Origin of the sequence: Methylotuvimicrobium sp. KM2, from assembly GCF_038051925.1 — a bacterium.
In the GTDB taxonomy this organism is placed as follows: Bacteria; Pseudomonadota; Gammaproteobacteria; order Methylococcales; family Methylomonadaceae; genus Methylotuvimicrobium.
The window spans coordinates 3,632,641-3,747,983 of record NZ_CP150634.1; the positions used below are offsets into that span (position 1 = coordinate 3,632,641).

Below are 115,343 nucleotides of genomic sequence, written 5' to 3' on the forward strand. Positions count from 1 at the left end.
ATAGGTGTAATACTCAACGAAACTCAACAAAAACAATCAATTAAGCACTGAAAATGCTTTCAGTGTTATATGCCTACATAAACGAAAACCAATTCGAGTTGACACGATTGCATAATATGCTAATCTTAATGCGTCGATACAAATCGACACGGGATTGGTCTCCCGGAAACGAACGGCGCAGGCCGCCTCAGAGCGGTTTTTTTACGCGCAAAATCTCATTCCATTATGTCGGACTGAGTAGGCCGCCGAAAGGTGGGCCGGTTCCGTTTGTACCGGTAGACCAACCTATTCAGTCCGGCTCCCTGATTGGTCTCATGGTAGCCGGTTTGCAAAACAAACGGAGTACCGCATCATGAACAAAAGCCTCACCCCCCGCGAAACCAGCGACCTGAAAAGCCGCATTCACTGGCTCAAGCAAACCATAACCCGAGCCGAGCAAGCCTTATCACAAAACGAAATCGATCCGCGAACGCTAGTGTCAATCCGAGTTGACTGCGAAAGACTAACAACCGTCTGCAACTCAACATACCGCATGATCGGGGAGGTTCAGTTATGAACCGCAATCACCAACACGCACCAAAAGAAGAAGCCGTTAATAGCTTCCTTCAAAAAATCCAAGCCCAAGAACTCGAACGCGAAACCGTTTTAGCCGCTGGCCTACCGGCATTGCAACGTCTAGCCAACATTGCCAAAGGCGACACCGGGCAAGCGGGAACAGTGCGCCGTTTCTTATTGGGCCTTTACAATGGTCACCGATGGCCGTTCGACCTGACCACTTTTCGCGGCTTGGACCGTGATTTGTTCGACGATTGCATGGCGTTGTTGCGAATGGATGCCCGGGCGACCGTTAAAGAGATACACCAGTATTTCAAAAATGGCGGCGAATTGTTCGCAGCCTTCGCGCAGATGGAGGGCTAATCTCATGAAAGAACCAACATTTTCAAACGTACTGACCGAGCTATTCAGTCATACAAAAAATACGTTGAGCAACGAGCAGTTGCAATGGCTCACTGGCTTGGACGACGAAGCCGATTGTCAGCTTTCAAACATAAGTGAAACCTTGGGCCGCCTAGCCAATACGCTATCCAGCGACGATTGCCAATACTCAAGCCAGTCAGAACTTGCAGGCGCGTTGTGGATGCTTCAAAGCCATATCGAAAACGCCCGCACGGCGTATTATGTTTCGGCAGAGGCGCAGATTATCCTCAAGAACAGGGGGCGGTCGTGAGCAACACATATCTAAACTGGGCATTTACTCAACACATCACAGGATCGACCAAAGCCGTACTGATTGCATTGGCAGACCGAGCAGACGACACAGGTTATTGTTACCCATCGTTCGGTGATATCGCGGGGCGGTGCGGATTGTCAAAACGAACCGTAATTCGATCAGTCAACAAACTTTTAACGCTAGACAAAATTGAGGTTTATCGTCAAAAAGGCAATCGTAACGGATATTTTTTAAAGGCTAGTTTTCCACAGACCGACGACACAGAGTCACCACCTAAAACTTATTCACAAGTGACAGATTGTCCCGAAGTGGTGACAGATTGTCCTCGAAGTGGTGACACAGTGTCACCCAAACCATCAAAGAACCATCAAGAACCAAAGAAACGCAGGCGCGAGGACACCGGAGGCAGATCGTCACAGGTGACAACAGGACACGCCAGTTTCCAAACCTGGACACCGGCAACGGCAGCGACCAAAACCGACCCGCAAAAGGCGGTTGGCGAATTGCGTTCAATCAAATCAATTTTGGGAGCAATCCGCGTAAATGTCGATCAATGCCGAACCAGTGCTGATACCAGTGCAGCCGTAAGCCGCTAAAGTGCTGATGGTGTCGGTTGTTTGCGTTCGGATGCTTATCTCTTGGCTTGGATGGACCGGCAACCGATGCGGATACATAAAAACAAAATCATGTCTTACTTTTCATTCTTGACCCGGCCTTGACCCGTGTTTTTTCACCCAAAAAAAAAAGGCTTAGATTTTAGTCTAAGCCTTTGATTTATATGGCTCCCCCGGACGGGCTCGAACCGCCGACCTAGTGATTAACAGTCACCCGCTCTACCGACTGAGCTACAGGGGATTAATTCGGTATTGTCAATGGCGCGCCCGGAGAGATTCGAACTCCCGACCGCTCGGTTCGTAGCCGAGTACTCTATCCAGCTGAGCTACGGGCGCCTTATTGAGCCGTCTATTTTCTTTTTTTTTAACTTTCTTGTCAAGATTTTATTTTAAAAAATAATCGATTTTAAAATCGATGGCGGAGAGTGAGGGATTCGAACCCTCGATGGGAGATAAAGCCCATACTCCCTTAGCAGGGGAGCGCCTTCAGCCTCTCGGCCAACTCTCCAAAACTGCGTTAGGCTATTCGGAATCGCTTTTGTCTGAAGATTCCGATTGTTCCTTTTTAATTCTTTCGTAAATCTCTTCTCGATGAACCGAGACTTCTTTTGGCGCATTTACACCGATGCGAACCTGATTTCCTTTGACTCCAAGAACAGTGACGGTTACCTCGTCACCAATCATCAAAGTCTCCCCTACCCGACGAGTCAAGATAAGCATGGCTTCTCCCTATATTGTATGTAATTTCTACTGCTATGCATGCAGTAACCAACCAAGAGCGATATTCTACCAGGTTTTATTGATAAATAAAACTAACTTTCTATCGGCTCTCTATCCAGCTCGAAGGCCGAGTGCAAGGCTCTGACCGCCAATTCCAGATATTTTTCATCAACGACGACCGAAATCTTAATTTCCGAGGTCGAGATCATTCTAATATTAATCCCTTCGTCTGCCAAGGCTTTAAACATCGTGCTGGCGATTCCCGCATGCGAACGCATGCCGACGCCGACGATCGATATTTTGACGATTTTGACATCCCCGGTAACGGCCTTGGCTCCTAATTCGGCGCAAATCGAATCAAGCAGCTCTTTGGCTTTTTCGTAATCGTTGCGATGCACCGTAAAGGTAAAGTCGGTCGTCTCGTCACCGGCGATATTTTGAATGATCATGTCGACTTCGATATTGGCATCGGCGATCGGCCCCAAAATTTTATAGGCCACACCGGGCAAATCGGGCACACCGGTAATCGTTAGCTTCGCTTCGTCCCGGTTAAATGCAATTCCTGAAATTAAAGCTTGTTCCATTTGATCGTCCTCATAGGTAATTAACGTACCTTTGCCCTCTGTAAATGATGATAAAACTCTCAGCGGCACATTATATTTGCCGGCAAATTCGACCGATCGGATTTGCAAGACCTTCGAACCCAGGCTTGCCATTTCAAGCATTTCCTCGAAAGTAATTTTTTCCAATCGCCTAGCATTCGGCTCGACCCGCGGATCGGTCGTATAGACACCGTCGACGTCGGTAAATATACAACACTCATCGGCTTTCAAGGCCGCCGCCAATGCAACTGCCGTCGTATCCGAACCGCCGCGCCCTAAGGTTGTAATATTCCCCTTATCATCGACACCTTGGAAGCCGGCAACGACAACCACGCGCCCCGCTGTCAGATCCTCGCGCATTCTTTTATCGTCGATATTGATAATTCTGGCCTTGGTATGGCTGCTATCGGTTAGTATTTTGACTTGACCGCCGGTATAGGAACAGGCTGGACAACCCAGCTCATGCAAGGCCATGCTCAATAAAGACGTCGTCACCTGCTCGCCGGTCGACAATAAAACATCCATCTCTCGGGAGTTCGGGTATTTCTGGATTTTATTCGCCAAAGCAATCAATCGATTCGTTTCGCCGCTCATTGCGGAGACGACGATAACCAATTGTTCCCCTTGGTCATGAACTTTTTTTACTTTTTCCGCTACCGCTTTGATTCGCTCGACTGAACCAACCGATGTTCCACCGAATTTATATACGAATAATCCCATTATTCAATAACCTTTAAAATAAGCGCCGAGTTGTTCCCGAACCCATTGCGCAACTGAGTTGAGCGCCTCCGGCAATGCCGCCGGGTTATTACCTCCCGCTTGAGCCATATCGGGTCGGCCGCCGCCTTTACCACCGACTTGCGTAGCTACTACATTGACCAAATCACCGGCTTTGATTTTAGAAACCAGATCTTTCGATACTCCCGCAATCAGACTGACTTTATCGTCTTTGACGGTCGCAAGCACAACTGCGGAACTGCCAAGTTTATTGCGCAATTGATCAAGCATGTCGCGGAGCGCTTTCGGATCGCTATCATCGATTTTAGCCGCCAAGACCTTTATGCCCTCGATCTCGACCGCCTGACTGCTCAGTTCGCCGCCGGCAGAACTGGCTAACTTCGCTTTCAAACGTTCCAATTCTTTTTCCAATTGCTTGTTTTTTTCCAGCAATTGCTCGACCTTATCGGCCGCCTTTTCCGGCGCGCTTTTCAAGCATCCGGCAATGATCGCCAAGGCCTTATCGCGGCTGTCGATCCAATCTAATGCGGCACTGCCGGTAACGGCTTCGATTCTTCTGACGCCCGCTGCGACACCGGTTTCGCCGATGATCTTGAACAAGCCGATATCGCCGGCCCGATCGACATGCGTGCCGCCGCACAGTTCGGTGGAAAAGCCGCCGATTCTAAGCACTCTGACTTCGTCGCCGTATTTTTCGCCGAACAAAGCCATTGCCCCGGCTTGCATCGCCTCTTCCTTGGCCATGATTTCTGCCAATACCGGCTCGTTCAAACGGATCTGTTCGTTGACCAATCGCTCGATCACGGCGATTTGCTCGGGCGTCACCGGCTCGAAATGAGAAAAGTCGAAACGCAGGCGTTCGGCATTCACTAAGGATCCTTTTTGCGCAACATGGTCGCCTAAGACTTCACGCAAGGCCGCATGCAATAAATGTGTCGCGGAATGGTTCAACTCGGTCGCTTTTCGTTTGATCTTATCGACGCTCGCGGTACAGCGTTCTCCGACCGACAAACGTCCCGACAACAACTTGCCGCGATGCAAGAACAAGTCGCCGCCTTGCTTTTGCGTGTTGACGACTTCGAATACGCCTTGTTCGGTCGAAATGCGTCCGCAGTCGCCGACTTGTCCGCCGGACTCGCCATAAAACGGCGTTTTTTCCAAGACGACAATGCCTTCATCGCCTTCGTTTAAGCTTTCTACCGCTTCGCCTTCCATAAACAAGCCTATGATCTTGGTGCTGTCTTCAAGATATTGATAGCCGGTGAATTCGGTTTGACCGTCCAGTTTTAGAGTTTGATTGTAATCGGCGCCGAAACTGCTTGCCGCCCGCGCCCGATTGCGTTGTTCGGCCATTTCGGTCTCGAAGCCGGCATGATCGATCGTCAACTGATGTTCGCGCGCGAAATCGGCGGTCAAATCGACTGGGAATCCGTAGGTGTCGTACAACTGAAACACGATATTTCCGGGTATCGTCGAACCATCCAGCTTGGCCACGCAAGCCTCTAGAATCTTCATCCCTTGCTCGAGTGTTTCGGCAAAGCGCTCTTCTTCTTTTTTTAGTACACGCTCGACTTGTTCTTGAGCATTTTTCAATTCGGGATAAGCCTCGCCCATTTGCTCGACAAGCGGCGCCACCAATTGATAAAAGAAAACTTCACGGATACCTAAGCGGTAACCGTGTCGAATAGCCCTTCGGATAATCCGGCGCAGTACGTAGCCCCGCCCTTCGTTAGACGGCAAGACACCATCCACGATCAAAAACGCGCAGGAGCGTATGTGGTCGGCGATCACGCGTAACGAACTCTTGTTCAGGCCCTCGATGCCGGCAAGTTTTGCGGCCGCTTTCAGCAAACCTTGAAATAAATCGATTTCGTAATTGCTATGCACGCCCTGCATGACTGCGGCGATTCGCTCCAGGCCCATGCCGGTATCGACCGACGGCTTCGGCAATGCATGTAGATTACCTTCGCTATCGCGATCGTATTGCATGAACACCAGATTCCAGATTTCGATGAAGCGATCACCATCCTCGTCAGGCGACCCCGGCGGCCCACCGGGAATCGATTCGCCGTGGTCATAGAAAATTTCGCTGCATGGACCGCAGGGACCGATATCGCCCATCGCCCAAAAGTTGTCTTTGGAGCCGATACGGGAAAAACGCTTCGGATCGACACCGACGTCTTCCAGCCAGATTTTTTCGGCTTCGGAATCTTCATCGAAAACCGTCACCCATAATTTTTCATCCGGAATGCCTAATTCTTTGGTCAAAAAATCCCAAGCCAAGTGTATTGCATCCTGTTTGAAATAATCGCCGAAACTGAAGTTGCCGAGCATTTCAAAAAATGTATGATGCCTCGCCGTATAACCGACATTTTCCAAGTCGTTATGTTTGCCGCCGGCACGAACGCAACGCTGACTGGTCGCGGCACGCGTGTAGTCGCGATGTTCTCGGCCGAGGAACACATCTTTGAATTGCACCATACCGGCATTGGTAAACAACAATGTCGGGTCGTTACCCGGAACCAGCGAACTGGAGGGTTGGATGGAATGTCCGCGTTGGCGAAAAAAATCCAGGAATGCGGAACGCAATTCCGAACTGCTCATGTTTTTCATCATCTTCGAATACTAAATGTTCTTGGAATTACTTAACCCAGCTTTAACAAATGTAGTGACTAGGACTATAGAGTTGAATATTATCATCTATTTTTCAATGCCTTACCATCTCCGAATGTTAAAGCTTGGTTAATTTTAATGTTCAAGTGTTCGGGCAAAACCGCGATCATGCCACCGGAAAACCCTCGTTGCAATAAAAACCGGCTTCGTTTACTCCATTCAGACAACGTTATCGCGTCTTCTTGCCGATATTTTTTTCGATACACCTCTAGCAAAACATTTAACCAACTACCCGCTGTTTCCGTAACGATTTCTTGCAAATCAAAGTTTTCTATTCCTAATTGTCGAAGCTCATAATCGATACGATTCGGGCCGAAACCCTTTTCGATTCGTTGACGCGCGTAACATTCAGCGAAACGGCTATCGCTCAGCCAATCTTGCTCGGCCAAATCGTCCAGTACGCGGTCTATCCTATCTTTATCGAATCCTCTCGATAATAATTTGTTTTTCAATTCCAGACGGCTGTGTTCACGACGCGCCAATAATCGTAAACATACATCTTTAATCAACTTAAGCTCGGCGTCCATGCTACTCCCTTTATACTCAAAAAATGGATGACTTTATGAAGATATGGGGGGGGCTGCCGAAGAGTCCCACAGTTGTAATATACCTTTCGCACTTCAAATTTCGGCAGTGCCGAAGGAGGCCTCGGGGGTGCTCGGTAAAGGCTTTGCCAGCATGAAGCTGGCATAGAGCCTACAGAGACGTATTTACCCAGCACCTAAATTCCATAGCCCTTTAGCTATGTTTAATATTATAGCTAATTTAGGTGCTGGGTTTACGGCGTCCTTTGACGGGCACCCCGAGGCCGAATTTTCATCTACGAGTATAAGTTCGCCAAATTTTATTTTTCCGGAAGAATCTCTTCATCTGCTTGCTCAGCCGGCACGCGCAACGCAGCAAAAGCTTCGGCTCTGATTTTCGCCTCGATATCCGCCGCTTTTTCGGGATGCTCTTTCAAAAACTGTTTAACATTGTCCTTGCCTTGCCCGATTTTTTCATCGTTGTAGCTATACCATGAGCCGGCTTTCTGTATAAAGCCGTAAGATACGCCTAAGTCTACTAATTCTCCATAAAAGGACACACCTTCACCATAAAGAATCTCGAATTCAGCCTGCTTGAAAGGCGGCGCTACTTTATTTTTAACGACCTTGACGCGGGTTTCGTTGCCGATCACTTCATCGCCTTTTTTAACCGAGCCGATGCGACGAATATCCAAACGCACCGAAGCATAGAATTTTAAGGCATTGCCGCCTGTCGTCGTTTCCGGACTGCCGAACATGACGCCGATTTTCATGCGAATCTGATTGATGAATATCACCAAGGTATTCGAACGCTTGATATTAGCGGTCAACTTTCTGAGCGCCTGAGACATCAAACGGGCTTGCAAGCCCATGTGCGAATCGCCCATATCGCCTTCGATTTCGGCTTTCGGGGTGAGCGCCGCAACCGAATCGACAACGACGATATCAACCGCTCCCGAACGAACCAGCATATCGGTGATTTCGAGCGCCTGCTCACCGGTGTCGGGTTGAGAAACCAATAAATCGTCTACGTTGACGCCGATCTTTTCGGCATAACCGGGATCGAGCGCATGCTCGGCATCGACGAACGCCGCGGTTCCGCCCAGTTTTTGCATTTGCGCGATAACCGATAAAGTCAATGTAGTTTTACCTGACGACTCCGGGCCGTAAATTTCAATCACCCTTCCACGCGGCAAACCTCCGCATCCTAAAGCAATATCCAAGGATAAAGAACCGGTCGAGACAACCTGGATATCTCGAGAAGCGGCCACATCGCCCATCCGCATAACCGAGCCTTTGCCGAATTGTTTTTCGATCTGCATCAAGGCAGCGCCAAGTGCTTTTTTCTTGTTCTCATCCATTTATATTGCCCTCATTTAAACTGGTTTCTATTTAGAAAACACTCTGCTGCAAAATGTCTTCTGTTAGGCGTTCGCTGTTTCTTTCCAAAAGCAAAATTCATACTATACCTTTCGCACTTCAAATTTCGGCAGTGCATAAGGAGGCATCGGGGTGCCGGCAAAGGCTTTGCCTACATGGATGTATCCACGGCGCCCTTTGACGGGCCACCGGTGCCGAATTTTGATCTACGATGGGTATAAATTTAAAAAAACCACCTATCCGATCTTTGCCACTGGAAGAAGCGGTATTGCTAGTCATCGCCTTTCAATTAAGCGATAACAGCCATCGCTAAAAAGGGCTTATTATGACATAGCGTATTTTATTTGGCACAGCTAATGTGTCTCATTCAATTTAAACGACTTAGGAACGAGCATGAAATAAGCCAGGCAACCGACGCCACGATTTTTGTTCGTATTCAAGGCGCGAACGATACTTTGCAACTAAGGGTTTCGTAACAAATAACTTCTCGATTATTCATCGTTCCTAAACGCTGCACTCGCCGTTACACATAAGTCGTAGATACCGTCATGCCATCTTGGCGAATAAGACCTCGATACCCTTTATTTGTTGCTTAACGTACCCGGCTTCGAAATCGCGACGAAGGCGTCGCTCCCACAAGGGGCCGGATGCTCTGTGGGAGCGATCCCCAGATCGCGATTTCGGAGCCACTGATGTTCAATATCCACAGATTTATCAAACAGCACCGTTTCCAGGTCTACGATGACCTCTGTTTAGCAAGTTTACCGATACTTATGTATAACGATGAGCGCAGAGCATGGGAACGATAAACTTCTGTGGGATGTGCACAAGCCGTGAGAAACATTTAGGGACGTTATTTTTTACCGCATCCTAACGCCTTTCTTAGACCGCCATCTCCTCATTCAATCTCAGTGCCGGTTTCATGGTTGCACCCCAACCTTTTACAGCCCCGGCCCAACAATGAATCAATCAGGCTTAATATCCGATTTATCTTTTGACTTTTCAATCAATTGATCCATTTCTTCTCTAGGCAAATAATCCAAATCCCAATGACTGGTATAGTTTTCTTTTAAGCGCCTTCTTCCCGGATGTAATGCCTTCGACTCAGCGCTACAAGTTACCGCGGCGGTTTGTGTCGACTCTTCGGATAACTCATTATCTATGTCACCGCTATAATGGTTTAATCGTGCAAAAACCGTTTGTTTGATGCTGTCGAACAGATGACTCATATCCTCTACTCCTAGCTTTTTACCGAATTTAACGCAGTAGTCATGAAAACTAAAATTTGTCTTATAGTTTATCGCGCACTGCGTTATAAGCAAATCCTAGTAATTCACTAGGAAATACAGACTCCAATCATTGTTCGATAGCTACTCCCTTTATACTCAAAAATTAGTTAACTTTCTGAAGGTATGGGGTGTGGCTAGCGAGGATGTCGGCAGCAGGGATCGCTGCCGTCAAGCCCCCATGGATGGGTTCACGGCGGTCCTCGATAGACACATCCCATACCTTTATATCCTTAGACGGTTTTCGACCAAAAGGGAGTAAAACCGAACCATCTTTCTTATTTTTCGGTCAACATTTCTAAAGCCAGGATCGCCATTTTTTTCGACCCTTCTCCGCTGCCTAACGTATTTTTAATTCCAATCAAATCGGACTTTACTCCATCGTAATAAGCTCGATCGCTCAATAGCTTGACGATTTCATCGGCAATATTTTTCGCGTTAGCTTCGTGCTGTATCAATTCTTTTACCACCGCCTTACCCGCAACGATATTGGGCAAACCGATAAAAGGAGTTTTCACTAACAACCTTCCGAGCCAGTAAGTCAATTCGGATAGTTTGTAAACGATGACCATCGGCACCTGTAGTAACGCAATTTCCAGCGTAGCGGTTCCCGAACTCGTCATAATCGCCGTACAACATTGAACCGCATCATAGGTTTCGTTTTTAATAACCTTAATTGCCAACTCGGAACGATCGAGATATGACCGAAGTAATTCGTCGCTGACACTTTGGGCTTGCGGCAAAATGAATTGCGCACCGGGCACACGGAAAAGCACAATCGACGCGGCGTCCAGCATTACCGGCAGTAATCGTTCAATTTCTTGTTTTCTGCTGCCGGGCACCAACCCAATGACGGGGCGTTCGACGTCAAGGCCGAAACGCTCCAAATCTTCATGTTTCGAGTACCGAGGATGCACTTTGTCGATCGAAGGATGCCCGACATAACTTACCGGCACGTTTTCCGCTTCATAATAAGCTGTTTCGAATGGAAAAATGACCGCCATCCTATCGATCACTCGACCGTATTGCTTAACTCGTCCAGGGCGCCAAGCCCAAACTTGAGGACTTACATAAAACAACACCTTGACGCCGATGCTTTTAGCAAATTTGGCCAATTTAAAATTGAATTCCTTATAATCGACGCAAACCAGCAAATCGGGCCGTTCATCAACCAATAAACGTTGCATTTGCTTTAAGGCTTGCCGGATTTCCCGATAATGCTTAAGCACTTCGACAACGCCGATCACCCCGATATTAGACGAATCGCAACGAATATCGATACCGGCTTCGTGCATCGCCGCACCGCCCATGCCAAGTCCTTCGATGCCCGGATGCAGGCTATTCAATTCGAGAAACATATGCGCGGCATGGCGGTCGCCGGAGGATTCGCCGGCGCTGAACATGACCTTAAAAGGCTGAGTAGATGTCAAAGGCAGTTCTCTCAGCGATTGATCAAGCCGTCAGCACGGAACGAATCACGCCGACGATGGTTTCGATGTTTTCATCCGACAAATTCGGACAAATCGGGAGCGCCATGCAGCTTGCTGCAACCGATTCGGTTACCGGCAGCGACACATCGGCATAGGCTTCTTTAAAGACATTTTGCCGGTGCAAGGGCACCGGATAATAGATCGCACAGCCGATTTGCTTATCTTGCAAGGCTTTCAACACGTCATCGCGCCGATCGCATAATAATGTGTATTGATGATAGACATGCTCGCCCAAGCCGTCTTCGTAAGGCACGGTCAACGGCAAATCGGCCATCAATTTCGAATACAAGTGCGCGGCGCGGCGGCGGCCTTGATTATATTGTTCGATGCGTTTCAATTTGACGCGCAGAATCACGGCCTGCATGTCGTCGAGCCGGCTGTTATAGCCGATCACATCGTGATAATAGCGTACATCGGAGCCGTGATTGCGCAGCATTTTGACTTTCGCGGCAGTCTCGTCCGAATTCGTCGTGACCAGGCCTCCGTCGCCGAATGCGCCGAGATTTTTACTCGGAAAAAAGCTAAACCCGGCCGCATTACCGATACTGCCGGTTTGTTTACCATCGATGCGAGCGCCGAACGATTGCGCGCAATCTTCAATCAATTTTAGATTGTGCTTGGCGCAAATTTCTTTAATTCTTGCCATATCGGCCGGCTGTCCGAACAAATGTACCGGCATCACGGCCTTGGTTTTCGGCGTGATCGCCTGCTCGATCACTTCCGGGTCGATATTGAAGGTGCGCGGATCAATATCGACGAAGACCGGTTTTGCACCGACATAGCAGATCGCCTCGGCCGTGGCAATGAATGTGAAAGCCGTCGTAATCACTTCATCGCCGGCGCCGATGCCTTCGGCGGCCAGCGCCAAATGCAGCGCATCGGTTCCTGAAGCCACACCGATGGCGTGCTTGGCCCCTAAATAATCGGCCGCTTCCTTCTCGAAGCCTTGTACATTCGGCCCCAATATAAAGGAACAATTTTCAATCGTTTGCGCAAGCCCTTGCTCGATTTCATCTTTGATTTCGGCATATTGGGCCTTCAAATTTACCATAGGGATCATGTCGATTAACGCCTCTTTGTAGAACTATAAATTTTTTATAACTTGAATCGCTCAGGCCGAATAGACCGGACAAAAATCTGCGCGCCCATCTTGCGTAACTATTCAGTCCCCCGGAAATTATCGTTCCCACGCTCTGCGCTCATCGTTATACATAAGTCAAAAATTACCGTTTTGCAATCTTAGCTAATGAGTCTTCGATACCAATTATTGTTACTTAACACTTTCGACCTCGAGATCGCGATCAGGGGATCGCTCCCACAGAGCATCCACCCCCTTGTGGGAGCGACGCCTTCGTCGTCCCTCACCTAACGCTAGATGAGGGAAAGCCACTGATGTTCAATATCCGCAGATTTATCAAACAGCACCGTTTCCAGGTATACGATGACCTCTGTTTAGCAAGTTTACCGATACTTGAGTATAACGGCGAGCGCTCTGCGTGGGAACGCCTCAGTACCGCTCCAGCGGTACGAGACGCTAGAGCGTCTCGGTCTTCATTCCCACGCCGGAGCGTGGGAACGATAGGGGGTGTGAATAATTACCATCTTGCTGTTATTTATTCAACGCCTTGGAAATTGCCAATGCTGTCGCCAATGCGCGTCTACCGGCCTCACCCGGTACCAGCGGGTTGCTTCCTGAACGAATACAATTGACAAAATGTTTGATTTCTTCAAGCAGCGCATCGCCGTTTTCGAACACCGACTCTTCGGTCAATATCTCAGGAATTCCGGGGAACATTTCTTTCGGCCCCGTTTTGTGTTTGGTCAGCACCCGATTTTGGAAATCGACCGAGATATAAGAACTCGGTCTGAACATACGCATTTTACGTTCCATTTTCATACTAATCCGGCTGGCCGTGACATTGGCGACGCAACCGCTTTTAAACACTAACCTGGCATTGGCGATATCGATATCGGAAGTCAAAACCGACGTACCGCTCGCATCGATTCGCTCGACTTCGGAATCCACCAAAGCCAAAATAATATCGATGTCGTGAATCATTAAATCCAGTACGACGCTAACATCGTTGGCGCGCGGGTTGAATGGAGACAAGCGGTGCGATTCGATAAATAGCGGTTTTTCCTCCGCCTGCCCAAGACCTAGTACAGCCGGGTTAAAGCGTTCCAGATGACCGACTTGCAGAATGACTTTGTTGCGCTCGGCAATGGCGATTAAGTCATCGGCTTCATCGACCGTCACGGTAATCGGCTTTTCGACCAACACATGCGCACCGGATTCGAGAAAATCTTTGGCAACCCGATGATGCAAGGTTGTCGGCACAACGATACTGACCGCATCGACCTGACCCAACAAAGACTGATATTTGGTCAATGCCCTTGCACCATGTTTTTCAGCGACATTACGCGCCGCCGTTTCGTTGATATCGACGACTGCCGTCAATTCGCAGTCGGGCAGCGCTGCATATTTCTCGGCATGAAACTTACCGAGATAACCGGTTCCAATAACCGCACATTTTAATTTTTTCATAGTGCCAACTAAATTCTCATCAGACAGCAACGCTACCGCATACTTCGCAGCAATTCCCAGTTTAAGAAGTTTCGCCGATTTTAGGGTGTGGGGTATGCCTGTCGAGGAACGCCGTAAACCCATCCATGGGGGCTTGACGGCAACTCCCTGCTGCCGACATCCTCGCCAAACATACCCCGCACCCTTTTTGATCTCCAAATTGGGAATTGCTGCATACTTCGCGTTCCTGTGAATTATATAAATGATGCATTGTAGACTATTCCATTTAATCCATGAAACGGACTTTTACAAAGCATCGAGCAGGATGCTTCAAACAGAAGACTCATAGCGAACATTCGACGCACGATACATCAAAACGGTCACATTGCGGTCACATCTGCGTTATATTGTAGCCGTGAACCTGAAAAATGAGTTGAATCTCTGTTTCCTGAAATTTTCGGACAACCCTAAACCTTAGGAGAAACTCTATGAGCACTGATGAATCATTATCTGTTTCCGGCCCTCTCGATGCCGAAGAATTAAGAAAAATCGATGCTTGGTGGCGCGCCTGCAATTATTTGTCGGTCGGTATGATTTATCTCCGAGCCAATCCTCTCCTGAAAGAACCCTTGTCGACCGAACACATCAAACATCGCTTATTAGGCCACTGGGGAGCCAGTCCCGCGTTGTCGTTTGCCTGGGCGCATCTCAATCGTTTGATCAAACGTGACGAGCTCGATGTGATTTTTATCGCCGGTCCCGGTCATGGAGCCCCCGGCGTTTTAGGGCCAAGTTACTTGGAAGGCACTTATTCCGAGGTCTATCCCGATAAAAGCGAAGACACGGAAGGCATGCGTAAATTCTTCAAGCAATTTTCCTTCCCGGGCCAAATCGGCTCGCACGTCACGCCGGAAACGCCCGGCTCGATCCATGAAGGCGGCGAATTGGGCTACAGTCTCGCGCATGCCTACGGCGCGGCGTTCGACAATCCGGATTTAATCGTCGCCTGTGTGGTCGGCGACGGCGAGGCGGAAACGGGGCCATTGGCGACTGCTTGGCATTCGAATAAATTCTTGAATCCGATCCGCGACGGCGCGGTCTTGCCCATCCTCAATCTGAATGGCTACAAAATCGCCAATCCGACAATCCTTGCCCGCATCAGTCACGAAGAACTGGAGGCCATGTTTATCGGTTATGGTTACCGGCCCTATTTCGTCGAAGGAAGTGATCCGTCCGAAATGCATCAAAAAATGGCTTCCGTCGTGGATGAAGCCATCGCCGAAATCAAAACCATTCAAAAATCCGCCCGAGAAAGCGGAATCGCAGAGCGTCCGCGTTGGCCGATGATCGTGTTACGGTCTCCGAAAGGCTGGACCGGACCGAAAACAATCAACGGCCATCAATCCGAAGGCTCATGGAGATCTCATCAAGTGCCCTTTGCCGACGCAGGCACCAGTTCGTCCGGCTTGCGCTTACTGGAGGAATGGCTACAAAGCTATCGACCGGAAGAGCTATTCGACGACAACGGCCGCCTAGTGGAAGAACTCAAAGAACTTTCTCCACAAGGCCAGCTCCGAATGAGCGCCAATCTTCACGCCAACGGCGGCTTATTGCGCAAGGCGCTCAAATTACCCGACTTTCGCGACTATGCTGTCGAAGTCAACCGACTCGGACAAGTCGAACACGAAAACACCAAGCCGCTGGGCGAATTTTTACGGGACGTTCTCAAGAATAACATGAACAATTTCCGGATTTTCGGCCCGGACGAAACCGCATCGAACCGCTTGCAAGCGGTCTATGGCGCGTCCAAAAAAACTTGGATGGCGGATTTTTTGCCCGAAGACGAAGACGGCGGCGAATTGAGCCGGGACGGGCGCGTCATGGAAATGCTCTCCGAACATACCCTGGTCGGATGGCTCGAAGGCTACTTGCTGACCGGACGACACGGCTTTTTCCATACTTACGAAGCCTTCGCCCATGTCGTCGATTCGATGTTCAACCAACATGCAAAATGGCTCGACACCAGCAAAAACCATGTGCCATGGCGAGCGAAGGTGTCTTCGCAAAATATCTTGTTGTCCTCGACCGTCTGGCGTCAGGATCATAACGGGTTCTCGCATCAAGACCCCGGCTTCATCGATCTAGTCACGAACAAAAGCCCGTCGGTAACCCGCGTCTATTTGCCGCCCGATGCGAACACCCTGCTGTCGGTCGCCGATCATTGCCTCCGCTCGACCGACTATATCAACGTCATTGTCGCGGACAAGCAAAAACATCTTCAGTTTTTGACGATCGAAGAAGCCGTTGTCCATTGCACCAAGGGCGTCGGTCTATGGGAACGCGCCAGCAACGACCAGGGTGAAGTCCCGGACGTAGTCATGGCTTGCTGCGGCGATGTCGCAACCCTAGAAGCGCTGGCGGCCACGGCCATTTTGCGCGAACACTTGCCCGATCTTAAAGTCCGTTTTGTCAATGTGGTCGATTTATTCAAATTGCAACCGAATACCGAGCACCCCCACGGATTGAGTCATCGCGAATTCGATAGCCTCTTCACGGTAGACAAGCCGGTCATTTTCAATTTCCACGGCTATCCCTGGTTGATCCATAAACTGGCCTATCGCTTCAAGAATCATGAAAATCTGCATGTGCGCGGCTATAAGGAGCGCGGCAATATCAATACGCCGATGGAGCTTGCGATTCTGAACGAAGTCGATCGCTTCAATTTAGTCATCGATGTCATCGATCGGGTTCCGAAATTGCAAATCAGGGCGGCCCATCTCAAGGAGCTCATGAAAAACGAAATCATCGAGAATCTTCGTTATGCGCATCAACACGGCACCGATAAACCCGAAATCACCGGTTGGCAATGGCCGTTTTAATAGAAACGGCAAATGTCTAATTTTGATTTTTATTTGTAAAACAGCGTTCACCAAAATCATTTTAACCCAGCCTTAACGCTTTTCGTAAACAAGTTATTGATAAATATGTAATAATTAAATTTTATAACACTACAAAGTTAAATTTGGCATGATTTTTAATTATTTTATTTCAATCGCATAGGCGATAGGCACTACACTTGTTAAAGCTGGGTTAAGGATATGAAAATACCAAACGTCAACATTCTCGTTATCAACAGCGGCAGTTCCTCAATCAAGTATCGATTGATTGCCCTGCCGCAAGAACAAGTACTGGCAGACGGCTTGCTGGAACGCATCGGAGAACAGGAAAGCCGGATCATTCATAAAACCGCCGGCGACTCGGGTCGTTTAAATGAAATCAAGCAGTCGGTCGCCGCTGCCGATCATCACCAAGCCTTTAAGGCAGTCTTCGAGATTTTGGGCGAAAATTGCCCGGTCGATGCAATAGGCCACCGCGTCGTGCATGGCGGCGATCGGTTCTCCGGTCCTGCCTTGATCGATGACGATACGATAGCGTCGATACGCGCGCTCTGCCGAATAGCGCCGCTGCATAATCCGGTTAACTTGCTTGGCATCGAGAGTTGCTTGTCTCATTTTCCGGGCGTACCTCAGGTGGCGGTATTCGATACGGCATTTCACCAAACGATGCCGCCTCACGCCTATCGTTATGCGATTCCGGAAACATGGTACAGCGATTACGGCATACGCCGATTCGGTTTTCACGGCACCTCTCATCATTATGTGGCGAGACGGGCCGCCGAATTTATCGGTAAACCTTTCGATCGCAGCCATCTGATTACTTTGCATTTGGGCAATGGCGCGAGCGCGACGGCGATTGCAAACGGCCGCTCCGTCGATACGTCGATGGGGTTTACACCGCTGGAAGGTTTGGTGATGGGCACGCGTAGCGGCGACTTGGACCCGGCAATACCGCTATTTGTCGAACAAACCGAAAATACCGACGCGAATGTAATCGACCGGGCCTTGAACCGCGAATCCGGATTAAAAGGCTTATGCGGCACCAACGACCTCAGAACTGTGCTCGAACAAAAAAATGCAGGCGATGAACGAGCCCGATTGGCTCTCGATCTATATTGCTATCGAATCAAGAAATACATCGGCGCTTACTGCGCGGTACTTGGCGAAGTCGACGCTCTGGTTTTTACCGGCGGCGTGGGTGAAAACGCGGCCGAAGTACGCCGTTTAGCTTGCGAAGGCCTGTCGCGTCTCGGCATCGCCATTGATGAAGCGGCCAATAGCGGCGTTGCCGGAGATATTGCCGAAATCGGGCATGCCGAAAGTCGAACGCGTACTCTAGTCATTAAAACCGACGAAGAATTGCAAATTGCCCTGGAAACCATGGCTGTGCTTGATAAAGATCAGGCATAAAAATAATGCCCTAAGGAAAATTGAACGAGCGAGTCGGGGTTGATTGAGGTTGTATCGGTCTCAGGAAGCTCTTGCCCTGAGCTTGTCGAAGAGGGAGCTTCCGGGGAGTGTTTCCCAAGCTAGAGCTCTCATCGTTATACATAAGTAAAAAATTACCGTTTTGCAATCTTAGCTAATGAGGCCTCGATACCATTTCTTGTCGCCCAACGTTCCCGACTTTCCCTCACCTAGCGTTAGGTGAGGGAAAGCCACTGATGTTCAATATCCGCAGATTTATCAAACAGCACCGTTTTCAAGTATACGATAACCTCTGTTTAGCAAGTTTACCGATACTTGTGTATAACGGCGAGAGCTAGAGCTTGGAAAACAGCAAAATTCAACAACATATACCTTTCATGCTTCAAATTTCGGCATTAGCGTATGGAGGCACCGGGGGCACTGCCATTAAGTTAAGCCATTCGTGGTGAGCCCTTCGGCTAAGCTCAGGAGAGCCGAAGGGCTCAGGGCGAACGGAAAAGTCCTTAACTTGATGGCAGTGAATCTTAGCCAATGAGTCTTCGATACCATTTATTGCTGCTTAACACGCTCGACTTCGAAATCGCGATCAGGGGATCGCTCCCACAAAGGACCCATCACTCTTTCCTCTTTCACCTTTCCTCTTTAACCTAAATTAAACATCTCCCCATAACCCTCCCGATAAGTCGGGTATTTAAACCTAAACCCCAAGGTCTTCAAGCGGCTATTCCGACATCGTTTATTTTGATCCGGAACATTATCGGCAGGTTTTGCGATCGGCGGCTGACTGTTCATTTGTTGAGCGAGCCATGAAATCACTTCCCACATCGGCGCGGGATTGTCGTCGCTGGCCAAATAAAAATTTTCCAGATGCTCTCCTTCAACGTGCTTCTTCATTAAAAAAGCCAACACCGCCGCGCAATCGTCTTGGTGAATTCGGTTCGTGTAATAAGGCGGGTCGGCTTGAATGGCGGCTTGCCGTGACGCCATTTGTAAAAGGCGTTCTCTACCCGGGCCGTAAATACCGGAAAACCGCACGATGACCGCGCTGGGATCATGCTCCAATAGCGTTTGCTCGGCCTTACGGATGACTTGCCCGGTTACGGTATTCGCTTGAGCGTCCGACGCTTCGTCCACCCATTCACCGTCGGTTTGCCCGTATACGCCGGTGGATGAAACAAAAAACCATTGCGGCATACGGCCGTCGGCTTTAAATCGTTGTATCAGATTGTTCAATGCCGTATCGAAAACGGCACGATAGGCTTCGGCATCGCGTCCGCCGGGCGTCGGTAAGTAGAGAACTTGGTCAAAATCGCAATCGATCCGTTCGAGATCCTCAGGCCGAGTCAGGTCGGCTTTGAGAAAACGGGCTCCACCGGCATCGCTTAAAGGAGGATTTCTTTTAAGGCCGAAAACTTGATAATGCTTTCTATCGAGAATAGAGGCGAGCCTAGCGCCGATATCGCCGTATCCGGCAATCAGTAATTTTGTCATCGTTTTTCACTTCGAAATGAATGCAGAAAAAGCCAAAGCCGGTAGAAAAGCATGATAGCTATCATTGCCAGCCCGCCGAATAAAAAATCCTGGTGTTTTTGGGCTAGCTGACGGATTTGCTCGACCAAGGCCATATCCGTTTCACGATACAAAATAAAACTGCCCAGTCCCAAAACGAACAAGCCAAAGACCGGCTTTAGGTATCGGCCGTCGATTTTGCTGGAAGCAAAGCTACCGATTAGACTACCGAGTATTGCAAAACCAGCGAACAATGCAGTTAATTCCACATCGATATGCATGTGATCGGCATGCCCCGTCAACGCTGCGCCGGCTTGCAGCACGATGATGAATAAGGAAGTGCCGATCGCGGCGTGCATCGGTAAACCGGCCAAAAAGTTCAATGCCGGAACCAGCAAAAAGCCGCCGCCGACGCCGACCAAACCGGTCACGAATCCAACCAAAAATCCGTCGAACAAAATCGCCATGACCGGCAAATGAATCGGACACAGGTTTTTCGTTGCATCACTTTCCGCTACGGCGGCTTCTGATGTACCCCGCTTTCGCCTTAACATCGAAAACGAAGCAGCAATCATCACGACAGCAAACAGCACCAACAAAACCGGATCGGGAATAAAAGCGGAACTGCGCCCGCCCAAAAACGCGCCGGCCATACCGGCCGCACCGAACGTGAATCCGGTTTTCCAGCACACGAACCCTAGCCGCGCATGATTGATTACCGCAATGATGCTGGTCAAACCGACCACGACCAAAGAAGTGACGATCGCTTCTTTTGCCTCCAAACCGGCAAAGTAAACCAGCACCGGCACGGTCAGAATCGAACCTCCGCCGCCCAACAAACCGAGCAGAATACCGATCAGTGTCGCCAGCGCGATCAGCAAATACATGATTAACCCTGCCGAATCAAAGCATCCTTGCCCGGTTGACCGCAGGCCTGATTGGCCGGCAGTGCTTCATCGATATACTTTGGGTACGGTAAATCCAAATTATGCATGATGGTAATGAATTCGGCCTTGCTTTTGCCTGCGCCGAGCCGGGCATTCGAATCGATCTCCTGGCGTATCGTCGAAACGGTTTTACCGTTGTAATCATGACCGGGAAATACCAGCGTGTCGGGCGGCAACGAAAACAATTTTTTAGTAATACTGTCGTAAAGGGTAGCGGCATCGCCTTCCTGAAAGTCCGTGCGACCGCAGCCGTTGATCAGCAATGCGTCTCCAGTAAATACCCGGTCGCCGATAACATAACTGACGCAACCGGAAGTATGGCCGGGCGTATGCAGAACTTTGATTTCGATGTCACCGACCTGCAGCTCCACACCGTCGGTAACGAGTAAATCTGCGCACATCGCTCCGGCATCGCGATGCACAATGCTTTTGCTGCCTAGCCTATCTCTCAACAAGCCGGCAGCGGTAATGTGGTCGGCATGAACGTGTGTTTCCAGAGTATTGATCAGTGTTAAATCCAAATCGTCCAATAATTCCATGTACATATCGGCTTCGCTTTCGACCGAATCGATAATAATGGCTTTTCGGGTGCGTTCGCAACCCAGCAGATAGCTGTAGGTAAAGGTATCGGGTTCAAAAAGTTGTCTAAATATCATGGCGTGTCTCCGAAGCAATGAGTCAGTCTATAATTAAATGCTAATATTGATTGTACGGAATGCGCTCTTGAAAGTGAAGCATTGTTAACCCTAGAAAAAACATTTCACCATGAAGATCATGAAGAATAAGATGTTAATTCAATAGCTTGCTACGCCCTTGCTAAACATTTTTGCAATACTTAAAGGTTACTCAAAGTCTATAACCTATTGAAATACATCGCCGCCGACACCTGCCAATCGAGCCGCCGAACTTCCTTCCAACAGTTGCCGAAGTTATTTAATGCTCGTTACTAAACAATAGATGCGTGGACACCATCAATGTTCAATAAAATGAGCCTGCGCTAAACTGATGAAACGCAAACTTTTCCGGTCGCAAAAAACCTATTGACATCGATGCGACCTGAATTTTATTTATCATATCCCTAAAATAGAGCACGACAACCATTAACGCACAATATTAGTGCGAATAAGTAACCATTTTATTTGTTTGATCGCTGGCATGAATACTGCTTCTAATAGGTAATATTAAGCAATAATGATTTTTTAAACTTGCTTAAAACCGGAACCGCATATTCGATTTGGAGGGAGGGGCTAAACAACCCGTCCCGCAGAGACGGAAAAGATAGTTAACTGAAACAGGTGAAAGCGTGGCGAAATCTCAATCCATTATTCAAGAGTTCCCTTTTTGGTTCACGCAACGCGCGGAATCACGGCTTATATTTCTTTACGGCGAAGAACGTACGAAAGACTTGATGAACCGCCTACTCGACCGTATGCAGCATTTTTCTGTCCCGAAGGCGCAACCTCTCTCCGAATATTGGAACGAGCAGGATGTCATTCTGATCACCTACGGCGATAACATCAGGCAAACCGATGCCAAACCCTTAGCAACGCTCTACGAATTTTCATTACTTCATCTAAAAGATTGCATTAATAGCATACATGTTTTGCCTTATTTTCCGTTTAGCTCCGACGACGGCTTTGCGGTGATCGACTACAAAACCGTCGATCCTCAATTAGGCGACTGGCGCGACATCGAGCGTATTGCACAAGACTTTAGCTTGATGACCGACTTAGTGATCAATCATGTTTCCCGCGAAAATCTTTGGTTTATCGATTACCTCAGTCATAAAAAACCGGCCTGCGATTATTTTATCGAATTGCCGGAAAATACCGATGTCAGCTCGGTCGTGCGCCCGCGCAGCACGCCGGTGCTAGTACCTGCTCATACCCATCAGGGCTTACGCTATGTTTGGGCGACATTCGGGGAAGACCAAATCGACGTCAACTTCGCCAATCCCGACGTGTTGTTCGAGTTTATCGACATTTTACTGCTGTACATTGAAAAAGGTTCTCGATTCATTCGGCTGGATGCGGTCGCATTTCTGTGGAAAAAATTGGACACCCGCTGTATCAACTTGCGCGAAACGCACGAAATCGTCAAGTTAATACGCGACATTGTCGATCTTATTGCCCCCGGCACGGTATTGATCACCGAAACCAATGTACCGAACGGCGAGAATCTAAGCTATTTCGGCAATAGCGACGAAGCGCACATGGTCTATCAATTCACGCTACCGCCGCTATTATTGCATGCTCTGTACCAGGGTAACTCGCATTACTTGACACGTTGGGCCAAGGATATGCCCCGTCCGCAAAAAAATTGCACCTATTTGAATTTTATCGCATCTCACGATGGCATCGGCCTGCGTCCGGCGGAAGGCATATTGCCTGAGCAGGAAGTCAAGGTTTTGGTCGATGCGATGCACGAATACGGCGGCTATGTCAGCACGCGCACCGGTTTGGACGGGCGGCCCTCGCCTTACGAAATTAATATCGCATTGTTCGACGCCCTTAAAGGTACGTCTTTAGGCCTCGATCAATGGCAGATTCAACGATTTATTTGCGCTCATACCATCATGATATCGTTGCAGGGGATTCCGGCCATTTACATTAATAGCCTAATTGCAACCGCTAATGATTATCATGGCGTCGAGCAATCGGGCAAAACGCGGTCGATCAACCGGCATAAATGGGAATATAGCGAATTGATGGACTTGTTGAACAATCCTCATAGTCCGAATGCGATTATATTTCATGAATTCAAACGGTTACTTGGTATCCGAAGAAGACAAGCCGCCTTTCATCCGGACGCGGCTCAGGAAACGCTAAGCAATAGCCCGGCATTGTTTTCATTTTGGCGTACTAGCCCGGATCATCGACAACGCATCCTGGTCGTAAGCAACATTACACCGCAACGACAAACCATGTCTTTGCCGAATCATCCCCGCCCCGAAGGGTCGGGATTGTGGCGGGATTTGATCGAACGAACCGCAATCAATAAAAATACCGCCGAACTGGTTTTGTATCCATACCAAACCGCCTGGCTCGAAGCCCTGGATTAGCATACTTCGCGAGAAGTTGTTTCGAACCCGAACCGAAAAAACTATAATGTCGCGACTAAACTGTTTTTAAATATACTCATCGCATATCAAAATTCGGCGCCGGGGTGTTCGACAAAGGACGCCGTGAATACGTCCCTGTAGGCTCTATGCCAGCTCCATGCTGGCAAAGCCTTGGTCGAACACCCCGACGCCTCCTCGGACATTAGCGAAATTTGAAGTGCGAAAAGTATAATTACTCATACTCCTTGAGCATTTTCCCTGGAAATGCGGACGGGACGCCCGTGCTCCCAAGCTTATTACCCTAAAATGGCTGCGAGGGCTGAATAATCACGTTTTTAACGCCGACCCGCTAACCGGCAAATCCTAAAAATTCATGCAAATTACAACTGAAGTCATCGGCTATATTGCCGCGACACTCACTACCCTGTCTTTTTTACCTCAGGCACTATTGACGCTCAAAACGCGCAATACCGAATCGCTATCATTAAGCATGTATAGCCTCTTTACGACCGGCGTTTTACTTTGGCTTATCTATGGGTTGTCGATTTCAGACAAGGCTATTATCTTCGCTAATTCAATAACATTTTTATTGGCTTTATCGATACTGTCTTTCAAAGTCTACAATACATTACGCGGCAGACATTAGCTTACGGGTTTTAACCCTACTCAAATGGAGACCAAAAGAACATGACCAAAAATGTTACCCTAACCCGATTTATCATCGAGCAACAACGCGAATTCCCTGGCGTATCAGGAACATTTACATTATTGCTGAACGATATCGTCAAAGCTTGTAAACAGATATCGCACATGGTTAACCGAGGAGACTTAATCGGCGTTCTGGGCAGCGCAGATTCGGAAAATGTACAGGGCGAGGTACAGAAAAAACTGGATATCATCACCAACGACATTATGGTGGATTCGCTTATTTGGACGGGACACTTGTCAGGTATGGCTTCAGAGGAAGTCGACGACATCATTCAAATTCCCGATCATTATCCGCGCGGCAAATACCTAGCGCTATTCGACCCGCTGGACGGCTCCTCCAACATCGACGTCAACTTGACTGTCGGAACCATTTTTTCCATTTTGCGCTATAACGGAACCGACGAGCCGCAACTCAACGACTTTTTACAAAAAGGCAGCGAACAAGTCTGCGCCGGATTCGTTTTGTACGGCCCGTCCACGATGATGATCTTGACGACCGGTCACGGCGTCAACGGCTTTACGCTGGACCAGGACATCGGCGAGTTTATCCTCACACACCCAAACATGACCATTCCAAGCGAAACCTCCGAATTCGCAATCAATATGTCGAACCAACACTTTTGGGAAGCGCCGGTCAAACGTTATATCGACGAATGCGTGGCGGGCGAAAATGGCCCGCGCGGCAAAAGCTTCAACATGCGCTGGGTAGCATCCTTGGTGGCCGAGGTTTTCCGGATTTTGACCCGCGGCGGCGTATTTTTATATCCTTATGATTTGCGCGATCCGGCTAAGCCAGGTAGATTGCGCTTGATGTATGAAGCCAATCCGGTCGCCTTTATCGTCGAACAAGCCGGCGGCGCCTGTTCAACAGGCCGGGAGCGCATGCTCGACGTTCAACCGAAGGGCCTACATCAACGCGTTCCGTTGATTCTGGGTTCGAAAAGCGAAGTCGACCGGATTATCGAGTACCATCAGTCTTAGGATGCCACGGCGCATCCTGCTTGGGCGCTTAATCCGCGCGAAACGTTTTGCACATAGTACGCGAAGTATATTCCACCAAATTTAAATTCAGGAGTAACTCATGTTAGAAGCACAGCAAAAAGCACCGGATTTCCAATCGGTTAATCAGTACGATCAGCCCGTCAGCCTGTCCGATTATCTCGGCAAAAAAAATGTGGTCCTTTATTTTTATCCAAAGGACGACACGCCCGGCTGCACGATAGAAGCCAATGAATTTACTCAAAAGGCATCGGAATTCGCCGAATACGATACGGTCGTCATCGGCGTCAGCAAGGACAACTGCGAAAGCCATCGAGCGTTTATCGATAAATTCGGCCTCAAGGTCGATTTACTGGCCGACACCAGCGGAGAACTCTGCGAAAGTTACGGCGTCTGGCGCGAGAGAGAAAAAAACGGCGTCAAGAGCATGGCGATTTTCAGATCGACTTTTATTATCGACAAGCAAGGCAATTTGGCCGATGTCGAATACGGAGTCAACCCTGAAGGGCATGCGCAAGCGGTGCTGGAGAAAGTTAAAAAGCTTTAACCTAGAAAAAGCATTTCACCATGAAGATAAGGAGTCCTAATCTTCTGCGGGACGGGTTATTTAACCCGTCCCTGACGTTTCGTTTCGCCCTAAACATTTCGGCTTAGGATTTCGTGACAAATAACTTCTTTTAGCTATGAGCTTTGTAGCGGGTTCGGCAACTCGCTTGACAGAACGCCGTGAACCCAGCACCTAAATTCCTTAGCCCATTGGCTATGTTTAATATAATGGCTAATTTAGGTGCTGGGTGAATACATCCGTGCAGGCTTGACGGCGGCGACTGATTGCCAAGGATGGCATGAATGCAGATTTTGCAGGAGCAAAAATCTGCCCTGCCGCCGACACCTGTCAATCGAGCAACCGAACCCTCCTTCAACAATCCGCTCAATATTGAATAAAGCAAGTTATTTTGAGCTATATCCTTTGGTTTCTGCTGACTTTGAGTTCAAAGAGGTATCAACTATTAACGCGAACATAGCCTAAACATTTCGGCTTACTTCGACCATAGTCGAAACGTTTAGGACGCGGTTGCAAACCCCGTCCTGCCAAGGCAGAATAGCCCGGAGTGAATCCATGGCGGAATGACGCGTTTTTTCCTTAAGTTGGCGCCCATGCCCACTGCGCCCCCCCTCTTTCCTCTTTAACCTTTAACCTTATTAATAAACCGCGCCAAACGCGCCATTGCTTCGCCTATTCTTTCAATCGACGTAGTATAAGCAAAGCGTATGAAACGCTCGGCTTGGTTAACACCAAAATCCTTGCCCGGCGTCACCGCAAGGCCTTCGGCTTCGAGTAAATCCAACGCGAAACGGTAACTGTCGTCGGTAAAACGCGAACAATCGGCATAAATATAAAATGCGCCGTCCGGCTTGGCCGGGAGAATAAATCCCAAATCGTGCAGCTGTCCGTAGAGAAAATCTCTTCTTTTTTGAAACTCTAATCGGCGCTTTTCCAATTCTTCCAAAGTCGCGGTTTCAAATGCCGCCAATGCGGCATATTGCGAATGACTAGCCGTCGCGATAAAAATATTTTGCGCAAGCTTTTCGACAACATCCGCATAAGCTTCGGGCACGATCAACCAGCCGACCCGCCAACCGGTCATGCCGAAATATTTCGAAAAGCTGTTAATCACAAATACATCCGGACTGAACTGTAATGCGCTAACGGCATCGTTTCCGTCGTAAACCAGGCCATGATAAATTTCATCGGAATAAAACACGCCGTTACGCTCATGAACCGCCTCGATCGCTCGCCGCAAAACATCCGGAGCAATCACCGTACCGGTCGGATTCGACGGCGAGGCAATTACCGCGCCTTTGCAGTCGCTCGACCAATGTTTTTCGATCAACGCCGAATTCAATTGAAAATCGCTGCACGCATCGACCGGAATCGTTTGCGCTCGTCCCCCCAAAAACTTAACGAAATTGCTATTGCACGGATAACAAGGATCGGCCATCAATATTTTTTCGCCGGCATTGAGACTCGCGCCCAAGGCCAGCAAAAAGGCGCCCGAAGCCCCCGGCGTAATAAAAATTCGCCCGTTATCGACAGTCACGCCGTAGCGATCGCGATAAAATTTTGCAATGCTTGCCCGAAGCTCTGAAAGTCCGGCGGCAGGCGTGTATTTGACATTCCCCGCCTCAAGATAAGCAATGGATGCATCAGTGATGGTTCGCGGCGTCAAAAAGTCAGGCTCGCCAATCTCCATATGAATCACATCCCTGCCCTGCCGTTCTAATTCCTTGGCGCGCTCTAAAATTGCCATGACATAAAAAGCGCTAATTGTTTCGGTTCGATCCGCCGGTTGTTTATTCATTTTTTCTTGGTTTATTACAAACCGATAAATAATATCAATAATTCTTGCTATGCGCTTCCCGTTCTGATAAAAATGCGCAGTTTTTTAATTGAATCTTCCCGGGAGTTAACGGATGAGCGATAGTAATAAAACTGATTCCTCACCTTTCAGTTTTAAACCTTATCAAGAAAAAGAGGGCGAAGAGTATATGAACGAAGCCCAGCTTCGTCATTTCGAAAGCATTCTGAGAAAATGGAAAGCCAATCTAATGGAGGAAGTCGACCGAACCGTGCATCATATGCAAGACGATGCCGCCAATTTTCCCGACCCTAACGATAGAGCGACGCAAGAGTCCGAGTTTAGCCTGGAATTAAGGACCCGCGACCGCGAACGCAAGCTGATTAGAAAAATCGATCAGGCGTTAAAGGATATTGAATCGGGCGATTACGGTTTTTGCGAGTCTTGCGGTATTGAAATCGGTATCCGCCGACTAGAGGCCCGTCCTACCGCAACGATGTGTATCGACTGTAAAACACTCGACGAAATTCGGGAAAAGCAAATGGGATAACCCCGGCTTTCAGCCTTCACACCCGCTATATCGGCCGGTTCGCACCCTCGCCTTCCGGCCCGCTTCATCTTGGCTCTCTTTATGCAGCCTTGGCAAGTTTTCTCGACGCTCGAAATCAAAGAGGGCAATGGCTGGTTAGAATCGACGACATCGATAAGCCACGCAATGTCGCAGGCGCCGCCGAATCGATACTCAAGACATTGGAAAGGTTCGGTTTAACCTGGGACGGCGATGTTTATTACCAAAGCCGCCACCTTGAACACTACCGCTACTACCTCGACCTATTAAAAGACCAAGAATTACTTTATCCGTGCCTCTGCAGCCGTAAATCGCTCACAGAGATAAAACATTCCGCAATTTATCCCGGATTGTGCCGACACCGAACTTTTCCGGAAAAATCGTCTCATGCCGTTCGCATTAGGGTCGAGGCTATCCATTCGACATTCAATGATCGCTTGCAGGGCATGCAGTCCCAAAATCTCGCCACCCAACACGACGACTTTATCTTAAGAAGAAAAGATGCGATCTTCTCCTATCAATTCACGGTCGTCATCGACGATCATCTACAAGGCGTTACCGATATCGTTCGCGGTGTCGACCTGCTGGATTCGACGATCAAACAGGTCTATCTGCAACAAAAACTGGACTTTAAGCAACCGAGCTATATGCATGTTCCGTTGATTACCGACTCGAACGGCATCAAACTCAGCAAGCAATCGTTCGCACGACCTGTTGCTACCGACCATCCGTCGCGTGTTATATTTAGTTTACTGGAATTACTAAAGCAAGCGCCGCCGCAAGAACTGGCCGATGCCTCTTTATACGAAATGTTGGACTGGGCCATCAGCCATTGGCAACCCGGGCATTTATCAACGATGACCGCTATTTGCCCCGCCGCCGACCTTAATGCCTCTTGTACGTCTAAAGAACCTAAGGACTCATCATGACTGAAGTGAAAACCTATCCTGTCGATCCCAAACTGTCAGCCCGGGCTCACATTACACCGGAACGCTATGAAACACTTTATCGACAATCGATCGATGAACCGGAATCCTTTTGGGCAGAACAAGCAGAACAATTTCTCGACTGGTTCAAGCCTTGGGATAAAGTCATGGATTACGACTATTCGAAAGGCTACATCCGCTGGTTCGAAGGCGGCGAACTCAATGTCAGCTACAATTGCTTGGACCGGCATTTAGCCACACGAGGCGACCAAACTGCAATTATCTGGGAGGGCGATGATCCGGCTCAAGACAAAAAAATCAGTTACCGTGAATTGCACCGAGAAGTTTGTAAATTCGCCAATGTTCTAAAAAGCCAAGGCGTCAAGAAAGGCGACCGGGTCTGTATTTACCTGCCGATGATCGTTGAAGCCGCTGTCGTCACCCTGGCCTGCGCCCGAATCGGCGCAGTCCACTCCATCGTATTCGGCGGTTTTTCGGCCGAATCTTTACGCGACCGCATACAAGACGCCGACTGCCACACTGTTATCTGCGCCGATGAAGGCCTTCGCGGCGGCAAGAAGATACCGCTCAAAACCAGTGTCGACCAAGCGGTTTCTCACTGCCCGAATGTCAAAACTGTCATCGTCATCAAAAACACCGGGAATGACATTCCGTGGACACCTAAACGCGATATTTGGTATCACGATGCGATGAAAACCGCATCGGACGATTGTCCGCCCGAAACCCTATCTGCCGAAGACCCATTATTCATTCTTTACACATCGGGCTCTACCGGTAAACCGAAGGGCCTACTGCACACCACGGGCGGTTATTTATTATTCGCCGCTATGACGCATAAATACGTATTCGATTATCACGACGGCGATATTTATTGGTGCACCGCCGATATCGGCTGGGTCACCGGCCATTCTTATATCATTTACGGACCGCTCTGCAACGGCGCGACGACTTTGATGTTCGAAGGTATTCCGACCTACCCCGAGCCCGACCGTTTTTGGCGCATCGTCGATAAACACCAAGTCAATATTTTCTATACCGCACCGACTGCAATTCGCGCCTTGATGGCGCAAGGCAACGACTTTGTCACTCGCACCGACCGCAGCAGTTTAAGAATCCTCGGCACGGTCGGCGAACCGATCAACCCCGAAGCCTGGGAATGGTATTATCACATCGTCGGCAACGAACGCTGCCCTATCATGGATACTTGGTGGCAAACCGAAACCGGGGGCATTTTGATCACGCCGCTGCCCGGCGCCATTGCATTGAAACCGGGCTCGGCGACACTACCGTTCTTCGGCGTTAAACCGGAAATTCTTGACAATGCCGGTAATGTACTTGAAGGCGAAGCAGAGGGAGTTCTAGTATTGAGCCACCCGTGGCCGGGTCAGGCCAGAAGTATTTACGGCGATCACAACCGTTTTATCGACACCTATTTTAAAAATTTTCCGGGCTATTATTTTGCCGGCGACGGCGCTCGCCGCGACAGGGACGGTTATTACTGGATTACCGGTCGTGTCGATGACGTAATTAATGTTTCGGGCCATCGCATGGGGACCGCGGAAGTCGAAAGTGCGCTGGTCTTGCATGAAGACGTCGCCGAAGCCGCCGTGGTGGGCTACCCGCATCCTATCAAGGGCCAGGGCATTTATGCTTATGTCACGCTCAATTCCGGCGTTCACGCGAGCGAAGCTCTCAAACAGGAATTGGTCGATCTGGTCAGAAAAGAAATCGGAGCGATCGCCCACCCCGATATCATTCAGTGGGCGCCGGGCCTTCCGAAAACGCGCTCAGGAAAAATCATGCGGCGTATTTTAAGAAAAGTCGCCTCGAACGAAATCGACAGCCTGGGCGATACCTCGACGCTGGCAGACCCATCGGTTGTAGATGAAATCATCGATCACAGAGCCAATAAATAACGACGACTTTTCGATCGAAAAACCGTCAAAAAATAAATGGTGAGTCAATTTTTGATTCTTAAGGAATAGAAACAACCCATCGGCATTTTTCTAAATTCACAGCCGCTATGGCAAATTGCCCGCTTTCAACTTAAAATGTAAATTATTTTCACATTGACTCTTCACGGATAAACCGTGGAATATAAATAACGGATCATTGATGACTGACTATAAACTCACCCACCTCAAGCAGCTCGAAGCCGAAAGTATTCATATCATCCGTGAAGTCGCGGCAGAATTCGAACGACCTGTCATGCTGTATTCGATCGGCAAGGATTCGGCCGTCATGCTGCAATTGGCGATGAAAGCCTTTTATCCCGGCAAACCGCCTTTTCCATTGATGCATATCGATACTACCTGGAAATTCCGGGAAATGATCGAGTTTCGCGACAAATTAGCGAAAGATTTAGGCCTGGAGTTACTGGTTCACATCAATCAGGATGGCGTCGAACAAGGCATCGGACCTTTCACACACGGCAGCAAAAAGCACACTGAAGTGATGAAAACCGATTCGCTCAAACAAGCACTCAATAAATACAAGTTTGACGCGGCATTCGGCGGCGCTCGCCGCGACGAAGAAAAATCCCGCGCCAAGGAACGCGTCTATTCGTTCCGCGACAAAAACCATAGTTGGGATCCGAAAAATCAAAGACCCGAACTTTGGAACATCTATAACGGCAGGATCGACAAAGGCGAAAGCATCCGGGTATTCCCACTGTCCAACTGGACCGAACTCGATGTTTGGCAATACATTCATCTCGAGAACATCCCGATCGTACCGCTCTATTTCGCCAAGGAACGCCCTGTCGTCAACAAAGACGGCATGCTGATCATGGTAGACGACAACCGCATGCCGATAGGGCCTGAAGACAAAGTCGAAATGAAAATGGTCCGTTTTAGAACCTTAGGCTGCTATCCCTTGACCGGCGCAGTCGAATCAACCGCGACAACGCTACCCGAAATCATTCAGGAAATGTTGTTGACGACCAGTTCCGAACGTCAAGGACGGCTGATAGACTTCGACCAAGCCGGCTCGATGGAACAAAAAAAGCGAGAAGGATATTTTTAAACATAGTTGAAAGACGAAAGACACAAGACGAAAGATAGCGCGCTTCGAGGATATGGAAGTTTGGCAAAGGTCATCGCGTCTTTGTGTCTCAATTTATAAAGAGTTGACAAGCTGTAGGGATTTTGCGTTCAAGGACCAGATCACTCGATCTAGCTTATCTATTCCAAGCAATATTGCCGAAGGATTTGAAAGAGGAAGTGCAAAGGGTTCAACCAAATTCTATTTTTACGCTAAAGGTTCTTGCGGCGAGTTGCGAACTCAAATTTACATTGGCATCAAGATTGGCTACATCGAAAAAGATAAAGGATTGATTTGGAAGGACGAAGCCGAACAAATTTCAAGAATGTTGGCCGCCCTAATTAAATCGCGAAACCCATAATTTCATCTTTCCTCTTTTATCTTTCGCCTATCTTAACTACCGATTTAACTCTAATCCGGAACTTCCCATGTCCCACCAATCAGAACTCATCAGCACCGATATCAACGCCTATTTGGCCCAACATGAACGCAAGGAGTTATTGCGTTTTTTAACCTGCGGCAATGTCGATGACGGCAAAAGCACGCTGATCGGCCGCTTGTTGCACGACTCGAAAATGATCTACGAAGATCAACTGGCCGCGGTCAAAGCGGACAGCGTCAAATCAGGCACCACTGGCGCCGGACAGATCGATTTAGCCTTGCTGGTCGACGGCTTGCAGGCCGAACGCGAACAAGGCATCACGATCGATGTCGCATACCGTTATTTCTCCACCTCGACGCGGAAATTCATCATCGCCGACACGCCGGGGCACGAGCAATACACGCGCAACATGGCGACCGGCGCATCGACCTGCGATTTGGCGATTATTTTGATCGATGCCCGCTATGGCGTGCAAACGCAAACCAAACGTCACAGTTTCATCGTTTCGCTGCTCGGCATCAAACGGATTATCGTCGCTGTCAACAAAATGGACCTGATCGAATTCAGCGAAGAGAAATTCAATCAAATCAAAGAAGATTATCTGAATTTCGTCAAAGCCTTGGATCTGCACGATATACGCTTCATTCCAATTTCGGCGCTGAACGGCGACAATGTCGTCAACCCCAGCGAAAGCATGCCGTGGTATACCGGCAAACCGATGATGGAAACCTTGAACACGATCGAAATCGCCTCCGATCGCAACTATAGCGACCCGCGTTTCCCGGTGCAATACGTCAATCGACCCAATTTAGACTTCCGCGGTTTCTGCGGCACTGTTGCATCCGGAGTTTTCCACAAAGGCGATCGTATTACCGCGCTTCCTTCCGGAAAATCCAGCAAAATCAAATCCATCGTGACTTACGACGGCGAACTGGAACAAGTCTTCCCGCCGATGGCCGTTACCTTGACGCTCGAGGATGAAATCGACATCAGTCGTGGCGACATGATCATCGGCAAACAGACGGACTCACCAACCGTCGCCGACAAATTTAAAGCGATGATCGTCTGGATGACCGAAAAAGCTCTGACACCGGGCCGGCAATACATTATCAAGCTCGCGACTCGAACCGCTTCGGGATCGATATCGATGATTCATCACCGAGTCGATGTCAACACGCTGGAACATCACGATGCAAGCGAGCTCAATCTCAATGAAATCGGTCTATGCACGGTCAACCTGAACGCGCCGGTCGTCTTCGACCCATACAAACGCAGCAAAGGCACCGGCTCGTTCATCGTCATCGACCGGCTAAGCAATGTCACGGTCGGCGCCGGCATGATCACCGATAATGCCGATGAATTCAATCTGCAACCGGTTTCGCCGGAAGACCGCGCTGCACGATTCGGACAAAAAGCCACGGTCATTTTATTAAAAGGCCATAAGGCACATGAAACGGCCTATTTGTTGGAAAGAAAGCTATTCGACAATGGTCATGCCGCAACGGTCGTCGAAACGCTGTTCAGCGAACCGGAAGAATTCGCTCAACTCATTAATAATGCCGGATTGATCGCTCTATGCGTCGGTTTGAATTACGAAGCTGCCGACATTGAATTCGATAGCGAGGCCGACTCGATCGATGACATCTATGCCGCATTAAAATCCGAAAAAGTTATATTTTAATGCCATAATAAGCGCTTGATGACTATCAACCTATCCGTAGAACAAGTATTTGCCTGGGCTGCTTCGCTAACCGAGCAGCCCGATTATCAGGCGCTGACACACCAGTTCCTGGATATTCTGCTTGAAATACCTGGGGTGAAGAAAGCCGCGGCTTATGAGATTTACAACCGGAGCCGAAAAAAGACCGGCGAAGCCGTAGCACCTTGCGAACAATTGGTGAGACGCTTCCCATTGGATTTTACTCGTGACGAAAGCAACGATCATAACGACTTAATCAACATCCTCGACAACGACTCACGCGTCATCCCAAAAATGTCCGATGCCAACGGGCGCTTTCGCCAAGTCTATCTCTCGCTCAAAGAAACGAAAGGCCCCGATCGCGCGATTGCCTTAGACGGCCTTTTCGACCGGCAAACGATAGAATTATTCCGTCAACTCCTTTCGATATTTAGAAACCAAGTAATATTGCACGACAGCAAGGAACGCGACGTATTGACCAAGTTGCCTAACCGCCAATCGTTCGATACCCGTCTATTGCAAGTTTGCGAACATTATTTGAAATACCCGGTCACCGATACAAACCATCAAAAAAGCTCCTGGATTGCCTTGCTCGACATCGATCACTTCAAGCGAGTCAACGATGACTTCGGCCATTTATACGGCGACGAAGTCCTCTTGATTTTCAGCCAGCTGATGGAAAAATGTTTTCGCTATAACGACTTTTTATTTCGCTTCGGCGGCGAAGAATTCGTCGTCATTCTCAACCTCACCGATATGGCAGGTGCCGAGCACACGTTTAACCGATTTCGCGAAACGGTCGCCAACCATAACTTTCCGACGGTAGGACGCATTACAGTCAGCATCGGCATTACCCATATCGATAGCATGTGTATGCCGACAACGCTACTCGATCGCGCCGACAAAGCACTGTATTACGCCAAGGAAAACGGAAGAAATAGGGCCGTGATCTACGAAAACACCGATACGCTCATCAAAAACGCCGGCGAAAACGAAGACATTGAGCTATTTTAATAACTCAACGCCTTATCAATCTCATTGCAAAAAAGAGACAGGAATCGCATTTTTTGATAATAACCCCAAAAAACGATGACATGGCAATCGCTTCCCAAACAAAAAGCGCTAAAATGCCGAAAAACTTTATCCAATAGGAATGGGTAATAGGTATAAAACCCGAGCGCTGCCTTACCCACCTCACGCCCAACAAGGCCCTGTAGACATCATAATGAAATAAACGACCTCGTTTTAGTTATTATTAGTCAATTTCTTAAGTTATATTATTACTTCATTAAAGACTAGGGATCACTATTTTTCCTTAGCCCAATCAAATCCGACTACTACACTTTAGGAGAACATCATGGCGAGTATTCTTGCAGTCGACGATTCCGCATCGATGAGACAAATGGTCTCGTTTACATTAAAAGGGGCCGGCTTCGACGTTGTCGAAGCCGTCGATGGCGTGGATGCGTTAAATAAGGCAAAAAGCAAAAAATTCGACTGTGTCGTAACCGATGTCAACATGCCGAATAAAGACGGCATCACCTTGATCAAAGACTTGAGAGCCTTGCCCGATTACAAATTCGTGCCTATGCTTATGTTAACGACCGAATCGGGCGCCGACAAAAAACAACAAGGCAAGGAAGCGGGAGCAACCGGCTGGATCGTCAAACCATTCAATCCGGATCAATTACTGAAAACGATTCAAAAAGTACTTGGTTAAGCTGCCTCGATTCGACTATTAATCGTCTACACGCCTTTGGCCATAGCTAACGAGACGAAATTCGTAACAAATATATATCAGCTATTGACGTTTTCTTTTGCTACTGTCGCATCCGTTTCAATCAACATCATTTTTAACAAAAACCTTCAGATACGGACCACTCAATGTCTATTGATATGGCGCAATTCCACCAGATTTTCTTCGAAGAAAGCTTCGAAGGACTCGATATCATGGAATCCGGCCTATTGAATCTAGACATGGGCGATGTCGACGCCGAAACCATCAATACGATTTTCAGAGCCGCGCATTCCATCAAGGGCGGAAGTGGAACATTCGGGTTTTCGGCGATAGCCGACTTCACGCATGCAATGGAAACACTGCTTGATGAAATGCGCGACGGCCGCCGAAAAGTTACTCAACCGGCTATCAATGTGTTGCTAGGGTCGGTCGATTGCCTCCGTGAAATGCTAACCGCGATTCAAGACGAAAAAACCTTAGATCAAGAAAAAGTCACGGAGCATAAAAAAGCTCTCGACACCGAATTAAACGGTGCCGACAAAACTGCATCGCCCCTCGAACAACCCCAACCTATCGTAATCAACAACGATAATGCAGGATGGCGTATTGCCTTTAGCCCTCATGCCGATTTGCTTAAAACCGGCAACGACCCGGTCAGAATGTTTCGTGAATTGGCCGAACTGGGGGAAATCGATATTACCGTAGACCTACAAGGCGTACCCGGGCTTTACGAACTCGACCCCGAGGAATGCCATCTTTCCTGGCAAATAACCGTGCATGGCAACATCCCTCGCTCGGAAATCGACGATATTTTCGATTGGGTCGAGGAGCATTGCGACCTTGCCGTGCAAAACATCGAACAAACGACACAGGCTTCCTCGCCGGCATTCGACGCCCCCCCTCAATCCGCTGCAATTGAAACAACGCCCCCTTCTTCGGCGACTAACCCTCCCATTGTCAGCGAATCAGGTCAAAACGAAAAAATAAACGCCGACAAACCCTCAAACGCCGGCAAAAGCTCCGCCTCGATCCGTGTCGATACCGCCAAAATCGATACACTGATTAACATGGTCGGCGAATTGGTCATTACCCAATCGATGCTGAGCTTAATCGGCGAACATTTCGACCTAAATAAACTGGATCAACTCAAAAACGGCCTCGCACAACTCGAACGGCATACGCGCGAGCTGCAAGAAAGCGTCATGAATATCAGAATGCTGCCGATTAGTTTCGTGTTCAGCCGCTTTCCTCGGCTGGTTCATGATTTGAGCTCGAAACTGGGCAAAAAAATTGAACTACAACTGATCGGCGAACATACCGAAGTCGATAAAACCGTCGTCGAACTCATTAGCGACCCTCTGGTACACTTAGTTCGAAACAGCCTCGATCACGGCATCGAAACACCTGATGAACGCATTGCGGCAGGAAAACAAGAAACAGGAACCGTCACACTCGAAGCTTATCACCGGGGGGGTAATATCGTCATCGAAGTCAGTGACGACGGCCGCGGACTGGATAAAGACAAATTGCGGGCCAAAGCACTGGAAAAGGGACTGATTCAGGACGATGCCGTGTTGAGCGACAAACAGACCTATGAACTCATCTTCATGCCTGGGTTTTCGACCGCCGAACAATTAACCGATGTATCCGGGCGCGGCGTAGGCATGGACGTGGTTAGGCGAAATATTCAATCGCTCGGCGGCAATATCGATATTGTTTCGCAGTTGGGCAAAGGCTCGACCATGGCGATCTATTTACCGTTGACGCTGGCGATCCTGGACGGTCAATCGGTCGCGGTCGGCGATGAAACCTATATCATACCGCTCGGCTCCATCATCGAATCGATCAATGTCACCGAGCGCATGATCAATCGCGTGGCCGGCAAAGGCGAAACCTTTCGGCTACGCCAGGAATATTTGCCTATTGTCCGCATGCATGAAATTTTTTCGGTCCCGAATGCGAAAGCAACCAAACTAACCGAAGGCTTGCTGGTGGTCGTCGAAGGCCAAGGTATCCGCTGCGGACTTTTCGTCGACGACCTTTTAACGCAACAACAAGTCGTCGTTAAGTCGCTCGAAGCCAATTACCGACAAGTCGAAGGCATATCGGGTGCAACCATTCTCGGCGACGGCTCGGTTGCCTTGATCCTGGATATTCCAGGACTCGTCCGTTTATCGAACCATTGACCGAACGAATACCAAAATGGCAAACACAGACGATCAATCCCAACAACAGCTGGACAGCAAAAAGCCGTCCGATATGGCGCAATATTTGAGTTTTACACTCGGCGACGAGGAATACGGCGTCGATATTTTGCGGGTACAAGAAATCCGCAGTTGGGAACCGGTATCCAGAATTCCGAATGTCCCCGCTTATGAAAAAGGCGTCGTCAATCTGCGCGGCGCGATCGTGCCGATCATCGATTTGCGCGAACGTTTCAACCTAGGCCATTCCCACTATACGCCGTTGACCGTCGTCGTCGTCCTGCAAGCCTTCATCGGCGGTAAACCCCGGGTAATGGGCGTGGTCGTCGATTCGGTTTCAAACGTAATCGACATTGAAAAGACCAGAATTCAAAGCGCGCCCGATTTCGGCGCCAAAGTCAGCACCGAATTCATCAACGGCCTCGCATCGTTCAACGAACGCATGGTGATGCTGCTGGATGTCAACAAATTACTTAAATTAGAAGGCGTGGATAACGATGAAAATTAACCGCCTTCGATTGAATGCCACAGTTTACGGGGAAACCTTACAATGAAAATGAACATGCCAGTCACCGATCGTGAAATCATGATGAAGCAGGGCACGATCCTGGTCACCAAAACCGACTTGAAAGGCCGCATCATCTATGCGAACGACGCCTTCGTCGAAATCAGCGGCTTCAGCCGCGACGAACTCGTCGGCTCGAACCATAACATCGTTCGTCATCCCGACATGCCCCCCGCTGCATTCAAGGATTTATGGGACACGATCAAAGCCGGGCGTCCGTGGATAGGCATCATTAAGAACCGCACAAAAACGGGCGATTACTATTGGGTTGAAGCCAACGTCACGCCGTATTACGAAAATAAACGGGTTGCCGGCTATTTGTCGGTTCGCCAAGCACCTTCTCGCGATCAAATCGACCGTGCCGAAGAGCTTTATCAAAAGATCGCCGCGGATCGAGCCACCATCAGACCGACAGGAATTGCTGCCAAGCTGGCCACAGTCAAACAAGGCGCGTTGTCTAAAAAAGCCGGCCTCGCCTTTTTGTTGCTGATATTGCCGTTACTTCATGCCGGTTATCAAGCCATGATCGACGGCAACATTATCGCCCTTGCCGGCTATTCGCTATCGGCATTGTTGGGCTTGATACTAGGCATTCATACCTTCCGCTTGATGCTCGGTTCAATCGAGCAGTCGATCGTATTTTGCCATAATGCCGCGAGCGGTTACTTCCGTAACAAGGTCGACATCGACCGCTTGGATCAAATCGGAGACCTCAATCGGGCACTGCAATCGATGCAAGTCAAACTGAATGCCGACTTGTCCGCGACACTCGAAGCCGGAGCCGTCACCGAGAGACTCAAGCAGGCGTTGGACCAAGTGACCGGCAATGTCATGATGGCCGATGCGGACTGCAACATCATCTATATGAATCATGCCGCGAAATCCCTATTCAAACGCAATGAAAACGACTTCCGAAGGGATTTGCCGGACTTCAATGCCGACACATTGATCGGCACGAATATCGATAGCTTTCATAAAAACCCGGCCCATCAACGCGGCTTGCTGGCAAAATTGACGCAAACCTACAAAGCCGAATTGATGATTGGCGGTCGCACGATGGTGGTCATCGCGACACCGGTATTCGCCGGCGAAACACGGCTCGGCACGGTCGTCGAATGGATCGACCGCAGCGACGAAGTCAGCATTCAGCATGAAATCGCCGAAATCGTACAACAGGTTAAGTCAGGAGAACTTAGCGGTCGCGTCAACATGGAGGGCAAGGAAGGCTTCTTCGAAACCTTGAGCGAGGGTATCAATGAATTAACCGACGTCATCGAACGCGCGTTTAGCGATGTCGCACGCGTCATGCAAAGCATGTCGTCCGGCGATTTGACGCAACGCATCACGAACGATTATGAAGGCGTCTATGCGCAATGCAAAAACGATATCAACGAAACGCTTGATAAACTCAGCGAAATATTCGAACAAATCAGAAGCTCGGCCGACTTCATCAGCAACACGTCTCAACAAATCGCAAGCGGCAACAACAACCTATCCCAACGGGTAGAAACCCAGGCCGCCAGTCTCGAAGAAACCGCATCGAGCATGGAACAACTAACCGGCACCGTCAAAAACAATGCCGACAATGCGCAACAAGCCAATCTGGTTTCCGGAAATGCCCGGCAACTCGCGGAAAAAGGAGGAACCGTAGTCGCTTCAGCAGTCTCGGCAATGGCTGAAATCAACGACAGCAGCAATAAAATCGCCGAAATCATCGGCGTCATCGATGAAATCGCTTTTCAAACCAACCTACTTGCCTTGAACGCTTCGGTCGAAGCGGCAAGAGCCGGCGAACAAGGACGCGGCTTTTCGGTCGTTGCCACCGAAGTGAGGAACTTGGCGCAAAGAAGCGCCGTCGCTGCAAAAGAAAGCAAAGAGCTGATTCAAAATAGTGTGCAAAAAGTAAGAACCGGCACCGAGTTTGTCAATGAAACCGGCTCCGCATTACAAGAGATCGTGCAAGGCGTCAAAAAAGTCGGCGATATCGTTTCGGAAATCGCCGCCGCCAGCATGGAACAATCGCAAGGTATTCTGCAAGTCAATCAAGCGGTTTCCGAAATGGACGAGATCACACAACAAAATGCCGCACTAGCCGAACAGGCATCTGCCGCCAGCATGTCGATGACCGACCAAGCCACTCAGATGGCGAATTTATTGAGTTTTTTCAAGCTGGGGCACAACATGAACAAATCTGAACAGACTTTCGAAACGATTACGGATAAGCCGAAACCCGCAACCGGAAAAACAAAAGCATCTGCGCCCTCGAAACAAGAGTCAACACGAGCAAAACCGGCGCCCACGTTCAATACACCGATACAAGACGACGATGAATGGGAGGAGTTTTAAACCTTAAACCTAGAAAAAGCATTTCACCATGAAGATCATGAAGAATAGGAAGTTAATTCAATAGCTTATTACGCGTTTGTATAGAACTTTCGCTCACCAAAAAGGTTAGCGAGAAGGATTTGGTAAGTTCTTGGAATCCTTCATGAACTTCATGTGCTTCATGGTTAAACTGCCGAATTCAGGTTAAACAGATGACGGATCAAAAGGATCAACTAGTTATGACGAACAACCAAACCATCGCGAACAACATCCCCGCCTCCGAACAGTTTTTGACTTTTGAACTGGCCGGCGAAATGTATGGCGTTGAAATACTCAAAGTCCAAGAAATCCGGGGCTGGGAACCGATACGCAAAATCCCCAAAACGCCTGGCTATATCAAAGGCGCACTAAACCTTCGCGGCGCCATCGTGCCGATTCTCGACTTGCGCGAACGCTTCGATATCGCCGCCGTGGACTATTCGCCGACGACCGTCGTCATCGTCATTAATGTCGCAACGGCCTCCGGACAAATGGTCATGGGTGTCGTCGCCGATGCTGTGTCCGACGTATTGGATATTCGTCATGACGACATCAAAAAAGCGCCCGACCTAGGCACTAACATCGACACCCGTTACATGCGAGGGATGTATGTCGCCAAGCAAGGCATGATCATGCTGCTCGACGCCGATAAACTCCTGAATCCGGATGAACTCGATCAAATCGGTCATTTGTTATGAGCGATATGTTTAAAAACGCCTCCACATGGAATAGCTAGCCATGAACCATGACACAACCATGACCGATGCAGCGAATTCAACGAAAACCGAAGGTCCGATAATGCTGGACGCCGTATTAAACATCCGTCACATCAACGAACTGCATGAGTCTTTAGTCAAGGCCTTCGAATCCCGTGAAACACTGGAAATCGATGCGTCAGCGGTTACGACTGTCGATACTGCAACATTACAATTACTCACCGTGTTAAAACAGGAAGCCGTCAAATCGGGGAAACACGTCGTTTTCGACTTTCCATCGGAAAAATTCATCGATAGCGCTCGCTTACTCGGCTTGGCCGAGCTGCTCGAAATCGACCACCCCGCATCCGGTTTATTCTAAAAATGAGCGTGACGCCCCGACAAGAGCCGTCCTCACTACAACAATTTCGAGAGTTCGAATACACTCGTGCGGACTTCGATCGCTTAAGAGCTTTGTCGAACAAGCATTCCGGCATTTTAGTTCCGGACGACAAGTTCGACATGTTTTATTCACGCCTTACCAAGCGCATCAGAGCGCTGAGACTAAACAGTTTCAAGGAATATTGCCGACTACTGGAGGACGATTCGACGCAGGAATTCACGAACTTCATCAACTCAATCACGACTAATCTGACCGCATTTTTCAGAGAAAACCATCATTTCGACTATTTGAAAAAAACCGTAATCCCGGAATTGATCGAAAAAAATCAAACATCTCGGCAAGTTAGGGCCTGGTCGGCAGGTTGTTCGACCGGCGAGGAAGCGTATTCGATAGCCATGACACTGCTGGAAAATTTGCCTGTCGGCTGGACAGTCAAGATTCTAGCAACAGATATCGACACCCAAGTTTTGGATTTCGCGGCCAACGGCGTATATGAATTGAACCGCGTCAACGGTATCCCCGAAGAACGTTTGAAACGTTGGTTCAAAAAAGGCACCGGCTCGCAAATCAACAAAGTCAAAGTCAAACCGGAGCTGCGGCAAATGATTACCTTCAAACAACTGAATCTGATGCAGGATTGGCCGATTAAAACTCCTTTCGACTTTATTTTTTGCCGCAACGTTTTTATTTATTTCGACCGTGAAACCAAAAAAACATTGGCCGCGAAATACTCGAACTTATTAACTATCGGCTCCTGTTTGTTTATCGGTCATTCGGAATCATTGCAACAAGTTACCGATCGATTCGAATTAATCGGTAACACGATTTATCGTAAAATCGGATGACGATGTCTAACGAGATTAAACCGCCCGCCCTGCCCGGTTTCGCTGCTATCAATCGTTATTGGGACCGTGAAAACGAAATCATCGCGGCCAAACTGCTTCCCGGCGAATATTACGTAACCAACGAGAATGAAATGATTACCACAGTTCTCGGCTCCTGTATCGCTGCTTGTATTCGGGATAGCGTCCTCGGTATCGGCGGAATGAATCATTTCATGCTTCCGGAAACCTCGACCGAACAAGCAAAAAACGCCGGTTATTCGCTGCTAGGTAGCGCAACACGTTATGGCAACTACGCGATGGAGCATCTGATCAATACGATACTAGCCTCCGGCGGTAAACGTAAAAACCTCGAAGTCAAAGTTTTCGGCGGCGGAAAAATCATCCCGAGCTTGAGTGATGTCGGATTGCGCAACATCGGTTTCGTGCTCGATTATATCGATACCGAAGCATTGAACTTATTGGCCCAGGATCTCGGCGATATTTATCCGCGCAAAGTTAACTTTTATCCGAAAACAGGGAAAGTCCGCATGAAAAAAATCAAAAATCTACACAACGATACCATCGCATTACGCGAAAACAACTACCGAAGCCAAATTAAAAATGCCGCTGTCGAAGGCGAAATCGAGTTGTTTTAGGAAACAGGGCATGAAAAAAATACGATTATTGATAATCGACGACTCGGCTTTGATCAGAGCGCTGTTGACCGAAATATTCAACAGCTCGCCGAATATCGAAGTGGTTGGAACCGCCGCGGATCCTTACATAGCCCGTGAAAAAATCAAGCAACTCGCCCCCGATGTCTTGACGCTGGATATTGAAATGCCGCGCATGGATGGCTTGACGTTTTTGCGCAACTTGATGCGTCTTCGGCCCATGCCGGTCGTAATGATTTCCACATTGACCGAACAGGGCGCCGAAGTCACACTTGAAGCATTGAAACTCGGCGCGGTCGATTTTGTCGCAAAACCCAAACTGGATCTGACGCGCACCCTGAAAGAATACACCGAAGAAATGATCGGCAAAGTCATCATGGCTGCCGGCGCGCGAATCCACGATAATGCGCCCAATTGCATGCCGGTAAAACCCGAACTTATCGATCGGAACCGTAAAAGCACTCGACAAAAAACGCTCATTGCACTCGGCGCATCCACCGGCGGAACCGAAGCCATCAAACGGATAGCGGGTCTTCTTCCTGCAAATACCCCGCCCATTGTCGTTTCGCAGCATTTGCCTGCAGCGTTTAGCGCCTCGTTTGCCAGACATGTCGACGAGATATCGGCGATGACGGTCACTCTGGCCCAAACCGGGTTAAAAATTGAGCCGGGACATATCTATATTGCACCGGGCGATAGACATTTAAAGATAACTCGGGATCACAAGGCTTATTTCTGCCAACTCGATGACTCCGAGCCCGTCAACCGACACAAACCCTCGGTCGACGTAATGTTTTACTCAGTTGCGCAACAAGCCGGCGATCAAGCCATCGGCGTCATGCTAACCGGTATGGGGGTCGATGGCGCGGTCGGCATGAAGGCCATGCACGAGGCCGGTGCTTTCAACATCGTACAAGACGAAGCCAGCAGCGTCGTTTGGGGTATGCCCGGCGAAGCTTATAAAATCGGGGCCGCCGATGTCGTTCTTCCCCTCGACCAAGTCGCGGATCAAATTATGGCTTTAATCCAATAGGAGATAATCAATGGATAATTTGCTGAAAAAACCCGCCTTACCCATCGCATTGGCCATCGTCGCGGGAATTTCGCCGGCTCTATTTGCCGTAACGACTCTGTATTGGATATTCCTACCCATCCTATCACTAGGCTGGTTGTGGACGATCTATGCCGCCAAATCTTCGGCAAAAACCGATGAATCGAATTCGCGTCAAACGGATAGCAACGAGGCTAATCGATTGCTCGAACGTTATATCAACGATCTGCAAGCCTGCGCCGCGCAAGAACTCAATACCTTTAACGAAGAATTGCAACAAGTCAAATCGGTCGTATCGGACGCGGTCGTGACTATGTCCGACAGCTTCAACGGCATGCACACACTTGCCTCTCGGCAAAATGAAACCATGCTATCGCTGATAAATAACCTGGGCGAATCGAGCGATAAACAAGAGTCGGACACCCTGAGCTTTAAGCAATTCGCCAAGGAAACCGATATCGTACTGACCGATTTTATCAACCATATTCTCGCGGTCAGCAAACAAAGCATCGAAATGGTCAATGTCGTCAACGATGTCGAATCGCACATGGAAGTCATCGGCAAATTATTGGCCGATGTTCAGGGTATCGCCGATCAAACCAATCTATTGGCGCTTAACGCCGCGATCGAGGCGGCAAGAGCCGGAGAAGCCGGACGCGGTTTCGCGGTAGTCGCCGACGAAGTGCGTAAACTATCTAAAAACTCGGATAAATTCAGCGAGGAAATCAAAACTGTCGTCAGCGATTCGAAAACCAATATCGGTCAAGCCAAGCGCATGATCGAGTCGATGGCATCGAAAGACATGACAACAACGACCCATTCAAAAGCCCATATCGATGAAATGATGACAGAGATTGCCAAACTCAATACTTTAATAGATCGGAAAGTCAAAGATGTTTCAGAGCTAACCCAACAGATAGAAAATAACGTCAATCATGCGGTCAGAGCCCTTCAATTTGAAGACATGACAAGGCAACTGATCGAATACATGCAAGCCAATACGCAGCATTTCCAGGCCTTGATCGATGAAATGCGCATCGGTTTTGAAATAATGACGTCGAGCGATCAAGAAAACATCACCAATGAGCTGACTCACGGCATCAAGCGCCTCAACGATATGAAGCAACAATGGCACACAAAAAATCATAAGGCAGTTATGCAAGGCTCGATGAATGAAGGCGAGATCGAGTTATTTTAACCGAAAGCATTCAGTCAATTTTAACGATGGTTATATAGGAAGCAAGCAATGGCATTAGAAATCATTCATCATCCGGAAAAAAAAGAATTGACCGTCCGCATTTCAGGGCGCTTCGATTTCAGCGTCCATCAAGACTTTAGAAAAGCAACCGAATGGGATCGAGATCGCGTCAAAACCATCACTGTAGATTTAAGGAACACCGAATACATGGATAGCTCCGCATTAGGCATGCTGTTGATATTGAGAGATAAGATGAATAACGACCCATCAGCTATCCGTTTGCTGAATGCCAACCCGGAAGTCAAAAAAATCCTGGAAATCGCTAATTTCCAGAAATTGTTTACGTTAGCATCAAACCGATAACGCCTCATTAAATTGGACGCTTCTTCGATGACACACAATCCACTTGCTCCGGTTTCCGTATCCGCAAGGATTCTCATAGCATCCCTGAACCGAGCTTTTACCGAAATCCTGCAAAAAGTTTTGGTCAAACACGGATACCAAGTCTATATCGCACTCAATCATCAAGAAGCCATTACAATCATTGACGGACAAAACCTCGATCTGATCGTCACCGCCCCATTGTTACCTCATCGCTCCGATAGCAGCGCCGACGAACCAATTATTTCTACATTAACACCGGCTATCGCGCAAGCAATCTTCATTGTTGAACCGGCCGGCTCGCAAGCGATACTGGATCGCTGCCTAAACAACGATAACCAAAAGACTGACGCCCTGTCGTTCGATCCCGAATTCATCGAGAATCAAATAGCCAGACTGCTCCGCCATCGGCTCAGGCAAACAACAAATTCGCAAACGGAGCTTCACAATTGCCAATGGGCCATCGCGATGCAATTTGATATCGAAGGATTACGCCTAATGAATCCGATTCCGGCTATTGTCGACGGATTGACCGACCTGCAGGGATTGCAGGGGCAACGAGAAATGATCTTCACTATTGTCAGTGAGTTATTTACCAATGCACTGGACCATGGACTACTTCGAATGGATTCCCTGCAAAAACAAACGGCCGAAGACTTTTTACATTTCTACGAGCTTCGCCAAGAACGGTTGAACAACGCAACGTCCGGCACGATAGAAATAGCGATCGACTCTATTCCTAAATCGAACGGCGGCCAATTCATCGTTGACGTCCAAGATAGCGGTGAAGGATTCAATATTGACAATATCTTTTCCGATCTCGAGAACAACCAAAGTTTTTTCGGCCGGGGCATTCAATTAGTCACGCAATTGTGCAGCACCATCGAATTTAACGCTTGCGGCAATCGAGTCAAAGCAGTCTATGATTGGTATCATAAGAAAAAAAACCAAGGCAACTTGTGTGTTTGATGATTTAACTTAGGATTTGGTCGTAAATAACTTCCCTATTTTACGGAGGGTTCGGTTGCTCGATTGGCAGGTGTCGGCGGCAGGGCAGATTTTTGCTCCTCGGCAATTGCTCCTGCATTGCCCTAATACACGCCATCCATGGCAATCAGTCGCCGCCGTCAAGCCTACACGGACGTATTCACCCAGCACCTAAATTCCATAGTCCATAGGCTATGATTAACTATCTTTGATAATTTATGTGCTGGGTTCACGGCGTCCTGTCAAGCGAGTTACCGAACCCTCAACAAAGCTCATAGCTCCAGGACGTTATTTATCACGAAATCCTTATTGTCGCTAAAACACCAAGTGCGCAACCTTCGAATAACAAAACCCGTTTACACCATTCCCTATATCATCAATCAGTTCAAGCGCCATGACCGATACAGTTCAACAAACCAAATCCCAATTCGTTGCCGTTGCATCTATTGCCGCGGAGTTGAGCGCAGTGATGGAAGTTGCGAAAGAAATCTCGCTGGCCGCCGCAAACGCCAAGGCTATCGCCTTCCGAGCAGGAGAAAAAGCCAGAGGATTTCAGCCAATTACCGATTTCATCAATGAATTGGCCAAGGAAACGATTACATTGGTCAATGCCATCAACGAACACGCCTTATTGCTTTACCGTTTGACCGTCAATGAATATCGGACTTCGACCGAATTCGACAAATTCCAAACCGCGACAAAAATGGCGGAAGGCGCACAGTATCAATCCTCACTGCAAACTTCGACCGAAACTGTCGAACAACGAATGCTGGAGTGCCGAAAACAATTTAAGCGGCATGTCGGGCAATTGCTCGATCAATTACAAGAAGTCATGCATCCGGCCCGAGCCGCGCGCGTCATTGCCGCCAATTCCCGAATAGAAGCGTCGCAAGCGGGGGAATACCTACTTAGCTTGCAGGCGGTTGCCGAAAGCGTCGATCGCGCCGCGCAAATCATTCACAATAACGTACAGCGCTGCCGCAGCGCGTTGAATGTCATTAACATTACCGAATAGCCGCATAAAATTACCTGATTACTTAGAACATTCAGCCTATTTGATTTGGCTAAGGGTGCCCGCCTGGGTCCCGTTAGGCCGCGCCGAGCACTGACGATTTTGCCGAGAACAGCCCGCTAGGGGAGCGGCAGGGATGCCGCTCGTTTTCGGAGGGCTAAGGATAGCCCTTCCGAAAACCCTCGACAAAATCGTCAGCGCGCAGGATACAGCGGCCTCCGGGTGTCTGCTGACTCGCGCCATCCGGGCGCTCGCACTTCGTGCGCCTTTGGCGTCCCAATCCGCTCCCGGCGGATTGGTCTTTTGGATACTTTTCTTTGGACAAGCAAAGAAAAGTATCGCGGTTGTCGGTCCGCGAACCGACTACACATAAGCGTCGCGATAGCGACACAAAACCTTCTTCGGACTTCAATTAGACTGAAGCTTATACGTAATCAAGTAAAATTAAGGCGAGCAAACCATGAAGATGACCCAAATATACGAGGGAGCGCACCGCTGGATCATGTTTGGCCGGGATACCAATAAACCCGTCAACATTATCGATACCAATCAATATATTGTGCGAACGACAAACCGTTGTTTATTAATGGACCCCGGCGGTATCGAACTGTTCGCACCGATGCTGGCAGCCGTCTTGCATCATGCGCCGGTCGAGGAAATCACCGACTTATTCGCATCGCATCAAGACCCCGACATTATTTCCTCTCTGGGTTTATGGGACCAAGCCCTGCCGAAAGCAAAACTCCATGCCTCATCACTTTGGGAAGGTTTCATCCGCCACTTCGGTTGCGAATCGATCGACTATGTCGGCATTCCCGATAACGGCGGCAAGATCAAGCTGGATTCTACCGAGCTGAAAATAATCCCGGCACATTACCTACATTCATCGGCCAATTTTCATATTTACGACGCGGAAGCGAAAATCCTGATGTCCGGCGATGTCGGCGCGGCACTCGAAGCGTCCAGCGCGCCGATTTATGTCGACAATTTCGATAGCCACATCGATCACATGCGCTTCTTTCATCAACGCTGGATGCCATCGAATCAAGCAAAAAGAGACTGGATCGAGCGCGTTCGCAAACTCGAGATCGAAATCATGGCGCCGCAACACGGGCGTATTTTTAAAGGCGATAACGTTAAACGCTTTTTGGATTGGTTCGAAGGCCTGGAAGTCGGCATAGCCGTTTAAGCCAAAAACCCAGTAGGGTGCGCATCGCGCACCTTTCCATGGCGCCTAACCCGACAACAGATTCCGACCCAAGTGCGCGATGCGCACCCTGATGCTTTATATACCTTTCGCATTTCAAATTTCGGCAGTGCCTGAGGAGGCGCCTGGGTGTCCGATAAAGGCTTTGCCAGCATGGAGCTGGCATAGAGCCTACATGGACGTATTCACGGCGTCCTTTAGCGGACACCCAGGCGCCGAATTTTGATTTACGATGATGATATGGACTCCTCTCACTCTGTTGGTGTCAAATAGCACCTTAGTAAAAAACAAAACAAGAGGAGTCCGAGATGAATACTAGCGTAATTGGTTTAGATATCGCAAAGAACATTTTTCATCTGTATACGTTGAATGCGGATAATAAAGTCATCAAGAAAAAACTCAAACGGGCGCAAGTCTTGACCTTCTTCGCCAATTATCCGGTCAGCACGATTGGTATCGAGGCGTGCGGCAGTAGCCATTATTGGGCTAGAGAATTAACTAAACTGGGCCATGAAGTGATGTTATTGAACGCGAAGTTTGTCAAGAGCTTCTTGGTCGGCAACAAGAATGATTTTAACGATGCCCAAGCGATTTTTGATGCGGTCAGCCGGCCCAATAAGCGGGTGGTGGCGATCAAAACCGAGGTACAGCAAGATATGCAACTGCTTCATAATCTACGCCAGGATCTGGTCAAACGACGAACTGCTGTAGTGAATCAGATTCGTGGAGCCTTGCTGGAGCGCGGCATTGCCATTCACAAAGGGGTCGATCAAGTCAGAAAACAATTGCCTGATATTTTAGAAGATGCCGAGAACGGACTGACGGCGCTGTGTCGAGAGCTGATTGCGGAGCAAGCTGAGCGGTTGAGAGAATTGGATAAGGTGATTAAGGAGCAAGACAAACGGCTGGGCAGGCTCAGTCAAGCCGATGCATTAAGCCGGCGCATGCTGGATGTTCCCGGGGTGGGTCCGATCACCGCCACGATTGTGGCATCTGATATCGGGGACGGCAAAGGCTATACCAGTAGCCGAGATTATGCGGCGAGTCTGGGCCTGGTTCCCGGGCAGCATAGCAGCGGCGATAAACCCCGCTATCTGGGGATCAGTAAGCGGGGTAATCGTTATATCCGAACCAACTTAATTCATGGTGCCCGCGCGGTGGTCAAAAACTGTGCTGGCAAAACGGATCAACTCAGCCGGTGGCTGCAGTCGCTGGTCGAGCGACGCGGCTTTAACAAGGCCGCGGTTGCCCTGGCCAACAAAAACGCCCGCATCTTGTGGGCAATGACCACGAAAAATGAAGCTTATCAAGGGGCGCCTGCCTAACGCGGGCATTGGGCCGGGTTATCCACCCTTTGCCCACCGGCTCCCAGCTAGAGAAGAGAGCTCGGAGCCCGTGGACAAAGCGTGGATAACCCTGATGAGTGAGATTGATTTAACCGAGTACACAAGATTGCGGAGGCAAGTAGACAATCAGTGATGACAACAACAGGTCAGACCGGTGCTTTTACAACCCGTTATACCCATAGGTTCTTAAGAAACCGTTACGATGGTTGAGGAATAAGCGCGCGGATAGATTCATCAGGAGTCCTGAGGCAATAAAGCCTCTGTTGAGAGACCGAATATATGGCAGCAATCTTGATCTCTGTTTTGACATCATTTTTTGAAAACTTGGCTTGCAATAAACGAGGAGTCCATATATGGGTATAACATTTTCAAAAGTATCTCTAAAATCAAGCCATGCAATCCGAATTTTCCGACGCCCTGCAAAAATTACGAACTGAATTCATCGACCGACTACCAGAGCGAATTGACGCTATCCGTTCGCAGTTTCAGCACATAGACCCGTCCGCATGGCGCCCCGAAGAAGCGGAAATCTTGCATCGGCTGATTCATGGCTTAAGCGGCTCGACCGGGACATTCGGCATGCAGTCGCTCTCGGATGCCGCGCGCGACATGGAAATACGCTTGTCGGATTTACTGAGATCCGGCCTCCCCCCGGTCGAAACAGAATGGCAAGCCGTCGGCATAGCGCTCGACAGGTTAAGCCGTCTCGCCGGCATAGGGTTGCAAACCAACGCCCCTACTCTTTCTCCGCCGCCAACACCGAAACGCGCCAACCGCTCGCCTTTGATCGACTTGATTGAAGACGATGCAGGCCAAGCGCTACATTTGCAAACCGTTTTACAGCAAAACGGTTTTCGTACACGCGTATTCTCCGAACCCTCGCAATTTCAAACCCTGTTCCTGGAACCAAACGCTGAGCCGCCGGCCGCAGTGATCATGGATCTGATATTCCCCGACGGGGACCTTGCAGGCGCGGAAGCCATCAGCAATCTCAATCTTGGCAAAAAATCCGAAATACCGGTCATTATCGTCTCGGTACGCGACGATATCGCTGGGCGTCTCGCCGCATTTCGCGCCGGCGCATCCCGCTATCTTGTAAAACCGGTCAATTCGGAACGCATCGTCGATATATTGGATACGCTGACCGGACGCCTACCGTCCAAGCCTTACCGGGCATTATTAATAGACGACGACCCGCTAATGCTTAATGCCCACGCAGCCGTATTGCAAGCGGCCGGAATGGAAGTCAAAACCTCGACTCAACCGCTCGACATATTGAACCTTCTAGACACTTTTTCGCCCGATGTCGCGGTTCTCGATGTTTACATGCCCGAAGCCAGCGGTCCGGAACTAGCCGCTATCATACGCGAGCGCGACGAGTATCTGCATTTACCGATTCTATTTCTATCCGGCGAAACCGATATGACCCAACAATTGTTGGCGCTCAGCCTGGGCGGCGACGATTTTCTAGTAAAACCCGTGCAGCCCCAGCATCTGGTCGCCGCCGTTTCGGCTAGAGTACGCCGGGCACGGCAAAACAGCGCATTGCGTCTACGCCTCGAAACCACACTCTACGAACGCGAGCGTGAGCATCTGGCTATCAATCATCACGCTATTGTCAGTATCGCCGACCGCTCCGGCAATATCACCTACATCAACGATAAATTTTGCGAAATCAGCGGCTACCGGCGCGAAGAGTTGATCGGACAAAACCATCGCATTGTCAAATCCGGCGAACATCCGCCAGAGTTTTACCAAGACTTATGGGAAACCATTGCCGGCGGCCAGGTCTGGCAGGGCGAAATTTGCAACCGGTGCAAGGACGGCAGTCTATATTGGGTCGAATCCACGATTACGCCTTTTCTCGGCAGCGATGGAAAACCTTATCAATATGTCTCGATCCGCACAGACATTAGCCATATTAAAAAATCCACGCAACAATTAAAGTTGTTGGAACGTGCGGTCGAATCAAGCACTAGTGGTATTGTAATCGCCGATGCCAACCAACCCGACACCCCTCTCATTTTTACCAATAAAGCGTTCGAGCGTATTACAGGCTACCCACGCGAAGAAGTATTAGGCAAAAACTGTCGATTTCTCAACAGCAATGACCGCAATCAACCCGGACTGGATCTTGTGCGCTCGGCTTTATCAAAGGGCGAAAAAGTCGAAGGCGTATTACGCAATTACCGCAAAGACGGATCGATGTTTTGGAACGAGTTGCGTATTGCGCCGGTCCATGACGAACAAGACAATCTGACGCATTTCATCGGTATTATCAAGGATGTTAGCGAACGCGTACATAGCAGCGAAGCGCTTAAAAAAGCCAGGAAAAACTTCGCGCGACGCTCGAATCCACTCTGGACGGTATTTTGGCCGTCGACGATACCGGCTTGATCCTTTTCGCCAACCGACAATTTATCGATTTGTGGCGCATACCGGAAGAACTCGCCTTACCCGGCCAACCGTACCAAAACCTACTGAATACTGTTGAGCATCAATTGGCCGACCCGCTCGAGTTCCGCAAGACTGTACAAGACATTTATCGATCCGGCCAAGATTCGCAAGATCTATTGGAGTTTGCGGACGGCAGAATAGTCGAGCGTCACTCGAAACCGCTCGTCTCGGAAGGGAAAAACGGCGGTCGGGTATGGAGCTTTCACGACATCACCGAAATGAAACGCGCCGAACGCGCCGTGGAATATCACAAAGAAAGACTGCGCCGCGGACAAATTTTCGCGAACATCGGCACCTGGGAATGGAATATACAATCCGGCGACCTATTTTGGTCCGAACGCATCGCGCCGCTGTTCGGCTATCAGGACGGGGATCTCGAAACCTCCTATGAAAACTTCCTTAACGCAATTCACCCCGACGACCGGCAAGCGGTCGTCGATGCCGTCGACGCCTGCCTGAAACGCGATGCGCCCTATATCATCGAACACCGCGTCATCTGGCCGGACGGCACCGAGCGCTGGCTGCTCGAACGCGGTGCCGTAGTACGCGACGACGAGGGCAAACCCACGCAAATGCTGGGCGTGGTACAAGACATCGACGACCGCAAACGCGCGGAACTCGCACTGGCCGAGCGCGAAAAGTATTTGCGCATCTTTCAGCATATTGTCGACTCGGTCGTCGACGGGGTCATCACGATCGGCGCCGACGGCATTATCCACTCATTCAATCCTGCGGCATGCGCGACGTTCGGTTATCGGGAACAAGATATCGTCGGCCGTAAGGTTAAAGTTCTTATACCGGAACCCTATCGATCTAAGTATGACGGTTATATAGAGCGTTACCTTGCGACAGGCCGAAGCCAAATCTTCAATCAACAACTTGAATTGGCTGGGCTCAGGGCGGATGGGAGTATTTTTCCACTCGAAATTGCCGTCAGCGAAATCAAACTATCCGATGACCTCCTCTTTGTCGGTCTCACGCGAGACATTACCGAACGCAAACGAGCCGAACAGGAATTAATTGCCGCCCGAGTCGCCGCAGACCGAGCTAGCCAGGCCAAATCCGACTTCCTTTCCAGCATGAGTCATGAACTGCGCACGCCGATGAACGCAATCCTCGGTTTCGGCCAACTGATGCAATACGACGAAACTTTGAGCGATACACAAAAAGAGGATGTGGAAGAAATTCTCAAGGCCGGTCGGCATCTGCTCGATTTAATCAACGAAATATTGGATCTGGCCAAGATCGAATCCGGTCGGATTTCGCTATCCATAGAACCGGTAAGGATCGCACCGATTATCAAGGAATGTCTGAGCCTGGTATCCACACAAGCGGATAAACGCCGAATAAATCTCCACAACGATACGCACGAAGACCTTTCGGTACAGGCCGACCAGACTCGGCTCAAACAAGCGCTACTCAATTTGATTTCCAATGCGATCAAATATAACCGCGAAGGCGGCATAGTCACCGTAGAGACCCGGCTTAAAGGCAGCGAATACTTATCAATACAAATAACCGATACCGGACGCGGTATCCCAAAGGAACGCTTGCATGAACTCTTTCAGCCGTTCAACCGTCTCGACGCCGAATACAGCACGATCGAAGGTACCGGCATCGGATTGACCATCTCTCGCCGCATCGTCGAAATGATGGGCGGCGCGATCGAGGTCGAAAGCGAAGTCGGCGTGGGCAGCAGTTTCATGATCACGCTTCCGGCGGCCTCGAACCCGACTTTATTGGAATCGCCTAAAACATCCGCAGCCATCGAAACGCCGACATTACAAAGTCGCTCGAGGCAACAGCTCGTGCTCTATATCGAAGACAATCCATCCAATATACGGCTCATCTCTCAAATACTCGAAAGACAACGGCACATTCGTCTCATCACCGCCCATACGCCGGAGCTGGGCATCGAATTAGCCCGGGCACATCGCCCCGACCTCATTCTGCTCGACATCAACATGCCGAATTTGAACGGTTTTCAGGTATTATCCATATTTCAAAACGACCCTATCGTTAAGTCCGCACCGGTCGTCGCGATCACCGCCAATGCGATGCCGCGCGATATCGAACGGGGCAAAGCGGCCGGATTCGCCGACTATTTAACCAAGCCGTTGGACATCGCGCAATTCAACGGCATATTGGACGGTTTGCTTAACCGTATTAAAAAGGACCGGGATTCATCATGAACGCGTGGAGCGAAACCTATCTTGGCCTGATCTTTCAAATTTACGCTTTGGCTTTTTTTTGCTTGGGCGCGGTGGTTTCCGTATTACCGAAACCAAACAACGCCTTGTTTGTTTTCCGGCATTTAAATTGGTTGGCGGGGTTCGGTTTTTTGCACGGTTTTCTGGAACTCATCGAAGGAGAACGCTTACACAACGATGCAAACTGGCTAACTATCGCAAGCGTTTTACTCTTAACCGGCTCATTTTGCGCGCTCTTGGAATTCGGACGTCGCGGATTGAATTCGATATCCACTGCAATACGCCTACCGGCATTACCGCTCTATGGCACGTTAACGACCGTTAGCGCGGCTTTCGCCGTCAATTCAAACGACCCTTTCGCGGAAATAGAGTTTAGTCTGCGCTATTTTGCCGGTGCTCCGGGAGCATTTTTGGCATGTTACATACTATTGGCAAGCCGGCAAGATCCTGCTTACGGCGGTAAAGCCGAAATAAACATTCGTTGGTTATTTGCCGGAGCCGCGGCATTCGCCGTTTACGGTTTCTTGACCTTATTCGTAACAACCGGTTTGTCTTTACTGCCCTGGCTACCGACCGCGAAACACTTTGCCGAAACCACAGGACTGCCGGTGCAATTGCCGAAAGCGCTATGCGCGACCTTGATCGCACTTTCGTTTGCGTGGTTGATACGCACGACCGGTCGATTGGCTAACGATACGCTATCGCGCGTGCTCGATACGCTCAACGGTTTCGTCTACCGCTGCCGCAACGACCGGGCTTGGACTCTGGATTTCATGACCGGCGGCGTCGAACAGCTTACCGGATATTCTCCAGAGGCCTTTCTACCGCCGAGATGCCTGAATTATAACGAACTGATTCATCCGGACGACACCGAGCGCATTTGGACCGAAGTTCAGGCCGCTATTAGCGAGCGCCGCGAATTTGAAATCGATTATCGAATTTTGACTCGAAACGGAGAGATTCGTTGGGTCTGCGAATACGGAAGGGGTGTCTTCGGCAGAAACGGTAAGCTGCTATTTATCGAAGGCCGAATCACCGACAATACCGCTCGACGGCAAGCCGAGGCCGGCTTACATATCAAGAATGCAGCGGTCGATGCTTCGATCACCCCGATCGCGATCGCCGGACCGGACGCCAAGCTTTCCTATGCCAACCCGGCTTTCGCCGAACTATGGCATTTACCGGATACTGGATCGGCCATCGGCCGCTCGGCACTCGAGTTTTGGAATTATCCCGACGAGGCGAAAGCGGTCATCGATACTCTCTCCGTTAAGGGCCAATGGCAAGGCGACTTAATCGCCAAGCGCTTCGACGGTTCGACGGTTGAAGTACAATTATCGGCCTGCATGGTAAACGACCCGGACGGCGCGCCTTTGTGCATGATGGCCTCGTTTCTCGACATCAGCGGTCGCAAACAGGCGGAAAAAGAACTATTGCAGGAACGCGATTTCACTAACAGCTTGATCAACACCGCACCGGTCATCGTACTACTCCTCGACCCGCAAGGATTCATCCTGCATGTCAACCGTTATTTCGAACAATTGACCGGCTATCGGTTACATGAAGTTATCGGTAAAGAATGGTTCGCATCATTCTTACCGAAGCGCGACAGAGATCGAATTCGTCAAATATTCCGCAGCGCCGTTCACGAAGAACCGGCACAAGGCAACATCAACCCCATCGTGATTCGAAACGGCGAAGAACGGGACATCGAATGGCATTCCGAGATCATGCGCGATGCCAATGGAACGATTTCGGGACTACTCTGCACCGGACAAGACGTAACCGAACGCAGGGCGATACAACAACGCGCCGAGATGTTGCAGATGTTGGCGGACGCCTCGGTCCAAGGCATCGGTTGGGCGAATCTTACCGGCAAAGTCAATTATTTCAACCAGGCCCTGAGACGACTTTTGGCGGTCCCGGAAAACGCCGATGTCGGCGATTATACATTTTTCGATTTCTATCAAGAACATCAATTAATGGAATTGAAGTCCCGGATTTTACCGGAAGTATTGCAAAACGAGTTCTGGACCGGCGAATTCGACATTACCGCTGTCGACGGAAGCGTGATATCGACTATCCACAGCGTTTTCCTGATCAAGGATAGCGACGACAACCCCATCGCTTTCGCCAATGTAATCACCGATCTCACCGAACGTAAACGCGCCGAAACGGAACTGAAGCGGCTCAACCTGGAGCTCGAACAACGCGTGCTCGAGCGCACCGCGGAACTGGAAAGACAAAGCCGCCGTAATGCAATGATCGTCGACGCCGCGATCGACGGTTTTTTCACCGCCGATCTACAAGGCGGAATCCGCGATTGCAACGATGCTTATTGCGCCATGCTCGGATACACCCGAGACGAACTGCTCGGTTTGCACATAGCCGACATCGAAGCTTTGGAAACGCCTGAACAAACTGAGGCTCATATCGCTAAAGTAATCGAGAAAGGCAAGGACCGCTTCGACACCCGCCACCGCTGCTTAGACGGAGCCTTGTTGGACGTGGAAGTAAATGTCACATTGAACGAGCTAGGCGGCGAGCGCCTGTTTTTCGCCTTTGTCAGCGACATTTCCGAGCGTAAACGCTCCGAGGCCATGCTAATCGCCGCCCGCGAAGAAGCCGAGCGCGCCAATGCCGCCAAATCCGAATTTCTCTCGCGCATGAGTCATGAATTGCGCACGCCGCTCAACGCCATTCTCGGTTTCGGACAATTATTGGAAGCCGACGCCGAACAACCGTTGACCGACATCCAGGCCGACAACATCCAAGAAATACTCCAGGCCGGCAGCCATCTTTTGACACTAATCAACGAAGTCTTGGACCTGAGCCGCATCGAAAGCGGTCGTATCGAGCTCGACCTCGATGTCATTGCTGTCGGCCCGCTCCTCCAATCCTGCGTCAAACAGATCAAACCGCTTGCCGAACAACGCGGCATCGCAATCCGCTTTGAATCGATCGACAATTGTTCAGTTATCGCCGACTCAACCCGACTCAAACAAGTGTTGCTGAATCTACTGTCCAATGCGGTTAAATACAACCGCGACGGCGGATGGATAGCCGTCGATTGTATCTCCGCCGGCCCCGATAGACTTCGGATCGGCGTTAAAGACACCGGCTACGGCATATCGGCGGAATCGCTGCCCCGTCTGTTCAAGCCTTTCGAGCGACTGGAATCGGCTTATCAGGATATCGAAGGCACCGGAATCGGTCTGGCGCTGGCGAAAAAACTAGTTGAATCCATGCATGGCAAGATCGGGGTAGACAGCACGCCCGGCGAAGGCAGCCGGTTCTGGTTCGAATTGCCGTCGGCCATTCTGCTCGATACCAAAGATCCGGTCGTTCCCGCTAAACCGCCGGGAATAGCCATCTCGAATAATATCCCAAACCGTTGCAAACTGCTCTATATCGAAGATAATCCCGCCAATTTAAGGCTGGTACAAAAAATTCTCGCAACTCGCCAAAACATGGAATTGTTTACTGCCGTCAATGCCATGGACGGACTGGCAATCGCCGCACACGAACATCCGAATTTGATCCTGCTCGATATCAATTTACCGGATATAGACGGATTCGAAGTCTTGCGCCGTTTAAAGAGCAGCCCCACCACCCGAGACATTCCGGTGATCGCGGTCACCGCCAATGCCATGCGCAGCGATATCGAACGCGGCATAACGACCGGCTTTGCCGATTACCTGACGAAACCCTTGGATGTGCTACAATTTCTCAAATGCATAGACCGTTTTAACCTAGAAAAAGCATTTCACCATGAAGATCATGAAGAATAGGAAGTTAATTCAATAAATTATTACGCATTTGAATGGGTGCTGATGCCGCACAATGTTTATAGTTTGTTTTTATTACCATGAAGGGCATGAAGATAATGAAGGAAAGCGTATTGAGCGCTTTATGAACCGTCCAAATATCACGGATGAACTCAATAGATAAACTCAATGTAGTCATACAGCGTTTTCAAAACCAGTTATACCTTTCATACTTCAAATTTCGGCAGTGCATGAGGAGGCGCAGGGGTGCTCGGCAAAGGCTTTGCCAGCATGGAGCTGGCATAGAGCCTACAGGGACGTATTCACGGCGTCCTTTGACGGGCACCCCGGTGCCGAATTTTGATCTACGAGGGGTATAATGACTAAAAAATATCAAAACGATGGCGGGACTGGAGTGGTGATGTTGATGACACAGGCTGTTAATGGCTGGCCACTCAATTAAATTGAAAACATTGTATCTTCAAGCCCTTCATGCTCTTCATGGTAAAAAATAAGTGACATTTTTTAGAATCAGCACCCGTTTGAATAGCGCTTTAGCTCACCAAAAAGGTTAGCGAGAAGATTTAGGTAATTTCTTGAAATTCTTCATGAACTTCATGTGCTTCATGGTAAAACTGCCGAATTTAGGTTTTAAACCCAACGCCGACGGAAAACCTCATGCCCTTTGATTCTCTAAGCAATGAACGCATTCTGATCGTCGACGACGAACCGACTAATCTTAAGCTATTAGACAGATTGCTCGGACAACAAGGTTACCGAAACCGGATTTTGATCGATGACCCGCGCCAAGTCGTCGATCGTTATCGCCAAGCTCGAACCGATTTGATTCTACTCGACATCAATATGCCTTATCTGGACGGCTTCCAGGTGATGGAACGACTCATGGCATTAAACGATCCTTTGTTACCGCCGATCGTGATTTTGACCGCACAACACGGCAAGGATTTTTTGCTTCGCGCATTGACGGCCGGGGCGCGCGACTTCATTACCAAACCCTTCGACCGCAACGAATTATTGATGCGCGTGCATAACTTGTTACAGGCGCAATTGGCGCATCGGCTTTTGCACGATCAAAAAACAGTGTTGGAAAACATGGTGAGGGCGCGCACCGAAGAACTATACCGAACACGCCTGCAGATCGTACAACGCTTGGGTATGGCCTCCGAATACCGCGACGAGGAAACCGGCAACCATATCTTACGCATGAGCCACATCTGCGCCCTGCTCGCCCGAGCACTCGGTTGGAGCGACGAGCAATGCGATCTAATTTTGAACGCCAGCCCGATGCACGACATCGGCAAAATCGGTATTCCCGATTCGATACTGCTAAAACCGGGCAAATTCGAACCGCAGGAATGGGAAGTCATGAAAACGCATGCCGTCATCGGCGCGAAATTATTGGAAGGCGACGACTCGGATTTGCTGCGCATGGCGCGCGAAATCGCATTGACGCATCACGAAAAATGGGACGGCAGCGGTTACCCCAACGGACTGTCCGGCATTAACATTCCGGTAGCCGGACGCATCGCGGCATTGGCCGACGTATTCGACGCCTTGACTTCGGAACGTCCTTACAAAAAAGCCTGGACCGTCGAGGCAGCCTGGGATTTAATCAAGGAAAATCGCGGTAAACATTTCGACCCTGATCTGGTCGATATTTTCGAACAGCAATTTCCGGCCATCCTCGAAATCCGCGAACGTTTCGCGGAATCCTCAGCGCATTGATAAAGAAAAAGCCTCGCACCGAAACCGAGCGATTAGCGGCATTGCACGCACTCGGCATTCTCGATACCGGACCGGAAGAGCGATTCGACCGGCTGACCCGCCTGGCTCGGCAATGCCTCGACGCGCCTATTGCGCTGATCGTTTTAGTCGACGAACATCGGCTATGGTTCAAGTCCTGCCTGGGGCTCGATATCACCGAAACGCCGCGCGAACTCTCGTTTTGCGCGCATACCCTCCTCAAAAACGAAATCTTCGAAGTCCCGGACGCCCGGATCGACCATCGTTTTAAACAACATCCTCTCGTCGCCGGCTCCAGCAATATCCGCTTCTATGCAGGAGTGCCGTTATTGACCGAAGACGGCTTGGCTATCGGAACCTTTTGTATTATGAGTCGCGAGCCGAAACGGCTGACGCCGGAACAACGCAAAGTGCTGAGCGACCTTAGCGCTTGCACTCAAGAAATTATGAGACTCGTTGCTCGATCTTTGCTGATTTGCCGTAACATTAGCGAAATAAAATCGGCGGAAACGGCTCTCGAACGCCAAAAACATATAGCCGAGATCATATCGCGCGCCCAGTCTCAATTCATTCTCGAATCGAATCGTAGCCGGGCTTTCGACGAATTATTATCGGACATACTCAATCTCACCGGCAGCGAATACGGATTCATCGCCGAGATATTACATCGCGAAGACGGAAGCCCCTACTTAAAGACTCGGGCGATTACCAACATCGCTTGGAACGACGAAACGCGCGCATTTTACGAAGCGAATGCGGCGCAAGGCATGGAGTTTTCCAACCTTAAAAATTTATTCGGCGCCGTCATCGTTTCGGAAAAACCGCTGATCGCCAACAATCCCGAGCATGACCCGAGACGCGGCGGACTGCCTCCCGGCCATCCGCCATTAAAATCCTTTTTGGGTATTCCGGTTCATTATGACCGGAAGCTCGTAGCAATGATCGGAGTCGCCAACCGCCCCGGCGGTTACGAGTCCGGCTGGGTGAAGTTCCTACATCCGTTGCTGATGACGCTGGGTCAATTAATCGAGGCCGCGCGCGTCAAACGTCTGCATGATCAAAATCAAGCCGAATTGACGCGCCTGTCGCGTGTCGCCAGCCAAACCACCAACGGCGTCATCATCACCGATACCGAAGGCCGCGTGGAATGGATCAACGAAGGCTTTACCCGGCTCTCAGGCTATAGTTTGAAGGAAATGCTCGGGCGCAAACCCGGCGATTTACTCCAGGGAGAGGCGACCGATCCCGAGGTCGCGGCCTCGATGCATCGAGCGCTGATTAAGCGGCAGTCCTTCACTGTCGATGTCGTCAATTACCATAAATCCGGCCAAGCCTATTGGGTGCGTATTCAATGCAACCCTCTTTACGATACGCAAGGCGCGTTACAAGGTTTCATGGCGATCGAGTCGGATATCAGCCGCGAAAAAAACGATGCCGAACGCATCTTGATCAGCCAACGCCGGCTAACGGCGACTATTGAAGGGACCCATATCGGCACCTGGGAATGGAACGTTCAAACCGGCCAAACTGTCTTCAACGAACGCTGGGCCGAAATCGTAGGCTATACCTTGAGCGAGCTCGAACCGATTAGTATCGAAACCTGGCTTAAATTAACTCACCCAGACGATTTACAGCTGTCCGAGCGCTTACTGCAACGACATTTTGCCGGCGAACTTGAATTCTATGACGCGCAATGCCGAATGCGGCATAAAAAAGGGCATTGGGTATGGGTCCATGACCGAGGCCGTGTCGTTAACCGGACGAACGACGGCAAGCCTTTGATGATGTACGGCACGCATGCCGATATTTCCGAGCAAAAGATGGCCATGCAGGCTTTGAACGACAGCGAAACCAGGCTACGCGGTCTATTCGAACTCTCGCCGGTCGGTATCGCGCTCAACGATTACGCCACCGGTCGTTTCGTCGAGGTCAACAACGCCTTGTTGGCACCGACCGGATACAGCCGCGAAGAATTTTTGTCGCTCAGTTATTTTGAAATAACTCCTCAAGAATACGAAGCGCAAGAAAAACAGCAATCGGAAAGCATGAAGAACACCGGTCGCTACGGCCCCTACGAAAAAGAATACATCAAGAAAAACGGCGACCGATATCCGGTTTTGCTGAACGGCATGGTCGTCGAAGACTTGTCGGGCAAGAAAATGATTTGGTCGATCATCGAAGACATCTCCGAACGCAAACGCAACGATCGCATGAAGAACGAATTCATCTCCACCGTGAGCCACGAATTGCGTACGCCATTGACCGCGATAGCCGGTTCGCTCGGCTTGCTGGCCGGAGGCGCATTGGGCGAACTCCCAGGCACCGTTGATGAAATCGTAGCGATCGCCTACAAAAACAGTCGTCGCTTGTCCCTGCTAATTAACGATTTGCTCGACATGGAAAAATTGATCGCCGGCAAATTGAATTTCGATCTTCGCCCGCAAGCGCTGATGCCTCTGGTCGAACAAGCTCTCGATGATAATCAAACCTATGCGGACCAATTCGGCGTTATCCTAAGAATAACGCAACGCGATGATGCCTTGCATGTCGATGTCGATGCCCAGCGCATTCAACAAATATTCGCCAATTTGTTATCGAACGCAGCCAAGTTTTCACCGAAAGGCGGAACCGTGGATATCGCCGTTCTAAGTACCGGCAATCTGGCTAGAATCGAAGTCAGCGACCGAGGACCCGGCATACCGGCGACATTCCGTAAACACATCTTCCAAAAATTCGCTCAAGCCGACGCCTCCGATTCCCGAAAAAAAGGCGGCACGGGGCTCGGGCTCGCGATCACCAAGGAATTGGTCGAACGCATGAACGGCAATATCGGCTACGAATCCGAACCGGATAAAGCCACGACTTTTTTTATTACCTTACCGATTGTCGCCGGCGATTCATCAAAAATAGCCTCATGATTTCGATCGACCGTAAAACCCTTGCGCTTTCCGCGATTTTCGCTCTTCTGGCCTGGACCGGCAACTGGCTGAACATGCCGCTTTTTTACGGCGTCGATTTCATTTTCGGGTCCATCGCGGTAATGCTTGCCGCGGCTGTGCTCGGTCCGGTCGCTACCACGGGCATTGCCGCGACCGGCGGTCTTTATACCTTGGCGCTCTGGAATCAACCCTACGCTCTGATAACTTTTACTGCCGAAGCCTTGACCGTGGCATTGCTTTATCGCCGCGGACTGCGTAATTTAATCCTGGCCGATCTGGTCTTTTGGATTTTTCTAGGCCTGCCATTGATTTTGCTGTTCTACCACGGCATCATCGGCATGGAATGGCAATCGACGCTATTGGTTGCGCTTAAACAACCGTTGAACGGACTGTTCAATGCCTTGATTGCCGGCATTATTCTTCTCTCCGTTCAGACAGCATTCCGGCCTACAATGCTAACCGGTCGGTTTAGGCCATCGTTATTCGAATTGTTATTTCATGTCTTGTTATGCTCGATACTCTTGGCCGGGGCGATACCGATTATTGTCGAAAGCAACGCCCAGCGAAATCGCCATGAAGCCTTCATGCTCAACCGGTTGGAACAAATCGCTCAACGAGCCGCCGCCGATATCTCCTTCGCGCCTGACGCCGAGATTAAGACCTGACAAAACGAACTGGCCCGAACTCAACTCTCATCGCGGGCAGGTTTGGCCTTGCTCGATCGCGACGGACAAATCGTCATCGAACAAGGTCAACTCATCGCTATCGACAATCCAGCCGGAGAAATCAAACAACTCAACGAAGGTCTAGCCATCTGGCTGCCCTACGGCAAATTGGCCGCCATGGACCGTTGGAAACGAGGTCGTTACCTGACCAGCCTACCTCTCACCGACATTACGGGTGTTGCTCGCGTGCATATCGAACAAGATGCCGAATCCTTGGTGCTTGATTTCGAAAAAGGCCGCCTGCCGCTGTTCTTGTCATTGGCGCTGCTATTACTGTCGGGCATTATCGTTTCCTACCTACTAAGCCGCTGGCTGACGCATTCGCTGCGCAATCTCCAGGCCGCCAGCTTCGGTTTGGCCGATGCCATCGGCAACGGCCTCAAACCGAGTCTGCCGGCCAGTCCCATCATGGAATACGACAACCTGAGCAAGGCCTTGAATCAGATGGCGCAACGCTTGACGAACAGTTTTAACGAACAATCCGAAATCCTCGCGAACCTTGAACAACAAATTCAAGCCAGAACGGTCGATTTAAAAAAGAATCGCGACCAATATCAGTCGTTGGTTAGCAACATTCCCGGCATTGTTTACCGCTGCAAATTGGACGAGAATTGGACGATGCTCTATATGAGCGCCATCGTCGACAGCATCAGCGGCTACCCGGCCAGCGACTTTATCGACAACTCGGTGCGCAGTTACGCCAGCATCATCCACCCCGACGATACCGAACCGGTGGAGCGGTCGGTTTATGAGGCCGTTGCATCCGGAACCGGATGGGAATTGGAATACCGAATCCTTCATAAAGACGGAACGATCCGCTGGGCTTACGAGAAAGGAACGGCTATTGCCAATTCGTCCGGCAAGATCGATTATCTCGACGGTTTCGTTCTCGACATCACCGACCGTAAACAAGCCGAAGCCGCGCTTCGTGAAAGCGAAGAAAAACAACGCCATATAACCGAAAACATCAGAGAAGTATTTTGGCTCCGCAATGCGGATAACAATCGTTTGATTTACATCAACCCGGTCTACGAAAAGATCTGGGGCAGAAGCTGCCAAAGCTTATACGACAACCCGAACTCATTCGCCGAATCCATCATTGAAGACGACAAACCGGTTTTTTTCCAAAAAATGAACCAATACCGACACAGCGGTCAGTTCGATTTGGAATACCGTATCACGACTCCGGACGGCCATATCCGCTGGGTGCATGCGCAATCCTTTCCGGTCAGGGACAATAACGGCCAAGTTATCCGGCACGCCGGGCGTGCCGTGGATATCACGGAAAACAAGCTTGCCGAAAACGAGCGCAAACGCGTGACTCATCTGCTGACTAGCGTATTGAACGCGGCCTCGGAAATGTCGATTATCGCTACCGATGTAGAAGGCATCATCACTACATTCAATCTCGGAGCCGAACGCATGCTGGGCTTTTCCTCGGCGGAAGTGATCGGCAAAAAAACGCCCGCGCTGTTTCATAAGGCTGAAGAAGTCGTGACACGCGGCCTGGAATTGAGCCAGGAATTCGGTCGCCCGGTGGAAGGCTTTCGAGTCTTTACCGAAAAACCCGAGCATGAGGGCTCGGAAAATCGCGAGTGGACTTATATTCGCAAAGATGGCCGGCACATTCCGGTATCGCTTGTGGTCACTACCATGCGTAACGATAAGGGCGACATTACCGGATTTCTCGGCATTGCTCAAAACATCGCCGAACGCAAACATGCCGAAGCCGCACTCAAGGAACAAAGCCGGCACACCAAAGCCATTCTCGATACGATTGTGGACGGTATTATCACGATTGATCGAACCGGTAAAATCGGGTCTTTTAATCCTGCCGCAGAGAAAATCTTCGGCTATGAAGCCGCCGAGATCGCCGGTCGTAATATCAAAATATTGATGCCGAATCCGTACAGCGACGCCCACGATAGTTATTTACGCCATTACCAATCGACAGGCATCGCCCGAATCATCGGTATCGGAAGAGAAGTCGAAGGCCTTCGAAAAAACGGCGAGCTATTCCCAATGGAACTGGCCATTTCCGAAATCACTCTTCAGGATCAGGCCATGTATGTCGGCATGGTCAGAGACATTACCGAGCGCAAGCGAATCGACCGCATGAAAAACGAATTCGTTGCCACCGTCAGTCATGAACTGCGCACGCCGCTTACGTCGATATCCGGCGCCTTAGGCTTGCTGAATGGCGGCGTGCTGGGCGAATTACCCAAACCTGTGCATGAGATAATAAGCATTGCCTATAATAATAGCCGGCGCTTGGCCATCCTGATCGACGATTTGCTCGACATGGAGAAAATCGCAGGCGGCAAGCTTCAATTCGATATGCAAAAGCAAGCCTTGATGCCGTTGATCGAACAAACAATCGATGCCAATCGAACCTATGGCATCGGACGCCGGGTATCATTGATACTGACCGGAGAAAGACCAAAGGTCGATATCTATACGGATGCACAACGTTTACAACAAGTATTATCGAACTTATTGTCCAATGCCATTAAATTTTCTCCCGATGGCAGCGACGTAAAAATTCATGTTAAACAAATCAACGAATCCATACGGATAACGGTCGCCGACCGAGGCCCCGGTATTCCGAACGGCTTCCGCGATCGTGTTTTTCAGAAATTCGCCCAAGCCGACGCTTCGGACACGCGAAAAAAAGGCGGCACCGGATTGGGCCTGGCCATTTCCAAAGAATTGATCGAACGCATGGGAGGTCGAATCGGTTTCGAGTCTATCGAAGGCGAAGGTGCGAGTTTCTATTTCGAATTGCCGATACGAAAAGTGTAAAATTCCTGTTTTCGAATGAACAAACGTATAAACCTGAATTCGGCAGTTTAACCATGAAGAACATGAAGCTCATAAAGGATTCCAAGATCTTACCAAACCCTTCTCGCTAACCTTTTTGGTGAGCGAAAGTTCTATACAAACGCGTAATAAGCTATTGAATTAACTTCCTATTATTCATGATCTTCATGGTGAAATGCTTTTTCTAGGATAAAATCAAAACGCCTTCGCTATAGAGTCTGTGAAAGTATTGGTGAATACATCATAAAAAATTTATTCACCATGAAGAACATGAAGGCAATGAAGGCAAAAGCATATAAAATCTATAATATAACTCTTCATGCTACTTCATGGTCTTCATGGTTATTTCGTAATCTTAAATACTTTTACAGCCTCTATACCTATACACCCCATTCCATCCAAGAAATTCTTTTATGAGCACATTTCAACGCATACTCTATGTAGAAGACGAACCCGACATTCAGACCGTGGCGAAACTGGCATTGGAAATGGTAGGCGGATTTACGGTAAAAATCTGCTCTTCCGGCGAGGAAGCCTTGGCCGAAGCGGTCGATTTCATGCCGGATTTAATCCTACTCGATGTTATGATGCCGGGCATGGACGGCCCGACGACTTTCAATCGTTTACGCGAACAGCCTATCATCGCCGAAATTCCGATTGTCTTCATGACCGCCAAGATTCAGCCGTCCGAAATTGCGTATTACAGATCGTTAGGCGCTATCGATGTCATCGCCAAACCGTTCGACCCGATGACTCTAGCCGACCAAATCCGCTTAATTTGGGAAAAACGAGAACAAAATGCCGCTATCCAACCCGTGTGATGCCCAGGAACAACTATCGCGATTACGCGCTCAGTTTTTAAAGCGTTTACCGATAGAATTAAACAACTTAAAGGCCATCGCCGAAAACTTGATCGAGCGCGAATTCGATGTCGCCGCTCTTAACGAATTACATCATCGCCTACATAAACTTTCAGGTTCATGCGGCACATTCGGAGTGCCCGCGCTTGGCGAAGCGGCGCGAATTTTGGAAATCCGCCTCCAAGCATGGCTTGAAGAGTACTCAGGCGAGATCGACGATGAAATCCGACAATCGATTATTAAAGAGATTGGCGCGCTTAAAGGCGTCGTTGGGCCGCCTGAAAATCATTCGGCCGCTGCGTTTGCAATGACACCGGACATTCCTAGCGATAAAACCGTGCGGGTCTGGCTGATCGAAGACGATGCGGCATTCGAACAAGAGTTGGCTCGCCAGATAGAGTCTTTTAACTTCGAAGTTCATTTGTTTAACTCTATCCGAGACGCGGAAACCGCCGCGCAATTCGAGCGCCCGGATTTGCTGATCATGAACGTAAGGTTACACCGCCCTTCCGAACAAGACTCCATCCTTCTCCAGGATAGAATCACCTTAAAGTCGCTAGACTGTCCGCTTTTGTTCCTCTCGTCGACCGACGATTTCAACTCGCGGGTCCGCGCGGCGAGGCTCGGCGCCGAGGGATATTTTGTCAAACCGGTCGACATCACGGTTTTGATCAACCGCATGATGCAAATTCTGGAAAAAAGAAGAGCGCCTCCCCAGCGCGTTTTGATCATCGACGACGACAAGGATCTGGCCGCCCACTATCAATTGGTTTTGACTGTCGCGGGCATGCAAGCCAAAATCTTGAAGCACCCCGAAGCCGTTATAACCAAAATCGCGAGTTTCCGACCCGAAATAATCTTGTTGGATTTACATATGCCCAACTTTACCGGTCTCGATCTTGCCGGAGTCATTCGCCAATACGATGAATGGTCGGGCCTGCCGATAGTCTTTCTTTCCTCCGAAAGCGATCTCGACATACAAATTCTAGCCATGGGACAAGGTGCCGACGATTTCTTGATGAAACCGATATCGGATGCGCAATTAATTGCCGCGACACGCGCACGTATCGAAAGAGCGCGCCGCTTGACTTCGCTCATTGCCAAAGACAGTCTAACCGGTTTATTGAAGCATGCCAGTATCAAGGAAGCAGCCGATTTGGAAACAGCCCAAGCTCAACGCAATGGCAAGCCGGTCTCGATCGCGATGCTGGATATCGATAATTTTAAATTAGTCAACGACACTTACGGGCACACGGTCGGCGATAATGTCATCACTTCGCTTGCCATGCTGCTACGTCAACGCCTTCGCCATTCGGACATCATCGGCCGTTACGGCGGCGAGGAATTCGCGGCGGTCCTACCGGAGTGCGATCAAGACGATGCCTATCGACTACTGGACGACATCCGTAATCAATTTACCAATATTCATTTTCAAGATCAAAATCAACGATTCAATTGCACGGTCTCGATAGGCCTGGCAGACTCTGCGCACTTTCCTCGTTTAATCGGCACTGAACTCCTTACCGTCGCCGATAACGCTTTATATCAAGCCAAACGAGAAGGACGCAACCGAACCTGTATTGCCCGCACTATCGAATGATTAAATCCTTCGCGATACCCATCTTAGATCAAAATTCGGCGCCGGGGTGTTCGTCAAAGGTCCAGCACCTAAATCCAGCACCTAAATTCCATAGCCGATTGGCTATGTTTAATATCATGACTAATTTAGGTGCTGGATTTAGGTGCTGGGTGAATACACCCCTGTAGGCTCTGTGCCGGCATCCCTGCTTGCAAAGTCTTTGCCGCCCCCGGCGGCGCCTCATGCACTACTGAAATTTGAAGTGCTAAAGGTATATAAAGGGATTCTTTTTCACGAAACCTTAGCGCTCCCCGCCAACAAAAGCACGAATCAGAACCCGCAAGGTTTCCTCTGCTTCTTGTAAAGACTCCTTATCAGGCCTGCCGTCGATCGACAATAAACAGACGCCGTGAATACCGCCCCATAATGCATTTCCGGCGCGTTGGTTTTGTTGCGGGTTATTTTCCGGATGTAATCGAGCTATTTGCGTTGTAATAATTTCTTCCAACCGATTCATTTTTGCCCGATACCAATCCGGAAAGTGCCCGCTGTCGACAAATCGATTGCCGAATAATATCGACCATCGATTAAAGTTTAAATGGGCAAACATCAAATAAGCCTTGGCTATTTCCTCCAAGTCTTGAGACGCCGACCCTGTCTCGACTTTACTCAGTACACCGGCGATCTCACCCAAGGTTTCAGCATTGACATGAAGAACCAAATCGGCCATGTTTTCAAAAACCATATAGATACTACCGACGGTATAGCCGATAGTCATCGCGATTTTACGAACATTTAAGGCCGCCCCACCCTGTTCAACAATAATTTGATTCGCCGCTTGCATAACCATTGCTTTGATTTCTTCCTGACTATGTTCGTATCGTCTTGCCATAAGGATTCTGATTTAAAAATTATAGACGCCCGACCTTCCCACGCAGAGCACTCATCGTTATACATAAGTCAAAAATTACCGTTTTGCAATCTTAGCTAATGAGGCGCCTCGATACCATTTTTTGTCGCCCGACGTTACCGACTTTCGCTCACCTAGTGTTAGGTGAGGGACGATCTGGGGATCGCTCCCACAGAGCATCCGGCCCCTTGTGGGAGCGACGCCTTCGTCGCGATTTCGAAGCCTCTGATGTTTAATATCCCAAGATTTATTAAACCGCATCGTTTCCAGGTTTGCTATGACCTCTGTTTAGTGGCTCTTCCGTACTTTCCGTGGTAAAAGCGGATCGACACCGAACAAGAAAAGAAGATTTTCTTTAAATAGCTGATATTAAATGTAATTTATTGATTTAGAATTTGCTTTGTCGCTAATCTTTCAAATTACCACGGGAAATCCGGAAGAGCCTGTTTAGTACGTTTACCGATACTTGTGTATAACGGCGAGCCCAGAGCATGGGAACGATATACCTATCGGAGATCAAAATTCGGCACCGGGGTGCCCGTCAAAGGCCCAGCACCTAAATTCCATAGATTATTGGCCATGATAAATTAAATAGATAATTTAGGTGCTGGATGAATACGTACATGTAGTATGCCAGCTCCATGCTGGCAAAGCCTTTGCGAGCGCCATGGATGGCGTGAATGTCGATTTTGCAGGAGCAAAAATCGATCTAGTACCCCGGCGCCACCTAAGGCACTGCCAAGATTTGAAGTGCGAAAGGTATAAACAGCGTACCTTACGAAGCTCCCGCTTCCCGCTTCTTTATCCTATCCGCGCCGGCATTCATTTGCCAATCAAAATATCGGGTCAAAAAATTCACAAATGTGGTGATCTTCGCCGGAATAAATCTTCTTTGCATATAAGTGGCGTATATAGACAGCGAGGGTATTCGGTAATCTTTTAATATTTCTATTAACTTACCCTGCTCCAAGTAATTGGCAACTGAAATTTCGGGCGCCTGGGTAATACCCATACCCAAAGACGCGGCCTGACACAATGCCCTGCCGTTATTCGATGCGAAGTGCCAAGTGGTGCGTAATTTTTTTTCCTCCCCATCGACATTAAAAACCCAATAATCCTCATGGGGCGTGTCGATATAATGCAAGCAATGATGACGACTCAAATCTTCTATGCATCTTGGCTCGCCGTATTTGTCTATATATCCTGGCGAAGCGAAAGTACATAATCGAGTTTCCGCGATCTTTCTGGCCACGACACCTAGTTCCAGTGAGTTTGAAACCAATATCGATAAATCATAAATGCCCTCGCTCAAATTAATATGCGTGTTTTGCAACGACATCATAACTTTAACATTCGGGTGTTCGCTTTGATAGGCGTTGATCGCCGGCGTCATATAAATACCGCCGAAATCGATCGGTGCGGCAATCTTTAAAACGCCTTTGACATTTTGCCCCAATTCGGCCATATCTTCATCCAGCTCGGCGAATTCGTCTAGTAAAGGCTTGCTTCTCGCGTAATAACTCTCTCCGGCTTCGGTCAAACTAATCTTGCGGGTCGTTCTATTCAATAAGGCCACGCCGAGCGATTCCTCGAGTTGCGCCATGTATTTGCTCACCATCATTGCCGATACTTTCATTTCGCGAGCAACGGCTGCAAATGTACCCAATTCGACAATTCTGCAAAACACTTTTATATTATTCAATTTATCCATATTGCCGCCACTATAAACTTATGGTTTATAGTTTATAAACTTTTTTTGCTATTTCAAATAAGATTAGTCCTGATAGACTCTTAACCGGAGATAGTTGGACCACCCGGTTTTTTGCATCGTCATTGGCCGGGAGGTTCAGTTCTATATTTTCCAGCCCTTCGCGGTAAAAACTAAGCCATTGCGCTTGTTTCAATCTGCTTCGTACGTCTTCTGATTCATCCCATTTCTCCCTATTTCCCTTCTAGCATACGTGTTTTTCGTAAGTATTCAGCGGCCGTTGGCAAATTACCGCAATTCAGGCGTAATTGTCGGCCTTCCCCTTTGAAAAAGGGGGGATTGAGGGGGATTTATTTACATATACCCTTTTGCCCGTCAAAGGACGCCGTGAATACGTCCATGTAAGCTCTATGACAGCATCCATGCCGCCAAAGCCTTTGCGAACACCCCGACGCCTCCATACGCTAATGCCGAAATTTGAAGTGCGATAGGTATAATCTCCCCTAACCCCTCTTTTTCAAAGAGGGGGACTGTATACTTACTGTTTTTCTGTTGACTTATTGTCTTCGAAAAGGCTTTATACGGGCCTTTGCCAAAATCCATTTTCGCCATGCATCAAGAACTCTTATCGATCGTAGACAAAAACGATCGCGTAATCGGCAGCGCAGCTCGGAATATAATCCATCGCGACCGACTGCTTCATAGAGCTGTTCATATTTTAGTCTTTAACGATTCTAATTTATTATTTTTACAAAAACGCTCTCTAACCAAGGATATCAACCCCGGATTATGGGATAGCTCGGCTGCCGGACACGTCGATATCGGCGAAGATTACGACGCATGCGCTGTAAGGGAAATCAATGAAGAACTCGGAGTTCAAGTGGATCGGCTAAGCCCGTTATTTAAATTATCTGCGACACCCGCCACCGGCATGGAGTTTATTCAAGTCTACCGTTGCGGACATAACGGGCCGTTTTCGCTAGCCGCCGAGGAAATCGAAGAAGGACGATGGTTTGATACGAAGGAGATCGACACTCGGGTTAACGACGACGATCCTACGTTAACCGAGACTTTTAAAACGCTCTGGCGCCGCTATGAAATATTGAATAAGGATTAAACGATGATCAGCCGTCAACAATTAAACGATTTTTATCGTACTCTGCTAAATCCTGATGCTTATAAAGATTACGGCCCGAATGGTTTACAGATCGAAGGTACCGAAACCATCGATAAAATTGCCTTTGCCGTGTCGGCAACACGCGATTCGATTTCCCAAGCCATCGAGCAACAGGCCAACGCCTTAGTTGTTCATCACGGCCTATTTTGGGACTTTCATGGCGCACGCACGCTGACGGATTCTTTTGCCAATCGTGTATTGCCTTTAGTTGGACGAAGCCGCTAACGCGGAGAAAAGCCGTGCCGCTTGATTGACGATAAAATGTAACCTCACGCCCTCATTATACGAGGGAACATTCCACGACGAATCATGAGGTTACACAGCTATGACAGCATCATCCGCGTTCGATTTCAAGCAAAACTATCAAACTCATCTCAAACACCTGAAACTCAAAGGGCTTCAGCCGAAGACGGTCGAGGCCTATTCCCGGGCCATTCGGCGCATCGGCACGTATTTCGATGAACAAATCCATGATTTATCCGAAGCGCAATTGCTCGAGTATTTCTCCGATTTGCTGGCATCCCATTCTTGGAGTTCCGTGAAGCTGGATCTCTACGGGCTCAAGTTCTATTATCAACATGTGCTGCGCAAGCCTTGGGCGCATTTGGATTTAATCAAGCCGCCGAAGGGTCAGCGCTTGCCGGATATCGTCACGGTTGCAGAAGCGCAGCGTTTGTTTATGGTAACCCGCTCGGTAAGTTACCGGGTGTTCTTTTTCACGCTCTATAGTCTGGGATTGCGCCTCGGTGAAGGCTTGCGGCTTCAGGTAGGCGATATCGATGCTGAGCGGCAGCGTGTCCATATTCGGGATGCCAAAGGCAACAAGGACCGCTTGGTACCGCTGCCGGAAACGACATTGGTTTTACTGCGCCGCTTTTGGCAAGTGCACCGCAATCCGGTGTTGCTGTTTCCCAGTCGCCAAGGTGGTCCGAAGTCGGCGCATGCGGCCACTACCCCACTCGATCGTGGCGGCGTGCAAGTGACTTTGCGTAAAGTCGCCGAGGAATGCGGTCTAAAAAAAAGATCACTCCGCACTGTTTACGTCACAGCTATGCCACACACCTGATTGAAGCCGGCGTCGACCTGCTTGAAGTTCAAAAAATTCTCGGTCATCACAGTATTCTGACTACCGCACGTTATACGCACTTGACCGACGATACCGACCGCAATGCCGGTCAACTCATCAATGCCTTGATGGACGGCTTTGTTATCGACTGGGGGAAAGTCCAATGATTCTTCTCTCATCCATTATTTCGACCTTCGAAGCCGAGTTGCGGGAACAGTACGCGGGTTCGCTCTTACCCAGCCATTTGAATGCGCTGGCCGCCATGAAACAGTGCCGCACCACGCACAGCCCCGTGATGCAAGCGCAATGCGAGGACTGCGTTCACCAAGACTTCATCCCGCACTCCTGCGGTCATCGCCACTGCCCGCATTGCCAACAGCACGAGAGCCAGCAATGGCTGGAGCGGCAACTCAAAAAACAGGTGCCGGCCGAGTATTTCCTCATCACCTTTACCCTACCGAAGGAGTTCAGAGTGCTGGCCTGGCAACAGCAACGCACCCTGTACGATTTGATGATGCGCTGCAGTTGGGAGACGTTGAATACGTTTGCTCAAAACGATGCGCAATTAAAGGGTCGCGCCGGGGCGATCTCGGTGCTGCACACCCATTCTCGCCGGCTCGACTACCACCCGCATGTGCACGTCATCATGCCGGCCGCCGCCATCGATACCGAACGACGACTGTGGCGAACCAAGACCGGTAAGGGCCAAAGCAAAAAGCCCAACCCAAGTCAAAGCGGCACCGGCTATTTGTTCAATCACAAAGCCCTGGCCAAAGTGTTCCGCGCGAAACTGCTCGACGCCATCAATCATGTAGGCTTGGCACTGCCGGAACGGTATCCCGAAACCTGGGTCGTCGACGTCAAGTCGGTCGGTAACGGCGACAAGGCGCTGGTTTACCTGGGCCGTTATCTCTACAAAGGCGTCATCCAGGAAAAGGACATCATCGCCTGCAAAGACGGCCAGGTGACCTTTCGTTACCAAGACAGCAAGACGAAACAGACACAAACCCGAACCCTACCCGGTGCCGAGTTCCTGTGGTTGATGCTGCGTCATATTTTACCGAAAGGCTTTCGGCGGACGCGCAACTTCGGTTTTTTGCATCCCAACAGCAAACGCTTGATCAGCTTGTTGCAACTGCTGCTCGGTGTGAATCCGAATCAGGACTTGGCTTGGCTGAAAAAACGCCCGGCACTGAAGTGCCCGTGCTGCGGCGGCGATATGCGCATCGTGAAAACGCGGATACCGAAGGTCTACGCTATCCCGTTAAGTCGATCAGACCATAATCCACAGGTCGCTTCGGTTATGTAGACGACCCGCACATTCTTCGAATGGGTCAGCATCGGCATTCGGCTGCCGAGGACATCGCGCGGCCCAAAATCAGGCTATAATGCGCCTAAAAGCGCTGTCTTTGCGCTTTTGTAGCGGCAAACGCAACGGTTTCAAGCTTATTGAGGTGTCGCCGCTCGCAAAAAGCCGCGGCACCTACAAAACGCCAAAAGCTATTTTCATATATAAAGCATCCAACCTACTCTGAGTCAACCGGGCCGGGCTTGTCCAACAAACGGTTAGATTTTGGTTCGCGTTGCTCACAAAATCTAACCTTATTCGTTAGAAACGATATGAACCTGTTCGCCTATCATTTGCCTTTGGACGGCCATCCTGAAGTCGGTAATGCAGCGGTGTTAGGCAGACTAATCGGCTGCATGCTGCAAGAACCCTTCGGCGATTATAAGGGCTGTGCGACCGGCATCAAGGGAACTTTGGACAAGCCGCTGCCGGCGTCGCAACTACGGCAAATATTGGAATCCGTGCTGAACCATCCGGTTATTCTGGCGTCGCCCAATGAAAATCAATCGATTCATTCTATCGGCATCATTACCGGCGGCGCGAATCGCGAATGGAAGTTGGCGGCAAATGAAGGACTCGATGCCTATATAACCGGAGAAATCAGCGAGCATGACTGGCATGACAGCCAAGAACACGGCATTCATATGTTCGCAGGCGGACACCATGCAACCGAGAGATTTGGAATCAAGGAATTGATGAGAAAAACAGAACTGCATTTCGAAATAAAATGCAGTTATATCGACAGCGATAACCCTGTCTGAGGAATTGTTGGCGGAGCGGACGGGACTCGAACCCGCGACCCCCGGCGTGACAGGCCGGTATTCTAACCAACTGAACTACCGCTCCGTTGAAGAGCGCGTATTATATAGGATTTCACTGCCACGTCAAGTAAATTAACGCAGATTGTAAAAAATACCCTTTTTTCGGTCCCTCTGCCTCAGTGTGGGAATGCATACCGGTCTTGTTTCGGTAACCCTAGGTATGGGTTCCCACGGAGGACCGTGGGAACCAGAAATATACTCGTTCCCACCGCTCCAACGTGGGAATGCATACCGGTCTTGCTTCGGCAACCCGAGGTATGGGTTCCCACGGAGGACCGTGGGAACCAGAAATATACTCGTTCCCACCGCTGCAGCGTGGGAATGCATACCGGTCTTGCTTCGGCAACCCGAGGTATGGGTTCCCACGGAGGACCGTGGGAACCAGAAATATACTCGTTCCCACCGCTCCAGCGTGGGAATGCATACCGATCTTGCTTCGGCAACCCGAGGTATGGGTTCTCACGGAGGACCGTGGGAACCAGAAATATACTCGTTCCCACTGCTCCAGCGTGGGAATGCATACCGGTCTTGCTTCGGCAACCCGAGGTATGGGTTCCCACGTTGGAGCGGTGGGAACCAGAAATATACTCGTTCCCACCGCTCCAGCGTGGGAATGCATACCGATCTTGTTTCGGTACCCGAGGTATGGGTTCCCACGGAGGACCGTGGGAACCAGAAATATACTCGTTCCCACCGCTCCAGCGTGGGAATGCATACCGATCTTGTTTCGGTACCCGAGGTATGGGTTCCCACGGAGGACCGTGGGAACCTGAAATATACTCGTTCCCACCGCTCCAGCGTGGGAATGCATACCGATCTTGTTTCGGTAACCCTAGGTATGGGTTCCCACGGAGGACCGTGGGAACCAGAAAAAAATATCCTTTTTCGCTCCCTCCTGCAAAGTGCGGGAACGGTGAACCATTCACCATGCACTATTCACTATTCACTGCTTTCTGCTAACTAATTAAAATGAAACTCGCCGATAATCTCCATTGTCCGCTCTGCGCGGAATCGAAGATTGAACATTACCATAGCGATAAGCAACGCGATTATTTTCTTTGCTCGACCTGCGCGCTAGTCTTTGTTCCGCCCACTCAGCAACTCGACTTGCAGCAACAAAAAGCGATTTACGATTATCATCAAAACGATGTGCACGATCAAGGCTATCGGAAATTTTTGTCGCGGCTCGCAATCCCGCTTTCCGCTCGTCTGTTACCGGGAGCAAGCGGGCTTGATTTCGGCTGCGGCCCCGGTCCTGCTCTTAGTTCAATGCTAAAAGAACAAGGCTTTCCGACGGCAATATACGATCCGATTTACGCCGATTATCCGGAGGTTTTGCAAGGCCGATACGACTTCATTAGCTGCACCGAAGTAGCGGAACACCTTACCGCTCCGGGCCTTGAATTCAGCCGACTTTTTTCCATGATCAAACCTCAAGGCATCCTCGCGATCATGACCAAGCGCGTAACCGACCGACAGGCATTTGCGCAATGGCATTATAAAGCCGACCCGACGCACGTTTGTTTCTTTTCCGACAAGACCTTTCTCTGGCTTGCAGACCGTTACCGGTGCCAAATCGAATTTATCGAAAGGGATGTCGTGATATTGAGTCGGTTGAATTGAAGACTGATCCTAAAAAAGCAATTCACCATGAAGGGCATGAAGACAATGAAGGGAAGAGAATTGAGTACTTTATGAACTGTCTCAATATCACAGACAAACTCAATGCAGTAATACAGCGTTTTCAGATCCAGTTAATGACTAAAAAATATCAAAGCAATGGCGGGACGGAGTGCAGCCAATAATCCTAAATTCGGCAGTTAAACCATGAAGCACATGAAGTTCATGAAGGATTTCAAGAAATTACCTAAATCTTCTCGCTAACCTTTTTGGTGAGCGAAAGCTTGATTCATACGCGTAATAAGTTATTGAATTAACTCCCTATTCTTCATGTTCTTCATGGTGAAATGCTTTTTCTAGGTTAATGGTTAGCGCCGTAGGGTGCACATCGCGCACCATTCCACGGCGTCGAACCGACGAGAGCTCCCGGCCCAGGTGCGCGATGCGCACCCTACACCTGCCGCTTTATAGCCCATGAACACCAACAACCATGCAATCGTCATTTTCAAGGAGAGGGATTGAATACTTACAATTTATTAATTCGACAACGGCCAAATTAACGGAATCAGTCCTATCGAGGTAATCGCAATGATGATATTCATCGGCACCCCGACTTTCAAAAAGTCTTTGAAATGATAGCCGCCAGGCCCGTACACCATCAAATTGGTCTGATAACCGATCGGCGTTGCAAAACTGGCCGATGCCGCCACCATCGTGGCAAACACGAAAGGCTCCGGATTAAGCCCGAGACTTCCGGTAATCGCTAAAACGATCGGCAGCATCAGTAATGCCGCGGCGTTATTGGTAATCACCTCGGTCATTATCGAAACAATAATATAAGTCAAACCTAACAACAACCAGGCGTTACCATCGGCAATAGACAAGACATGACGAGCAATGAAATCGGCGGCGCCGCTAATTTGTAACGCATTACCCAGAGCAAAACTCGCCGCGATCGTGACGATTACGGTTAAATCCAGGCTTCTTCGCGCTTCGTTGATGCTGCAACAACCGGTCGCGACCATTGCTCCGGCACCGATCAAAGCGGCATTCAACATACTGGTTAAGCCGCTCGTTGCCAGAATAATAACGACTAGCAATAAGGCCCAGGATAAATTCGCCCGACTGTGATTAGGCCGCGTTTCCGCCAAATCATTGATCATTAAAAAATCGCGCTGCACGCGTTGACGCGTGACAAAAGCCGGCCTCGCTTCCAGTAACAGTACATCGCCGGCCTGCAACTCGATCGATCCTAGATTGCCTTGAATAGGCTCGCCGTTCCTCGCTACGGCCAACACGACGGCGCCGTATCTATCTCTAAATTGGGAATCCCGAATCGTTGTGCCGATGCTATCGCAATGCGGCGAGACTACCGCTTCAACCAAACATCGCTCCGGCGCATCTTTTTCAATGACCGGATGTTGATTATCGGAAGGCACCAAGCCATTGGTTCTTAAAATATCGAAAATAGCACTGGTTTCCCCGACGAATACCAAGCGGTCGCCGCCTTGCAATTTTTCTTCCGAAGATACGGCCGTTACGATACTGCCGTTGCGTTCGACTTCGGCTAAATAAATTTTGTGGAGGTTTCTTAATCCGGCCTCGGCAATGGTCACCCCTTCTAAAGGCCCGTTAATCGCCACGGCCACTTCGAAAGTAAACTTTTTCCTATCCGCGAATTGTTCGGAAGCGCTTTGCCGCTGCGGCAATAAAAGCGGCAATACGAATACGATAAACAAAATTCCGACAAGGGCAACCGGTAGCCCGATCATCGTGATATCGAACAACCCGAAACCGCTTTTGCCGGTCAATACTTGGTATTGACCATTGATAACCAGATTGGTACTAGTCCCGATTAGCGTTAGCGTACCGCCTAATATGGCAGCGTAGCTCAATGGAATCATGAGCTTAGATGGACTGACTCCGATACGTTTGGACCAGCGGGTCACTGCGGGAATCATTGTTGCAACAACCGGAGTGTTGTTAAGAAAGGCACTGAGAGGAATGATAGGCAACACTAAGCGAAATAAGGCGCTACGAAGGCTTTTAGGATTACCTAACATGAGATTGACAATCAATTCGACACCGCCGGATGCTCTTATGCCGGCAGCAATGATAAACATGGAGGCAACGGTGATCAATCCTTCATTACTGAATCCTGACAACGCTTGTTTGGCATCGAGAACCCCGCAAACGCTCAGTACGGTCAGCGCGGCCATCAATACGATATCGGGGGTTAGGCGGGAAAAAACCAGGGTAATCAAGACCCCAAGCGTCAAAAAGATAGTAAGCCAACCTTGCCAGTCCATTGTTTCCTCTAAAAATGATTGAAGGCGATTGATTCGCCTGGGACAGGAGACTTATTATAGAACAAATATCTAATGTTCAGCACTTCCCTGTGCTTGCGCTCGATGTTGCGCGAATCAACCTTTACCGGGCAACATGCCTACGCTGCCGGGTTTAATACGTTTGCATTGCACAACGACATCTTCCAAATGACAGGTTACGCCGGTTTTGGATGTATCGGGACAAGCTTCGCAAACTGCTTTCCCGGTATCTTTGACTTTATCGACGTGCCAACCGTAGCCTTGAGTTTGACAAAACTTCTTACTGAACCGCTTGATATTATAATCTCTCGAAGCGTTCGCGATTGCATCTTCTTCGGCCATGCATTTCGGTGAAGCCAATGTATTGGCCATCAGATCTCGATAAATATATTCCGTGGCCATCGATCCTCCCGCGTAGAAGGATAATGTCATCAATAAGCCTATCAACTTTAGTTTCATAACTTTATTCTCTGCTTTTTCTTAAGATAATGGGGCAAATAAACGTTTTATTCGTCTTGAATGGTTAATCAATCTTTCGTTGATGCTTAATTCAAGACACGAATATTCATCAACGCTTCTTCTTCCTTGAGTTGCTCTTTGATTGGCGCGAATTTTTCGTCCTCGTTCATTTTGACCAATAACAGAGTTATAACTAAAGCTGATGTCAGACAGCCGACATAAAGCCAAAATCTATCTTTTTTAGGTTCTTCAATCGTCATGGTTCTTTACCTCTATTGTAATTATGTTAACCCAGGCTGATTTTTTAAAAGCCGGGCAAAATTAGCATGATTCTTAACCCATATAACTCAACACCTTAGACGCTACATTTGCTAAGTCTGGGGCAAGTTGTCGAACGATGCATCTCGCCGGAATCCATCTATTATGCAGATGCCATAGACTTCAAAAAGCCTAAAAATCAAGCCATCATGTGTTCCATGAGTACTCGAATCTCTGATTCAACATCATTTTTTTACATGGGTTAACTTAGACAGACCTTTGTCAAGCCATGCAAGGCGCTGAATCTTGTTATCATCGTCGACATACAATCGCTACTAAAACGGCAAGTCATTTTCAACCAGCTCATTTAGTAGTGATTCGAAACTATAAGAACGATAGAGAAAAAAGTCAATTAATTATCGATTCGACACCAATTAACTTTCCAAACACCCCGCGAAAGTCGAAGCAGATATAGGATGAAACGCCAGTTATCGAGATTTATTATTTGGCATTGAATGCCGAAAATCTTTGCGACGAATGAGGTGAGAAAAAATTGTCGACATCCCCTTTAAAAAAGGGAATTAGGCAGGAATGAACAGAGGCTGCAAATTACGCGTCTTCGGCCAAGGATCACTCCGGGCTATCCTGCCCGGAGCCCTTCGGGTAAATGCAAATCCGTTCCATACGGATTTGTAGCGGAATTCAGTGCCGCGGATGACAAGATCGAGCACACCTTAAGCACCCGAACGTGCCGGCACAGAAAAATTTGTCGAAAAATGATTTTGCCAAACCCTCAAGGAACGGTATGTTCCTGACAGATTTTTTCGCTATCGGACTTTGTGAGCGGTTCTCCAGTCAAACCGCAAAAGAAGCCTTCGGATTTGGTCGTAAAATATTTGCATGTTCCGCAAAGCCCAAAAGAATGAGACTTGTGCGCTTTTTGCAATGCGGTCAAAGCCTCGATGAAAGGCGCATCACCGACCTCCGGACAATTCTTTTCAAGGAATTCCGCAGCCTTATTAAATAAGTCCTTCGGATAAGCTTGACGCAACACCTCCCATCCCTCCGCAACCAATTGCAAATGAACCATGCGCTTGTCGGCAAGATCGGGGACTTTCCGAATAAATCCTTTTCTTTCCAATAACAGTAAAGTCTGTGAAACGGTTCCTTTGGTCATGCCCAAATAATGGGTCAATGCCGCAGGCGTATCACTATATTTATTGCATCGAGACAAATAATCCAAAACTTGAAAATGAACGATCTGAATACCCAGTTCTGTGCATCTTTTGCGTTCTTCGGACCTGATCAAGGCCGCCATGCGCTCAATGACTTTGTAAATATCGGTTGTTTCCATGGCAATCGGCTAATTAAGTATTAACTCTGTTGACAACTGCAAAGATATTATCATACATTAACACTTGTTTCGATTCGAAACAAATAATGACTTTCTGTCATGCTTTTTTCACATCCAGGATGTGACATTGCTATCCCTCGTATGAGAACTTTAATACCGGCGGATTTTCCGCCGGTTTTTTTAGAGGACTTAATCATTATGCCCATATCCCATGTATACGATACCTATGCTAAAACCGCCAAAGGAAAAATAATGCACTTTGACGTGGTTCTTGATGAAAAAGATCAGGATAAAGCCATGACTTACGCTAAAGAATGGCTTACCGATATCGGCGAACCCGATGCCATTGTCAACCAAACGAATTGCATGTTTTGCCATAGCACCGAGGCGCCGCCGGAATTAAGGAAACAAATCGACAAGCAAGGCTACGCTATTTACAAATTGGAAGGATGCCCGGTTTAAAGCGAAATCCAGGTGTCGAACATTTAGCTCAGGAATATAAGGACTGGCTGCAAATTATAACATTAACCGATCATTGTATGCCTTTCGCACTTCAAATTTCGGCAGTGCCGGAGAGGCCTCGAGGCGCTCGGTAAAGGCTTTGCCAGCATGGAGCCGGCATAGGGCCTACATGGACGTATTCACCCAACACCTAAACTCATAGCCCATTGGCTAGGATTAATTGTCTTGGATAATTCATCCAGCATCTAAATAAGCCATGATTTTAAATCATTGCCAAAGACCTATGGAATTCATCCAGCACCTAAATTAGTCATGATATTAAACATAGCCAATCGGCTATGGAATTTAGGTGCTGGGTGAATGCAGGTTTTGCATGGAGCAAAAATCTGCCCTGCTGCCGACATCCTCGCCACCCACACTCCGCACCTTCATATAGTTAGCTATTTTTTGAGTTTAAGCAGCGAGCCCGTTACAGGATTCGGCCATGTGGAGTTGACGGGGTATTGACGAGGGCAAGCAGTGAGCGGACAGGAGATTATCTTTCATCTTTCATCTTTCATCTTTCACCTTTCACCTTTCACCTTTCATCTTTCATCTTTCATCTTTTCCCTTTCCCCCTGCTCCCCTATTCCTCCAACTCAATCAAAACCCGATCGCCTTGCGCTATTTCCAGCCGTGCGACGGTTCCCGCATTCACCTCCAGCATATATAACGCCTTAGCACGCGAATCGTAGACCCCGCAAACCGGCGTGATACAAGGTTGAACATTCTGCAAAATCGATACGATCTTACCTTTCGCTGAAATAAACAAAATATCCAACGGCATTTTGGTGTTTTTCATCCAAACCCCGAGCACATCTTCTTTAGGATGAATAAACAGCATGCCGGTATTGTCGGCAAGCGCTTTGCGAAACATCAAGCCTCTGGACCGGGCGGTTTCGGTCATCGCCACTTCGAGCTCGATCGCATGTCGCAACTTTTCGAAAACCAAGCGGCCACGGCCCAATCGTTCGGCCGGATAAAGTTCTTGAGCTTCGGCACCGATCAGCCAAAATAAACAAACCGCCAAACCAAGAAATATTTTTTTCATACGATTTCTCGCCATTGAATTTTCTCGACAGCACGATCGATAACGACCGCACAAAAAATGTCACGTTTCCAATCGTTGCAGGCAATCCGCCAGTCCGATGCCGGCGCGAATTCTTCGGGGACGCGTAACATCCGGCTGGGGTCGTTCGGGTCGACCACGCAACGATTCAAACCCAAGGCGATGCCACGGCCGGTCGCTTTCACGAAGGCTTCCTTGCGCGTCCAAAAACGGTAAAACGCTGAAATCCGCTTCTCCTCCGACAAAGCTTCCCAGTATGATATTTCTTCAGCCGCGAAACATTTCATAACGATACCTGCCATATTCGACCGACTTCTTGCCGCCTCGAGATCGATACCCAAACGGCACTGCCGAGCCACGGCCAACGCAAAATAATCGCCCGAATGCGACAGATTGAATGTCCAGTCCGGATAATCGGGTAAATAGGGCTTGCCGTTCGCCCCGGCCTCAAAAACGAGGGCTTCGGGTTTACATTTCAAGAGTTCGGACAACGACAGACGTTTTTTCGCATGAATCTCGACATAGCGGTTTTGCATTTCGGTCGTGCGCCGCTGCATCGCATTCGACCGTTCGCTGTCGCTCAGCATGTCATAATAGTTTCGATTCAATACATTTATACTGTATAACTTACCGTATTCTATATCGATGCAGCCGGGTTTTAGAGTCGCTTCAGTCATTGCGAATCACCGCCAAACCTTCGCCTCGAGGGTCGCTCGCGGCACTGAAGCGGCCTTCCTGCTTATGCCATTGCAGCGCTTGCATATCGCCGTACCGGTAGGATGTTTCGCGAAACCGGTGGCCCATTTTTTCAAGGCCTAGCAATTCTTCAGAAGACAAGCCGCCGGGTTCGTATTGCACGGCATCGGGAATATATTGATGATGATAACGCGGCACGCTCACCCAGGAATCCGGACCGTTGCCGTCGGCAAAGTCCAATATCCCCAACAAGACCATTGAAATAATGCGGCTGCCGCCCGGCGTTCCCAATACTGCGATGCGTTCGTCGTCTTCGAGAAAAGTCGGCGACATGCTCGACAACATTCGTTTACCGGGCGCTATTGCATTCGGCAATCCGCCGATCAAGCCGTATACGTTCACCGCGCCCGGCCGGCTATCGAAGTCATCCATTTCGTCGTTCAAAATCACACCGGTACCTTCGGCAACGAATCCGGAGCCGAACGGATAATTGACGCTCAAGGTAGCGGCAACCCGGTTGCCTTCGCCGTCCATCACCGAAAAATGCGTCGTGTTGTCGCCGCCGGCATGCTCCGGAATATCTCCCGAAAGCATCACGCTCGGCAACGGTCTATCCTTGCGAATCGAACTTCTAAGACCGGCCGCATAATCGGGATTAATCAAACGCGAGACCGGAACATCGATAAAATCGGGATCGCCTAAGTACAAAGCCCGGTCGTGATAGACCCGGCGCAAAGCTTCGATCACCAAATGTTTGCGGGTGACTGCATCGATTGCGGTCAAATCGTATTCGGTCAGTATATTCAAGGCTTGAACCAAGCCGATGCCGCCGGCTGACGGCAGTGCGGCGCCGGTTATTCGAATACCGCGATAAGTCCCTTTGACAGGTTTTCTTTCGACTACCCGGTAATTGTCGAGGTCTTCTTGACTCCAAATACCGCCGGCTGCTTTGACCGATTTCAACAGTTTTTCCGCCGTTTCGCCGGCGTAAAACCCGGCTGCTCCGAATTCGGCGAGCCGCTGTAAAGTCTTCGCTAAATCGGGTTGACGCAAAGTCCAACCGGGGTCGGGTATCCGGCCGTTATCGAGAAATATCGCGGCCGCCGCCGGTGATGCCTTAATTTGCGGTAAGCGAAATGACAATAAGCGGCGATAGCGCGGTCCGACGATAAAACCATCGCGCGCATAACGAATCGCCGGTTGCAACGAAGCGGACAAGGATAATTTACCGTAATGCTCAGCCAAGTGAACCAAAGCCGCAGGGACGCCTGGAATTCCGGCCGATAGGGGCCCGTCGATCGACAGTTTCGGTATGACCTTGCCTTCGGCATCGAGATACATGTCTTGGTGTGCGGCCGACGGCGCCGTTTCTCGTCCGTCCAACATCGTTTCGAAACCGTCGGAAGCTCGGCGCAACAACCAAAAACCGCCGCCGCCCAATCCGGAACCGGCCGGCTCGACTACAGCCAATACCGCGCTGATCGCAACCGCGGCATCGAAGGCATTGCCGCCTTGATCGATCATTTCCAGCGCGGCATGGCTCGCCAACGGATGCGCGCTGGCGACTGCGACTTTGTTTTCCGTTGCATGGCCGGTCATGGCCGACAACGTTAGGAATACGGCCAGAACGGCAACGACCGGTGTTTTTGCTGATTTCAAAATTGTCTCCTTGGGATTTCATTGGTCTTGCGCAGAGGCGCAGGGTTTTTCATGACGCAGGAGCATCACTACTCCCTTTATACTCAAAAAATGGTTAACTTTATGAAGGTATGGGGTGTGGCTAGCGAGGATGTCGGCAGCAGGGATTGCTGCCGTCAAGCCCCCATGGATGGGTTCACGGCGGTCCTCGATAGACACATCCCATACCTTTTTTTCTTAGACGGTTTTTTCGATAAAAAGGGAGTAAAAGCATGCATTTTAGCCTATCCGGCTTCGATATCGCTTATTGTTAATCAACGTTTGCGGCTTCGATAGTCGCGACGAAGGCGTCGCTCCCACAGTGCTTGGAACCCTCTGTGGGAGCGATTCTTGAAAAGCGATTTCGAAGCCGCGAACTCTCGAATACCTATAAACTAAGAGGCCGTGCAAGACGTTCCACCCCCGGCCGCTGCGATTTACACGAAAGCCCATTAAAATATAATCATAGTAGATAAAATTGGGCACCGGGGCGACCATCGAAGGACGCCCTAGATACGTCCATATAGGCGCTATGCCGATCACCACGGTGTCTCCTTAAGCATCGCCGAAATTTGAAGTGCGAAAGGTATATCACGGCCATGGAAACCAAAAAACTCAGCACCTCCGCGCCTCTGCGCGAGTAACTATCAAGCTTTTGCAAACGTCGATCGATTGCATTAAGCTTTTGTTCCTTACCGCAGAGTAAACCACTTCAGCATTAACCCTGCTGCATCGTACGAATTGGAACAAAAACACTTGAGCATGACGCAACACAAAAGAACCTTAGGCTTCATCGGCATCGGCCTGATGGGCAAACCAATGACTTTACGCTTGCTCGATGCGGGCTTTCGCGTCAACGTCTGGAACCGTTCCCAAGACAAGCTGGCGCCGGTCGTTGGAGCGGGCGCGCTTGCCCGCGATTCGATCGAGCAATTGGTCCAGGCTTCCGATGTTGTTTTGTTATGCCTGTCCGATTCGCAGGCCGTGGCTTCGGTCGTCGAGAACTCCATTCTTGACTCCGGCTCAGCCGGAAAACTGCTAATCGACCTTTCAAGCATCGACCCGAAAACCACGCGCCAACTTGCCGGACTATTACAACAACGCTGCGGCATGACTTGGGTCGATGCGCCGGTTTCCGGCGGTGTGCAAGGCGCGGAACAAGGCAGCTTGGCGATCATGGCCGGAGGCGCCGATAACGATATCGAAACCGCGCGCCAGGTTCTGGCTCCGCTCTACCGCCAACTGACGCACTTAGGGGAAGTCGGTTGCGGACAAATTGCAAAAATCTGCAATCAAATGATCGTCAGTTGCAATGTGCTGGTGATCGCAGAAATGATCGCCTTGGCCAAACAGGCCGGCGTCGATGCGGCTAAAATCCCCGAAGCTTTGGCGGGCGGCTTCGCCGATTCGAAACCTTTACAAATCGTCGGACCGGAAATGGCGGACGGAATTTTCGAACCGATTAAATGGCGCGTCAAAACTTTGCTGAAAGACTTGAATATGGCGTTCGACTTAGCATCCGATCAAGGTAATGCCATCCCAATGTCGGGCCTTGCCGCACAACTGATGCAACTGCACGGCAGCCAAGGCTTTCTCGAACAAGACCCGGCTACGTTGATCAAACTATTCGAACGGTGATGTAAAAAAAGCTTTTTGTCTACGAAATAGACGAAAATATTTGAGCTGCTTCTCAAGCTCCAGCTCTCGCCGTTATAGATAAACTGTAGGGTACGCTGCGCGTACCTAATGTCGGCACAGGGCAACACATGAGGACACGTCAAGCTACGGTTGGAACTGCTGTGGTACGCACAGCGTACCCTACAGCCTTCAAATTTCGAAATTGGTGTAGCACTCACTTCAACTATTAACGCGAACATAGCCTTGAAAAGGCTCCTGATTAGCAAGATGCTTCAGCTTGCCGAAGCCAAGTGTCCGAGCAGGGGCTAATCGTAGTCGCAAAAACTAAAATATGCTGTTAAGCTCCAGCTTGGGTAACCTGTTCAGGAAGCTCTAGCTTCCCGATAACCAAAAATAATTGAACGAGCGAGCGAGTTGGGGGTGATTGAGAATGCGCGGATGTTGTGTCGGTCTCAGAAAGCTCTTGCCCTGAGCCCTTCGGCTGCGCTCAGGAGAGCCTTGTCGAAGGCTTGCCCTGAGCGCAGCCGAAGGGGGAGCTTCCGGTGTGTCTTTCCCAAGCTGGAGCTGGGGAAAGAGCGTGATGTGGGTTGGTCGTTTTTAGCTTGACGCGCATGGTTTGCGAACCCCGCCATGCTAAGGAAATGCTGATCTTTGGGCTTTAGCTGAAGAAACTTGCTAATCAGGAAAAGGCTTACTAATTTAATTACGTTATCCGCAATTTATTTATCCGACAACAGAACATCCCCGATGATCAATTTCAGCGCCAACCTCAGCATGCTGTTCACCGAATTGCCGTTATTGGATCGTTTCGAAGCGGCCAAAAACGCCGGCTTCAGCGCAGTCGAGATTCAATTTCCTTACAGCGAAAACCCTGATGCGCTTCGCGCCAAACTGGACGAAACCGGCTTGCAACTGGTGTTGTTCAATGTCGATGCTGACGATTTGCTGCAAGACGGCGAAGGCTTGGCCGCTGTGCCGGAAAAACGCGAACGCTTTAAAACCGCCTTGGCCCAAACCGTCGACTATATCGAGGTTTTGCAACCTAAAGCAGTCAACGTGCTTCCCGGACGCTGTATGAATCGGAGCCGCCTCGATGACTATCTGCAAACATTCGGCGACAATCTGCGCTTGGCGGCCGATACTTTCGCACCGTTCGGCGTCAACACGGTTTTCGAAGCCATCAATACAATCGATATGCCGGGGTTTATTATCCATAGCGGCGCGCAAATGCTCGACTGGCTCGAACGACTCAATCACCCCAATATTTTATTGCAAGTCGATATTTATCACTTATCGATGATGAACGAAGATCCCGAAGCCTTTATTCGCCGGCACTCCGAAACGATCGGTCACATCCAATTTGCCGATAACCCGGGACGCGGCCAGCCCGGAACGGGAAATATCGATTTCAAGCCTTTATTCGACACGATACGGAATTCGGGCTATTCCGGTTGGACCGGCGCCGAGTACAGGCCCGTCGGACCGGCTCTCGATAGCCTGGACTGGCTCGAACAATTCCAGACTAAAAAACTCTGAAAAATTTAGTGCGCGGAGGTTCCGTTATTGGGTATATTTAACGCTTGAGCAAGGGTCAGAAAGATTATCCAGGCTACCCTTTGCTCTACGCGTTTCGACAATTAGAAAAAATAAGGAAACACTATGAAAATAATAAAAACTTTTCTCGCTTGCGTCCTATCAATGCAATTCGGCTACGCTCAAGCTCAAGGCAATTCCAGTATGCATGACGGACATGGCGCCGGCGGTGGCGGCGGTTCCGCTTGTCAGAAATTAAGAATCAACAAAAATAAACTGGTACCTGCACATTTGGCCGAAGTCGCGCCCGAATCGGACATTACCTTCAATGCCTTCGGATTCGACAAACCGGAAAATCTTGAGGTCACCGTCAAAAAGATTCCGATCGCGATTACCACCGAATTCAAGGACCCTTTTTATGTCGTGCGCGGCAAACTGCCCCCCGAATTAAAAGGCACTCACGCGAGAATCAACGTCAAACTTAGGTCGCCGATCATTAAATGCATCAGCGAAGACGGTTGGCTGGTAAAAATTTCGGAATAATCCATCCTGAATAAGCTCTAATTATCATCAGGCAATTCGAAAACTACGCTTATTCCTCCAAGCGGCGAATCTTCCAATTCTATTTTGCCGTGCCTGCTCTCGACGATACGCCTTGCGATAGGCAAACCGATACCGGCACCCGCAGGCTTATCGGTCGTAGTCAATCGCTCGAAGATTTCAAAAACCCTCTCCCGGTATTGCACAGGAATACCGGGGCCGTTATCGCTGATGCGATAACGGCTGAGTTTGCCGACGCGTTCCCCGCTGATATGAATTTCAGGAACGGCGTCATCATCGGCAGGCAAGCCATGGCTTAGTGCATTGTCCATCAATATCCAAAACAAATCGGTCAACCGCGATTTATCTAATGTTGCCGGAGGTAATTTATCGATGTGTAATCGCACATTAGCGCGTTTAACGCGAGACTCTAGGCGTTGCATTAGATTAGACAGCAGCGCATCGACATCCTGAATGCCAACCTTTTCGACCGGCTCGCCGGCCGCTAGAAATAATTGAATATCCTTAACCAACATTCGTAAGTGCGCGGCGTCGCGTTCCAAAACTTGCAAGTCTTGATAAACCTCATCATTATGCGCATCCGGCATGGTTTTTAAGTGGCCTTGCAAGCGTTGGCTATAACTCACCAGACGCCGGGTCGGCTCCATCAAATGATGAGCCGAAATTTCGGCGAATCGCGTCAGATACGCATTCGCGCTGATAATTTCTCGGTTTTTTCTAATTAATGCAGCCTCGTTAAGCATTCGCTCCTCGACGCGCCGCCGAATTAATAATCCGATTGCATAAATAGCAGCCAAGCCCATTATCCAAATAACGGCCAGCAGCAGTATCTTTTCCGGATCGACCCTCGCCGCACCCTCCAGATAAGATTGCAGGGACACGGAGACACCGACGCCTCCCAAGACATCGCCGACACGGTAACCTTGTTCGCTGTGGCATTTCAAGCAATATTCGTCGGCCACCAGAGCGCTCATCAAGCGAATATAAGGCTCGCCGTTAATCAGGGTTTTCTCAAAAACTTCCGTTTCGCCCCGCTCGAATTGGCGCAAGGCCGCCGCCTCCCATTCATCGGGAAAGTTATCGGGATTCAAAGGCTTAAAGCCGGTGATTCTTCCTTTCACTTTATAAAGTTCTTCGTATTCGTCCATGACTTGCCTAATTAAATACGCCGGATTCATTAATGTCAGTTTGATTCCGGACGGTGTGCTGATATCCCGCTCGGCAATATGCGATAAGGCGGGGTTCGGGCGAGTCCGTTCATCGACAGGAACATAGACGCCGCCATGGCGCGCCGCCCATTTACGCAAAGCCACATCTTTGTTGAAATGACCGCGCGCTTCCTTGATCGCCATTTCCTGCGCGTACCAATTAGACATATGGCTATCCCAAAAAAAGAAGCCTGCCACCGATGCGGTCCATAGTACCGAGACGCCAAGCAATGCTTTCAGCGGCATCGAAGCCTTACTCATAAAGCGGCTCCCCGGTATGCTGTTGCATCGGGTTGCTAAGTGGGAGCTCGAAACTAAAAGTGCTACCGCAACCCTCGCCTTGCGATTCCGCGCGAATATTTCCTCCGTGATGTTCGACGATCCTTCGGCACAATGCCAGCCCCATGCCGGTTCCTTCGTAGCGGGATCTTAATTGAAGTCGGCTGAAAAATTGAAATAGCCGATCGATTTGCGTAGGATCGATACCGATGCCATTATCTCGAATAGACACCCGCCAGTTAGCCGAATCGACATCAGAACTAATCTCGATGCGAGGCTGAATATCCGCTTCCCGATATTTAAGCGCGTTACCGATCAAGTTTTGGAACAAGCGACTCAATTCGTCGCGACTGGCAAAGACAGTCGGCCACTCTCCTCGCACATCGATTTCAGCCTGCGTGCCGACAATCTCCGGCTGTAAAAACACCATCGCTTCATCCAGCGCTTCCTTGCTTTCCAGCCATGTCTTCGGCTCGGTTTTTCGCCCCACGCGCGAATAATCCAGTAACGAAACGATCATCGCATCCATGCGTCTAGCCCCATCGAGCGCGAAAGCCATATTGGTTCTGCTTTCTTCATCCAAGGAGTCGCACAAAGCACGTTCCAGCAATTGCAGATGACCTGTGATCATGCGTAAAGGCTGACGCATATCGTGCGACACGCTATAGGCGAATTGCTCGAGATCGACATTGGATCGGAGCAATTCTTCTTCGATTCGTTTCTGTTCGGTCACATCGCGGCTAATACCGAACAATCCGACAACCGTCTTGCCGTCGCAGTCGAATACCGGCCATTTATTGGTATTCACCCAGCGGAGCTGTCCTTGTAAGTCATAGTAAGGGTCAATCTTATTGATCAACGGCTTTCCATCCATAAAAATCGGTTTTTCTTTTTCATCATAGATACGCGCGATTTCTTCCGGGAAAATTTCCGAATCGTGCTTACCGACTAATTCTCGCCAATTGCGGTAACCGGTAACCGTCGCCAATGTTTTACTGCAAAAGCGAATACGACTGTCTTGATCCTTGAAATATACATAATCCGACGTGTTATCGAGAAAGGTATTGAAATCTCGGTTTAACTCTTGAGCGGCTTGCTCATAAAGTTTTCGCTCGGTGATATCGGTAATGAAGCCGTGCCAGAGCACACTGTTATCTTCAAGCCTTTCCGGTCGGCTATCCCCTCGCAGCCAACGCAAACCTTGCTTCGGCAATATTACACGATATTCTTGATGCCATGGAGTCATCGAGATAGCCGACTCCCGGATAGCAGACATCACGTTATTGCGGTCCTCGGTATGAATTCTCGCGATGGACAAAGCGGCATCTTCACGCACTTGCTCAGGCGTGACTTCATATATGTCTTTAATGGCGCAACTGGCGAAAGGGAAACAAGATCGACCATCGGAAAACAATTGAAATTGATAAATAACGCCGGGAACCTGTTCGGACAGCTTCGTCAATAGATCGTGACTTTCCTGTAATGCATTGTCACTCAGCTCTAAATCGGCCAGCTGTCGCCGTATCAGATACAACAATACGAACAACACCGACGAAACGACTAAAAACAGCACCATCGCCCAAACTATCATGGCGCGCTCGGCGGCCATCACCGAAGTCATTTCGGCGGACGTCAATATTCGCAGAGGAAAATCAACCATGCGCTTTTCGACAACCCAATACGCCTTACCGTCAAAGGGCGATGTTACCCTGCCCGACCGTTGTCTTTTATCCCCATAAGGCTCCAACACTTCACGCAATCGAGTGCCGGAGTCGCCAGGCACGCGCGGATTGCGAAACCACACCTCATTGTCATTATTGATCACGACCAAAGTCGACCCTGGAGCACGTTCAATAGCGGCAAAAACTTCGGCCAAGCGATCAATCGAAACAATCGCAACCATCGTTCCGGCAAAATGTTGTTCATCATCGAAATAGGGCCGGCTCAATGAGACCACATAACTCCCTTCGCTTATCGATGAAGATATTGGCGAGCTCACAAACAGGTGATCTTCGGAACTATTTAAATGATAGGTGTAAGAGGGATGATCATGCATAACCGGCTTATCGCCGGAACCGGTCCAATGAATAACCGCACCGCCGCGATCGACAATTAACAAATCGATTAGCTCAGGATTGGCGGCCAATTCGCTCTGCAATGAACCACGCAACAATTCATCGGCCTTACCCTGTTTCAGCAAGAGCCGTGTTTTCAGTAAAACACGATCGATATCGACCAGGACACGATATAGCAAAATCTCGTTGACACTGGTCGCGGCAGAAGTATGAGTTGTCAAGCCATGAAGGCGATTGATACTTTCATTCCTGACCACGTAAACGATGAACATTGCAAACAGTAACAAAATCCCGCATACGCCCAACGTCACGGTGCGGCGTAGTTTTCGATAAGACCCATTGCTGTTCTGATTCATGGTGCGTTGGTTGAAAAACTAATCGGGTGCATTATTCTGCGCCAATGGAATTTCAAAAACAAATGCGCTGCCTTTGCCTTCTCCTTCCGACTCGGCCCAGATGCGACCGCCATGATGCTCGACAATGCGCCGACACAAGGCCAAACCCATGCCGTTACCGTCGAAGCGCGCCCGTGACTGCAGTCGGCTAAAAAATTGAAACAATTTATCGATTTGCTTGGGTTCGATCCCGATGCCATTGTCGGCAATGCGTACCTTCCAAAGCCCCGCGTGTTCTGTTGAAACCACGGTTACACGCGGCACATCTTCGCTATCATGATACTTAATGGCATTGGCGATCAAATTTTGCATCAAGCGTGTCAATTCATCCCGACTCGCGTACAAAACCGGCCAATCGCCCTGCACGACGATATCGGCATGCTTCTCTTCGATTTCCACCTCTAAAAACCGCAATGCTTCATTCAAGGAGTCGCGGGTTGCCATGCGAATTTTAGGCTCGGTCTTACGGCCAATACGGGAATAGTCGAGTAACGAAACGATCATCGCATCCATACGTTTGGCGCCGTCGAGCGCAAAGGCCAAGTTCTCCTTATTGTCTTCGTCCAATTGCTCAGCCAAGCCGATCTCCAACAAGTGCAAATGTCCGGCAATCGTTCTTAACGGTTGCCGCATATCATGTGAGACACTGTACGCGAATTGCTCGAGATCGGCATTCGAGCGCGCCAAAGCCTCGGAGTTTGTTCGTAATATCGTTTCCACCTGCCTACGCTCGGTGATGTCGATGCAAGAACCGATGTAACCGGAAAAATTTCCGTGATCATCGAAGCGAGGCACACCATGATCGTCGACCCATCGATAGTCGCCGTCGAAGCGCCTTAAGCGAAATTCCATACGAAACGGTTCGCGGCGATTGAAATGATCTAGATAGAAATCGATACAGTGCTGCCTATCGTCAGGATGGACGCCTTCCAGCCAGCCGTTATCCTTCTCTTGCTCTAGGGCTCGCCCGGTAAAACCAAGCCAAACCTTATTGAACCAAAAACAGCGGCTGTCAGTCCCGGAAACCCAAATCAATACCGGCGCCGAATCGGCCATTTGCCGAAAGCGTGCCTCGCTCTCGCGTAGCTCACGCGTCATCTCGGTTGCCAACGCCAGCGCTCTAGCGCGCCCTGACGCCAATTGCCAAATAATTGTCGCCAACAACACGCTCAGCGTTGCCCCCGCTGCAGCCATATAACGCGGTTTATCCAAGCTAATCCGTTGTTTGAAGCTCGCGCCAGGGCTCACCGCTAAAGTCCACTCATGGCCATCTATCTCGATCGTTCGTATCGTATTTAGATACTGGAGACTCGATAAAGCCTGGGACGAGCTACTGTGCATTTTCGTTTCCTCCGTTATCGTGTCTCCATCGAATATTTCCAGACTCAAGTCGGATGCGCGTTCTCCGCCAACCCCCGCCATGAAATCATCCATGCGAAACGGCGCATAGACCCAGGCAACGATATTGCGGCGCCGTTCTTCGACAGAATCAGAAACTGCGTTTTCGCGGAATAAAGGCAAATACATCAAAAAACCGGCTTGCACAGCTTCATCGGTTTCTTGAACCAGTATGACTTTACCGGAGATGCGTGTTTCATTCAGGTCGCGCGAATCGGACATCGCTTTTCTGCGGACCGGCTCGGAATACATATCGTAACCAAAGGCTCGAAGATTGCGGTCGGCAAACGGTTCAAGATATAAAATCGAACTATAAATATCACGTTCGCCTTCCGGTCGAATCGAGTAGTTCGGGAACCCTTGAGTGCGAATATCGGCGATATGCCTATCCTTGTCATGACTGGGCACGACCACCGAAAAACCGATACCTTGAATACCGGGAAAATTTCGGTCGATTTTCAGCGTATCCACATAGATACGAAACTCTTTTCGATCGACATGATCGGAAGAAATAAACAATCCCTTTACGCCCAATAAAACTTGCTCGTAAGCCGCCATACGTTGTTCGATGCGGTCTATAATCTCTCTAACCCTGAAATCGAAATCGATTTTCAAACTGCGCTCAAGATCGGCTTCTGCATTTTTCCAAACTCCGAAGGTCGCTCCAAGCGAAAGTAGCAAAACGAGACTCGATATCAGCAGTGGAGAAAAATGACGTAAAAAGGGTGAGCCCGAAGAATGTACCGGCATGAGAAATATGATGAATAATAAATTTTTTCCGTTTCCCACGGTCCTCCATGAGAAAACATACCTTAGCTGCCGAAACAAGATCGGTATGCATTCCCACGCTGAAGCGGTGGAAACGAGGAAAAATCGGGAAGTTCAAAGAACCAAGCTGCATATAACGGGTCTACACTTATAACCTTACGCATAAAAATGTTACCGTCATGACAATGATAGCATTCCTTTTGCTTTTGATAGCCATCAGCCCAACTGTTGATGCCGATGTTTTTAAATGTATCGCATCATCGGGAAAAATCACTTACCAGGGCAAACCTTGCTCATCCGATGCGCAACAAGAAAATATACCGATAGAACCCACCGACCCTCGTCAATTGGCCGAGGCCGAAAGACGTCTCGCCATTTGGCAAATGGAACGGGATAAGCAAAAAGCCGAAAAACTAGAAACCGAAAGAATGCAACGCAAGGAACAACAACGCTTTGAGGCAGTTGAGGCGCTGAAACGTAGCGCGGAAGCGCAGCGTCAACAAGCCATAGCCGAATTAAGGCAAGCCGAAGCACTAGAGAATCAATATCGAATGCAGGCTTACCCGTTGTATTATCTTCCCTATCAGTCAAGACCCCCTTACCGGAATCGCTACAGGGACAATAACAAACCTCCTAGAAGGCCAATACATGATTCAAAATCGACCTGGATGACAAACTCCCCTCGCCGTTAGCTCTTTAATGGTTTGCCAGATTTTTTTCATTACGCAGAGTCCGCAAGCTGTCATAATAGGCCCAATAACTGATTAGATATAGAAAATATGAAGCGTTTAACTTTAACTTACAGCTTGCTGATTATTCCGGCATTCGCATTATCGGCCCCTCCGCCAATCTTAATGGATATTCCCGACGTACCGGATATGCCGGCAACCGTGCAAAGCGGCCAAGTGATGGAGCCTGACCGAACGGTAATACGCAGAAGCAAGGAAACCACCGAAGCTATTCCCGAACTTCCCGATGCGCCGATGCCTGTCGAAAGCGGCGAACCGATGGAGCCCGATATCACCATCATTCGGCGAGGCAAGGACCAAATACAGGAATACCGGATCAACGGCGAGTTATACATGATCAAAGTCGTTCCCGATATCGGCCCTGCTTATTATTTGATAGACACTGACGGCGACGGCAACATGGACGTCAGAGAAAGCGACCTGCATCGCGGTACGCGAATCAATCAGTGGAAATTGCTTGAATGGAATTGACGCAACACCTTTCGCACTTGAATTTCTGCCTGTGCTTAAGGAAGGCGCCGAGGCGTGGAATCGACCTCCTCGCTAAGCCACACCCCATACCTTCCTATAGTTAGCCTTTTTTTGAGTATAATCAAGGAGTAATTCTTTCCGCCGCTCTGTGTTACTCCATCATCTCCAACGCCATTTCCGCCGCTTCTTTTACTTCCTCGTCGTAATGGGTTGCGGCGATTTGTTTAAATTCAGTAGTGACAGCCGATTTGTCACCAATATCCATAACGCTTAACCAATCCAGCGCGGCAATTACGACAGAAGGATGGGAATCATTAAGCGCTTTCATTAATAACGGCACAACATTAGCAGGATCGCCTTCAGTCAGATGCAGGACAACTTCCTCTCTAACTTCCGGATTAGGATCGGTTAACAAAACATTTTCCAGCAATTGTAAATCATTCGCATCATCGAGAGTCAAATTGTATACCGCTTCCATGCGAAGGTCATCGTCACTACTTGTTATATTGATTCGAGCTTCGGCCAAGATTTCTTCTTCAATGAAATCGATCGGCTCCGATGAGTACGTTGCGTTCGATCTTCCGAGAGCAGGCCTCGAATTGCTCATTTGCGTGTCCGAATGTTCCGAAGCATTAGGTACCGCGTCATCATTTTGTTGCGGTGCTATTTTTTTTGATGCAGTTGAGGATGGACTTTCCGATTCTGTTGCATCCTGCTGACATGCGGATAATAAAAAAGGCAACGTTATGGCAATACTTAAGATCATTCGGTTTTTCATTTTCATTCGATAGATCTCCAAATTAATAAAGGTTTGTGAATAAAATCATTTGCTCTTTACTACTTTTATACCTTTCGCACTTCAAATTTCGGCACTGCCTCAGGAGGCGCCGGGGTGCTCGGCTAAGGCTTTGCCGGCATGGAGCTGGCATAGAGCCTACATGGATGTATTCACCCAGCACCTAAATTCCATAGCCTTTTGGCTATGGTAACTATCTTGCATAATTTAGGTGCTGGGTTCACGGCGTCCTTTGACGGGCACCCCGGTGCCGAATTTTGATCTGCGATGGGTATATACTGAAAAATCATTCGACTTCATTGAATGTGCTGAGTGAATTCGCCCATGTAGCCCCTATGCCGAGCACTCCAGGCAAAGAGCCAAATCACCCAGGCATTACAACCACCCCAAGTCCGCAATGACCAGAAGTATCAACCCCGACATAAGACCGGCCAAAATATCATCGAGCATGATACCTAAGCCCCCGCTTACCTTGCGATCGACCCAGATAATCGGCCAGGGCTTCACGATATCGAACAACCGAAACAACACGAAACCGACAAGCAACGCAGACCAACTAAACGGCACCCAAAGCATCGTTACCAACAAACCCGCAACTTCGTCCCAAACGATACCGCCGAAATCATGTTCGCCTAATCTCTTAGCAGCCATTCCGCAAATTCCGACGCCTGCGACCACGGCCGCCAGCGTCAAAGCGTAATAAAAATAATTACCGGCTAGCGCAAACAGCCAACAAACCGGAATGGCCGCCACCGTTCCCATTGTTCCGGGCGCTTTTTTAAACAAGCCTGAACCGAAACCGAAAGCCAAAAATAACACCGGATCGGTCAATATTGTCTTAGCCGTTAATTCATTTTTGCCTATTTTATCAGTGAGAAAAATGCTCAAAACCTTGTACCCTCAACAATTCCGTCGTGCCGAAACGATGAATTCTCAGTCCCGGACTATCCTCGATAACGCCGATACGCGTAAAGTTTTCTGTCAATAATTCCGCTTTATCAGCCGGCACGGTAAAACATAATTCATAATCGTCTCCGGCACGCAGCGGCATAGTCCAATCGCCGGTTGCCTCGATATAGGCCTTGACCGCATTCGACAACGGCAAACCCTCCCAATCCAGACACGCGCCGACGCCGCTTTGTTTCAAAATATGACCTAAATCTTGCGCCAAACCGTCGGACACATCGATACAACTTCGCGCGATATTCCGCAATACCAAGCCTTCCTCGACACGAGGTTTCGGCCGGTTAAAACGCTCGAGCGCAGCCTGCTGCCGCGAACAACTAAAATGTCCTTGGGCAATTTTTAAACCCAAACCGGCATCGCCGAGTTTACCGGTCATATAGATACCATCGCCGGCGCGCGCGCCCGAACGCAGCAAAGCCTGCCCCTCCGGAACTATGCCCATGGCCTGTACCGTTAGCGTCAATGGGCCGGATGTCGTATCCCCACCGATTAGATCGATGCGATAATAAGCGGCCAATCCGAAAAAACCTTCGGCGAATCGTTCGAGCCAGGATTCGTCGACATCAGGCAATGTCAACGCCAAGGTTACGGCAATCGGCTCGGCGCCCATCGAGGCCAAATCGCTCAAATTGACTGCCAGTAATTTGTAGCCTAAATCATAGGGATCGGTACCGGCCAAAAAATGCACATTCTCGACCATCGTATCGGCGGTTATCGCTAATCGATAACCGGCCGGCACGCTTAACAAGGCGCAATCGTCTCCGATACCCAACTCGGTTACCGCATTCGACGATTTTTTTACGGCGAAAAAACGCTCGATCAGATCGAATTCAGCCGTTGGCATCCGAAGCTTTTCGATTTTTTGCTTGGATTTCCACAGCTCGTTTTTGCTGAGCGACTTTATCGAGTATGCCGTTGACATAACGATGACTACCATCGGCACCGAAGCATTTGGCTAGATTGATACTCTCGTTAAGTACCACACGATAAGGCATGTCGAGCCGATTCATCAGTTCATACACGCCGATTCTCAAAATCGCCCGCTCGACCGGATCGATCGCCTCGACCGGACGGTCGACGAATTGCATCAACGTTTCGTCGATCACATCGAGGCTTTTCGGGATGCCGTGAAACAATTCGTTGAAATAGCTTTTTTGAGCATCTTTCAAGCGTTCTTCTTCCAAAAACTGCATTTCGATCGCGCTGAGGTTTTGACCGGTCATTTGCCACTGATACAACGCTTGCACGGCGGCTTTTCTCGCATTGGTACGCGCTTGACTCATCAGGCTTCCAACTGCTGGAACAAATTAACCATTTCCAATGCCGACATTGCCGCTTCCGCGCCTTTGTTTCCGGCCTTGGTTCCCGCACGCTCAATTGCTTGCTCGATCGTATCGACCGTTAACACGCCGAAACTGACCGGCACATCGTATTGCAGCGAGACCGAAGCCAAGCCTTTCACACACTCGCCGGCGACATATTCGAAATGCGGCGTGCCGCCTCTTATCACGGCGCCGAGAGCAATGATCGCATCGTATTGTTTACCGACGGCGACGCGTTGCACGACCATCGGCAGTTCGAATGCGCCCGGCGCCTTGACCAAGCAAATATCGTCTCGATTGGCGCCGTGACGGACCAACGCATCGATCGCGCCGGCTTCCAACTGCTCGACGATAAAACTGTTAAAGCGGGATGCAACGATGCAAAATTTACCGCCTTTTACTGACAAATGGCCTTCATAGGTTTTAATAGCCGACATCTAAACTCTCTATCTCTTGTTTTTCGATAGAAACGATCTTGTCAAGACCGTTTCCGTTAACTTCTCACTCATTACCGTGAGATCCGTAACCGCCGTTTTAACGACGTGCGTGGGAATGATAAAAATCCCGTCATTCCGCCATGGACCGGCGGAATCTAGTGCCATGGATGGCAAGCTTTTGAGGCCAATAGAGCCTGAAGCAAGCATTACTTATTACCGTCATGCCATCTTAGCTAATGTGACTTCGATACCATTTATTGTTACCTAACGCACTTGACTTTCCCTCACCTAGCGTTAGGTGAGGGACGATCTGGGGATCGCTCCCACAGAGCATCCTGCCCCTTGTGGGAGCGACGCCTTCGTCGCGATTTCGAAGCCTCTGATGTTCAATATCCGCAGATTTAACAAACAGCACCGTTTCCAATTATACGACGACCTCTGTTTAGCAAGTTTATCGATACTTGTGTATAACGGCGAGCGTAGGACCGTGGGAACGAGGAGTGCTCTGCCTTCGTCGCGACTAAATTTAAATACCGTTCTTACCCACATAATCGACGACTTCCAAATCGAAGCCCGCCAAACCGACATATTTTTTCTGAGTGCCGATCACCTTTAAGCGGTGCACGCCTAAATCCGCAAGGATTCTCGATCCCGTTCCTGTAGAACGCCAATCGCCGACGCTGTCTGTCGACGCCCGGTTTACCACGCCATTATCCTGCATTTGATATTGGTGAATATGCTCGACTAACGACTTATTGTCCTCGTTTTGCCGGATCACGACAATCACGCCTCGGCCTTCATCGGCGATAATCCGCATCGCATCGCGCAAGGATACGCTATTTTCATTACGTTTCGACGAAAACAAATCGTCCAATAAATTACGTCCATGCACCCGAACCAAAACCGGCTCGTCGCCCGCCACCTGCCCCATCACCAAGGCCAGATGTAGCTTATTGTCGTTTTGGTCCTGATAGGCATACAAACGGAAATCGCCGAACTCGGTCGGAAAATTGCATTCGCTAATACGCTCGAGCGTATTTTCATGTTGAATGCGGTAATGGATCAAATCGGCTATCGTACCGATTTTCAACTGATGCTGCTCGGCGAATTTCTCGAGATCCGGTCGCCTTGCCATACTGCCGTCGTCGTTTAGAATCTCGACGATCACCGCGGCGGGTTCTAAGCCGGCCAAACGCGCCAAATCGCAGCCGGCCTCGGTATGACCCGCGCGATTCAATACACCGCCGGACTGCGCCATCAACGGGAAGATATGCCCGGGCTGCACTAAGTCTTCGGCGCGGGCATCGGACGCGACCGCAGCCTGAATCGTGCGCGCTCTGTCAGCCGCCGAAATACCGGTCGTCACGCCTTTAGCCGCCTCGATCGACACGGTAAAGTTAGTCGAATGCGCGGTTTTGTTTTCATTGACCATCAACGGCAAACGCAACTGCCTGCAACGTTCCCGGGTCAAGGTCAGACAAATCAAACCGCGTCCGTAACGGGCCATGAAGTTGACATCTTCGGGACGAGCAAAAGTCGCCGCCATGACCAGATCGCCCTCGTTCTCGCGGTCTTCGTCATCCATGATGATGACCATTTTGCCTTGGCGCAGGTCCTCTATAATTTCATCGATTGTATTCATTTAATTTAGAAAACCACTGCTTTTCAATAATTGTTCGGTCACGCCGCCCATGCCGCGCGCCGCTGAATCGCCGGCCATCAAGCGCTCCAGATAGCGGGCCAGCAAATCGACTTCGAGATTCACTTTATCACCGGCTTCGGTATCGCCAAGCGTCGTTTCCTGTAGAGTATGCGGCACGATATTGACGCCGAACACCGCGCCGTCGACTTCATTGACGGTCAAGCTAATGCCGTTGATACAAATCGAACCTTTTTCAGCGATATATCTCGCCAGATTGTCCGGCGCCTTGAAACAAAAACGATAAGAGCGGCCGTCGGAGTGTTTATCGAGTACCGTACCGATACCGTCGACATGACCGCTGACAATATGCCCGCCCATGCGTGTCGACGGCGTCAATGCCAATTCCAGATTGACCTGCGTGCCCACTCTAGCCGTTTTCAAGGTCGTGCGCGCCAACGTTTCGTTCGATACGTCGGCATAAAAATAATCCCGGCCCAGCTCGACCGCGGTTAGGCAAACGCCGTTGACCGCGATGCTATCGCCCAATTGAGCGTCAACCAGCGGCAACTTGCCGGTGCTTATTTTAAGTCGGCAATCGCCGGCTTTAGGTTCGATCGCGGCAATGCTGCCGATTGCCAGAATAATACCTGTAAACATAGGGGGCGGTGAATAGTGAATAGTGAATAGTGAAAAGATATACGCTTTTTAGGCCGTTGTGCAATGCTTGGCTCGACCGACTTGCTTAAAAAGGCGTAGTAGCCCGGATGAAGTGAAACGGAATCCGGGAGGCCTAGGCACCACTGCCATTAAGCTAAGGGAAGCCCGTCATTCCGCCATGGACTGGCGGAATCCAGTGCCAAGGATGGCAAGCTTTTGAGGCAAAGTAGATCCTGGATACAAGCATTACTTAATTCCGTGATGGCTTAACTTAATGGCAGTGAGGCCTAGGCAAAGACCTTCGCGTAATTCACTACAGTGCATACGGGCTACGTTGTTTTCAAGCCGGCTTCAGCGTCAGCCTGAGATCCGGTCCTATTAGTCTGATATCGCATAAGCTTAAATGTTTTTTATCGGCCATTTTTTCAAGACCCGGCAAACGGAACAAGCCTCGGCCTTCATCGCCCAATACATTAGTGGACATATAGATGAGCCATTCGTCGACAAGGTGTTCGGCCAACAAAGCTCCGCTCAAGGTCGGACCGGCTTCTATAAATATCTCGTTAAACTGCAATCGACCCAACAAATCCATCACGGCGGACAAATCGACCTTGCCGTTCCGCTCGACAACGCAATACACTTCCGCGCCTAATTGTTGCAGTGCATCGATTTTACTTCTGTCCTGCGAACAAGTCACAACTACATTGCGGCCCGGCAATGTCAATAAACGCGCAGTCGTCGGCATCCTAAGACGGGTATCGAGCACGACTCTAGCCGGCTGCAGAGTTTCGAACTCGACCCGCGCATTCAAGGCCGGATCATCGGCCAACACCGTATTGATACCGGTCAAAATCGCCGAACTGCGGGCGCGATACCGATGCACATCGGCTCTGGATTGATCCGAAGTGATCCATTTACTCTCGCCGGAAGCCATCGCGGTGCGTCCGTCCAAACTCATCGCCAACTTGCCGCGTACAAACGGCAAACCCGTTTGCATGCGTTTAATGAATCCCGGATTCAGTTTCATCGCTTCGTTTTGCAAAACGCCGCAACGCACATCGATACCGGCGTCATTCAATCTCGTCAAACCTCGACCGGAAACCAGCGGGTTAGGATCTTGCATGGCCGCAACAACACGGGCTACGCCGGCTTTGATCAAGGCCTCGCAACAAGGTGGGGTGCGCCCGTGATGGCTGCAAGGCTCCAAAGTAACATAAACCGTCGCCCCTTCGGGGCTTTGCGCCCGCTTGAGCGCCTCAACTTCGGCATGACCCTCGCCGGCCCGAGCATGCCAACCTTCGGCGATAATCGAACCCTCTTTAACCAATACACAACCGACACGCGGATTCGGATGCGTCGTGTACAGTCCGTTATGCGCCAATTGAATCGCCCGGGCCATGTAAAATTCGTCCGGATGCCACACTGAAGTCATCTTATTGCCGCTTCAAATGCTCGATCATATCGGTAAATTCACTGACATCCTCGAAACTTCGATAGACCGAAGCGAATCTGACATAGGCGACATGATCGAGCATGCTGAGCTCCTTCATGACTTTTTCACCCAATTCATGAGCCTTTATCTCGCGCTCGCCTTTCGTGGCCAACTCTTTGATGATTCGGCTAATGGCCTGCTCGATCGCATCGCTGTCCACCGGTCTTTTTTCCAAGGCTCGCAACATACCGGCTCTGAGTTTTTGTTCGTCGAAAGGCTCTCTTGCGCCGCCTCGTTTGATTACGCGCGGCAGACTCAACTCGGCCTGTTCGAAGGTCGTGAAACGTTCCTTACAGACCGTGCATTCGCGGCGCCTTCGGACTTGATCGCCTTCATTCGCCAATCTGGAATCGATCACTCGGGTATCTTGCGCCGAACAAAAAGGACATCGCATAATTTAATCGCCGATTACCATTGAAAAATATCGAGTCGTTGAAAAACCGATGATTTTATAACAATTAAGCACGCTTACCGTAATTTATTTCGGGATAGGGAGAATCAGGCGTGAATATCTTCGCGATAATCTCACTAAATGAACGGCGCGTAAGGAGGGCCGGACGCGCCCCCGGGTTTCGGCATCGAGGCAAGGCACGCAATGCGTACTAGTCGACCGGTTCGACGCGGTAGATGCCGGTCAGCTTACGTTTGAATTCGTCGGCGACCAGTCGGGCATCTTGACGACCGGTGACGACTCGAGGGGTCAATAGGATAACCAATTCGGTTTTTCTATTATCATAAGATGTACTACCAAACAACGGTCCTATTAACGGTAGTTCGTGCAACCAAGGCACACCGGCTCTTCCGTAATTGTTGTTTTCTTGTATCAATCCGCCTAATACCAGTGTTTCCCCGCTTTGCACCGCGACCGAACTCATGATCTCTCGTGTCTGAATATCCGGATTGCCAGTACTTGTATCACCTGCAAGTATATCTTCTACGCTCTGCTCGATTTCCATGATGACAAGCCCCCCGGCATTGACTCGGGGTTTAATTTTCAATTTTACACCTGTTTGCCGTTGCTGCAGTTGCTGAGTTGCAATAAGCTGACTGTCAGCCCCTCCTGTGGTCGCGGTAAGAGGAGTTGTCGTCCCTGTTCTCAGAGAAACTTCTCTACCGACTTGTATCGACGCCTCCTGATTATTCAACACCATCAGCGAAGGTGAAGAAATAATATTGGTATTGCCTTTCGATGCCTGAGCATTCAATACAGCTTTAATATCCCCTGAAACAAAGGCGTAGCTTAACCCTCCGGACATTGCTCCCAAAGCTACTGGTGCTAATGTTCGAATAACACTGGTGCTTCCGCCTCCGGTAATAGTATTGTCTCCACCGGCTCCATGCTCAAAAAACCATTGGATACCATATCTCAACTCATCTTCTAACGTCACATCCACAATCGTCGCATCGATCAAGACCTGCAACGGCATCACATCCAACTGTTTGATCACGCCCTTGATCACGTTGAACTCCTGTGCGGTCGCGACGATCACAAGCGAGTTATTAATCTCGTCGGGGATGATGCGTACATCCTCGACGCCCTTGACCTTAACCCCGGCGCCGGATGTTTGCATCGGACGCTGGACTTGGCGAATCTGGCTACTTCGCCCTCCCAGTCCGCTACTCTGTTGCGGACGGCTAGTGACTTCCACCGATCTTCGCCCCGCCGCGACCGTTGCCTGCCCCATGCCGACTTGGGAAGCCGGGACACCGTAAATTTCGCTCAGGGTCGCGGCCAATTGCACCGCATCGACATGCTGTACTTTATAGACATTGACGCCGCCTCCGGTCGCCGATTGCGCACGGTCTAGGCGGATGATCCAATTTTCAATGTCGCTCAGATAGCGCGCTTGGTGAGTGATCGCCAATATCGCATTCATGCGCTCGATCGCGATGAAGCGAAAAAATTGGCCTTCATCTTCCTTTCCTTTTTTATCGAAAATTTGTTCCAACTCTTCGATCAAGGTCGGCGGGTCGACATGCGTTAACGGAAACAACGCAAACGACCTGCCTCGCATCATATCGACATCGAAAATCCCGACGATTTCCTGAACGCGCAACAACTCGGCCGCGGTGCCGCCCACCAGCAACAGGTTTCTGGACGAGTCGGCATGCAGTAAGGTTTTTTCTTGCAGCAATGGCTTGAGTATTTCGACAATATTGTCGACGCCGACATTCCTAACCGGAATGACGCTGACTTGATAACCGGTCGGCAATTCGCGTCCGCGTCGGTCTGCTATCGACAAGGCGGAGGTATAGAGCGCATCGGCTGCCGGTTCGATATGATAAACGCCGCCTTCGTCCTTGACCAAGGCCGCGCTGTTCATGCTCAACAGCATTTCCAACGTCGGCAGCACTTGTTCGCGGGTCAACGGCTGAGTCGTTTGCAGAGTGACCTTGCCGGCGACTTTAGGGCTCAATACATAATTCTTCCCCAAAATGTCGCCGATAATGACCTTCGCAACCTCGCCAAGGTCGGCTTCGTCGAAATTCAAACTAAAAGACCCCGGACCTTTGGCCGGACCGGGCCGCCCGATCGTATCGCCGACCGGACGGCCGGAACCTGGATAAATTTCGGCATGCAGCTTGTCTTTATCTTCTACTTTGGTTTCTTCCCCCAATTGTTCGAAAAACTTTTGGTGCGCCTCTAGGTCGTCGATTTTGGGCTGCACCAAAGACAATTTTTGTCGGGTCTGAGGACCCAATAGCTCGCACCCTCCAGTCGACAGGGTTAACAATGCCATAATTGTCGCATGGAGTCGGTTTACTTTATTCATCTTGAGTTGTTATTTCTGAATCAGGTTCACTAAGGCCGTTATCCGGCGTTACTTGGAGGCTGGCGACGGTAGCTTCGGCGCTGCCGGGCTTTTTGGTGGTTTAAGCGGGCGTCTTCGGGAAGGCGGTTCTTTTTGTTTCGGTTTTCTCAAGATCAATTCTTGCCGCCCCATGCCTCTTTCAAATATCGCTTTATCCGGCAATATTTCAACTAAGCGCCAACCGTCAACCTCGTCTTCAACTGGCATTTTTTTATGGTTTTTTTTATCGGGTAGCGGCTTGATTCTTCGTAACAATATATGGGGCTTTTGTTGAACCGTATAGATACCGGTCAGTTCCCAATCCAAGGTTTCCGAACTCGTTTCCGACGCACTTTCCAGATCCGGTTCCGGTTCGGGCGCCGGACGCCGGCCTTCGATAAATAGCGGGCGATTGACTAAATCGTTATACCGGTCTTCGCTTGGCCGATCGCTTTGAAATTGCGGAAACGCCAATGCTTGATAGTCTGTCGATAGCGTATTGGTTTCGCCGGCCGGCTCGCCGTTCGCCCGCCCCCAGTACCACCATTCGCCGGCAATAACAACGACTAAAACCGCGCAGGCAGCGCAGAGTAATTTGACTAATGCCGTATTGATCATGGCTCTTTACCCATGAAGCCGGAAGCCTGAAAGCTGATGTTCATTTTATTGCTTGGCTCGATCTTTCGGGTTATCCGGTTGCGTCTGCCTCGTTCGGGGCGGATATCAAGGTCGTCGATTATTATAAAGGGCACGGCCGATTCGAGCTGCAGCAAAACCGAGCGCAATGCTTCCATATCGCCATTTATTCTGATTTTTATCGCGATGCGACTATATTGGCCTTCGGTTTTGCTCGGTAACACCTGAGTACTGATCAACTCAGCCCCGGCATTGGCAATCGCGGCCCTGACCGACTGCTGTAATTCGGCGGAAGCCAGTGCCTCCGATTTATGCCGACTGAAAAAACTTTGCGAGGCATTGGCCTGCTTGATATTTTCGACATTCGCCGTCACGGCCTCTTGTCTGTCGGCTATCCGTTGATAACGATCCAAACGAAACAGCAGCTCGTGTTTTTCTTCGCGTAAGTCCAAGGCCGCATTGATCAAGGGCACCACTAGAAAGCCGATCACCATCAATACGACCGTAATCAACAAACCTACGGCGGCTAAGCGTTGCGGCGGGTATTTATCGAGTAGCGTCACCATCGCTCCTAGGTTTAATTTCCACGGATAGCTGAAAACGCTCTAAACCGCTGAGTCTATCCCGGGTTACCGGCGACACGAAACGGGCATTGACAAATAACTCCGATTTTTCCAATTTTGAGATGAGTGCCGATGCAGCCGGCGTTTGGCCTTGAAACTGTAACCGACCTTCGTTAAAACGCAAATAATTGAGCCAGGTATCGTCTTCTATCAATTCGCTGAGGGTATTCAATATATCGACGATTGCCGGCGACTGCTGTTTTTTGGCGATCAATTGTTGTGCTCGCGCAATAATGGTATCGATTTCCGATTGAATGTTTTCAACGGCTTTCGCTTCTTTTTCGATAACCGCAATGTCGTCCCTGAGAGCCGCTACAGCCCGGCTTTCCAGCCAAACCGGCAAGACCATCGCGACGGTTAGCAATAAAAAAAACAACGCGACCAAGCCGCCGTGTAAATAACTATGCCAAGGTATTTTGTTTTCTCGGCGATGTTCCGGCAAGAGATTATAATGGGAGACGTCCGATTCCGGTTGATTGCTTACCGGTTCGTAGTCGATTAGCGACGGATGCAGCGTCAATGCCGTCAATTCATCCAATAGGGCATCCAATTTGTCCTTTGGCGTCAACACCAAAACGAGGCGCACGATACCGGTCTGCTTGTTTTTTTCGACCCGTTTGACCGAAAAATAAACTTGATCTTTATTAAACGGGGTCAGGCGATCGATTTCGTAAGAAATCACTTGTTGTAAATTTTCCGCGGCGGCAATCGGAAAAGTCAGTTCCTTGCTAATCGCATCGGAAGGCGCAAGCCGGACGATGAATTGGGTTTTCTCGTAGCGCGCATCTTTTGCCAAAAGTTTCTTGATCGCCTCGACTCCCGCCGCATTCCTTGAAAATTCGCCAAGGCTTTCGCACGCTTCGCCGACTTCATAGGTTAACGAGAATGTGGAAACATGAGGTCGTAAAATGAGTTTACTTTGTTGTTGATCAAGAATTTTCTTGATCTCTTCGGGCAATAAATGAGAAAGCTCGCTTCCCCACCAACGAAAAAACTTTTTTACATCCAGATCAATGTTCGCATCAAGATTCAGCATTGGTCATGTTTTGTTTCTAGTTGAGTTTCAGTGGGTAAAAATACGAACTGTTCATTTAAAGTCAAGACTGGTGTGCTGTCTCATGAAATTCGATTTGGCCGTGTTACATAAACGGCTAAGGTTATAAGAAAAAGATGACAAGAATGCGTCTTTTCCGTTACACGAGTTTTAGCTCGGCATCCATCAATCGTTAAGGAACGAGCATGAAATAACCTAGACAACTGTTGGAAGGGGGTTCGGTGGCTCGATTGACAGGTGTCGGCGGCAGGGCAGATTTTTGCTCCTTCAAAATCTGCATTCATGCCATCCATGGCAATCAGATTCCGCCGTCAAGCCTACATGGACGTATTCACCCAGCACCTAAATAAGCCATGATTTTGAATCATTGCCAAAGACCTATGGAATTTAGGTGCTGGATTTAGGTACTGGGTTCACGGCGTCCTGTCAAGCGAGTCACTGAACCTCCGCAAAGCCTGTTACTTGTAGAAGTTATTTTGTGTATATTCCTAATTTTCCATTTCATAGGCGAATAAAGAGTGGACTTTGGAATGTATCGGTTGCCACCGAGCCACCGAAAAAGGTTGGCCCAGGTTACTCGAACGCCTAACCAAAACCTTGACACCCGCCGTGACGCCCTCGCCGACCATGGCCTCCGAAACGATAGTCAACGCGCCGCTTGTCGGTCTACCGGGCTGAGCTTGATCGTCTTCCTGCATTTCGAATTCTCCCGGCATCTCGTCTCCCTGCTCAGCCGGCGAAAAAGCTCTGACCCTAGGAACCGCATTCTCGGCATCGGACTTGCCTGTTATCGGTTTGGCGTCAAAGTCGCCCTCGCTTTCCAGCATATATCGCAATTCCGCCGAAGCCTTGTCGAGATCGACACTCGCTTGACCGGATTCAATGGTAATAAACGGCTCCAGCCAGTCGTAGAGCACGGCATCCACGCCCAGAACCATTTGCAATTCTTCGAGCGACTGGAATGCCTCGTTACGAGGGGCATATCTCAAGCCGGCCGCATGATATTCTTTTTTCTCGGCGCCGTCTTCTCGCGTGTCTTCATCCTGGTCGCGCCAATCGATTATGGCGTTGGCAACCCGCGTTTGCATATCGACCTCTATCGGTGCGTGCCTCAAAAGTTTGAGTAACAAATCCAATTCCGCCCGATTGATGTCGACCTTGCCGTTTTCCGCAAGAATGCGGACTCGAATCACGGCCTCATCGAAACTAAATTCATAAATTTGACCGTCGGCATCCCAGCGTTTTAACGGGTCTTCTTCCAGCATCATCAATTCCGCCACCGCAATGCCGGCCTCCGCAAAAGCTTGGGTCTCGGCCCTAGTCTTCATGCCGAACATTATAGACGATTCCCGGCGCATACTCAGCGCAAAACTTCCAGCCATGATCGTCAACAACGTCAACACCCAAAGCACCAACACCAATGCCAAACCCTTTTGCCGCATTAATCGAACCCCTGGTCAATGCCGTCCGAAAATTCGGGTCCAACGGAGGTATCCGCCGCGGCTTTTAAGGCGATATACATGTCCGGCCAATACAATTCGTTGTCGCGGACAATCCTGATTCTGACCAAACGCGGTAACGCTTCTCTATCCACCCACTCATCCTGCCACCCGTTTGCTCCGGACATAGGGTCCATGCCGAAATAACTGACCTGGAAAGAGTTCACATGCTTAAGAATCACGACACCTTCATCCTGCGCCGTTTGCCCCTCCGCACTCGGAAAGAAGGGTTGAACCGAAACAGTCAACCACTTGCCGCCGCCCATTTGCCGCAAATACACGCTAAACATCTGCAAGCCGGGACGAGCCGCACTGGCCGGAAGCGGCGATACGAACTGAAGGGCATCGGGTCTACCGACAAACGAGAAGGCTCGTTCCTGATCGGGACTAAAGTCTTGCCACAACGGTTGCGTGACACCCAAGTGCCTGCGAAAAAATTGATAGACCAGCGCGGCTTCGCCGCTCTGAGCCACTTTACCCTCGCCCGCCTCCCAGCTTTGCGCGCTGATTCTGAGCGTGCCGAATAGCAAGACCATCATGACGCTCAATAAGGTCATGGCCAGCATGATTTCTATTAGCGTAAAACCGGTTTGCTTAGGAACGAGCATGAAATAACTTAGACAACTGTTGGAAGGGGGTTTGGCGGCTCGATTGACAGGTGTCGGCGGCAGGGCAGATTTTTGCTCCTGCAAAATCTGCATTCATGCCATCCATGGCAATCAGATTCCGCCGTCAAGCCTACATGGACGTATTCACGGCGTCCTGTCAAGCGAGTCACCAAACCACCACAAAGCCTACTACTTGTATAAGTTATTTTGTGCATATTCCTTATTCGATGTGTAATGAGTTTTAGACATGGGCGGCTATCGACTACTTGCAGCTTCCGCCTGCCCTAAACGTAGCGTTTTTAATTGAAAAACGCGCGGTTCGGCGCCTTCTTCGGACCAACTAACCCTAACATCGATGCGATACAATAGCGGCAATTCGCTTTGATTACCTGAAGGTTGCAGTTGAAAATCGGCCGGTCGGATGATAACTAGCCATTCATAACGATCGAATTCCGTATCTGAAAATTGACTGGCTTGCAGCGGCGTTTCCACGCCCGCTCGCGCCATTAAAGACTCCGCGATTTGCACGGCCGACGAATAATCGTCGGCAACGATTGCGGTATTGATGCCGCCCGAAAAAATCCGGAGCAAAACTCCCAAGGCCAAAGCCATGATCGCAAAGGCCACAAGAATTTCCATCAATGAGAAACCTTGCTGCTTAGAAACGAGCATGAAATAACTTCATCAAATGTCGGAAGGGGGTTCGGTCAGCAGTTCCCAGTTTGAGCGTTCTCGCTAGATTTAGGGTGTGGGGTATCCCTGTCGAGGAACGCCGTGAACCCATCCATGGGGGCTTGACGGCAGCTCCCTGCTGCCGACATCCTCGCCAAGCATACCCCACACCCTGTTTGATCCCCAAATTGGGAATTGCTGGGATTCGGTGGCTCGATTGACAGGTGTCGGCGGCAGGAATATGCCACCAAGCATACCCCGCACCCTTTTTGATCTCAAAATTGGGAATTGCTGCAGAATCTCCACAAAGCTTACTGTTTCGGAAAGTTATTTTGTGCATATTCCTTAGGCATCGGTCAGGTCGATCAATCCGGTTAACCAATTAATTTCTATACGCCATACCCATTGATCCAATTCCATCGTCAGCCGTCCTCCGGTTGAAGAACCGTCACCGAAGAAACGGACACTGGCTCGACCGTCCCGGCTGTACTCGCTTTCCGCCGTCACAAGCCTGACTTGGATATTTTGCGGAATCCGGTAAACCTTATCGCGCGTACTAATATAATAGGTGTTGTCGCCGAAATCGATCGTCACGGTCGTCTCTTCGCCGAGCATCAAGGCTTGCCCTCTCGCATAACGCAGGGCCGAAATCATATCTCGCGCCGCCGTTTTAATCGTCGATGCATCGTTGCCGGATGAAATCGATATACCGACCGCGCCGAAGGCCAGCACCATGATAAACAGCACTACAGCCAATTCGATCATCGTGAACCCACGATTCGCTCGAGATATTGCTACCATTCTAAACAATGCCGACGAACCCGAATAAACAATTCAATGGGTAACAGCAATTCCCAATTTGAGTGTAAAAAAGGCTGTGGAGTATGCTTGGCGAGGATGTCGGCGGCAGGTAGAGCCGCCGCCAAGACTCCAAGGATGGGTTCACGGCGCTCCTTGACAGGCATGCTCCACACCCTCAACGCCGAGAACATGTTCAAACTGGGAATTGCTGCAATGGATAAAGTCATTCCCAACTGACAATATCTTGATCCTCGCCTTCGCCCCCTTCTTTTTGATCGGCGCCGAGCGTATACAAATCGAATTTACCATGCTCGCCCGGCGATTTATAAAAATAAGGTTGTTGCCAAGGATCCAGAGGAATTTTGTTTTTTCTTAAATAAGGGCCGTTCCAACGATCCACGTCATTAGGTTTTTCGATCAGCGCCAGCAAGCCGTGTTCGGTGGTCGGATAACGCCCGACATCGAGTTTGTACATATCGAGCGCGGCTGAAAGATCGGCGATTTGAACGATGGCGGTCTTGGTTTTAGACGCCCCCATATGCTTCATGACCTGCGGACCGACAACGCCGGCCAACATCGCGATAATGCCCAATACCACGAGTAATTCGAGCAAGGTAAAACCGCTGTTTTTAATTCTTAATCGTTTTATTCCCAATTGTTTTATTCCCAACCGTTTCATGTTTTTTTTCCTAAAAGGCCAAATCGTTTACACTCAAAATTGCCAACAAGATTGAAATAATGATACCGGCAATCATGAGCCCTAAGGTTATGATCAAAACCGGCTCCAATAACGCCAACATACGTTGTATCGACACTTTGAGCTGTTTGTCGTAAATCGTCGCGACACGCAGCAGCATCTCTTCCAAACGCCCGGTCTCCTCTCCCATCCGAATCATTTGCATCGCCATTTTAGGTAAAACTCCCTTATCGAGTAAAGCGTCGGACATATGACGACCTTGTTTGAGCTGCTCTTCGGCGTCTCTGACAGCATCCGCCAGCGTTAAGTTCGACACGGTCTCGCGCACGATCGTCAAGGCACTGATGATCGACACGCCGTTCCCGAGAAGCGTACCGAGCGTGCGGGTAATATTGGCGGTTTCCATCGCGAGCAGAATGTTACCGACCAACGGCATTTTTAGAAAACGAGCGTCCCACACCTTGCGAGACGTCGGCTCCGCCAG

Annotated in this window: 96 protein-coding genes, 4 tRNA genes and 1 pseudogene (1 of these 101 running past the window's edge); 53 read left to right on the plus strand and 48 right to left on the minus strand. The window is 49.5% G+C overall.

All coding sequences use genetic code 11. From position 1 onward, the window contains the following. Positions 1 to 352 precede the first annotated feature (352 nt). From WJM45_RS15260 to WJM45_RS15275, 4 genes are read left to right on the plus strand one after another with little or no spacing between them, the layout of a single operon-like run. A complete protein-coding gene (locus WJM45_RS15260; protein ID WP_341325932.1) occupies positions 353 to 556 on the plus strand; it encodes a hypothetical protein in 204 nt (67 codons plus the stop codon). Continuing rightward, entirely contained in the window at positions 553 to 918 is a 366-nt protein-coding gene (locus WJM45_RS15265; RefSeq protein WP_341325933.1) for a hypothetical protein, read from the plus strand. The genes WJM45_RS15260 and WJM45_RS15265 overlap by 4 nt, the downstream gene beginning before the upstream one ends. Positions 919 to 922: 4 nt before the next feature. Next, positions 923 to 1,228 (plus strand): hypothetical protein, encoded by a 306-nt coding sequence (locus tag WJM45_RS15270; protein ID WP_341325934.1) that lies wholly within the window; start codon positions 923 to 925, stop codon positions 1,226 to 1,228. Next, positions 1,225 to 1,827 (plus strand): helix-turn-helix domain-containing protein, encoded by a 603-nt coding sequence (locus WJM45_RS15275; RefSeq protein WP_341325935.1) that lies wholly within the window; start codon positions 1,225 to 1,227, stop codon positions 1,825 to 1,827. Before WJM45_RS15270 ends, WJM45_RS15275 begins: the two co-directional genes overlap by 4 nt. 183 nt (positions 1,828 to 2,010) lie before the next feature. Here WJM45_RS15275 and WJM45_RS15280 read toward each other — a convergent pair. The 12 genes from WJM45_RS15280 to WJM45_RS15335 all read right to left on the minus strand — a co-directional run bounded on the left by WJM45_RS15280 (position 2,011) and on the right by WJM45_RS15335 (position 13,803). Next, positions 2,011 to 2,086, minus strand: a tRNA-Asn gene (locus tag WJM45_RS15280). A gap of 18 nt (positions 2,087 to 2,104) precedes the next feature. Further along, a tRNA-Arg gene (locus WJM45_RS15285) sits at positions 2,105 to 2,181 on the minus strand. An 80-nt stretch (positions 2,182 to 2,261) separates the two neighbouring features. Then, a tRNA-Ser gene (locus tag WJM45_RS15290) sits at positions 2,262 to 2,353 on the minus strand. Positions 2,354 to 2,367: 14 nt separating this feature from the next. Continuing rightward, a complete protein-coding gene (gene csrA / locus WJM45_RS15295) occupies positions 2,368 to 2,565 on the minus strand; it encodes a carbon storage regulator CsrA (protein WP_014149273.1) in 198 nt (65 codons plus the stop codon). A gap of 92 nt (positions 2,566 to 2,657) precedes the next feature. Then, on the minus strand, positions 2,658 to 3,887 hold the full coding sequence (locus tag WJM45_RS15300; RefSeq protein ID WP_341325936.1) for an aspartate kinase: 1,230 nt from the start codon (positions 3,885 to 3,887) through the stop codon (positions 2,658 to 2,660). A gap of 3 nt (positions 3,888 to 3,890) precedes the next feature. Next, entirely contained in the window at positions 3,891 to 6,518 is a 2,628-nt protein-coding gene (gene alaS / locus WJM45_RS15305; protein WP_341328956.1) for an alanine--tRNA ligase, read from the minus strand. A gap of 83 nt (positions 6,519 to 6,601) precedes the next feature. Next, complete coding sequence (locus WJM45_RS15310; RefSeq protein ID WP_341325937.1) at positions 6,602 to 7,105, minus strand: regulatory protein RecX; 504 nt, start codon at positions 7,103 to 7,105, stop codon at positions 6,602 to 6,604. Positions 7,106 to 7,422: 317 nt separating this feature from the next. Continuing rightward, entirely contained in the window at positions 7,423 to 8,463 is a 1,041-nt protein-coding gene (gene recA, locus WJM45_RS15315) for a recombinase RecA (protein ID WP_341325938.1), read from the minus strand. Between the two features lie 984 nt (positions 8,464 to 9,447). Continuing rightward, positions 9,448 to 9,711, minus strand: coding sequence for a hypothetical protein (locus WJM45_RS15320; RefSeq protein WP_341325939.1), 264 nt, complete (start codon positions 9,709 to 9,711; stop codon positions 9,448 to 9,450). A 335-nt stretch (positions 9,712 to 10,046) separates the two neighbouring features. Continuing rightward, complete coding sequence (gene lpxB / locus WJM45_RS15325; RefSeq protein ID WP_341325940.1) at positions 10,047 to 11,198, minus strand: lipid-A-disaccharide synthase; 1,152 nt, start codon at positions 11,196 to 11,198, stop codon at positions 10,047 to 10,049. Positions 11,199 to 11,220: 22 nt separating this feature from the next. Next, a complete protein-coding gene (locus WJM45_RS15330; protein ID WP_341325941.1) occupies positions 11,221 to 12,318 on the minus strand; it encodes a DegT/DnrJ/EryC1/StrS family aminotransferase in 1,098 nt (365 codons plus the stop codon). A gap of 549 nt (positions 12,319 to 12,867) precedes the next feature. Further along, entirely contained in the window at positions 12,868 to 13,803 is a 936-nt protein-coding gene (locus tag WJM45_RS15335; protein WP_341325942.1) for a Gfo/Idh/MocA family oxidoreductase, read from the minus strand. A 467-nt stretch (positions 13,804 to 14,270) separates the two neighbouring features. Here WJM45_RS15335 and WJM45_RS15340 point away from each other — a divergent pair, with 467 nt between their 5' ends. Further along, a complete protein-coding gene (locus WJM45_RS15340) occupies positions 14,271 to 16,661 on the plus strand; it encodes a phosphoketolase family protein (protein WP_341325943.1) in 2,391 nt (796 codons plus the stop codon). 219 nt (positions 16,662 to 16,880) lie between these two features. Continuing rightward, entirely contained in the window at positions 16,881 to 18,089 is a 1,209-nt protein-coding gene (locus WJM45_RS15345) for an acetate kinase (protein WP_341325944.1), read from the plus strand. Between the two features lie 660 nt (positions 18,090 to 18,749). Here WJM45_RS15345 and WJM45_RS15350 read toward each other — a convergent pair. From WJM45_RS15350 to WJM45_RS15360, 3 genes are read right to left on the minus strand one after another with little or no spacing between them, the layout of a single operon-like run. Further along, complete coding sequence (locus WJM45_RS15350; RefSeq protein ID WP_341325945.1) at positions 18,750 to 19,598, minus strand: NAD-dependent epimerase/dehydratase family protein; 849 nt, start codon at positions 19,596 to 19,598, stop codon at positions 18,750 to 18,752. After that, positions 19,595 to 20,503 carry a sulfite exporter TauE/SafE family protein gene (locus WJM45_RS15355; protein WP_341325946.1) on the minus strand — a complete coding sequence of 303 codons (909 nt, stop codon included), beginning with the start codon at positions 20,501 to 20,503 and terminating at the stop codon, positions 19,595 to 19,597. The genes WJM45_RS15350 and WJM45_RS15355 overlap by 4 nt, the downstream gene beginning before the upstream one ends. 2 nt (positions 20,504 to 20,505) lie before the next feature. Next, positions 20,506 to 21,219, minus strand: a complete 714-nt coding sequence (locus tag WJM45_RS15360; protein WP_341325947.1) for an MBL fold metallo-hydrolase — start codon at positions 21,217 to 21,219, stop codon at positions 20,506 to 20,508. Between the two features lie 647 nt (positions 21,220 to 21,866). Here WJM45_RS15360 and WJM45_RS15365 point away from each other — a divergent pair. From WJM45_RS15365 to WJM45_RS15380, 4 genes are all read left to right on the plus strand, one after another. Then, positions 21,867 to 23,624: a sugar phosphorylase gene (locus WJM45_RS15365; RefSeq protein WP_341325948.1), complete on the plus strand. Its 1,758-nt coding sequence runs from the start codon at positions 21,867 to 21,869 to the stop codon at positions 23,622 to 23,624. Positions 23,625 to 23,997: 373 nt separating this feature from the next. Beyond that, positions 23,998 to 24,270, plus strand: a complete 273-nt coding sequence (locus WJM45_RS15370; RefSeq protein ID WP_341325949.1) for a SemiSWEET transporter — start codon at positions 23,998 to 24,000, stop codon at positions 24,268 to 24,270. A 41-nt stretch (positions 24,271 to 24,311) separates the two neighbouring features. Then, the gene (locus WJM45_RS15375; protein ID WP_341325950.1) at positions 24,312 to 25,313 is read left to right on the plus strand and encodes a class 1 fructose-bisphosphatase; all 1,002 of its coding nucleotides are present in this window, start codon (positions 24,312 to 24,314) and stop codon (positions 25,311 to 25,313) included. A 100-nt stretch (positions 25,314 to 25,413) separates the two neighbouring features. Beyond that, positions 25,414 to 25,878, plus strand: coding sequence for a peroxiredoxin (locus WJM45_RS15380; RefSeq protein WP_341325951.1), 465 nt, complete (start codon positions 25,414 to 25,416; stop codon positions 25,876 to 25,878). Between the two features lie 640 nt (positions 25,879 to 26,518). Here the strand turns inward: WJM45_RS15380 and WJM45_RS15385 are convergent. Continuing rightward, positions 26,519 to 27,694, minus strand: a complete 1,176-nt coding sequence (locus tag WJM45_RS15385; RefSeq protein WP_341325952.1) for an aminotransferase class I/II-fold pyridoxal phosphate-dependent enzyme — start codon at positions 27,692 to 27,694, stop codon at positions 26,519 to 26,521. Between the two features lie 112 nt (positions 27,695 to 27,806). Here WJM45_RS15385 and dksA point away from each other — a divergent pair, with 112 nt between their 5' ends. The 31 genes from dksA to WJM45_RS15540 all read left to right on the plus strand — a co-directional run bounded on the left by dksA (position 27,807) and on the right by WJM45_RS15540 (position 70,120). Continuing rightward, a complete protein-coding gene (gene dksA / locus WJM45_RS15390) occupies positions 27,807 to 28,241 on the plus strand; it encodes an RNA polymerase-binding protein DksA (protein WP_341325953.1) in 435 nt (144 codons plus the stop codon). A gap of 29 nt (positions 28,242 to 28,270) precedes the next feature. Continuing rightward, on the plus strand, positions 28,271 to 29,188 hold the full coding sequence (gluQRS, locus tag WJM45_RS15395; RefSeq protein WP_341328957.1) for a tRNA glutamyl-Q(34) synthetase GluQRS: 918 nt from the start codon (positions 28,271 to 28,273) through the stop codon (positions 29,186 to 29,188). Further along, positions 29,185 to 31,122 (plus strand): acetate--CoA ligase, encoded by a 1,938-nt coding sequence (acs, locus tag WJM45_RS15400; RefSeq protein ID WP_341325954.1) that lies wholly within the window; start codon positions 29,185 to 29,187, stop codon positions 31,120 to 31,122. Before gluQRS ends, acs begins: the two co-directional genes overlap by 4 nt. A 199-nt stretch (positions 31,123 to 31,321) precedes the next feature. Next, positions 31,322 to 32,230 (plus strand): sulfate adenylyltransferase subunit CysD, encoded by a 909-nt coding sequence (gene cysD, locus WJM45_RS15405; protein ID WP_341325955.1) that lies wholly within the window; start codon positions 31,322 to 31,324, stop codon positions 32,228 to 32,230. A gap of 52 nt (positions 32,231 to 32,282) precedes the next feature. Beyond that, the gene (locus tag WJM45_RS15410; RefSeq protein ID WP_341325956.1) at positions 32,283 to 32,609 is read left to right on the plus strand and encodes a four helix bundle protein; all 327 of its coding nucleotides are present in this window, start codon (positions 32,283 to 32,285) and stop codon (positions 32,607 to 32,609) included. A 67-nt stretch (positions 32,610 to 32,676) separates the two neighbouring features. Beyond that, on the plus strand, positions 32,677 to 34,311 hold the full coding sequence (cysN, locus tag WJM45_RS15415) for a sulfate adenylyltransferase subunit CysN (protein ID WP_341325957.1): 1,635 nt from the start codon (positions 32,677 to 32,679) through the stop codon (positions 34,309 to 34,311). 18 nt (positions 34,312 to 34,329) lie between these two features. Continuing rightward, on the plus strand, positions 34,330 to 35,343 hold the full coding sequence (locus WJM45_RS15420) for a GGDEF domain-containing protein (RefSeq protein WP_341325958.1): 1,014 nt from the start codon (positions 34,330 to 34,332) through the stop codon (positions 35,341 to 35,343). A 340-nt stretch (positions 35,344 to 35,683) separates the two neighbouring features. Beyond that, positions 35,684 to 36,049 (plus strand): response regulator, encoded by a 366-nt coding sequence (locus WJM45_RS15425; protein ID WP_341328958.1) that lies wholly within the window; start codon positions 35,684 to 35,686, stop codon positions 36,047 to 36,049. Positions 36,050 to 36,213: 164 nt separating this feature from the next. After that, positions 36,214 to 38,253: a chemotaxis protein CheA gene (locus WJM45_RS15430; RefSeq protein ID WP_341325959.1), complete on the plus strand. Its 2,040-nt coding sequence runs from the start codon at positions 36,214 to 36,216 to the stop codon at positions 38,251 to 38,253. A gap of 73 nt (positions 38,254 to 38,326) precedes the next feature. Then, entirely contained in the window at positions 38,327 to 38,779 is a 453-nt protein-coding gene (locus WJM45_RS15435; RefSeq protein ID WP_341328959.1) for a chemotaxis protein CheW, read from the plus strand. A 54-nt stretch (positions 38,780 to 38,833) separates the two neighbouring features. Beyond that, positions 38,834 to 41,182: a methyl-accepting chemotaxis protein gene (locus tag WJM45_RS15440; RefSeq protein WP_341325960.1), complete on the plus strand. Its 2,349-nt coding sequence runs from the start codon at positions 38,834 to 38,836 to the stop codon at positions 41,180 to 41,182. Between the two features lie 218 nt (positions 41,183 to 41,400). After that, entirely contained in the window at positions 41,401 to 41,898 is a 498-nt protein-coding gene (locus WJM45_RS15445) for a chemotaxis protein CheW (RefSeq protein WP_341328960.1), read from the plus strand. Positions 41,899 to 41,938: 40 nt separating this feature from the next. Further along, positions 41,939 to 42,277 (plus strand): STAS domain-containing protein, encoded by a 339-nt coding sequence (locus WJM45_RS15450; RefSeq protein ID WP_341325961.1) that lies wholly within the window; start codon positions 41,939 to 41,941, stop codon positions 42,275 to 42,277. 2 nt (positions 42,278 to 42,279) lie between these two features. After that, on the plus strand, positions 42,280 to 43,143 hold the full coding sequence (locus tag WJM45_RS15455) for a protein-glutamate O-methyltransferase (RefSeq protein WP_341325962.1): 864 nt from the start codon (positions 42,280 to 42,282) through the stop codon (positions 43,141 to 43,143). Beyond that, positions 43,140 to 43,778 (plus strand): chemoreceptor glutamine deamidase CheD, encoded by a 639-nt coding sequence (cheD, locus tag WJM45_RS15460; RefSeq protein WP_341325963.1) that lies wholly within the window; start codon positions 43,140 to 43,142, stop codon positions 43,776 to 43,778. The genes WJM45_RS15455 and cheD overlap by 4 nt, the downstream gene beginning before the upstream one ends. Positions 43,779 to 43,788: 10 nt before the next feature. Continuing rightward, positions 43,789 to 44,829, plus strand: a complete 1,041-nt coding sequence (locus WJM45_RS15465) for a chemotaxis response regulator protein-glutamate methylesterase (RefSeq protein ID WP_341325964.1) — start codon at positions 43,789 to 43,791, stop codon at positions 44,827 to 44,829. A gap of 10 nt (positions 44,830 to 44,839) precedes the next feature. Further along, a complete protein-coding gene (locus WJM45_RS15470) occupies positions 44,840 to 46,045 on the plus strand; it encodes a methyl-accepting chemotaxis protein (RefSeq protein ID WP_341325965.1) in 1,206 nt (401 codons plus the stop codon). Positions 46,046 to 46,093: 48 nt separating this feature from the next. Continuing rightward, the gene (locus WJM45_RS15475; RefSeq protein ID WP_341325966.1) at positions 46,094 to 46,408 is read left to right on the plus strand and encodes an STAS domain-containing protein; all 315 of its coding nucleotides are present in this window, start codon (positions 46,094 to 46,096) and stop codon (positions 46,406 to 46,408) included. Between the two features lie 27 nt (positions 46,409 to 46,435). Beyond that, positions 46,436 to 47,395: a hypothetical protein gene (locus tag WJM45_RS15480; RefSeq protein ID WP_341325967.1), complete on the plus strand. Its 960-nt coding sequence runs from the start codon at positions 46,436 to 46,438 to the stop codon at positions 47,393 to 47,395. Positions 47,396 to 47,807: 412 nt separating this feature from the next. Then, complete coding sequence (locus WJM45_RS15485; protein WP_341325968.1) at positions 47,808 to 48,428, plus strand: chemotaxis protein; 621 nt, start codon at positions 47,808 to 47,810, stop codon at positions 48,426 to 48,428. 457 nt (positions 48,429 to 48,885) lie between these two features. Continuing rightward, positions 48,886 to 49,614, plus strand: coding sequence for an MBL fold metallo-hydrolase (locus WJM45_RS15490; RefSeq protein WP_341325969.1), 729 nt, complete (start codon positions 48,886 to 48,888; stop codon positions 49,612 to 49,614). A gap of 326 nt (positions 49,615 to 49,940) precedes the next feature. Then, entirely contained in the window at positions 49,941 to 50,957 is a 1,017-nt protein-coding gene (locus tag WJM45_RS15495; RefSeq protein WP_341325970.1) for an IS110 family transposase, read from the plus strand. A 414-nt stretch (positions 50,958 to 51,371) separates the two neighbouring features. After that, complete coding sequence (locus tag WJM45_RS15500; protein ID WP_341325971.1) at positions 51,372 to 53,375, plus strand: PAS domain S-box protein; 2,004 nt, start codon at positions 51,372 to 51,374, stop codon at positions 53,373 to 53,375. Beyond that, entirely contained in the window at positions 53,351 to 55,627 is a 2,277-nt protein-coding gene (locus WJM45_RS15505; protein WP_341325972.1) for a PAS domain S-box protein, read from the plus strand. The genes WJM45_RS15500 and WJM45_RS15505 overlap by 25 nt, the downstream gene beginning before the upstream one ends. Next, a complete protein-coding gene (locus tag WJM45_RS15510; RefSeq protein ID WP_341325973.1) occupies positions 55,624 to 59,436 on the plus strand; it encodes a PAS domain S-box protein in 3,813 nt (1,270 codons plus the stop codon). Before WJM45_RS15505 ends, WJM45_RS15510 begins: the two co-directional genes overlap by 4 nt. A 654-nt stretch (positions 59,437 to 60,090) precedes the next feature. Further along, entirely contained in the window at positions 60,091 to 61,158 is a 1,068-nt protein-coding gene (locus WJM45_RS15515) for an HD domain-containing phosphohydrolase (RefSeq protein ID WP_341325974.1), read from the plus strand. Beyond that, positions 61,155 to 64,094 (plus strand): PAS domain S-box protein, encoded by a 2,940-nt coding sequence (locus tag WJM45_RS15520; protein WP_341325975.1) that lies wholly within the window; start codon positions 61,155 to 61,157, stop codon positions 64,092 to 64,094. The genes WJM45_RS15515 and WJM45_RS15520 overlap by 4 nt, the downstream gene beginning before the upstream one ends. After that, a complete protein-coding gene (locus WJM45_RS15525) occupies positions 64,091 to 64,780 on the plus strand; it encodes a hypothetical protein (RefSeq protein ID WP_341325976.1) in 690 nt (229 codons plus the stop codon). The genes WJM45_RS15520 and WJM45_RS15525 overlap by 4 nt, the downstream gene beginning before the upstream one ends. 48 nt (positions 64,781 to 64,828) lie before the next feature. Then, complete coding sequence (locus WJM45_RS15530) at positions 64,829 to 67,642, plus strand: PAS domain S-box protein (RefSeq protein WP_341325977.1); 2,814 nt, start codon at positions 64,829 to 64,831, stop codon at positions 67,640 to 67,642. Positions 67,643 to 68,073: 431 nt separating this feature from the next. Continuing rightward, the gene (locus WJM45_RS15535) at positions 68,074 to 68,481 is read left to right on the plus strand and encodes a response regulator (protein ID WP_341325978.1); all 408 of its coding nucleotides are present in this window, start codon (positions 68,074 to 68,076) and stop codon (positions 68,479 to 68,481) included. Next, positions 68,459 to 70,120 (plus strand): diguanylate cyclase, encoded by a 1,662-nt coding sequence (locus WJM45_RS15540; protein WP_341325979.1) that lies wholly within the window; start codon positions 68,459 to 68,461, stop codon positions 70,118 to 70,120. The genes WJM45_RS15535 and WJM45_RS15540 overlap by 23 nt, the downstream gene beginning before the upstream one ends. Positions 70,121 to 70,400: 280 nt before the next feature. Here WJM45_RS15540 and WJM45_RS15545 read toward each other — a convergent pair whose 3' ends face one another. Further along, positions 70,401 to 70,991 (minus strand): TetR/AcrR family transcriptional regulator, encoded by a 591-nt coding sequence (locus tag WJM45_RS15545; RefSeq protein WP_341325980.1) that lies wholly within the window; start codon positions 70,989 to 70,991, stop codon positions 70,401 to 70,403. Between the two features lie 793 nt (positions 70,992 to 71,784). After that, positions 71,785 to 72,720 carry a LysR family transcriptional regulator gene (locus WJM45_RS15550; RefSeq protein WP_341325981.1) on the minus strand — a complete coding sequence of 312 codons (936 nt, stop codon included), beginning with the start codon at positions 72,718 to 72,720 and terminating at the stop codon, positions 71,785 to 71,787. Positions 72,721 to 73,327: 607 nt separating this feature from the next. Here WJM45_RS15550 and WJM45_RS15555 point away from each other — a divergent pair. From WJM45_RS15555 to WJM45_RS15575, 5 genes and pseudogenes are all read left to right on the plus strand, one after another. Continuing rightward, positions 73,328 to 73,834 (plus strand): NUDIX domain-containing protein, encoded by a 507-nt coding sequence (locus WJM45_RS15555; protein ID WP_341325982.1) that lies wholly within the window; start codon positions 73,328 to 73,330, stop codon positions 73,832 to 73,834. A 3-nt stretch (positions 73,835 to 73,837) separates the two neighbouring features. Continuing rightward, entirely contained in the window at positions 73,838 to 74,119 is a 282-nt protein-coding gene (locus WJM45_RS15560) for a Nif3-like dinuclear metal center hexameric protein (RefSeq protein ID WP_341325983.1), read from the plus strand. Between the two features lie 100 nt (positions 74,120 to 74,219). Next, positions 74,220 to 75,127, plus strand: a pseudogene (locus WJM45_RS15565) (site-specific integrase). Continuing rightward, positions 75,124 to 76,269 (plus strand): IS91 family transposase, encoded by a 1,146-nt coding sequence (locus WJM45_RS15570; RefSeq protein WP_341325984.1) that lies wholly within the window; start codon positions 75,124 to 75,126, stop codon positions 76,267 to 76,269. The pseudogene WJM45_RS15565 and the gene WJM45_RS15570 overlap by 4 nt, the downstream one beginning before the upstream one ends. A 242-nt stretch (positions 76,270 to 76,511) precedes the next feature. Further along, a complete protein-coding gene (locus WJM45_RS15575) occupies positions 76,512 to 77,069 on the plus strand; it encodes a Nif3-like dinuclear metal center hexameric protein (protein WP_341325985.1) in 558 nt (185 codons plus the stop codon). An 8-nt stretch (positions 77,070 to 77,077) separates the two neighbouring features. Here WJM45_RS15575 and WJM45_RS15580 read toward each other — a convergent pair. Continuing rightward, positions 77,078 to 77,154 (minus strand) — tRNA-Asp (locus WJM45_RS15580). Positions 77,155 to 78,098: 944 nt separating this feature from the next. Here WJM45_RS15580 and WJM45_RS15585 point away from each other — a divergent pair. Continuing rightward, positions 78,099 to 78,752 carry a class I SAM-dependent methyltransferase gene (locus WJM45_RS15585; RefSeq protein ID WP_341325986.1) on the plus strand — a complete coding sequence of 218 codons (654 nt, stop codon included), beginning with the start codon at positions 78,099 to 78,101 and terminating at the stop codon, positions 78,750 to 78,752. A gap of 533 nt (positions 78,753 to 79,285) precedes the next feature. Here WJM45_RS15585 and WJM45_RS15590 read toward each other — a convergent pair. The 4 genes from WJM45_RS15590 to WJM45_RS15605 form a co-directional block, all read right to left on the minus strand. Further along, positions 79,286 to 81,058 (minus strand): SLC13 family permease, encoded by a 1,773-nt coding sequence (locus WJM45_RS15590; RefSeq protein ID WP_341325987.1) that lies wholly within the window; start codon positions 81,056 to 81,058, stop codon positions 79,286 to 79,288. Positions 81,059 to 81,172: 114 nt separating this feature from the next. Then, on the minus strand, positions 81,173 to 81,535 hold the full coding sequence (locus tag WJM45_RS15595) for a hypothetical protein (RefSeq protein WP_341325988.1): 363 nt from the start codon (positions 81,533 to 81,535) through the stop codon (positions 81,173 to 81,175). 86 nt (positions 81,536 to 81,621) lie between these two features. Further along, positions 81,622 to 81,795 (minus strand): hypothetical protein, encoded by a 174-nt coding sequence (locus tag WJM45_RS15600; protein ID WP_014149328.1) that lies wholly within the window; start codon positions 81,793 to 81,795, stop codon positions 81,622 to 81,624. Positions 81,796 to 82,586: 791 nt separating this feature from the next. Further along, positions 82,587 to 83,147: a MarR family winged helix-turn-helix transcriptional regulator gene (locus WJM45_RS15605; RefSeq protein ID WP_341325989.1), complete on the minus strand. Its 561-nt coding sequence runs from the start codon at positions 83,145 to 83,147 to the stop codon at positions 82,587 to 82,589. Positions 83,148 to 83,345: 198 nt separating this feature from the next. On the opposite strand from WJM45_RS15605, the gene WJM45_RS15610 reads away from it, so the two are divergent. Next, positions 83,346 to 83,609 carry a DUF2024 family protein gene (locus WJM45_RS15610; protein WP_341325990.1) on the plus strand — a complete coding sequence of 88 codons (264 nt, stop codon included), beginning with the start codon at positions 83,346 to 83,348 and terminating at the stop codon, positions 83,607 to 83,609. Between the two features lie 625 nt (positions 83,610 to 84,234). Here WJM45_RS15610 and WJM45_RS15615 read toward each other — a convergent pair. The 3 genes from WJM45_RS15615 to ggt are packed head-to-tail and all read right to left on the minus strand — an operon-like array spanning position 84,235 to position 87,072. After that, complete coding sequence (locus tag WJM45_RS15615) at positions 84,235 to 84,699, minus strand: DUF192 domain-containing protein (RefSeq protein WP_341325991.1); 465 nt, start codon at positions 84,697 to 84,699, stop codon at positions 84,235 to 84,237. After that, positions 84,696 to 85,394, minus strand: coding sequence for a 4'-phosphopantetheinyl transferase superfamily protein (locus WJM45_RS15620; protein ID WP_341325992.1), 699 nt, complete (start codon positions 85,392 to 85,394; stop codon positions 84,696 to 84,698). The genes WJM45_RS15615 and WJM45_RS15620 overlap by 4 nt, the downstream gene beginning before the upstream one ends. Then, positions 85,387 to 87,072 (minus strand): gamma-glutamyltransferase, encoded by a 1,686-nt coding sequence (gene ggt / locus WJM45_RS15625; protein ID WP_341325993.1) that lies wholly within the window; start codon positions 87,070 to 87,072, stop codon positions 85,387 to 85,389. Before ggt ends, WJM45_RS15620 begins: the two co-directional genes overlap by 8 nt. Before the next feature lie 759 nt (positions 87,073 to 87,831). Between ggt and WJM45_RS15630 the strand changes: the two genes are divergently transcribed. From WJM45_RS15630 to WJM45_RS15640, 3 genes are all read left to right on the plus strand, one after another. After that, positions 87,832 to 88,728, plus strand: coding sequence for an NAD(P)-dependent oxidoreductase (locus WJM45_RS15630; protein ID WP_341325994.1), 897 nt, complete (start codon positions 87,832 to 87,834; stop codon positions 88,726 to 88,728). 747 nt (positions 88,729 to 89,475) lie between these two features. Continuing rightward, positions 89,476 to 90,264, plus strand: a complete 789-nt coding sequence (locus WJM45_RS15635; RefSeq protein WP_341325995.1) for a TIM barrel protein — start codon at positions 89,476 to 89,478, stop codon at positions 90,262 to 90,264. 123 nt (positions 90,265 to 90,387) lie between these two features. After that, positions 90,388 to 90,804 carry a hypothetical protein gene (locus WJM45_RS15640; protein ID WP_341325996.1) on the plus strand — a complete coding sequence of 139 codons (417 nt, stop codon included), beginning with the start codon at positions 90,388 to 90,390 and terminating at the stop codon, positions 90,802 to 90,804. A gap of 17 nt (positions 90,805 to 90,821) precedes the next feature. On the opposite strand, the gene WJM45_RS15645 is transcribed toward WJM45_RS15640, so the two are convergent. From WJM45_RS15645 to WJM45_RS15655, 3 genes are read right to left on the minus strand one after another with little or no spacing between them, the layout of a single operon-like run. Beyond that, positions 90,822 to 92,291, minus strand: coding sequence for a DUF3365 domain-containing protein (locus tag WJM45_RS15645; RefSeq protein WP_341325997.1), 1,470 nt, complete (start codon positions 92,289 to 92,291; stop codon positions 90,822 to 90,824). Next, the gene (locus WJM45_RS15650; protein ID WP_341325998.1) at positions 92,284 to 94,740 is read right to left on the minus strand and encodes an ATP-binding protein; all 2,457 of its coding nucleotides are present in this window, start codon (positions 94,738 to 94,740) and stop codon (positions 92,284 to 92,286) included. Before WJM45_RS15650 ends, WJM45_RS15645 begins: the two co-directional genes overlap by 8 nt. Positions 94,741 to 94,758: 18 nt before the next feature. Beyond that, on the minus strand, positions 94,759 to 96,927 hold the full coding sequence (locus WJM45_RS15655; protein WP_341325999.1) for a CHASE domain-containing protein: 2,169 nt from the start codon (positions 96,925 to 96,927) through the stop codon (positions 94,759 to 94,761). A gap of 197 nt (positions 96,928 to 97,124) precedes the next feature. Between WJM45_RS15655 and WJM45_RS15660 the strand changes: the two genes are divergently transcribed. Together WJM45_RS15660 and WJM45_RS15665 are read left to right on the plus strand one after the other, a co-directional pair. Further along, entirely contained in the window at positions 97,125 to 97,637 is a 513-nt protein-coding gene (locus WJM45_RS15660) for a DUF4124 domain-containing protein (RefSeq protein ID WP_341326000.1), read from the plus strand. A gap of 87 nt (positions 97,638 to 97,724) precedes the next feature. Further along, a complete protein-coding gene (locus tag WJM45_RS15665; protein WP_341326001.1) occupies positions 97,725 to 98,165 on the plus strand; it encodes a DUF2782 domain-containing protein in 441 nt (146 codons plus the stop codon). 151 nt (positions 98,166 to 98,316) lie between these two features. Here the strand turns inward: WJM45_RS15665 and WJM45_RS15670 are convergent, their stop codons facing one another. The 19 genes from WJM45_RS15670 to WJM45_RS15760 all read right to left on the minus strand — a co-directional run. Further along, positions 98,317 to 98,949: a HEAT repeat domain-containing protein gene (locus WJM45_RS15670; RefSeq protein ID WP_341326002.1), complete on the minus strand. Its 633-nt coding sequence runs from the start codon at positions 98,947 to 98,949 to the stop codon at positions 98,317 to 98,319. Positions 98,950 to 99,336: 387 nt separating this feature from the next. Then, positions 99,337 to 99,849, minus strand: coding sequence for a phosphatidylglycerophosphatase A (locus WJM45_RS15675; RefSeq protein WP_341326003.1), 513 nt, complete (start codon positions 99,847 to 99,849; stop codon positions 99,337 to 99,339). Beyond that, positions 99,830 to 100,771, minus strand: coding sequence for a thiamine-phosphate kinase (thiL, locus tag WJM45_RS15680; protein ID WP_341326004.1), 942 nt, complete (start codon positions 100,769 to 100,771; stop codon positions 99,830 to 99,832). Before thiL ends, WJM45_RS15675 begins: the two co-directional genes overlap by 20 nt. Beyond that, positions 100,758 to 101,210: a transcription antitermination factor NusB gene (gene nusB, locus WJM45_RS15685; RefSeq protein WP_341326005.1), complete on the minus strand. Its 453-nt coding sequence runs from the start codon at positions 101,208 to 101,210 to the stop codon at positions 100,758 to 100,760. Before nusB ends, thiL begins: the two co-directional genes overlap by 14 nt. Further along, entirely contained in the window at positions 101,210 to 101,686 is a 477-nt protein-coding gene (gene ribE / locus WJM45_RS15690; protein WP_341326006.1) for a 6,7-dimethyl-8-ribityllumazine synthase, read from the minus strand. Before ribE ends, nusB begins: the two co-directional genes overlap by 1 nt. A 526-nt stretch (positions 101,687 to 102,212) precedes the next feature. Further along, positions 102,213 to 103,328: a bifunctional 3,4-dihydroxy-2-butanone-4-phosphate synthase/GTP cyclohydrolase II gene (gene ribBA, locus WJM45_RS15695; RefSeq protein WP_341326007.1), complete on the minus strand. Its 1,116-nt coding sequence runs from the start codon at positions 103,326 to 103,328 to the stop codon at positions 102,213 to 102,215. Further along, positions 103,329 to 103,985, minus strand: a complete 657-nt coding sequence (locus WJM45_RS15700; RefSeq protein ID WP_341326008.1) for a riboflavin synthase — start codon at positions 103,983 to 103,985, stop codon at positions 103,329 to 103,331. 340 nt (positions 103,986 to 104,325) lie between these two features. Then, a complete protein-coding gene (ribD, locus tag WJM45_RS15705; RefSeq protein WP_341326009.1) occupies positions 104,326 to 105,417 on the minus strand; it encodes a bifunctional diaminohydroxyphosphoribosylaminopyrimidine deaminase/5-amino-6-(5-phosphoribosylamino)uracil reductase RibD in 1,092 nt (363 codons plus the stop codon). A 1-nt stretch (position 105,418) separates the two neighbouring features. Continuing rightward, complete coding sequence (gene nrdR, locus WJM45_RS15710; protein WP_341326010.1) at positions 105,419 to 105,871, minus strand: transcriptional regulator NrdR; 453 nt, start codon at positions 105,869 to 105,871, stop codon at positions 105,419 to 105,421. A 208-nt stretch (positions 105,872 to 106,079) separates the two neighbouring features. Then, positions 106,080 to 108,251, minus strand: a complete 2,172-nt coding sequence (gene gspD, locus WJM45_RS15715; RefSeq protein ID WP_341326011.1) for a type II secretion system secretin GspD — start codon at positions 108,249 to 108,251, stop codon at positions 106,080 to 106,082. Positions 108,252 to 108,299: 48 nt separating this feature from the next. Next, positions 108,300 to 108,887 carry a hypothetical protein gene (locus WJM45_RS15720; protein ID WP_341326012.1) on the minus strand — a complete coding sequence of 196 codons (588 nt, stop codon included), beginning with the start codon at positions 108,885 to 108,887 and terminating at the stop codon, positions 108,300 to 108,302. Continuing rightward, positions 108,884 to 109,471: a type II secretion system protein GspM gene (gene gspM / locus WJM45_RS15725; RefSeq protein ID WP_341326013.1), complete on the minus strand. Its 588-nt coding sequence runs from the start codon at positions 109,469 to 109,471 to the stop codon at positions 108,884 to 108,886. Before gspM ends, WJM45_RS15720 begins: the two co-directional genes overlap by 4 nt. Continuing rightward, positions 109,452 to 110,564 carry a PilN domain-containing protein gene (locus tag WJM45_RS15730; protein ID WP_341326014.1) on the minus strand — a complete coding sequence of 371 codons (1,113 nt, stop codon included), beginning with the start codon at positions 110,562 to 110,564 and terminating at the stop codon, positions 109,452 to 109,454. Before WJM45_RS15730 ends, gspM begins: the two co-directional genes overlap by 20 nt. A gap of 506 nt (positions 110,565 to 111,070) precedes the next feature. Continuing rightward, the gene (locus tag WJM45_RS15735) at positions 111,071 to 112,024 is read right to left on the minus strand and encodes a type II secretion system protein GspK (protein ID WP_341326015.1); all 954 of its coding nucleotides are present in this window, start codon (positions 112,022 to 112,024) and stop codon (positions 111,071 to 111,073) included. Continuing rightward, positions 112,024 to 112,782 carry a prepilin-type N-terminal cleavage/methylation domain-containing protein gene (locus tag WJM45_RS15740; RefSeq protein WP_341326016.1) on the minus strand — a complete coding sequence of 253 codons (759 nt, stop codon included), beginning with the start codon at positions 112,780 to 112,782 and terminating at the stop codon, positions 112,024 to 112,026. Before WJM45_RS15740 ends, WJM45_RS15735 begins: the two co-directional genes overlap by 1 nt. A gap of 162 nt (positions 112,783 to 112,944) precedes the next feature. Further along, positions 112,945 to 113,361: a prepilin-type N-terminal cleavage/methylation domain-containing protein gene (locus WJM45_RS15745; protein ID WP_341326017.1), complete on the minus strand. Its 417-nt coding sequence runs from the start codon at positions 113,359 to 113,361 to the stop codon at positions 112,945 to 112,947. A gap of 345 nt (positions 113,362 to 113,706) precedes the next feature. Continuing rightward, the gene (locus WJM45_RS15750) at positions 113,707 to 114,126 is read right to left on the minus strand and encodes a GspH/FimT family pseudopilin (protein WP_341326018.1); all 420 of its coding nucleotides are present in this window, start codon (positions 114,124 to 114,126) and stop codon (positions 113,707 to 113,709) included. A 259-nt stretch (positions 114,127 to 114,385) separates the two neighbouring features. Then, positions 114,386 to 114,841 carry a type II secretion system major pseudopilin GspG gene (gene gspG / locus WJM45_RS15755; RefSeq protein WP_341326019.1) on the minus strand — a complete coding sequence of 152 codons (456 nt, stop codon included), beginning with the start codon at positions 114,839 to 114,841 and terminating at the stop codon, positions 114,386 to 114,388. A 10-nt stretch (positions 114,842 to 114,851) separates the two neighbouring features. Then, positions 114,852 to 115,343, minus strand: partial view of a type II secretion system F family protein gene (locus WJM45_RS15760; RefSeq protein ID WP_341326020.1) — the final stretch only. The gene runs 726 nt beyond the window's last position; 492 of the gene's 1,218 nt are visible here — the last part of the coding sequence; its start codon lies beyond the right edge, outside the window — the gene reads right to left on this strand; its stop codon occupies positions 114,852 to 114,854.

What these genes read in the sequence shown, in the direction of transcription:
- WJM45_RS15440 (WP_341325960.1), top strand. Translation starts at nt 38,834, where the DNA reads ATGCCAGTCACCGATCGTGAAATCATGATGAAGCAGGGCACGATCCTG.
- WJM45_RS15740 (WP_341326016.1), bottom strand. Translation starts at nt 112,782, where the DNA reads ATGCAGATTTTGCAGGAGCAAAAATCTGCCCTGCCGCCGACACCTGTC.
- WJM45_RS15655 (WP_341325999.1), bottom strand. Translation starts at nt 96,927, where the DNA reads ATGCCGGTACATTCTTCGGGCTCACCCTTTTTACGTCATTTTTCTCCA.
- WJM45_RS15610 (WP_341325990.1), top strand. Translation starts at nt 83,346, where the DNA reads ATGCCCATATCCCATGTATACGATACCTATGCTAAAACCGCCAAAGGA.
- WJM45_RS15550 (WP_341325981.1), bottom strand. Translation starts at nt 72,720, where the DNA reads ATGGATAAATTGAATAATATAAAAGTGTTTTGCAGAATTGTCGAATTG.
- gspG (WP_341326019.1), bottom strand. Translation starts at nt 114,841, where the DNA reads ATGAAACGGTTGGGAATAAAACAATTGGGAATAAAACGATTAAGAATT.
- WJM45_RS15335 (WP_341325942.1), bottom strand. Translation starts at nt 13,803, where the DNA reads ATGAAAAAATTAAAATGTGCGGTTATTGGAACCGGTTATCTCGGTAAG.
- nusB (WP_341326005.1), bottom strand. Translation starts at nt 101,210, where the DNA reads ATGAGTCAAGCGCGTACCAATGCGAGAAAAGCCGCCGTGCAAGCGTTG.
- WJM45_RS15450 (WP_341325961.1), top strand. Translation starts at nt 41,939, where the DNA reads ATGAACCATGACACAACCATGACCGATGCAGCGAATTCAACGAAAACC.
- WJM45_RS15300 (WP_341325936.1), bottom strand. Translation starts at nt 3,887, where the DNA reads ATGGGATTATTCGTATATAAATTCGGTGGAACATCGGTTGGTTCAGTC.
- cysN (WP_341325957.1), top strand. Translation starts at nt 32,677, where the DNA reads ATGTCCCACCAATCAGAACTCATCAGCACCGATATCAACGCCTATTTG.
- WJM45_RS15480 (WP_341325967.1), top strand. Translation starts at nt 46,436, where the DNA reads ATGACACACAATCCACTTGCTCCGGTTTCCGTATCCGCAAGGATTCTC.
- WJM45_RS15560 (WP_341325983.1), top strand. Translation starts at nt 73,838, where the DNA reads ATGATCAGCCGTCAACAATTAAACGATTTTTATCGTACTCTGCTAAAT.
- WJM45_RS15435 (WP_341328959.1), top strand. Translation starts at nt 38,327, where the DNA reads ATGGCGCAATATTTGAGTTTTACACTCGGCGACGAGGAATACGGCGTC.
- WJM45_RS15745 (WP_341326017.1), bottom strand. Translation starts at nt 113,361, where the DNA reads ATGCTCGTTTCTAAGCAGCAAGGTTTCTCATTGATGGAAATTCTTGTG.
- WJM45_RS15360 (WP_341325947.1), bottom strand. Translation starts at nt 21,219, where the DNA reads ATGATATTTAGACAACTTTTTGAACCCGATACCTTTACCTACAGCTAT.
- ribBA (WP_341326007.1), bottom strand. Translation starts at nt 103,328, where the DNA reads ATGAATACAATCGATGAAATTATAGAGGACCTGCGCCAAGGCAAAATG.
- WJM45_RS15620 (WP_341325992.1), bottom strand. Translation starts at nt 85,394, where the DNA reads ATGACTGAAGCGACTCTAAAACCCGGCTGCATCGATATAGAATACGGT.
- recA (WP_341325938.1), bottom strand. Translation starts at nt 8,463, where the DNA reads ATGGATGAGAACAAGAAAAAAGCACTTGGCGCTGCCTTGATGCAGATC.
- WJM45_RS15270 (WP_341325934.1), top strand. Translation starts at nt 923, where the DNA reads ATGAAAGAACCAACATTTTCAAACGTACTGACCGAGCTATTCAGTCAT.
- WJM45_RS15700 (WP_341326008.1), bottom strand. Translation starts at nt 103,985, where the DNA reads ATGTTTACAGGTATTATTCTGGCAATCGGCAGCATTGCCGCGATCGAA.
- WJM45_RS15645 (WP_341325997.1), bottom strand. Translation starts at nt 92,291, where the DNA reads ATGAGTAAGGCTTCGATGCCGCTGAAAGCATTGCTTGGCGTCTCGGTA.
- WJM45_RS15410 (WP_341325956.1), top strand. Translation starts at nt 32,283, where the DNA reads ATGGAAGTTTGGCAAAGGTCATCGCGTCTTTGTGTCTCAATTTATAAA.
- WJM45_RS15665 (WP_341326001.1), top strand. Translation starts at nt 97,725, where the DNA reads ATGAAGCGTTTAACTTTAACTTACAGCTTGCTGATTATTCCGGCATTC.
- cheD (WP_341325963.1), top strand. Translation starts at nt 43,140, where the DNA reads ATGACGATGTCTAACGAGATTAAACCGCCCGCCCTGCCCGGTTTCGCT.
- WJM45_RS15385 (WP_341325952.1), bottom strand. Translation starts at nt 27,694, where the DNA reads ATGAATAAACAACCGGCGGATCGAACCGAAACAATTAGCGCTTTTTAT.
- WJM45_RS15595 (WP_341325988.1), bottom strand. Translation starts at nt 81,535, where the DNA reads ATGAAACTAAAGTTGATAGGCTTATTGATGACATTATCCTTCTACGCG.
- WJM45_RS15735 (WP_341326015.1), bottom strand. Translation starts at nt 112,024, where the DNA reads ATGCGGCAAAAGGGTTTGGCATTGGTGTTGGTGCTTTGGGTGTTGACG.
- WJM45_RS15640 (WP_341325996.1), top strand. Translation starts at nt 90,388, where the DNA reads ATGAAAATAATAAAAACTTTTCTCGCTTGCGTCCTATCAATGCAATTC.
- WJM45_RS15720 (WP_341326012.1), bottom strand. Translation starts at nt 108,887, where the DNA reads ATGATCAATACGGCATTAGTCAAATTACTCTGCGCTGCCTGCGCGGTT.
- WJM45_RS15490 (WP_341325969.1), top strand. Translation starts at nt 48,886, where the DNA reads ATGAAGATGACCCAAATATACGAGGGAGCGCACCGCTGGATCATGTTT.
- WJM45_RS15545 (WP_341325980.1), bottom strand. Translation starts at nt 70,991, where the DNA reads ATGGCAAGACGATACGAACATAGTCAGGAAGAAATCAAAGCAATGGTT.
- WJM45_RS15375 (WP_341325950.1), top strand. Translation starts at nt 24,312, where the DNA reads ATGACCAAAAATGTTACCCTAACCCGATTTATCATCGAGCAACAACGC.
- WJM45_RS15310 (WP_341325937.1), bottom strand. Translation starts at nt 7,105, where the DNA reads ATGGACGCCGAGCTTAAGTTGATTAAAGATGTATGTTTACGATTATTG.
- WJM45_RS15605 (WP_341325989.1), bottom strand. Translation starts at nt 83,147, where the DNA reads ATGGAAACAACCGATATTTACAAAGTCATTGAGCGCATGGCGGCCTTG.
- WJM45_RS15340 (WP_341325943.1), top strand. Translation starts at nt 14,271, where the DNA reads ATGAGCACTGATGAATCATTATCTGTTTCCGGCCCTCTCGATGCCGAA.
- WJM45_RS15650 (WP_341325998.1), bottom strand. Translation starts at nt 94,740, where the DNA reads ATGAATCAGAACAGCAATGGGTCTTATCGAAAACTACGCCGCACCGTG.
- WJM45_RS15430 (WP_341325959.1), top strand. Translation starts at nt 36,214, where the DNA reads ATGTCTATTGATATGGCGCAATTCCACCAGATTTTCTTCGAAGAAAGC.
- ribE (WP_341326006.1), bottom strand. Translation starts at nt 101,686, where the DNA reads ATGTCGGCTATTAAAACCTATGAAGGCCATTTGTCAGTAAAAGGCGGT.
- nrdR (WP_341326010.1), bottom strand. Translation starts at nt 105,871, where the DNA reads ATGCGATGTCCTTTTTGTTCGGCGCAAGATACCCGAGTGATCGATTCC.
- WJM45_RS15615 (WP_341325991.1), bottom strand. Translation starts at nt 84,699, where the DNA reads ATGAAAAAAATATTTCTTGGTTTGGCGGTTTGTTTATTTTGGCTGATC.
- WJM45_RS15510 (WP_341325973.1), top strand. Translation starts at nt 55,624, where the DNA reads ATGAACGCGTGGAGCGAAACCTATCTTGGCCTGATCTTTCAAATTTAC.
- dksA (WP_341325953.1), top strand. Translation starts at nt 27,807, where the DNA reads ATGAGCGATAGTAATAAAACTGATTCCTCACCTTTCAGTTTTAAACCT.
- WJM45_RS15465 (WP_341325964.1), top strand. Translation starts at nt 43,789, where the DNA reads ATGAAAAAAATACGATTATTGATAATCGACGACTCGGCTTTGATCAGA.
- WJM45_RS15750 (WP_341326018.1), bottom strand. Translation starts at nt 114,126, where the DNA reads ATGATCGAATTGGCTGTAGTGCTGTTTATCATGGTGCTGGCCTTCGGC.
- WJM45_RS15730 (WP_341326014.1), bottom strand. Translation starts at nt 110,564, where the DNA reads ATGCTGAATCTTGATGCGAACATTGATCTGGATGTAAAAAAGTTTTTT.
- alaS (WP_341328956.1), bottom strand. Translation starts at nt 6,518, where the DNA reads ATGAAAAACATGAGCAGTTCGGAATTGCGTTCCGCATTCCTGGATTTT.
- WJM45_RS15495 (WP_341325970.1), top strand. Translation starts at nt 49,941, where the DNA reads ATGAATACTAGCGTAATTGGTTTAGATATCGCAAAGAACATTTTTCAT.
- WJM45_RS15345 (WP_341325944.1), top strand. Translation starts at nt 16,881, where the DNA reads ATGAAAATACCAAACGTCAACATTCTCGTTATCAACAGCGGCAGTTCC.
- WJM45_RS15660 (WP_341326000.1), top strand. Translation starts at nt 97,125, where the DNA reads ATGACAATGATAGCATTCCTTTTGCTTTTGATAGCCATCAGCCCAACT.
- csrA (WP_014149273.1), bottom strand. Translation starts at nt 2,565, where the DNA reads ATGCTTATCTTGACTCGTCGGGTAGGGGAGACTTTGATGATTGGTGAC.
- WJM45_RS15525 (WP_341325976.1), top strand. Translation starts at nt 64,091, where the DNA reads ATGATTTCGATCGACCGTAAAACCCTTGCGCTTTCCGCGATTTTCGCT.
- gspM (WP_341326013.1), bottom strand. Translation starts at nt 109,471, where the DNA reads ATGGTGACGCTACTCGATAAATACCCGCCGCAACGCTTAGCCGCCGTA.
- WJM45_RS15585 (WP_341325986.1), top strand. Translation starts at nt 78,099, where the DNA reads ATGAAACTCGCCGATAATCTCCATTGTCCGCTCTGCGCGGAATCGAAG.
- WJM45_RS15635 (WP_341325995.1), top strand. Translation starts at nt 89,476, where the DNA reads ATGATCAATTTCAGCGCCAACCTCAGCATGCTGTTCACCGAATTGCCG.
- WJM45_RS15445 (WP_341328960.1), top strand. Translation starts at nt 41,401, where the DNA reads ATGACGAACAACCAAACCATCGCGAACAACATCCCCGCCTCCGAACAG.
- WJM45_RS15475 (WP_341325966.1), top strand. Translation starts at nt 46,094, where the DNA reads ATGGCATTAGAAATCATTCATCATCCGGAAAAAAAAGAATTGACCGTC.
- WJM45_RS15330 (WP_341325941.1), bottom strand. Translation starts at nt 12,318, where the DNA reads ATGATCCCTATGGTAAATTTGAAGGCCCAATATGCCGAAATCAAAGAT.
- WJM45_RS15265 (WP_341325933.1), top strand. Translation starts at nt 553, where the DNA reads ATGAACCGCAATCACCAACACGCACCAAAAGAAGAAGCCGTTAATAGC.
- WJM45_RS15350 (WP_341325945.1), bottom strand. Translation starts at nt 19,598, where the DNA reads ATGACAAAATTACTGATTGCCGGATACGGCGATATCGGCGCTAGGCTC.
- WJM45_RS15470 (WP_341325965.1), top strand. Translation starts at nt 44,840, where the DNA reads ATGGATAATTTGCTGAAAAAACCCGCCTTACCCATCGCATTGGCCATC.
- WJM45_RS15515 (WP_341325974.1), top strand. Translation starts at nt 60,091, where the DNA reads ATGCCCTTTGATTCTCTAAGCAATGAACGCATTCTGATCGTCGACGAC.
- WJM45_RS15380 (WP_341325951.1), top strand. Translation starts at nt 25,414, where the DNA reads ATGTTAGAAGCACAGCAAAAAGCACCGGATTTCCAATCGGTTAATCAG.
- WJM45_RS15370 (WP_341325949.1), top strand. Translation starts at nt 23,998, where the DNA reads ATGCAAATTACAACTGAAGTCATCGGCTATATTGCCGCGACACTCACT.
- WJM45_RS15590 (WP_341325987.1), bottom strand. Translation starts at nt 81,058, where the DNA reads ATGGACTGGCAAGGTTGGCTTACTATCTTTTTGACGCTTGGGGTCTTG.
- WJM45_RS15555 (WP_341325982.1), top strand. Translation starts at nt 73,328, where the DNA reads ATGCATCAAGAACTCTTATCGATCGTAGACAAAAACGATCGCGTAATC.
- WJM45_RS15600 (WP_014149328.1), bottom strand. Translation starts at nt 81,795, where the DNA reads ATGACGATTGAAGAACCTAAAAAAGATAGATTTTGGCTTTATGTCGGC.
- acs (WP_341325954.1), top strand. Translation starts at nt 29,185, where the DNA reads ATGACTGAAGTGAAAACCTATCCTGTCGATCCCAAACTGTCAGCCCGG.
- WJM45_RS15670 (WP_341326002.1), bottom strand. Translation starts at nt 98,949, where the DNA reads ATGAAAATGAAAAACCGAATGATCTTAAGTATTGCCATAACGTTGCCT.
- thiL (WP_341326004.1), bottom strand. Translation starts at nt 100,771, where the DNA reads ATGCCAACGGCTGAATTCGATCTGATCGAGCGTTTTTTCGCCGTAAAA.
- cysD (WP_341325955.1), top strand. Translation starts at nt 31,322, where the DNA reads ATGACTGACTATAAACTCACCCACCTCAAGCAGCTCGAAGCCGAAAGT.
- WJM45_RS15455 (WP_341325962.1), top strand. Translation starts at nt 42,280, where the DNA reads ATGAGCGTGACGCCCCGACAAGAGCCGTCCTCACTACAACAATTTCGA.
- WJM45_RS15320 (WP_341325939.1), bottom strand. Translation starts at nt 9,711, where the DNA reads ATGAGTCATCTGTTCGACAGCATCAAACAAACGGTTTTTGCACGATTA.
- WJM45_RS15260 (WP_341325932.1), top strand. Translation starts at nt 353, where the DNA reads ATGAACAAAAGCCTCACCCCCCGCGAAACCAGCGACCTGAAAAGCCGC.
- ribD (WP_341326009.1), bottom strand. Translation starts at nt 105,417, where the DNA reads ATGACTTCAGTGTGGCATCCGGACGAATTTTACATGGCCCGGGCGATT.
- WJM45_RS15535 (WP_341325978.1), top strand. Translation starts at nt 68,074, where the DNA reads ATGAGCACATTTCAACGCATACTCTATGTAGAAGACGAACCCGACATT.
- WJM45_RS15540 (WP_341325979.1), top strand. Translation starts at nt 68,459, where the DNA reads ATGCCGCTATCCAACCCGTGTGATGCCCAGGAACAACTATCGCGATTA.
- WJM45_RS15500 (WP_341325971.1), top strand. Translation starts at nt 51,372, where the DNA reads ATGCAATCCGAATTTTCCGACGCCCTGCAAAAATTACGAACTGAATTC.
- WJM45_RS15420 (WP_341325958.1), top strand. Translation starts at nt 34,330, where the DNA reads ATGACTATCAACCTATCCGTAGAACAAGTATTTGCCTGGGCTGCTTCG.
- gspD (WP_341326011.1), bottom strand. Translation starts at nt 108,251, where the DNA reads ATGAATAAAGTAAACCGACTCCATGCGACAATTATGGCATTGTTAACC.
- WJM45_RS15355 (WP_341325946.1), bottom strand. Translation starts at nt 20,503, where the DNA reads ATGTATTTGCTGATCGCGCTGGCGACACTGATCGGTATTCTGCTCGGT.
- WJM45_RS15570 (WP_341325984.1), top strand. Translation starts at nt 75,124, where the DNA reads ATGATTCTTCTCTCATCCATTATTTCGACCTTCGAAGCCGAGTTGCGG.
- WJM45_RS15485 (WP_341325968.1), top strand. Translation starts at nt 47,808, where the DNA reads ATGACCGATACAGTTCAACAAACCAAATCCCAATTCGTTGCCGTTGCA.